Genomic DNA, 114489 nt, shown 5'->3' on the forward strand with positions numbered 1-114489 from the left:
TAGGACAGCGTATTCGGCGCCGAACTGATCGTCGCATACAGCAGCGAGCCGCCGCCTTCCCAGGTGCCGAACAGCGGCCGCTGGTAGCTGAGCGTGCTGGCCGTCTGCCAGCGCGCGGCGAGCGGCCAGGTCGTGCCGGGCTGGGTTTCTTCACCGTTGCTGGTCGTGAATGCTTCGGTCGTCACCGTTTTCACGTACGAGGCAGCGACCGACAGTGACAGGCCAGGCAATGGCGTCACGTAGCGGAATGCCGTCTCGACGCCACGACCGCGCGCGCCGCCGACGTTGTCGAAGTACGAACCCAGGCCGGTCGCATCCGCCTGCTGCAGCTGCGGATCGATCCAGTCGATCTGGAACGCCGTGACATCCGCCGTCAGCGTACGGTCCAGCCACTGCGAGCGCAGGCCCAGCTCGTAGCTCCAGATAATGTCCGACTTGTAGAAGTCCGGCGCCTGCGAGGTGATCGTGCCGACCAGCACCTGCGCACCGCCGAAGCGGAAGCCGCGCGCAACCGAACCGTAGACGCTGGCGTTGTCGTTGATCTCGTACTTGAGCGCAATCTTCGGATTGACGCCCTGCTCGCGCAGATCGCCTTCCTTGACCGCCAGCGTGCTGCCTTCGAAGTTCTGCGGCGTGATCGTCGCGGCGCCGGAGAACAGGATGCGGCTGTGCGAGCGGGTCTGGAACAGGCGCAGGCCGAGCGTCAGTTCGAAGTCTTCCCAGAAGCCGATGCTGGCCTCGCCGAACAGCGCGGCCTCGCTGACGTTGATCGGATCGGCTTCGCCGCGCGCGGCGTTGATCTTGCCGTCCTCGGTGATGAAGCCGTAGAAACCCGGAATGATGTTGTTCAGCAGTTCCAGCACCGGGTCTGGAATCGGCAACGACAGGTTGCTGGCGAGAATGTCCGAGACCTCGGTCATGTGCACCTTGCGGTAGAACACACCGGCCAGCCAGTTCCAGCCCGGATCGAAGCCGGCGTTCGACGAGAAGCGGATTTCCTGCATCAGGCTTTCCGATTCGTTGGTGTTGGTCAGCGTGACCGTCGGCGGCGGCCGGTTGAGGTTGCCGATGCGCGACGCATCGATCAGGCCGTCGAAGAACTTGTAGGTGCGGCTGGTCTGCGACAGCACGTCGAAGCTGTCGAACGAATAGCCGATACCGATCGTTTCGAGATCGTAGCGGCTGCGCGTCGGGCTCTGCTGTGGCGTGTTCGAGCGGCTGAGCCGGCCTTCGTCGTTGTCGGTGATCGGAAGGTCAGCAACCTCGGTCTCCTGCGCGATGACCATCGCGGAAATCTTCCAGGCGTCATCCGGCTGCCACAGGCCCATCAGGCGTCCGCCCTGCTGCGAAACTTCGTTGACGTCGTCGATGCCGCGCTGCAAATCGTCGACCCAGCCCGGTGAATCGCGGTCGAAGCCGACGACGCGGAACGCCAGCGTATCGCCCGCCGGCACGTTCATCGCAGCGCCATAGATCAGCCCGGCATTGCCTTCGTAGACGTTCTCCAGCTGCGTGAAGGCCTTGGCCTGCCACTGCCCGAGCATTGGCTCGACCGGCACGTAGCGCACCGCGCCGTTGAGCGCCGAGCCGCCGAACAGCGTGCCCTGCGGGCCCTTGAGCACTTCGATGCGCGCGAGATCGAAAGGGTTCGGGTCCAGCGTCACGCGCGGCAGGGTCGGATCCTCGAACGGCACGTCGCCGATGAACACGCCGGTCGTGTTGCTGGTGTTGAGATCCGCGCCGATGCCGCGGATCGTGATGCGGTTGGGCGTGATCGAATCGTTGGCGAAGGTCACGCCGGGAATCTGCTTGAGGAAATCCTCCTGGCTCTGCACGCCGAGCTTTTCCAGATCATCGCCATGCAGCGCGGACACGCTGGCCGGCAGATCGCGCGCATTGGCCTCGCGCTTGGTCGCCGTGACGACGATCTCTTCGAGCCGGGTCGGCGACGAAGGTTCGTTCAACGGCGGCGGCGTAGGCGCAGCGCGCGTCTCGACCGGAATCGTCGGCAACGGCGCCGCCTCGTCATCGCCGATGACCGGCGTGGACGCTTCCTGCGCGAACGCCGTCCCGGCCGCCAGCGAGCAGACCAGCGCCACACATCGCCACATCGCATTGCTCATCGCTCTTCTCCTGCCATCTGCGTCATCCGCTGTTTCGCGCATGCGCTTTGTAATCCGTATCTCTTACTTCAGCGGCGCCAGGATGGCGCGCAAGCCCATCGCCACCGCACGCGCGTAGACCGAAGTGTGCGACTCGCCCTCGAGCACCTGGCAGTCGGCGATGTCGATCCCGCGGTCGCGCAGGGCATCGACATAGCGCCGGGTTCGCGGAATGCCGGCGATCCGGTTGAACCGGTTGTCGAGTTCTTCGGCGCCGATCGCGCAGATCACGCGCCCGCGCACGGCGCGCTTCGGCGGCAGATTGTCCGCGCGCAGCATCCAGTCGTCGCCGATGCCGACGCCCGGGCTCAGGCACAGGAAATCGCGGAACGGCGACCGCGCCTGCGCGACTGCATAGCCGACGAACGCGCCGCCCGCGGAATGACCGACCAGGCTCAGCGCCTTCATGTCGATCGGCAGGCTGGCGCTCAGACTCGGCAACAATTCATGCGCGAGAAAATCGTGGAACGCCGGCGCGCGGCCAAGTTGCTCGCGCGCATCCTGTCCCCGCAGCGCGAAAGCAGAGCGGAAGAAGCGTCCGAGTTCGTCGTCGTAGCGATACTCCGGCGGCGTCGGCGGCGACAGCTCCTCGAAACGCCGGTAACCGAATTCCAGTTCGCCCTCGCTGCGCGGCGTACCGACGCCGATGACGATCGCCTCGGCAATGTCGCCCGCCCTCGCCAGCCCCGCGGCAATCTCGGCAACGGTGGCGAAGCCGCCATTGGCATCCAGCGCGAGGATCGCCGGATAGCGGCGCTCCCTATCGCTGCCTGCGCTGTCGGGCACGCTAACGAAGACCTCGAAGTCGCGGCCCATGCGCTGGGCCCGCACGACGTGGCGATCGCCCGCAACGGCAGCAAACGTCCTGCGCCCGGTGAACGGCCGCAGCACCGGCGCCAGCGCGCAGAGCGTCCGCGCGACCAGCGGGCGAGTGAGCGCCGTTACTTCTTCGCCATAGCGATGGTTCAGGCCCCAGAAGCGGCGCAGGCCGTGCAGCAGCGCCGGCACGAACAGGCTGCCGGCGGATGCTTCCGGCAGAACCTTCCAACAGATGTCGGTGCGCGCGGCAACCGGCGCCGGCGGCGCTTCCAGCAGCGTCCAGGCGAGCGAGCGTGCCGCTGCCTGCGCCGGCAGCAGCGCGAGCAGTTCGGCGCCGGCCTGCGGTGTCGCGACGATGCAGCGGGTGACGCCGGCGATGCCTAGTGCATGACAGCGCAACAAGGCTGCCGCCGCGGACACATCGGTCGCCACGCAGACGTCAGCCGCTCGGACTCGGTAACGCTGCAGGCACTGCGCCGCCAGTTCGCCGAGCAGTTCGGCGTCGGCAACCGACGCCGTTTCAAGATTGACGACGATGCAAGGCTCGACTTCCCGCGATCCGGCCAGCACACGGCTCATTTCCACCGCCGCGCCGAAATAGCCCGCTGCCGCGGTCAGGATCAGCAGCGGATAGCGGCGGCGGCGCGATTTCGCGTAGGCGGCAGGCAGCGCCACGGACACCGAAAGCCGCTGTCCCTGCCAGCTCAGCTCGAAGCTCTCGATGCGCTCGAGCCGCGCATGCGTGGCGTCACGCAGCGACAGCGTCGGCGCCAGCGCAGGCCGCGCCGCCGGGCGGGCAGCGATCTGCGTTGTCGATGCCGTCAGCTGGCCTCGCTCGTGTCGCGTCAAAGCCATCACTCCTCTCTCGCAGCGTCATCCTGTGCGGATGCGCAAAACTATTCATTGTGCATAGAAAGATATATTGTCTAGTTTGTGCCGACAAGGCCACCGCACCGAGAGGACCACTCTCTTCTATGTAACGTATTGTTTACATGGATTATTGGACAGGGAATCAGCGAGGCTTCCCACGGCTCCCGCCTTGACTCCGCGAGACAGTCTGTATATTTCACGACCATGATCGATCCGCTTGACCCCTCGACCAAGAAGCCTGCGGCCCGTCCGCGGGTGCGGACGCGCCTGTCGCGCGAGGAGAAGAAAGTCGAGCGCGCCAAGGCGCTGCTGGATGCCGCCTGGCTGGCATTCTGCGAACTCGGCTACGAGAAGCTGACGGTCGAGGACGTCGCCGACCGCGCCGGCTATTCGCGGCAACCGGTGTACACGCTATTCGGCGACAAGCAGAACCTGATCTTCGAACTGCAGAGCCGCGCGACGACCCAGGTGATGGATCTGCTGTTCGCCCATCTGCGCCAGGGCGCCAACCTGCGCGACAACCTCGCGCGACTGGCGCAGATCGTCGCGGAGCAGTTGAGCAGCAGCAAACCGACTTACGGCGAGCAACTGCTGGTGGTCGCCCAGACCATTGCCCTCAACCGCCCCGACATCGCGGCCAAGCTGCAATTCCAGGCACGCTGGGTCATCGATGAAATCGCCCGCGTCATCCGCCGCTGGCCGCTCGCCAACGGCGACACGCTGCGCAGCGAACCGGAAGTCATCGCCGCCCATCTCGCCGCGCACATCAACGGCCTGACGACCGTGCAGTACCAGACTGGCCAGCGCTACGCCCAGGCCAAGGATCTCGAAGAGATTTTCCTGTTCCTCGCGCTCGGTGAAAGCGGCAAGCTCGCCGCCGCCGTCTGAGTACACGATGCCGGCGGCTGCGATCGGCGGCCGCGAATTGCAACGCGGCAACGAGACGATGCGCTAGGCAGCCGCATCTTCGGCAATACCGGTCCAGCTGCGCGTGTCGATCGGCCCCGCCGCCGGTTCGATGCGCACGCGGATACCGGTCAGATGCGCCATGCCGGAGACCGGCTCGATCGCGTCCACACCGTCCGCAGCGAGCAGATTGACGTTCGCGCCGCCGAGCTTGCCGGCCACGCTCAGGCCACGCGCATGCTGGTGGCCCCAGCCATGCGGAATCGCGACGGTGCCCGGCATCAGCGTATCCAGCAGCTTCACCGGCAAGCGGATGGTGTTCGTCGGCGAGTGGACGTCGGCCGCGCTCTTCTCGGCAAGACCTTTCGCGCGGGCATCGTCCGGGTGCATGTACAGGTAGTTGGTCTGGCCCATCTCGCCATTCGTGAGTTCGGCGATGTTCTGCGTCCAGGAGTTGTGCGTGCTGTGCATGCGCTTGGAGATCAGGCGCAGCTCGCCGCGCGCATAGCTCGCGCTTTCGTCGCCGAAGATCGCGTCGAGCCGTGGCGTCTGCTCCATCAGCATCGGCGGCGCCAGATGCACCTTGCCGTCGTCGTGCACGACCCGCTTGCCCAGATAGCTGCCCGGCTTCGGGCCACCGCGCCAGGCCAGGCCCTGCGGCTGCTTCACGATGTCGCGGAAACGGCCGATCTTCGACGAGCGCAGGATCAGGTCGAGAATCAAGCGGATCGGCAGCGACGGCTGGCGGCGGCGACGGAACGGCGCATTCGCCCACAGCATCAGCTGCATGATCCATTGCAGTGGCTTCGCGGCAAACAGGCTGACGCCGCAGGCGCGCGCCAGCTGCGTGTAGATCGTCGCCTCGTCGCGTTGCTCGCCAGTCGGCTCGACGATCGCGTCGGTAGCGGCGATATACGAGCGCGACTGCATGCCGAGAAACAGCGGAAACACGAACGGCAGGTCGGCGCGCTCCAGCGGCGACGTCGCCGGCAGCACGTAGTGCGCGTGGCTCGCCGTCTCGTTGAGATAGATGTCGGTGACGACGAGCAGTTCCAGTTCGCCCAGCGCCTTTCGCAGCCGCGCCGAATTGGGCATCGTCAGCAGCGGATTGCCGCCGGTGACGAACAGCGCCTTGATCTGCTCCGTGCCCGGCTTGAGGATCTCGTCGGCCAGGATACCGCCGGGAAAACCGCCGTTGAGTTCACGGAACGCACCGACGCGCGAACGCTCGATACGCTGAAACAGCTTCTCCTTCTTCGCATACGCCGCGAAATCGAACAAACCCTCGCCGAGCAGCACGCCGCCTTCGCGATCGAGATTGCCGGAGATCGCATTGATCACATCGGCCAGCCACTGCGCGAGCGTGCCGTGCCTGCCCATGCCCAGGCCGGTTCCCGTCACGATCGCCGAAGCACCGGCACCGATGTAGTCGCCGACGATGGTCTTCAGCGCAGCCGGCTCGATGCCGGTCAGCGTCGCGGTCTTCTCCGCAGGCCATTGCTGCGCAAGCGCTTCAATCTCCGCCAGCCCCGTCATGAAGCGCTGCGTACGCTCGCGATCGACGCCGCCCTGCGCAAACAGCTCGCGCAGGAACGACAGGAAGAAGAACACATCGGTGTTCGGCCGGATGAACTGATGCGCGTCCGCCATCTTCGCGGTCTCAGTCTCGCGCGGATCGACAACGACGATGCGCCCGCCGCGCTTGCGCACATCCTTCAGGCGCTTGCCGGGATGTGCGACCTGCAGGAACGTCCACTTCGACACGATCGGATTGGTGCCGACGATCAGCATGTAGCGCACGTGATCGAGATCGACAAACGGCTGCGTGAACGGAAAGCCGTACATCTCGGTCGCCGACGCAAAACGGTTCGCACAATCCTGCGTCGACGACGAGAACATGCTGCGTGAGCCGATGCCCTTCATGAAGCCTTCGGCAAAGATCGGATGCAGCAAGCTGAAGCCAGCGGCAGTGCCTACATACATCGAGATCGCATGCGGACTGACCGCGCGCAGCCCCTCCACCTTCGCACCAATCTCCGCATAAGCCTGCGCCCAACTGATCCGCTCGAACCGATCACCGACGCGCTTCAGCGGATGCTGCAGACGATCCGGCGAGTCGTACATGCGGTGCTGGTTCAGCCCCTTCATGCAGGCGAAGCCGTCCGTGCCGATGTGGTCCTTGTGCGGCTTCAGATCCACGACCTTGCCGTGCTCCAGCTCGGCGACGAGCCCGCAGGATGCCTCGCAGATACGGCAGAACGTGTGCTTGGTTTCTTTCATTGCGCAGGTCTCCCCCAGCGTTACGGACACCCTAGCGCGGTCGGGAACCGGCGGACTCGGCAGGACGGACGAGTTCGGCTGCATGAAGCGCAGCGAAGATCACAGCGTCAACGAAAAAGCCCCTGATGATCAGGGGCTTGTATTCTCATCTGGCGGAGAGAGCGGGATTCGAACCCGCGATACGGTTTGACCCGTATACACGCTTTCCAGGCGTGCTCCTTCAACCACTCGGACACCTCTCCGGATTGTTGCCGTGCCCAGCAGGCTGATGCACGCCCCGGTTTCAGGGGCGCGCATTATAGCCGCCGTTACTCGGCTTTGGGGGCGGTGGCCGGCTTGGGCGCTTCGGCGCCGGCGGGGGCTCCGATGATGGCTTCCGGCGGCTCCTCGGTGACGCGCATGCGCGGCGGCATGTCGAGGCATTCGGTCTGGATGTTGCCGTCTGCGTCCTTCGTCTGGTTGGCGAAGCCGACCGGGGCCTTGGGCGCTGGCGGGATCTGCAGGGCGGACGGCGACTGCGGGACGCTCAGACCGTCGACTGCGGCCGGCGGCGGCAGGGTTTCGGCCTTCTGGTATTCGAGCTCGCCGGTGCAATGACGGGCCGAACCGCCGCAGGCGCTGAGCGCGGCGACGGTGACCAGGGCGGCGATGCGCAGGGGCATCATGAGATGGCCCCGGCGGCGCGCAGTGCTGCGCGCACGACTTCGTGATGGGACGCATCCAGCGAGATCAGCGGAAGACGGAGACCGTCCTGAATCATTTTCATCTGGGTGAGTGCCCACTTGACCGGAATAGGGTTGGGTTCCACGAACAAATCCTTGTGCAGCGGCTGCAGCTCGGCGTCGATGCGCTCTGCCTTGGCCTTGTCGCCGGCCAGCGCGGCGGCGCACATCTCATGCATCTTGCGCGGCGCGACGTTGGCGGTGACCGAGATGTCGCCATGGCCGCCCATCAGAATCGAGGCGCAGGCCGTGGCATCGTCACCGGAGTAGATCGCAAAGTTGCTGCCGAGTTCCAGCGCCAGCAGGTCCTTGATCCGCGACAGCTCGCCCTTGGCTTCCTTGATGCCGACGATGTTCGGGATCTTGCCGAGGCGGCCGACCGTGGCCGGCAGCATGTCGCAGCCGGTGCGGCCCGGCACGTTGTACAGGATTTGCGGGATGTTCACCGCTTCGGCAATCGCCTTGAAGTGGCGATACAAGCCTTCCTGCGGCGGCTTGTTGTAGTACGGGGTGACCAGCAACGCGGCATCGGCACCGACGGCCTGCGCGGCGCGGGTCTGCTCGATGGCTTCGGTGGTGGCGTTGGAGCCGGTGCCGGCGATGATCGGCAGGCGGCCCTTGGCGATCTGCACGGTGCGGCGGATGACTTCGATGTGCTCTTCGATGTCCAGCGTCGCCGATTCACCCGTCGTGCCGACCGAGACGATGGCGTCCGTGCCTTCGGCGATATGCCACTCGACCAGGGTCTCCAGGCCTTTCCAGTCGACCTTTCCGTCCGCGAGCATGGGCGTGACGATGGCGACGATACTGCCCTTGATCATGGCGGGGTTCCGGCTCGGCGGCGGCGGCAAAAGGGGCGAAAGTATAGCGGCTGCGCGCCGCCAATCGCGAGATTGAGGCCCCGTCTGGAGGGTTTCCCGCCGGCGGTGCGCGGTCACGGTCGCGCTGAATGGATTAAAATCGGCGCCTAATTTTTGCGACTGGCCCCATGTCCCAGACTGATTCACTGCTGACGGTATCCGCGATCGGCAAGCCCAAGGGCAATGTGCCGCTGGAACTGTTCAAGGCGATCCGCGAGCGCGGCGGCGAAGTCGAGGACTGCCGGATTGCCCAGATCGGCGACCGCCTGACCGCCAATCTGCTGGTCTCCGGCAACTGGAGCACGCTTGGCCGCCTCGAGACTGCCCTGCCCGGCATCGCCGAGAAGCTGGAGCTGCAGGTGCGCTTCGAGCGCTGCGAGGCGCGACCGGTGTTTCCGGATTTCCGCCCGTACGCCGCCGAGGTCGTCGCGCCGCAGGACTCCAATCTGCTGGTCAACATCCTTGAGTTCTTCCAGCACCAGGACGTCGTGGTCGTCGAGATTTCGACGCAGAAGTACCAGTCCACCCACACCGGCGCCGAGATGGCCAGTGTGCAGATGGTGCTGCATGTGCCGGTCAGCCAGCATCCGCAGGCGCTGCGCGAGTCCTTCATGGACCTCTGCGACGACCTCAATGCAGACGGCATGATGGACCCGATCAAGACCTGAGATCGGCTGAGCCCTAGCCTCAGCCAGCAAGAAAACTCGTCATTCCCGCGAAAGCGGGAATCCAGGGCGGACAGAGTCGCTGTGTATTCCCTGGATGCCCGCGTTCGCGGGCATGACGGAATTCGTGTGGCGACTGAGAGATTCCCATGACCCTGAGCATCGGCGACAAGATTCCGGATCTGACCCTGCCGGCGAGCAGCGGCAGCACGATCAAGCTGCGTGCGCTCAAGGGCGAGGCGCTGGTGCTGTACTTCTACCCGAAGGACAACACGCCGGGCTGCACGCAGGAAGGCCAGGACTTCCGCGATCTGTACAAGGATTTCCGCAAGGCCGGCGCACAGATTCTCGGCGTGTCGCGCGATAGCGTGCGTACGCACGACAACTTCATCGCCAAGCAGGGCTTCCCGTTTGCGCTGCTGTCGGACGCCGACGAAACCCTGTGCCTGGCGCTCGACGTGATCCGCGAGAAGAGCCTTTACGGCCGCAAGTACATGGGCATCGACCGCAGCACTTTCCTGTTCGACGACAAGGGCGTGCTGCGCGAGGAATGGCGCAGCGTGAAGGTCAGGGGACACGCCGCGGAAGTGCTGGCGGCTGTCAAGGCGTTGTAACAATCGCCACCGCTGCAAGGCCCACAACCATAGCGCGAATTTCGCGGTTGCGGCAGTCCCTTTTCGCGGCTGCGATCTTGGGCTAGATTCGGCTTGAACCTGCTCGCGCAGGCGGCTTCATCAGCCTCTTCCCGAAAGCGATTACTACCCACCTCTACAGCAGACGCCGATCAACGACCCGAATCCCCGGGTACGGCCGCTGTCCCCTGCTCGCCAACTGTCAATCTGCTGCGGCTCCAGACCGCGGCACAGGACTCCGCTCGCCCTCATGAAAAAGCGAAAGATCTTCGTCCTCGATACCAACGTCCTGCTGCACGATCCAACCAGCCTGTACCGCTTCGAAGAACATGATCTGTTCATTCCGATGGTCGTGCTCGAAGAGCTCGACAACTCCAAGAAGGGCACCAGCGAAGTCGCTCGCAACGCACGTCAGGTCAGCCGCTTCCTCGATGAGTTGATGACCGGCAAGGATCACGCGCAGATCGAGAAGGGTCTGCCGTTGCCGGGCACGCGCACCGGCCCCAACAGCGGCCGTGGTCGCAGCGACAAACCTTCAAGCGGCTGCCTGTTCTTCCAGACCAAGCTGACGGATACCCAGCTGCCGGGCCTGATTCCGGGCAACAAGCCCGACAACAGCATTCTGGTCTGCGCGCTGGAGCTGCAGACGCAGCATCCGTCGCGCAAGGTCGCGCTGGTCAGCAAGGACATCAACCTGCGGATCAAGGCGTCGATCGTCGGCGTCCACACCGAGGACTATCACAACGATCATGTCCTCGACGATCTCGATCTGCTCTACACCGGCTATCGCGAGCTGCCCGCCGATTTCTGGGCGACGCACGGCGAACGCATGGAGAGCTGGCAGGACGAGCGCGGTCGCGCCGCGTACCGCATCAAGGGCCCGCTGGTGAAGGACTGGCACGCCAACCAGTTCCTCTACATCCCCGACGATGCCGATGGCGATGGCGGCCTGGAAATGGTCGTCAGCGCGATCAAGGGCAATGTCGCCGAGCTGCGCATCATCCGCGACTACCGCCACGGCAAGAGCAGCGTCTGGGGCATTCACGCAAAGAATCGCGAGCAGAACTTTGCGCTGAACCTGCTGCTCGATCCGGATATCGATTTCGTCACCCTGCTCGGTACCGCCGGCACCGGCAAGACGCTGCTGACGCTGGCCGCCGGCCTCGCGCAGACGATGGACGAGCAGCGCTATCGCGAAATCATCATGACGCGCGTGACCGTGCCGGTCGGCGAGGACATCGGCTTCCTGCCCGGCACCGAGGAAGAAAAGATGACGCCCTGGATGGGCGCATTGATGGACAACCTCGAAGTGCTGACGCAGAACGGCTCCGGCGGCGATTGGGAGCGCGCGGCCACCAATGACCTGCTCGCCAAGCGCATCAAGATCCGTTCGCTCAACTTCATGCGCGGCCGCACCTTCCTCAATCGCCTGATCATCATCGATGAGGCGCAGAACCTGACCGCCAAGCAGATGAAGACGCTGATCACGCGCGTGGGGCCCGGCTCGAAGATGATCTGCCTGGGCAATCTCGGCCAGATCGACACGCCGTATCTGTCGGAGACCAGTTCGGGCCTGACCTACGTCGTCGACCGTTTCCAGGGCTGGCCGCACGGCGGGCATGTGACGCTGGCACGCGGTGAGCGCTCGCGACTTGCGGCGTACGCTTCGGAAATTCTCTAGAGGAAACACCGGAAAACGAAAGCACCCGAGGTCCTGGCCGCCATCGGCGCTCGCAATGCATGGGTATTCCTACATACACTGCATCCGCTGTGCGCCGAGGGCGGTCAGGCTGCCCTCGCTCGCTGCGATTCTTTCAGCGCTTTTTTTGGGTATTCGCATGGTCTTCGGCAAACTCGGTGCAGCAATGAAGGACGGTGCGCTCGGCATCGGCCTGCGCAAGTTCTTCAACGAGAAATTCGGCGAGTACGGCGACGTCCAGGATTGCGTCGTCGACACCAAGGCGGGGCGCGTCACGGCGCAGGTCATCATGCGCGGCGAGCGCGAGCCGATCACGATCACCATCAACCGCTACGAGATGGTCAACGAGGACGGCAAGACGTTCTTTACCGTCCGCCAGGTCACGACCTCGCGCGCCTGGATCACCTTGCTGCTGAACAAAGTCCTGGATGGCCGCCGCTTCGAAGTCCCTGCCAGCGTCGGCCGCATTCTCTGAGCCGTCTTGGAACTCACTCTTGAGCTTGCCGCCCTGTGCGGCTTTGCCCTGCTTGCCGGATTCATTGATGCCGTGGTTGGCGGCGGCGGGCTGATCCAGATTCCCGCGCTGTTCGTGCTGATGCCGGAAGCTCCGCCGGCGGTATTGCTGGGCACCAACAAGTTCGCCAGCGTCTGGGGCACAACCAGCGCGGCAATCCAGTATCTGCGCCGCGTGCCGGTGGAATGGCGCGCGACATTGCCGGCGACGATCACCGCGCTGATCTTCGGCTTTCTCGGCGCCCGCGTCGCCGCGCACTTCCCGCCCGATGCGTTTCGCCCGCTGATCCTGATCCTGCTGGTGTCGGTACTGGCCTATACGCTGGCAAAGAAAGACATCGGCGCTCTGCATGCGCCGCGCTGGGCCGGCCATCGGCAAACCGCGCTGGGCCTGCTGGTCGGCACCGCGATTGGTTTCTACGACGGCTTCTTCGGGCCGGGCACCGGCAGCTTCCTGATCATCGCCTTCGTCGGCCTGTTCGGCTTCAGCTTCCTCGCTGCATCGGCGTCGGCGAAGGTCGTCAACGTCGTCACCAACGTCGCGGCGTTGAGCTACTTTGTCGCGACCGATCACATCCGTTACGACATCGCGGTACCGATGGCGGTCTTCAACGTCGCAGGCAGCCTGCTCGGCACGCATCTGGCGATCCGCAAGGGCAATGGCTTCGTGCGCAAGCTGTTCATCGTCGTGGTGAGCCTGCTGATCCTGCGCTTTGCCTGGGATTTGATCATCCCGTAGCCCGGGTGCAACCCGGGTTGCACCCGGGCTACGGTATTTTCCCCTGCGTTGGCTAAGCCCGATCGGCGGCGAAGGCGAGCACCTGATCCAGCGACGACAGCCCGAGCTTGAGCATCAGCACGCGATCAAGTCCGACGGCGACGCCCGCACAGGGCGGCATGCCGTGCGCCAGCGCATCGATCAGATGGGCGTCATAGGGCGGCACGCCGCGGCCCAGGGCTTTGCGCGCTTGCTGATCCGCTTCAAAACGGCGCCGTTGTTCGGCCGCATCGGTAAGTTCGTGAAATCCATTCGCCAGCTCGATGCCGCGCCAGAACAATTCGAAGCGCTCCGCCAGTGGCGGCGTGCCCGGCCGCACGCGAGACAGCGCGGCCTGCGTCGCCGGGAAGTCATAGACAAACTGTGGCGCCTGCACGCCGAGCCGCGGACCGACGACATGCGACATCAGCAGGTCGAGCCAGAAATCGGCATCGTCCAGTTCGCTGGCGCTCAGGCCTTGAATGCCGATCATGTCGCGCGCCGTCCAGCGCTCGCGCAACTCGGCCGCGTTCAATGCATGCGGGTCAAAGCCGGCATGCTGCTCGAAGGCCTCGCGATAGCTGATCCGTGTCACTGCGCCCGATACGCCGCAGGCCCGCAGCAGCTCGGCGAGCTCGTCCATCAGCGCGTGATGATCGAAGCCCGGCCGGTACCACTCGAGCATCGTGAATTCAGGATTGTGGTAACGCCCTTGCTCGTCGCGGCGGAACACGCGGGCGATCTGGTAGATCGCACCGCTGCCGGCGGCGAGCAGGCGTTTCATCGCGAATTCCGGCGAGGTGTGCAGCCACAGCGGGTTGCCGGCAATGCTGAAGCTGTCGATGTGGCGATCCACGGTCGCCGCCTGCGACAAGATCGGCGTCTCGACTTCCAGCACTTTGCGGTCGGCAAAAAAAGAACGGACGGCGCTGTTCAGCGCCGCCCGTTCCTTGATCGTTTCCAGGCTCGCGGAAGGGCGCCAGCTGCGCGCCTCTCGCGTCATGAATTTACTTGCCGCCGCGGGCCAGGTATTCGCCGGTGCGCGTGTCGACCTTGACCTTCTCGCCCTGCTGGATGAACAGCGGAACCTTGACCACCGCGCCGGTTTCCAGCTTCGCCGGCTTGCCGCCGCTGGCCGCGGTATCGCCCTTGAGGCCCGGATCGGTCTCGACGATCGTCAGTTCGACCGTGTTCGGCGCGTAGACCACCAGCGGGACTTCGTTCCACAGCGTGATGCGGACCAGTTCCTCGCCCTTGAGCCACTGCGCGGCATCGACCATCGCGGCCTTGCCGGCGGTGAGCTGCTCGAAGGTCTTCGGGTCCATGAAGGTCCAGAACTCGCCGTCGTTGTACAGGTACTGCATGTCCTTGTCTTCGACGTCGGCCGACTCGATCGTGTCGCCGGACTTCAGGGTACGGTCGAGCACACGACCGGTCTTGAGGTTGCGGATCTTGATCGTGTTGGTCGCCTGGCCCTTGCCCGGCTTGCGGTATTCGTTGTCGATGACCGAGTACGGATCTCCATCGATGAGGAGCTTGGTACCGGCCTTCATTTCGTTGGTGCTGACAGATGCCATGAGTTTCAACCCGAAAATTTGAGCCTTTTGGCCGGGAATGGCCGCAACGGCGACAGGACGTCATAAAATGAGGCGCGCATGATACCGTCCCCTCAAACACCCCGCCAGCAGGCCGCCACTTGGCAGCACGTGCTGCGCGACGCCCTGACCCGCCCTGCCGACCTGCTGGATTTCCTCGGTCTGGATCCGGCCCTGCCGACGCTGGCCTTCGACCAGGTGCAGCATTTCCCGCTGAAGGTCCCGCGCGGCTTTGCCGCCCGCATGCGCCACGGGGACGCCCGCGATCCGCTGTTCCTGCAGGTCTGGCCGCAGCCGGCGGAGGCCGATCAGGTGCCCGGTTTCGGCATCGACGCGGTGGGCGACATGCACAAGCTGCGCGACGGCGGCCTGATCCACAAATACCAGGGCCGCGTGCTGGTCGTCGCGACCGGCGCCTGCGCGGTGCATTGCCGCTACTGCTTCCGTCGGCACTTCCCCTACAGCGAGCATCTGGCCGCGCGCAATCACTGGCAGGACGCGCTGGAGACGATCGCGGCCGACCCGACTATTCACGAGGTGATCCTGTCCGGCGGCGACCCGCTGTCGCTGTCGGATCAGAAGCTGGCGGAATTCGCCGATGCGCTCGACGCGATCCCTCACCTCAAGCGTCTGCGAATCCACACGCGTCAGCCGATCGTATTACCGGAACGCGTCGATGAGCGCCTGCTGGCCTGGCTGGGCCGCGGCCGTCTGGCGCGCATCGTCGTGCTGCATGCCAACCATCCGAACGAGCTGGATCACACGGTTGAAGCGGCGCTCAAACCCTTGCGCATGCTCGGCGTCACGCTGCTCAATCAGGCGGTCTTGCTGCAGGGCATCAATGACAACAGCGATACCTTGGCGGCATTATCGGAACGGCTGTCGGAATGTGGCATTCTTCCGTACTACCTGCATTTGCTGGATCGGGTACAGGGCTCAGCCCATTTTGAAGTCTCAGAGGAGCGGGCTCGCGGCCTGATGCGCGAGCTGACAGGACGTCTGCCGGGGTATCTGGTGCCCCGATTGGTACGCGAAGAAGCTGGAACCAACTCTAAAACTGCGATTCCATGGTAGCCACCGCACAAATGGTAAGCCCCCCCACCTCACAGACCGAAGCCGCCGCCGTTCCGGCCCGAAGCTTCGTTGTGCTGGTCGTGACGCGTTCTGAAAGCGTCGCCAAAGGGATCGAAAGCTATCTGCGCAACGCCGGACACCCGATCCGCTGCGCCTGGATCACCGATCTCGAGGATGTCGAAGGCGCGCTGCGCAGTGCGACCGCCGACCTGCTGATCGTCTCGGACGAGCAACCCGCCGTCGTGCAGACTGCAGAGGTCGTCGGCGTCGGCCGGCGCCTGATGCCGGACTTGCCGATCCTGGTGCTGGCCAAGCAGATCACCGCCGAGGAACAGGTCGCCGCACTGGCAGCCGGCGCGCGGGATCTGATCTCCAACGAAGACCTGCGCCACATGCGCCACCTGGAACTGGTCGTGCTGCGCGAGATCGCCGCGCACACCAGCTTCCGCGACCTGCGCAGCACGCGTCAGCGCCTGACGGCCTTCGAGGACCGTCACCAGCAGCTGATCACCAGCACCAACGATGCCGTGGCCTATATCCAGGAAGGCATCCTGTCGCAGGCCAACCCGGCGTTCGCGCAGCTGCTCGGCTACGCCGATCCGGAAGAACTCAACGCGCTGCCGCTGATGGATCTGGTGGCCGACGATCACCAGCCCAAGGTCAAGGCCCAGCTGAAGATGCTTCAGCGCGGCAAAAGCGACGGCAAGCCGCTCGAATGCTGCCTGATGCACAAGGAAGGCCGCCGCGTCGCGATCAGCGCCCGCATGATGCCGAGCACGGTCGACGGCGAGCAGCTGATCGAGATGCTGATCCGCTCCGAGGCCGCGGCAGCTGCCGCACCTGCCGCCACCGGCGGTGGCAGCGCGGCCGTCGGCGCCCCGGGCCGGATCGAATTCTTCGCCGCGCTTGCAGCGGCGATTTCCAGCGCCGATCCGAAGGCCGGCCAGCGCGCCGCCGTGCTGTTCACGGTCGACGATTACGCCGGCACCGAAACGCGGATGGGATTGCATGACGCCGCCCAGCTGGTCGAACAGCTGCAGGACTGGCTCAAGACCCAGCTGCAGCCGCAGGATCAGCTGTTCCGCTTCTCGACCCACGAAATCGCCGCGCTGGTTTCGCGCGCCTCGGTCGTCGAGCTGGCCGAAAACGGCGAGGCCATCGTCGCCGGCATCGGCGGCCACATCTTCAGCACGACCGGCCACGAGGCGCACCTGTCGCTGACGGTCGCCGCCTACCCGCTGTCCGGCAGCGAGGACGCGAACGCCGTCACTGCCGACCTGGTTCGCGATGCCCGCGCACTGTCGGCCAAGGGCGGCAAGAAGTTCGCCAACGTCGGCCCGACCGCCGCGTCCTCGCAGCAGGAGCGCGAAGACGCCCGCAAGGCCGCGATGGTTAAGAGTGCGCTGGAAAACGGCCGTCTCAAGCTGGCCTTCCAGTCCATTGCCAGCCTCGAAGGCGACACCCGCCAGCACTTCGACGTGCTGGTACGCGTCATCGACGACAACGGCAGCGAGATTCACGCGTCGGAGTTCATCAGCGCCGCCGAGAAGCATGGCCTGATGACCGGCATCGACCGCTGGGTCATCGACCGTGCGCTGAAGGTCCAGGCCAAGCGCGAAGGTGCGCAGCAGGCGTCCAGCCTGTTCGTGAAGATTTCCGAAGACAGCCTCAAGGACGCCGATCAGCTGATCGAGTGGACGCGGCAGCAGATCAAGGCGCGCGCGCTCAAGCCGGGCGAGATCGTCTTCGAGATGCGCGAGGTCGTGGTGCAGAACCACGTGCGCAAGGCGCGCATGCTGACCAAGGCGCTGACCGACCTGGGCGCCCAGATTGCGATCGAGCATTTCGGCGTCGGCACCAACCCGGCGCAGATGCTTGAACACATCCCGATGCAGTTCGTGAAGTTCCATCATTCCTTCACGAGCAAGTTCAACGACAAGGAAATGCATCGCAAGCTCGTGACGCTGATGGAAACCGCCAAGTCCAAGGGCATCAAGATCATCGTCACCCACGTCGAGGACGCCAACGTCATGGCGCGCCTGTGGCAGCTGGGCGTCAACTTCATCCAGGGCTACCACGTGCAGGAACCGGAAGTGGTGCTGCTGTCGGCCGACGTGAAGGGCTAGATCGACAGGCAGCAAAAAAGCCCGGCAATGCCGGGCTTTTTTGTATCTGCAGCCTCGATTACTTGATCGAGGAACTCGCGGCTTCCAGCGCCGCGATGCGCACATCCAGCGGCGGATGGGTCGCGAACATCTGCGAGAACTTGCCGCCGCGGATACCGAAGGCACGCACGGCTTCCGGCAGATCGGCTTCATCCTTCGCACCCTTCAGGCGCTGCAGCGCGGAAATCATCTTGCGCTTGCCGGCCAGATGCGCACCGCCGGCATCCGCGCGGAATTCACGCTGACGCGAGAACCAGGCGACGATCGCCGAAGCCAGAATGCCGAAGACGATCTGCAGCACCAGTACGCTGATGTAGTAGCCCGGGCCAACACCGCGCTCGGTCTTGAACACCGCACGATCGATCACATAGCCGACGACGCGCGACAGGAACATCACGAAGGTATTGAGCACGCCCTGGATCAGGGTCAGCGTCACCATGTCGCCATTGGCGACGTGGCTGATCTCGTGGCCGAGCACGGCTTCGACTTCGTCCTGGCTCATGCCGCGCAGCAGGCCGGTCGATACGGCGACCAGCGCACTGTTGCGATTCATGCCGGTCGCGAAGGCGTTCGGCTCCGGAGAATCGAAGATCGCCACCTCCGGCATGCCGATGCCGGCGGCGCGCGCCTGGCGCTCCACCGTCTGCAGCAGCCACATCTCGGCCGAATTTTTCGGCTCGGTGATGACCTGGGCGCCAGTCGCTCGCTTGGCCATCCACTTCGACATGGCGAGCGAAATGAACGAGCCGCCAAAGCCGAAGATCGCACTGAAGATCAGCAGCTGCTGCAGGTTGAGGCCGTTGGCGGTCAGGTAACGATCCGCACCGAGCAGGCTGGCAACGACGGACAGCACCAGCATCACGGCGATATTGGTCATCAGGAACAGCGCGATTCTCTTCATGGCTCGAAAGCTCTGGCTCTAAAAAGGTCGGCGGGCATCAACACCCAAACAAGGCAGCAATTTGGGCGCCAAATCGGTTTTCAAGAGGACCGGCAACGAACGTAGCCCGGGTGAAACCCGGGGGCCGGCCCCCTCCGGCACGCTCAGCCTCCCGGGTTTCACCCGGGCTACGTTCTTGCGCAAGGAGCACTTACTTGCCCGGCAGCGGATTCATGCTGTCGACGCGCTGGAAGCCCCGCGGCAGATGGCCGCCGCGGCTGGCGCGGGCACCGGCGTAATGTTCCAGATCGGACAGCTTGAGGCTCAGCGTGCGCTTGCCGCAGACCAGTTCGAGGCCGGCACCGGCTGGCACGACAGCCGCCGCAAGAATGCGATCTTCGCCCTTGAGGGTGACGAGTTTGTTGCCCTTGCCCTTGGCCAGTTCCGGCAGTTCGGCCAGTGGGAACAGCAGCAGGCGCCCTTCGGCGGTGGCCACCGCGTAACGATCCTGCGCCGGATCGAGCGTGCGGACCGCCGGCAGTGCCGCGGTCGAGCCGCCGAGATTGACGATCGCCTTGCCGGCCTTGAGCCGCGACTCGAGATCGCCGAGCTTGACGACGAAACCATAGCCCTCGTTGCCGCCGACGACGTAGCGATCGGACGGATCGCCCATCAGCAACGTAGAGATGCGACCGCCATCCTGCAGATCGAGGCGCGTCGTCACCGGTTCGCCCTGCGAACGTGCCGACGGCAGCTCGCGCGGATTGAGCGTGTAGCTGCGCCCCTTGTCGTCGAGCAGGATCAGCAGCTGATTGGTCTTGCCCTGCGCGTGGCACAGATACTCGTCGCCCGACTTGTAGCTCAGCGCCACCGGATCGAGGTCGAAGCCCTTGCCGGCGCGGATCCAGCCTGCCTTCGACAGCACGACGGTGACCGGTTCGGCCGGTGTGATGTCGGTGGCCTCCAGCGCCTGCGGCGGCGGTCGCGCATTGATCGGACAACGGCGCTCATCGCCGTACTTCTTGGCGTCTTCCTTGAGTTCGTCGCCGATCAGCTTGCGCATCTTGTCGTCGTCGCCGAGCAGCGCTTCGAGGCCACGGCGTTCGGTATCGAGCTCGTCCTGCTCGCCCTTGATCTTCATCTCCTCGATCTTCTGCAGATGACGCAGCTTGAGATCGAGGATGTAGTCGGCCTGGATTTCGCTCAGCGCGAAGCTCAGCATCAACTTGGCACGCGGGTCGTCCGCGGTGCGGATGATATGGATGACTTCGTCGATGTTCAGATACGCGATCAGCAAGCCTTCGAGCAGATGCAGGCGCTCGTTGACCTTGTTGAGCCGGTGGTTGAGGCGTCGCGTCACCGTCGCGAAGCGATACTCCAGCCACTCGCTGAGAATCTCCTTGAGATTCTTGACGCGCGGGCGGCCATCCAGGCCGATCATGTTGATGTTGACGCGGTAGCTGCGCTCGAGATCGGTGGTCGCGAACAGATGCGCCATCAACGCTTCGGCGTCGACCCGGTTCGAGCGCGGCACGATGACCAGGCGCGTCGGATTCTCATGGTCGGATTCGTCGCGCAGGTCTTCGACGAGCGGCAGCTTCTTCGCGCGCATCTGATCGGCAATCTGTTCCAGCACCTTGGCCGGCGACACTTGATGCGCGAGGTTGGTGATGATGATGTTGCCGTCGTCGTCGCGCTCCCAGCGTGCGCGCGCACGGATCTGGCCGTTGCCGGTCTGATAGACCTTGAGCAGATCGGCCGGCTCGCTGACGATCTCGCAGGCGGTCGGAAAATCCGGACCCGGCACGAACTCGCAGAGCTTCTCGATGTGCGCGTTCGGATGCTTGAGCAGATGCAGACAGGCGGCGACCAGCTCACGGATGTTGTGCGGCGGGATATCGGTCGCCATGCCGACCGCGATGCCGGTCGTGCCGTTGACGAGGATGTTCGGCAGCCGTGCCGGCAGCAGCCGCGGCTCCAGCAGCGTGCCGTCGAAGTTCGGCAGCCAGTCGACCGTGCCGTGCTCGAGTTCGCTGAGCAGCGTCGAGGCATACGGCATCAGACGCGATTCGGTGTAACGCATCGCCGCGAAGGACTTCGGATCGTCCGCGCTGCCCCAGTTGCCCTGGCCGTCGACCAGCGGATAGCGGTAGTTGAACGGCTGCGCCATCGTCACCATCGCTTCGTAGCAGGCGGAGTCGCCGTGCGGATGGAACTTGCCGATGACGTCACCGACGGTGCGCGCCGACTTCTTGTGCTTCTGGCCGGCCGACAGGCCCAGCTCGGACATCGCGTAGATGATGCGGCGCTGGACCGGCTTCAGGCCGTCCGCGATATGCGGCAGCGCGCGATCGAGCACGACGTACATTGAGTAATCAAGGTAGGCCTTCTCGGCGAACACGCGCAGCGGCTGGCGTTCGGTTTCGATGATCGGAGGTGTGGTCATGGCGGGTACGGATTTCGGAACAGGTTCAGGACAGCGTTTCTAGGATCGAGAATGGCGGCGCATCGGCAACCAGCGCCGAGCGCTCGACCATGCCCTGGGCAATCTCGCGTTCGCCCATCAGGATTTCGGTCGCACCGCATTTGTGCAGGTGCTCCGCTTCGGCGTCGGAATGCGCGCGCGCGACGATGCGCAGTCCGGGATTCTTGGCACGCGCCTGGCTGATGACCTGGCCGGCCTCGAAGCCACGCGGAATCGCGACGAACAGGCAGCGCGCGCCGCCGAGATTCGCAGCGAGCAGCACCTTCTTGTCGGCCGCGTTGCCGGACAGGATCTCGGCGCCGTCCTGCAGCGCCGCGGCCGCCGGCTTCTGGCGATCTTCGATGACCAGGAACGGCACCCCGGCTGCCCGCAGCGCGGCGCCGATGTGGCCGCCGACGCGTCCGTAGCCGGCAATGATCGCGTGATCGCTGAGCGCGGTCGCCGTCAGCTCCGGCATCGCCGGGCTCGGCAAGGCGGCCGGCAGCTCCGGGGCATTGATGCGTGATGAAGCCAGTTTGAACACGAGCGGATTGATCATGATCGATATGATCGCGCCGGCGAGGATCAGATCCTGAGCCTGCTGCGGTACCAGATTCATCGCAACGCCCATCGCCGCGAGAATGAAGGAGAACTCGCCGATCTGCGCGAGGCTGGCGGAAATCGTCCAGGCGGTCGATCCGGAGTAGCCGAACAGGCGCACGATCGCGTACGCCGCGACCGACTTGCCGACGACGATGATGCCGACCGTCGCCAGCAGTTGCAGCGGCGCCTGCAGGACGATCATCGGATCGAACAACATGCCGACCGCGACGAAGAACAACACCGCGAAGGCATCGCGCATCGGCAAGGATTCCTCGGCGGCGCGATGGCTGAGCGGCGATTCGTTGAGGATCATGCCGGCGAAGAAGGCACCGAGTGCAAACGACACGCCGAACAGATGCGCCGCGCCGAGCGCAACGCCGAGCGCGATCGCCAGCACCGACAGGCTGAACAGTTCGCGCGAGCCGGAGTTGGCGACCCAGTGCAGCATCCACGGTACGACGCGGCGGCCGACGATCAGCATGAAGGCGACGAAGGCGACGACCTTGCCGAGCGTGATGCCGATGACGCCGGCAACGCTCATGTCGCTGCCGCCGTCAGTGGCGGACAGCTGCGCGAACGCCGGAATCAGCACCAGCGCCAGCACCATCGCCAGATCCTCGACGATCAGCCAGCCGACCGCGATCTTGCCGCGCTCGGTATCCAGCAGGCGCCGATCCTCCAGCGCACGCAGCAGCACGACGGTACTCGCAACCGACAGCGCGAGGCCGAAGACGATGCCGGCGGCGAGATTCCAGTCCAGCGCCCACGCGAGGCCCATGCCGAGCAAAGTCGCGACGACGATCTGGACGATGGCGCCCGGCACCGCGATCTTCTTGACCGCGAGCAGGTCGGACAGCGAGAAGTGCAGGCCGACGCCGAACATCAGCAGGATCACGCCGATCTCAGACAGCTCGTTGGCAATCTGCATGTCGACCATGATGCCCGGCACATGCGGACCGCAGATCACGCCGGCCAGCAGGTAGCCGACCAGCGGCGGCAAGCGCAGCTTGTGCGCCAGCGCGCCGAACAGGAACGCGAGCACCAAGCTGGCAACAATCGTCGTAATCAACGGCGTGTGATGCATAAGAAGCCCGGAAGATCAAAGAGGTGGAAACGCCGGCAAGGGCTTGCCGCGCCTGCGGTTAGGACCATCGGCGCCGCGAAAAAGTGCCGCACGAAGCCAGCCGCGCCTCAAACCTCGGCGCGATTGCCTTCCCGCTCCAGCCATTCCTTGCGATGCCCGGCGCGCTTCTTCGCCAGCAGCATGTCCATCAACTCATCGGCGGGTACATCGTCGAGCGTCATCTGCACCAGGCGCCGCGTATCGCGCGCCATCGTCGTTTCGCGCAGCTGCAGCGGATTCATTTCGCCGAGACCCTTGAAGCGGGTGACGCTGATCTTGGCCTTGTTGCCTTCCGCGGCCAGGCGATCGATGACGCCATCGCGCTCGGCGGCGTCCAGCGCATAGAAGACCTGCTTGCCGGCATCGATGCGGTACAGCGGCGGCATCGCGATGTAGACGTTGCCGGCATCAATCAGCGGCCGGTAATGCTTGAGGAACAACGCGCACAGCAAGGTCGCGATGTGCAGGCCGTCGGAGTCGGCGTCGGCCAGCACGCAGATCTTGCCGTAGCGCAGGCCGCTGATGTCGGCACTGCCCGGATCGACGCCGATCGCGACACTGATGTTGTGGATTTCGTCGGAGCCGAGCGCTTCGCTGGAGTCGACTTCCCAGGTGTTGAGAATCTTGCCGCGCAGCGGCATGACCGCCTGGAATTCGCGGTCGCGCGCCTGCTTGGCCGAGCCGCCGGCCGAATCGCCTTCGACGAGGAACAGTTCAGTGTGCGAAGGATCGGACGACACGCAATCGGCCAGCTTGCCGGGCAGCGCCGGACCGCTGGTGATCTTCTTGCGGACGACCGTCTTGGCCTGCTTCAGGCGCGCGCTGGCATTGGCGATGACCAGTTGCGCGACCTGCTCGCCCTGGTCCGGATGCTGGTTGAGCCACAGGCTGAAGGCATCGTGGACGACCCCCGAGACGAAGGCTGCGGTCTCGCGCGACGACAGGCGCTCCTTGGTCTGACCGGCAAACTGCGGATCGTGCATCTTGACGCTGAGCACGTAAGCGCAGCCCTGCCAGACGTCTTCCGGCGTCAGCTTCATGCCGCGCGGCAGCAGGTTGCGGAACTCGCAGAACTCGCGGATCGCCTCGGTCAGGCCGGTGCGCAGGCCGTTGACGTGCGTACCGCCCTGCGCGGTCGGAATCAGATTGACGTAGCTCTCGGCCACCGGCTCGACGCGACCGCCTTCCTGGTTGAGCCAGACCAGCGCCCATTCGGCTTCTTCGCGCTTGCCCTTGAAGTTGCCGATGAAAGGCTCGGCCGGCAGCACTTCGGCGCCGTCGAGCGCATCGCGCAGATAGTCCGGCAGGCCGTTTTCGTACTGCCAGACGATCTGCTCGTTGTTGATCTTGTCGTCGAGCGTGACCTTGAGGTTCGGGCACAGCACGGCCTTCGCGCGCAGCACCTGCTTGAGGCGCGGCAGCGAGAATTTCGGTGAGTCGAAGTAGGAACCGTCCGGCCAGAAACGCACGGTCGTGCCGGTACGGTTCTTCGCAACGGTGCCGACGACTTCGAGCTGGCGGCTGCGCTCGCCGCCGCGGAATTCGATCAGATGTTCCTGGCCGCCGCGGAACACGCGCACTTCGAGCTTGTTCGACAGCGCATTGACGACCGACACGCCGACGCCGTGCAGACCGCCGGAGAACTGGTACATCTTGTTGGAGAACTTGGCGCCGGAATGCAGCTTGGTCAGGATCAGCTCGACGCCGGTGACCTTGTGCACCGGATGAATGTCGACCGGCATGCCGCGGCCGTCGTCGGCCACTTCCAGCGAGCCGTCGTCGTAGACAGTGACAGCCAGCGTCTTGCAGTAACCGGCCAGCGCCTCGTCGACCGCGTTGTCGATGACTTCCTGAGCCAGATGATTGGGACGCGCAGTGTCGGTGTACATGCCCGGGCGCTTGCGCACCGGGTCGAGCCCCTGCAGGACTTCAATTGCTTCCGCGCTGTACTGAGAGTTTTGAGGGGTGTTTGCCATCGTTGTCGAAAGATCAAAAGCCGCCGGACACTAACGGATGCGCGGGGGGTCGGCAACCGGGCTAAACTGCGGGCCGCCATCCTGTGGCGACGTGAATATATTTACGTTTTTGCAACATTAGTCAATAAATAATAACACCCACAGGCCCCAGCTCGAGCTCAGCATGCCGAAGAAAGCGGACAGCACAGCCCCCGACGCCAGCACCGACCCGGTCGGCCAGTTCGAAGGGTCGATGAAGGAGCTGGAGGGTATCGTCCAGAACCTCGAACGCGGCGATCTGCGGCTGGAGCAATCGCTGGCGCTGTTCGAGCGCGGCGTCGCGCTGACCCGCCAGTGCCGCGAGGCGCTCGACAGCGCCGAGCTCAAGGTCCGCAACCTGCTCGATCAGGCGCCCGAAGCCCCCGGAGCCGAGGACGACGATTCGTGAGTTCCACCGCGGCAATGGACCTGCCAACCCGCCTCGCCAATCACCGTCAACGCCTCGATGCGGCACTGAACCGCTGGCTGCCGCCGGCCGATCACTACCCCGCCCGCCTGCATGAGGCCATGCGTTACAGCAGCGACGGCGGCAAGCGCCTGCGGCCGCTGCTGGTCTACCTGGCCGGTGACGTGCTGGGTCTGGACGTCAGCCTGCTCGATGCGCCGGCCTGCGCGGTAGAGCTGATCCACGCCTACTCGCTGGTCCACGACGACCTGCCGGCGATGGACGACGACGACCTGCGCCGCGGCCGGCCGACGACCCACAAGGCCTACGACGAAGCGACCGCGATCCTGGTCGGCGACGGCCTGCAGGCGCTGGCCTTTCAGGTCCTCGCCGCCGAGCACCGTCTCGGTGCGAAACAGCGCCTGAAGATGATCGAAATCCTCGCCGACGCCGCCGGCTCGCGCGGCATGGTCGGCGGCCAGGCCGTCGATCTGGCGTCCGAGAATCAGCACCTGCCGCTGGCCGAGCTCGAAGCCCTGCACATCCACAAGACCGGTGCGCTGATCCGCGCCTGCCTGCGCCTGGCCTGCGCCGCCGCGCCCAAGCTCGAAGCGGAGCGCGCCGAAGCGCTCGACCGCTATGGCAAGACCATCGGCCTCGCCTTCCAGATCCAGGATGATGTGCTCGACGTCGAAAGCAATTCGGCGACGCTGGGCAAGACCGCCGGCAAGGACAGCGCCAGCGGCAAGTCGACCTACCCGGCCATCCTCGGCCTGAGCGCCGCGCGCGAACGCGCCGACGATCTGTTCGCGCAGGCACGCAGCGCGCTGAAGCCCTTCGGCGCCGATGCCCAGCCCTTGCTGGAGTTCGCCGACAGCATCCGTCAGCGCGATCGGTAGCGCTGCAGCGCCGCCAGCCGTTGTCACTGCGGTGCAGCATTTGACCGGGCTTTATCGGATAATTGCCTGCCGCGGCATGCACCCAAATGGGGCAAGTCGACCGGAAAGGAATCCGCGACCTGGTTTTTCGCCATCTGAACCGCAACAGACGAGCCCATGACAGAAATTCCAGGCTACGCCCTCCTCGGCCGCGTCCACACGCCGGCCGAACTGCGCACCCTGCCGGTTGAAGACCTGCCGCTGCTCGCCGTTGAAACCCGCCGCTACCTGATCGAAACCCTCGGCCGCATCGGCGGACATTTCGCCGCCAACCTCGGCACCGTCGAGCTGACGATCGCGCTGCATCGCTGCTTCGACACGCCGCATGACCGCCTGGTCTGGGACGTCGGCCATCAGGCCTATCCGCACAAGATGCTCACCGAGCGCCGCGAACAGCTCGACACGATCCGCCGTCTCGGCGGCCTCGCACCGTTCTGCCTGCGCGCCGAGAGCGAATACGACACCTTCGGCGTCGGTCATTCCTCGACGTCTATTTCCGCCGCCGCCGGCATGGCTGCCGCCGCGCGCATCAAGGGCGAGAAACGCCGCTCGGTCGCGATCATCGGCGACGGCGGCATGACCGCCGGCATGGCCTTCGAGGCGCTCAACCACGCCGGGCATCTGAAACTCGACATGCTGGTCGTCTACAACGACAACGACATGTCGATCTCGGAAAACGTCGGCGCGCTGCGCAACCGCTCGGCACGCCTGATGCGCAAGCTCGGCCTGCAGGCCTCCACGCGCGTGCCCGGCAACGAAGACCAGCTCGACAGCGACAACGAAGCGCACCTGAACAATCCGGGCGCGATGTTCGAGACCTTCGGCTTCAAGTATCACGGCCCGATCGACGGCCACGATCTGGCTGCGCTGACCGCGGAACTTGATCGCCTCAAGGACCTGCCCGGCAGCCATCTGCTGCACATCGTCACGGTCAAGGGCAAGGGCTTCGATCCCGCCGAGGCCGATCCGATCAAGTACCACGGCGTCACCCAGTTCGATCCGGTCACCGGCGCCTTCCCGAAATCCAAGGGCGGCGCGCTGCCGAGCTACACGCAGATTTTCGGCAACTGGCTCTGCGAGGCCGCCGCTGCCGACCCGGGTGTTGTCGCGATCACGCCGGCGATGCGCGAAGGCTCCGGCCTCGTCGAGTTCGCGCGCAAATTCCCGGACCGTTATTTCGACGTCGGCATTGCCGAGCAGCATGCTGTCACCCTCGCCGCCGGTCTCGCCTGCGAAGGCCTGAAGCCGGTCTGCGCGATCTACTCGACGTTCCTCCAGCGCGGCTACGACCAGCTGATTCACGACGTCGCGATCCAGAACCTGCCGGTCGTCTTCGCGATCGATCGCGGCGGTCTGGTCGGCGCCGACGGCGCGACGCATCACGGCGCATTCGATCTGTCGTATCTGCGCTGCATTCCGAACATGGTCGTCATGGCGCCGTCCGACGAGAACGAGTGCCGCCGCATGCTGACGACCGGCCTGTCATTGAACCAGCCGAGCGCGATCCGTTACCCGCGCGGCAGCGGCAATGGCGTCAGCTGCGAAGCCGATCCGAAACCGCTGACGATCGGCCGCGGCCGCATCGTCCGCGAAGCGCACGGCCGGCGCCGCCCGCGCGTCGCGATCCTTGCCTTCGGCGCCATGGTGCAGCCGGCGATCGAAGCCGCGGAAATTCTCGACGCCGTCGTTGCCGACATGCGCTTCGTCAAACCGCTGGACACCGAGTTGATTCTCGAGCTGGCCAACGAGAACGATCTGCTCGTCACCATCGAAGACAACGCGCGCATGGGCGGCGCGGGTTCCGGCGTCAACGAAGTGCTGCTGTCGCAGCATCATGCGGTGCCGGTACTGAACCTGGGCCTGCCCGACCATTTCGTCGAGCACGGCACGCGCGAGGAGCTGCTGGCCCAGTGCGGACTCGACGTCAGCAGCATTCAGCGCGCGATCCAGAAGCGCCTGCGCTCGCGCGACATGGATCGGCATAGCGCCACGCAGACGCGCTAGCAACGATTCAGGTGCTGATCGCCAGCCGCTCGCTCTGATACTGGCGGATGGCGATCAGCACAAAGATCACCGCGAACAGCAGCGTCGTCGCCACACTGCCGGCGGCCGCAATGGCCGATACCGATTCACCGCGCACCAGATCGTTGATCAACGCGCTCTGGCCGAACAGCGGCGTCCAGTACATCCACAGCGCCGGCTTCAGCGGATTGAGCACGAAGATCATGCTCGGAATCGCCGGGATCAGGATCAGGAACTGCAGATAGGTCTGCGCCTCACGGAAGGTCTTGGCCATTGCGGCGACGACAGTCTGCGCCGCCGCCGCCAGCAAGGCGATCGGCAGGACGATCAGCAGGATTTTCGCCGCAGTGGCGATCGACAGAGACAGCGCCGAACCGATCAGCTCGGCCGGAATCAGCGCAATGCTCAGCACGAACGCCAGCACGCACATCAACAAGGACACGGCCGCGTAAGCCGTCGTCGCCAGCACCTTGCCGACCACGATCTGCGCACGCGACACCGGGGTGATCAGCAGCGGCTCCAGCGACTGCCGTTCGCGCTCGCCCGAGGTCGTGTCGATCGCCAGATACATGCCGCCGACAAATGCGGACAGGATCAGGAAGTAAGGCAGCATCGCCATCAACGTGCCGGTACGGCTCTGCTCGGTCGACACGTCGCGATCGACGAGGGTCAGCGGCGCAGCGATGCCCGGCGCTATGCCGCGCGCCTGCAGGCGCAGCGACGCGACCGTCGAACTGAAACTCTGCAGCAGCCCACGCACACGATTGACGGTGGTTGCGGTGTGCTGACGGCTGGCGTCGTAATACAGCTCGACCGGCGCCGCATCGCCGTCGCGCCAATGCCGCGGATAATCCTCGGCGATGACCAGCACAAGATCTTCTTCTTGCGCACGGACACTGGCGCGCGGATCCGCGGGCGCGGCCTTGATCGAGACGCCCTGCTGCTTCAGGTACGCGACCAGATTCGGCGCGTGTTCGGCACCCGCGACCGGCAGTTCCAGCACCGCCTCGGCCTTGTCGCGCTGCTGGCTCATGACAAAGCCGATCAGTAAAGCGAACAGCAAGGGCCCGACCAACGGACCATAGAGCAGCGCCGACGCCAGCGTGCGGCGGTCGCGTGCATTTTCGCGCACTTCCTTGGAAAACACGGTGAACCAGGCGCTCATGCGCCCACCTTCCAGCCAATCTCCATGCATGGCATGCGCATGAGCGAGCACGCTCCCGCACCCATTTGCGCTACGCGCAAAGCACCGTGTCGCGCGCTCATGCCATCAAACCCTCGCCACTGCCGATCACACTGACGAAAGCATCCTCAAGCGTCTCCGCAGCCGTCTGTGCGCGCAGTTCGTCGGCCGTGCCATCGGCAACGACTCGTCCCTGCGCAATGACCACGATGCGATCGCACAGCGCCGCGACCTCCTGCATGACGTGGCTAGACAACACGACGCAATGGCCCTGCGCCTTCAGCGACAGTAGATAACGCCGCAGGCTACGGGTCGCCATGACGTCGAGGCCATTGGTCGGCTCATCGAGCAGGATGTTGCGCGGCTCGTGGACCAGCGCCCGGGCAATCGCCGTCTTCACGCGCTGGCCCTGGGAGAATCCGTCGGCACGGCGATGTTCGATGTCCCGCATGTCGAGATGCTCGATCAGGCGGTCTACGCGCTGCTTGAGCAGTACCGCATCGATGCCATGAAGGCGGCCGAAGTATTCGATGTTCTCGCGCGCCGTGAAGCGCTTGTACAGACCACGCGCATCCGGCAGCACGCCAAGCCTGCGCCGCGCCGTCAGGGGATCGGCCAAGGCATCGACGTCATCGACAAGAATCCGCCCGCTGTCCGGACGCAACAGCGTGTAGAGCATGCGCAGCGTCGTCGTCTTGCCGGCGCCGTTGGGGCCGAGCAAGCCGGTGATCTGACCGTTCTCCGCACGGAACGACACGCCATCGACCGCGCGTATCGCGCCGAAGCTGCGCCGCAGTTCGTGAACTTCAATCATGGCGCGAAGCCGTTGTAGTCGAGGAAGGCGGGCATGGCGCCCAGCTCGTTGACGCAGGCGACATCCAGCGCCTTTGCGTCGGCCGTCTCGATGAACTTGGCGAGCAGGCGCGGAATGCATCCGCTGTTCATCGTGATGTGGCCCTGCCCCGGCGCCTGGAGATGGCGTGCCGCGCTCAAGGTCGCGAGAACCTGCTCGCCATAGCGCGGCGGCGTCACCGGATCGTTCTCGCCCGACAGGATCAGCACCGGCTTGTCGGACTTCAGCGCCTGCTTGAAATCCACAGGCATGCGGCCGCGCGGCCAGATGTCGCACTGGGCAAGCAGGCCGTCGACGAGGCTGCTGCCGAGCAGCGTCTGCGCATCCCGCGGATCTGCCTGCAGCGTCGCGGCGTCTTCGGCGCACAGCACCGACAACTCCATGCCGTGCGCAAGCTGCTCTTCGAGGTGCTTAGACAGCAACTCGATCTGCGCATACAGCGGCGCCGCATTGCCGCGGCTGGCTTCGGCAATCCACAGCGGCAGCAATGCCGCCGACTCGGGTTTGTAGGAGTACAAGCGCACCACCGCGGCCAGAACCTCGCGGGTCAGCGTGCCGGTCTTGTCGGTGAAGTCCGTGGGATCGCGGAACTGCAGACTGCGCGGCGATCGATCGAGTTCGTCGCGCAGGCGCTTCAGCTGCTGGGCGACATCGCCATGCCGCTGGCGACATTCGGCGTCGGCACCGCAGGCGGCGAAGATATTCGTCAGTGCCTGGTCGAGGTTGCGGGCATGGTCGGCACCGAGCGCGAGTTCCGGCGGCACGACGCCGTCGACGACGACGCTGCGAATCGCCGACGGATGCCGGCGCAGATACTCCAGCGCGACGCGCGTACCGTAGGACCCGCCAATCAGATTGACCTGCTGGATGCCGAGCGCGAGGCGGATGTCCTCGAGATCGTCGATGTAATCGGATGTCGTGTAATAGCGCAGATCGGCAACCGGCTTGAGCTTGTCCCGGCAGTCCTGCGCGAGCTGCCGCCAGGCCTGGCGATCCGCCGACAAGGCCTGATCCGGTTCCGGCAATGCGCAGGCGAGACGATTCGAACCGCCGGTGCCGCGCTGGTCGATCAGCAGAATGTCGCGATGGCGATTGATGCGCGCGAGACCGGGCTGCACCGAGACATAAGCGTCGACCGCGGCCTGCCCCGGTCCGCCGGCGAGAAAGATCACCGGGTCCTCACGCGAACCCGCGATACGCGCCTTGATGCGCGCGACGCGCAGCGACAGTTTCCGGCCTTCCGGCTCGGCGCGATTCTCGGCCACGCTGAAGCGCGCGCACTCGGCCTCGACGCGCGGCACACCGGACGCGTCGAGCAGGTCGCAATCGCTGAACTCAAGGCCAGTCGCGGCACTCGCAGCGGCCCGGCCCGGCACGGCCGCGATCCACAGCGCCAGCAATAGCGCGATCGATCTCATCCGCTCCGCTCGGGGCGCCAGGCCAGCCGTTCGCGCAGGCGCACGACCTGACCGACGATCAGCAGGCTCGCGCCCTTGTAGCCGGCCTGTTCGACCTGCTGCGGCAGATCGCCGAGCGTCGCGACGCAGACGCGCTGCCGTTCGGTCGTGCCTTCCTCGATCATCGCCGCCGGCCAATCCGCCGGCAGGCCATGCGCGATCAGCTTCGCGCACAGGGTCGGCAGGCTGTTGAGGCCCATGTAGACGACGACGGTCTGGCCGCGCTTCGCCAGCTGGTCCCAATGCAGATCAAGCTGGCCGTCGGCCCGCGCGTGACCGGTCACGAAGATGCAGGATTGCGCGTGGTCGCGATGGGTCAGCGGAATGCCGGCGTAGGCCGCGCAACCGCTCGCGGCAGTCACGCCGGGCACGACCTGGAACGGAATGCCATGCGCCATCAGCGTATCCACTTCCTCGCCGCCGCGGCCAAAGATGAAGGGATCGCCGCCCTTGAGGCGCAGCACGCGCAGGCCTTGCTGCGCGAGGCGCACCAGCTCGGCGTTGATCTCTTCCTGCGGCACCGCATGCTGGCTGCGCGCCTTGCCGACATACAGGCGCCGCGCATCGCGGCGCACCAGTTCCATCACCTTCGGCGAAATCAGGCGGTCGTGCAGCACCACGTCGCACTGCTGCATCAGGCGCAGCGCCTTGAAGGTGAGCAGATCCGGATCGCCAGGCCCGGCGCCGACCAGATAAACCTCGCCGCCGGCGGGCTTGCCGTCGACCAGCGCCTGCAGATCGTCGGCGGCACCGTCGAGATCGCCATTGAGCGCGCGTTCGGACGCGCGGCTGTCGAGGAAGCGTTCCCAGACCGAGCGCCGCGCGGCGCCGCGCAACTGGGCATGCACGCGCTCGCGCCATTGATGCATGAAGCCGGCAAGCCGGCCATAGGATTCGGGCAGCAGCGCTTCGAAGCGCTCGCGCAGACGGCGTGCCAGAACGGGCGCCGCGCCGCCGGTGGAGATGGCGATCAGCAGCGGCGAGCGATCGACGATCGACGGCGTGACGAAGCTGGACAGCTGGGCGTCATCGACGACATTGACCGGAATCCCCGCGGCTTCGGCGGCTGCGGCCACGCTGGCGTTCAGCGCCGCATCATCGGTCGCGGCGACGACCAGCCGGCAGCCGGCCAGTTGAGCCGCTGCAAACTGCGGCGCGACATGCCTGACCTGCCCGGCCGCGCACAGCTCACCGAGCTCCTCGTGCAGCTCTGCCGCCACGATCTCGAGCCTCGCGCCGGCACGCAGCAGCAGCCTGACCTTGCGGGTCGCGACCTCGCCGCCGCCGACCAGCAGGACACGCTGGTCCTGCAGGCGCAGGAAAACGGGGTAATAAGGCCAGCGATTGGGTTCCATGAAGCCGGTTTCGAGGATTTCTGCGCTGATTGTCGCTGAAAGTGATGCGCAGGAATCGAATCATTGCCTATACTTCTTATTCTTACAATGCATAACGACTCTGGGTACTGGGTTCCGGGACGCCGACATGAAACTCCGCCAACTGCGCTACATCCACGAAGTGGCCCACCGCGGCCTCAACGTCACCGCCGCGGCCGAAGCCCTGTTCACCTCGCAGCCCGGCGTCAGCAAGCAGATTCGCCTGCTGGAAGAGGAACTGGGCGTCGACATCTTCGTGCGCAGCGGCAAGCACCTGTCGGAAATCACCCCGGCCGGCCAGCGCATTCTTGAGTACACCGCGCGCCTGCTGGCGGAAGTCGACAACGTCGAGCGCGTCGCCTCCGAGTTCCACGACAGCGACCGCGGCGATCTGGCGATTGCGACGACGCACACCCAGGCGCGCTATGCGCTGCCGGCCATCATCCAGACCTTCCGCAAGAAGTACCCCGGCGTGACGATGCACCTGCACCAGGGCTCGCCGCCGCAGATCGCCAAGATGGCCGCCGAGGGCCAGGCCGATTTCGCCATCGCGACCGAAGCCATGCATCACTTCGAAAGCCTGGTCATGCTGCCCTGCTACCGCTGGAACCGCTGCGTGCTGGTCAAGCCCGACCATCCGCTGGCGAAGGTCAAGCAGCTGACGCTGCAGGACATCGCCCAGTATCCGGTCGTCACCTACACCTTCGGGTTCACCGGCCGCTCCAAGCTCGATCAGGCGTTTGCCGCGCACGGACTGAAGCCGGATGTGGTGCTGACCGCGGTCGACGCCGACGTCATCAAGACCTATGTGCGCCTGGGCATGGGCATCGGCATCGTCGCGACGATGGCCTACGACGAGCAGGTCGACCGCGACCTGATCCGCCTGCCGGCCGATCACCTGTTCGAGGCCAGCACCACCCACATCGGCTTCCGCCGCGGTCTGTTCCTGCGCGGCTACATGTACGACTTCCTGCAGCAGTTCGCCGGACACCTCAAGCGCGACCTGATCGACGAGCTCAGCGCGATTCCGGACGCCGAGCTGCGCCGGCGCCGGACGCTGGAGCTGATTCCGCATATTCCGGGGTCGAACACCTGACCTGCCGGGCGGTCGGCCGTAGGAAAACGGCCTCATAACCGTTCGGTATGTACTTAGGGCTTCGATATGCGCGCTTGCCCTGATAATCTGCGCGCCCTTGATGCAGGACCAGCAAGCCACGGCCGGGACATACCACGGCCGCCAGCCCCGCCAAAACGCCTAAATGTACAAATACGACGCATACGACCAGCGGCTCGTCGACCAGCGGGTCGACCAGTTCCGCGACCAGACTCGCCGCTTCCTCGCCGGTGAACTGCCGGACGACGAATTCCGCGCGCTGCGCCTGCGCAACGGCCTGTACGTGCAGCGCTTCGCACCGATGCTGCGCGTGTCGATTCCCTACGGCCTGCTGTCCTCGCGGCAGCTGCACATGCTGGGCCACATCGCGCGCAAGTACGACAAGAACTACGGCCACTTCTCGACGCGCCAGAACATCCAGTACAACTGGCCGAAGCTGGAGGAAGTGCCGGACATCCTCGCCGACCTCGCCACCGTCGAGATGCACGCGATCCAGACCTCCGGCAACTGCATCCGCAACATCACCTCGGATCACCTTGCCGGCGTCGCCAGCGACGAGCTGATCGATCCGCGTCCGTACTGCGAGCTGACCCGTCAGTGGGCGACGTTCCATCCGGAATTCAACTGGCTGCCGCGCAAGTTCAAGATCGCCTTCGCGGCAACGGCGACCGACCGCGCGGCGATCAAGGTCCACGATATCGGCATCCGCATCCTGCGCAACGACGCCGGCGAGCTCGGCTACGCCATCTACGTCGGCGGCGGCCTCGGCCGCATGCCGATGATCGCGCCGCTGATCCGCGAGTTCCTGCCCGAGTCGCAGCTGTTCTCGTATCTCGAAGCGGTCCTGCGCGTCTACAACCGCCTCGGCCGTCGCGACAACATCCATCGTGCGCGCATCAAGGTGCTGGTCAAGTCGCTCGGCGCCAAGGAGTTCGCGCGCCTGGTCGAAGCCGAATGGGCGCAGATCGACAAGGCGCCGCTCGAACTGACCGCCGCGGACATCGAGCGCGTCAGAAAGCACTTCACGCCGCATCCGTATGTCAGCGATGCCGCCGCCGACACGAGCTTCGCGAATGCCCTCGCCAACGACAGCGCGTTCGCCGGCTTCGTCAAGCGCAATGTCCTCGCGCACCGCGTTGACGGCTACAAGATCGTGTTCGTGTCGCTGAAGGCGCCGGGCGTCGCGCCGGGCGACATCACGGCCGAGCAGATGGATCTGGTCGCCGACCTCGCCGCCAAGTACAGCTGCGACGAAATCCGCGCGACGCACGACCAGAATCTCGTGCTCGCCGACGTCCAGCAGAAGGATGTGTACGCGGTCTGGCAGGCGCTCAAGGGCGCCGGCCTCGCAACGCCGAACATCGGCCTGCTGACCGACATGATCTGCTGCCCGGGCCTGGATTTCTGCTCGCTCGCCAACGCCGGTTCGATCGGCGTCGCCGCCGACATCAATGATCGCTTCGATGCGCTCGACCATCTGCACGACATCGGCGAACTCAAGCTCAAGATGTCCGGCTGCATGAACGGCTGCGGCCATCACACGGTCGGCCACATCGGCATCCTCGGCGTCGACAAGAAGGGCGAGGAGTGGTACCAGGTGACGCTCGGCGGCAGCGCCTCCGACGATGCCAGCCTCGGCGACCGCACCGGTCCGTCGTTCAGTCGCGACGAAATCGCCAACGCCGTCGAACAGATCATCGGCGTCTACCTCGAACAGCGCGGCACCGACGAGGAAAGCTTCCTCGATTGCTATCGCCGCGTCGGCATGGCGCCGTTCAAGTCGCGCCTGTATTCGACGGAAGCCGAGGAAGTCGAAGCATGAGCACTCTGGAGCAAAGCCCGGTCAAGGCCGGCGATGCCGCGGCGGCATCGACGATCGTGATCGTCGGCGGCAAGGCCGTCGCCAACGACGTGCAATGGGTCGCCGACGATGCCGAGCTGCCGGCCGGCGGCCGCGTCAGCGTCTCGCTCAAGCGCTGGACCGCGGAGCGCGCGACACTCGAAGCGCTGCCCGCACTCGATATCGGCGTGCGGCTTGCCAATACCACCGATGTCACCGAAGCCTGGCCACAGCTGTCTGGCCGCTCGCGCATCGAGATCGAATTTCCCGCCTTCGGCGACGGACGCGCGTACAGCCAGGCCCGCCTGCTGCGCGAGCGCTATGCGTTTCATGGCGAGATTCGTGCGATCGGTGCCGCCGTCGTGCTCGACCAGGCGCGCGAGTTGGCGCGCTGCGGCGTCAGCGCGTTCGCGCTGCGCGACGATCAAAAGCCGGAAGGCTTTCTCGAACAGCTGAGCAAGGCCGACGGCACGCCGTGGTATCAGGCGCCGATCGGTGCCGCGCGCGCCGGCTTCCTGCGCCGAGCGGGTTAAATAGAGAAACGTAGGATGGGCTGAGCGCAGCGCAGCCCATCTGCATACAGTCGCGGGTGGCGGGCTTCGCTGCGCTCAGCCCACCCTACACTCTATTTCAGCCCGTCCTTCGTCAGCCGCGCCGCCCCACCGAGATAAGGCCGCAACGCCGCCGGCATCTCGATCGAGCCATCGTCCTGCTGGAAGTTTTCCAGAATCGCCACCAGGGTGCGCCCCACCGCCAGGCCGCTGCCGTTGAGCGTGTGCACCAGCTCGATCTTCTTGGTCTCCGCATTGCGGAAACGCGCCTGCATGCGCCGCGCCTGGAAGTCCTCGCAGTTCGAGCACGAGGAAATCTCGCGATAGCGGTTCTGGCTCGGCAGCCAGACTTCCAGATCGTAGGTCTTTGCCGCGCCGCGGCCCATGTCGCCGGTGCACAGCGCGAGCACGCGGTACGGCAGCTCGAGCTTCTGCAGGATCACCTCGGCGTGGCCGGTCAGTTCTTCCAAGGCGTCGTAGGACTTCGCTGGGTCGACGATGTGTACCAGCTCGACCTTCTCGAACTGATGCTGGCGGATCATGCCGCGCGTATCGCGCCCCGCCGAGCCGGCTTCGGCACGGAAGCACGGCGTATGCGAGACCCATTTCTTCGGCAGTTCTTCGGCGCTGAGGATTTCGTCGCGGACCATGTTCGTGACCGGCACTTCGGCGGTCGGGATCAGGCGCCAGTCCTGCTCGCCCTTCAGCGCGAACAGATCCTCGTCGAACTTCGGCAGCTGGCCGGTGCCGTGCAGGCTCGCGGCGTTGACGATGAACGGCACGTACAGCTCTTCGTAGCCGTGCTGCTGGGTGTGCGTATCGAGCATGAACTGCGCGAGTGCGCGGTGCAGGCGCGCGATCGAGCCGCGCAGCACCGTGAAGCGCGCACCAGTGATCTTCGCGGCCAGCGCGGCATCCATCTGGCCGAGCGCTTCGCCGAGATCGGTGTGATCGCGCGGCGCGGTCAGCGTGCGCGGCGTACCCCAACGGCGAATCTCGACGTTCTCATCCTCGCTCTTGCCGACCGGCACCGAGACATGCGGCAGATTCGGCGCCGCGAGCAGGAAGGCGTTGAGCTGCTCCTGCAGCACTTCAAGATCGCGCTTGCTCTGGTCGAGTTCCTGCCCGAGCCGTTCGACATCCGCCATCAGCGGCGCGGTGTCTTCGCCCTTGCCCTTGGCCATGCCGATCGCTTTGGAGCGTGCGTTGCGATCCGCCTGCAGCTTTTCGGTCTGCGTCTGCAGCGTCTTGCGGCGCGCTTCAAGCTCGTTGAAGGCGGCGACGTCGAGCACATAGCCGCGCAGGGCAAGGCGATCGGCAACGGCCTGGGGATCGGCGCGCAACAGTTTTGCGTCGAGCATCTTGAGTTCTCTGAATCGTGTTGACGGCAGGGCGCGTATTGTAGGCCGGTCAGGCGCTGAAGAAGTGCCGCCCCAAGGCCAGCCCCGCGGCGCAGGCACCCAGGCACAGCGCGACGTTCAGCAGCACGTTCCAGCCGGCCGCTGCGGCGCCGCTCTTCTCCAGCAATTGCAGGGTGTCGACCGAAAAGGCCGAGAAGGTCGTGAACGCCCCCAGAAAGCCGATCACCAGCAGGGATCTCAGCGTGCTGTCCATCGTGCCGCCGCCGATTTCGGTGAGGCGCATGAAGAGGATTCCGGCGATGAGACTGCCGAGGACATTGACGATCAACGTGCCGAGCGGAAATGCCGGTCCGAACAGCGCGGCGCTGATCCGCATGACGCCAAAGCGCGCAACCGCTCCCAGCGCGCCGCCGCCCGCCACCATCAGCCATTGCATCATCGTGTGCCCCTTACTTTTTCTCGTCGGCCGCCGCGCGGCGCGCGCGCAGCTGCGCCAGCTTGTCGCCGATCTGGATTTCCAGGCCGCGCGACGTCGGTTCGTAGAAACGCACGCCGCGCAGTGCATCCGGCAGGTAGGCCTGTCCCGCCGCGTGGCCTTCCGCTTCGTCGTGATCGTAGCGGTAGCCCTGGGCGTAGCCGAGATCCTTCATCAGTCGGGTCGGCGCGTTGCGCAGATGCATCGGTACTTCCAGCGTGCCGGTCTTTTCGACCGTGGCGCGCGCGGTGTTATAGGCGCTGTAGACCGCGTTGCTCTTCGCCGCGCAGGCCAGATAGACGACCGCCTGCGCCAGCGCCAGTTCGCCTTCCGGGCTGCCGAGGCGCTGATAGCTGTCCCAGGCTTCCAGGCACATCGACTGTGCACGCGGATCGGCGAGGCCAACGTCCTCGATCGCCATGCGCAGCACGCGGCGCGCGATGTAGTGCGGATCGCAGCCGCCGTCGAGCATGCGCGCGAACCAGTACAGCGCACCGTCCGGATCGCTGCCGCGCACCGACTTGTGCAATGCCGAGATCTGGTCGTAGAAATTCTCGCCCTGCTTGTCGAAGCGACGCAGGCCACGGCCGATGAGTTTTTCCAGCGTACTGTCGTCGGTGTGCTGCTGCGCACGCGCCAGTTCGACAGCGGTTTCGAGCAGGACCAGGCCGCGCCGGGCGTCGCCGTCGGCAGCCTCGGCAATGCGCAACAGCCAGCTTTGCGGAAGGCTGCCGGCCGGCATGCCGAGACCGCGCTCGGCGTCGGTCAGCGCGCGCTGCAGCAACTGCAGGATGTCGTCCTCGGTCAGCGAGCGCAGCACGAAAACGCGCACCCGCGACAACAAGGCCGCATTGAGTTCGAACGACGGATTCTCGGTTGTCGCGCCGATCAGCGTGATCGTGCCATCCTCGACATAAGGCAGCAGCGCATCCTGCTGGCCCTTGTTGAAGCGATGGATTTCGTCGATGAACAGCACCGTCGCCTGCGGCGTCAGGCCGCTGGCCGCGGCGCGCGCATCGCTGACCGCCTCGCGGATGTCCTTGATGCCGGCCATCACCGCAGACAGCGTGACGAACTGGGCGCGCGTATGTCCGGCGATCAAGCGCGCGATCGTGGTCTTGCCGACACCCGGCGGACCCCACAGCACCATCGACGGCACGCTGCCGGCCTCGAACAGGGTGCGCAGCGGCGCACCGGCGGCCAGCAGATGGGATTGCCCGGTCAGCTCGTCGAGCGTACGCGGGCGCATACGCTCGGCCAGCGGTGCCTGAGCGCCGGCCACCGTCAGCAGCTATTGCGGCTGGGCCGCATCAAAGTCGACGACCTCGACACCCTTCGGCGGCTTGAACTCGAAGACGCTGCCGGCGATCTTGGCGTTGCGCTTCACTTCGGTGAAGCGGATGTCGCTGATGCCGCCGAGCGGATCGTGCAGGCGCATGCGCTGCGGCACGCCGTTGGCCTGCAGCCACAGCTCGATCAGGCGGATATCCGCATCCGCGGTCTTCGGTTCCAGACGCAGCTTCTGCGCGTCGCCGTCGATGCCGCCGTCGACCACACTGAACGTCTTGTCGAGATCTCCGCCCGCCAGCAGAGCCGCCGGCGTGTCGCGCAGGATCTGCGCCGCATCGCGCACGCTGACCTGCGCCAGATCGGGTTCGTAGTTCCAGATTTTCTTGCCGTCGCTGAGCATCAGCTGCTCGTACGGCATCAGGTAGTGCCACTTGAAACGCCCTGGCCGAGCTAGATCGAAGCTGCCGCCGCGACGGCCGGTTTCGCGACCCTGTTCGTCGTACTGGATCTGCTCGAAAGCGGCCGACAGTGTCTGCACATCGGCAACGAAGCGCTGCAGACGCGCCTGCGCCTCGGCGGCAGCCGCGTTGCCGGCAAAGGCCAGCAGGCTCAGAGAAAGGAAAATGGACAACAGACGCTGGATCATGGACGTGACGATCAGACGTGTAGGTGTGCGCAGTCTTGCAGCAGCAACTGAGTCCAGCATGAACCGGGGCAAGGACAGCATGCGGCTCAATCCCGCCCGCCCGGCGCGAGGATCTCGCGGTTGCCGCCAGGTCCGCTCGGGCCGACGATGCCCGACGCTTCCATCTGCTCGACCATGCGCGCGGCGCGGTTGTAGCCGATCTTCAGGCGCCGCTGCACCCAGGACACCGAAGCCTTGCGGGTCTCCAGCACCATCGCGACCGCCTGATCGTAGAGCGGATCGTTCTCGACATCCTCGCCACCCTCGCCGCCGGCATTCGCCGCCGGTTCCTCGGCGCAGATGTTTTCGATGTAGCGCGGCGGCGCGACCTGCTTCAGATAGGCCACGACCTTGTGCACTTCGTGATCGTCGACGAACGCGCCATGCACGCGATCCAGGCGATTGGCGCCGATCGGCCGGAACAGGCCGTCGCCGTGACCGAGCAGGGTTTCGGCGCCCATCTCGTCGAGGATGGTCCGCGAGTCGATGCGCGACGCAACCTGGAAGGCCAGCCGCGAAGGAATGTTCGCCTTGATCAGGCCGGTGATGACGTCGACGCTGGGCCGCTGCGTCGCGACGATCAGATGCACGCCGGCGGCACGCGCCTTCTGCGCGAGGCGCGCGATCAACTCTTCGACCTTCTTGCCGACGACCATCATCATGTCGGCCAGCTCGTCGATGATGATGACGATATGCGGCAGCGATTCCAGCGTCTCCGGCGCCGACACCGGCGCATCGAGATCGAACAGGTCCTGCGCCTTTTTCTTGGTCGGATCGATGAGCGGCTGGCCGCTCGCCGCCGCTTCCTCGATCTTGCGATTGAGGCCAGCCAGATTGCGCACGCCAAGCACCGACATCAGCTTGTAACGGCGCTCCATCTCGGCGACACACCAGCGCAGCGCGTTGGCGGCGTCCTTCATGTCGGTGACGACCGGCGTCAGCAGATGCGGAATGCCTTCGTAGACCGACAGCTCGAGCATCTTCGGATCGATGAAGATGAAACGCACCTGATCGTGAGTCGCCTTGAACAGGATCGACAGGATCATCACGTTGATCGCGACCGATTTGCCCGAACCCGTCGTACCGGCGACCAGCAGATGCGGCATCTTGGCGAGGTCGAACGACAGCGGATTGCCGGCGATGTCCTTGCCCAGTGCCATCGTCAGCGGCGACTCGGCATTGCGATAAGCGTTGGAATCCAGAATCTCGCGCAGCATCACCATCTCGCGCTTCTGGTTCGGAATCTCCAGGCCGATGACGGATTTGCCTTCGATGACTTCGATGACGCGGACGCTCGACACCGCGAGCGAGCGAGCGAGATCGCGCGACAGGTTGGTGATCTGCGAACCCTTCACGCCAGCATCCGGCTGGATCTCGAAGCGCGTGATCACCGGCCCCGGCATCGCGTTGACGACCTGCGCCTTGATGCCGAAGGAACCGAGATGGCGCTCGACGTCGCGCGACAGCGCCTGCAGCTCGTCGGGGGTGTACTGACGCCCGCTCGGACGCGGCAGGTCGAGCATCGACACCGGCGGCAACGGATCGCCGTCGAAGCCCGGCACATCTACTTTCGTATCGCGCTTGGCGCGCGGCTTCTTCGGTGCCGCGACGACAACATCTTCGGCAGCGCCGCCCGGCAGCAGTTCCATCTGCTCTTCTTCACTGCCGAGCACCGGCTCGACCTTGCGGCGGCTGCGGCGCGGCTGCGAGCCGCGGATGGCGTCTTCGGCCGCCAGCAGCGGCGAGATCAGCGGCTGCAGGAACGGATCCTTGCGCTCGGCGGGTTCTTCTTCCGTCTCGTCGCCGTCGTCCGTAGCGCCATCCTGCGGCTTGTCGAGCGATTCGCGCGCCCGCGCAGCGAGCGCGATGACGCCGTTGCCGATCCAGTCCATGACCTGAACCCACGAGAACGTCAGTGCCAGCGGCGCGGCGGCGATCGCCAGCGTCAGCAGCACCAGGCTCGCGCCAAAACCGCTGAGCACGCCGACCAGCAATTGCGCCAGCGACAAACCGGCAATGCCGCCGCTGCCCTGCGGCGCCCAGTCCGGCGACGAGCCGACATGCAACGCGGCCAGTGCCGCCAGCGCGGTCAGCAGCACCAGCCAGGCGGCAATCCGCACGCCGCGCGGAATACCTTCCTCGTCCGGCTCCGGATTGTGGAAGATACGCAAGCCGATCAGCAGCACCGCCCAAGGCAACAGGAAGGCGACATAGCCGCAGAGCGACAGCAATACATCGGCGATCCAGGCGCCGACCGTTCCGGCGAGATTGCGCACCCCCGCCCCGGTCCCCGACGAGGACCAGCCCGGATCGTCCGGGTTGAAGCTGACCAGGGTCACAAGGAGGAATAGCGCGAGGCCGAGGCAGGCGAGCATTGCGGCTTCGCGCGGCAGGCGTTCGAGCCAGCTGGGACCCGCGGCGGCGTCGGTGGCGTGAGATTTGCTTCTAAGCATGCTGGATGTGAGTTGTGACGCTGCAGTATAGCGGACGCCTGCCGGCAGGCCCGGCTCTTGCGGGGGATAAAAACTCTCTTGAAATCGCCCTGAAAACCTTCATATTGAAGTTCAGACCAGATCGAAACGGTCCGGGAGGTCAACATGAACACACAACAAACCAGACATTTTGTACTGACGCCCGAAGGCGGCATCCGCGAATTCAGCGCCGAAGAGGCCGCTTTGATCGCGGCGGGTGCCGAGCCGGTTCCCGAATTCGCCGATCGCGATCTGCGTTATCTGCAGCTGACCGTGCAGCCGCTGAACGCCAGCGGCGAGCTCAAGGTACAGACCGCCGGCGCGCGGATTCACTTCGATAGCAGTGGTCGCTTGACCGAAGCGGGTCCGGCCGGCGAAGTCGAGGCAATTACCCGTTTCGAGCATGACGCCGTGGTCCAGTGGGTCCTGCGCGACGTTCCCGCAGTAGCACCGGTTTTTCACTGACGCGCCGAGTTAAAACCGCCGCCGCGGGCGCTAGCCTGACGTAAGCTATAGGGGCAGCAGGTTTTCTCGAGCGCCCATGGATAGTCCGATACGACTGCACTGGCTGGACCCGCGCGATCCGCAGCAGGCGTTCCCGCCTACCCATCTGGCAATGCGCGAGCCCAACGGCCTGCTCGCGATCGGCGGCGATCTGTCGATGCCGCGGCTGCTGCGGGCCTATTCGCAGGGCATTTTCCCTTGGTACAACCCGGACGAACCGATCCTCTGGTGGTGTCCGAATCCGCGCGCCATTCTCAGCCCCTCGGCCTTGCACATCTCACGCTCTCTGCAGCGGGCGGTCGCGCGCGAGGATTATGCAATCAGCATCGATCGCCGCTTCGGTGAAGTGCTCGACGCCTGCGCCGGTCCGCGGCGCCGCGAACGCGGCACCTGGCTTGGACCGGACATGCGCCATGCCTATGAGCAGCTCCACGAATGCGGCCACGCGCACAGCATTGAAATCTGGCGCGAACACAAGCTGATCGGCGGCCTCTACGGCGTCAGCATCGGCGCCGCGTTCTTCGGCGAATCGATGTTCTCGCGGGCCGACAACGCATCGAAGATCGCGATGGTCTGGCTGTGCCGGCAGCTACAGGCCTGGGAGTTCGATATGCTCGATTGCCAGGTCAGCTCGCCGCATCTGAGCAGCCTCGGTGCGGTCGACATTCCGCGCGACGAGTTTCTGCGCCGCCTCGCGGTAGCGACCCAGCCGCACCGGACGCGCAGCGACTGGACACTGGATATCGAACATCCCCGCTCGGCCGACCATCTGCCTCAATGACCGCTTCCGTCAACGAAGTCGCCCCGATACGGCTCTACCTGAGCCCGGAGCACGCCTGCGGCTATCTGCAGGGGCGCGCGGCACGCAGCGCCTTCGTCGATCCGGAATGGATGCTCAATCCGCCGCGCTACCAGCGCCTGCTGGAAATGGGCTTCCGCCGCAGCGGCGGACATGTCTACCGGCCGCATTGCCAGGGCTGCCAGCGCTGCATTCCGGCACGCCTGCCAGTCGCGCTGTTCGAGCCCAACCGCGCGCAGCGGCGCTGCCTGGCGCGCAATGCCGACCTGACCCTGAGCATCGAATCCGAACTGGGCGACGAACACTACGCGCTGTACCGCCGCTACCTGCAACAGCGCCACGCCAGTGGCGGCATGGACCCTCAGGACCGCAACGCCTTTCACAATTTTCTCGAATGCCCCTGGGCCGCAGCCCGCTACTGGTGTTTCAGGGCGCAGGGGCGTCTGGTCAGCGTCGCCGTCGTCGATCATCTGCCGCTGTCGCTGTCGGCGGTCTACACATTCTTCGATCCCGGCGAAACGGCCCGCAGCCTCGGCACCCTCGCCGTCCTCAGGCAGCTGCAGCAGGCCCATGAGCTGGGACTGTCCCATGTCTATCTCGGGTATTGGGTGCCGGAGAGCCCGAAAATGGCCTACAAGGCGCGCTTCGCTCCGCTGGAAACTTTCGACGGCGAAACCTGGGCTCTCACCTCGGAACCGGCGATCTGAAGTCGTTGTACCCACGCAATCCGACGCCGAATCGAGCACAAAACGGACCCGGCGGTTGAAACATTTGGTTCCCGCTCCAATAATGCACGCCTCTTTTCAGGCGGCGAGGCGTATGGCGAAGGAAGATCACATCGAGATGAACGGCGTGGTGGCGGAAACGCTGCCCAACACAACCTTTCGTGTAAAGCTGGAAAACGGGCACATTGTGGTTGCCCATATCTCCGGCCGGATGCGCAAGCACTACATCCGCATCCTCACTGGCGACAAGGTGACGGTTCAGCTCACGCCTTACGATCTGACCAAGGGTCGCATCACTTTCCGCGACAAGTAAGCGCGGAGAAGTCATAAGGTTCAAGTACGACAAAGCCCGCTCTTCAAGCGGGCTTTGTCGTTACGGGCGACAGCTTCAGACCGGTTCGAGCTGGCTCGCCTTTTCGCGACCTTCGAGTTCGAACGCCAGCTCCTTGTTGTCGCCGAGCGTGACATGCGCGCGGCCACCGTGGGCGAGCTTGCCGAACAGCAACTCCTCGGCCAGCGGCCGCTTGAGGTGCTCCTGGATGATGCGCGCCATCGGTCGGGCGCCCATCTTCGGATCGTAGCCTCGTTCGGCCATCCACAGTCGCGCCGACTCGTCGACTTCCAGCTGCACGCCCTTGCTGCCGAGCTGTTCTTCGAGCTGCATGATGAACTTGTCGACCACGCGCAGGATCTCGCGCTCGCCGAGCGGCGCGAACGCCACCGTGGCATCGAGGCGGTTGCGGAACTCCGGCGTGAACATGCGGCGGATGACTTCCATCGCGTCGGTCTGATGGCTCTGCTCGGCAAAGCCCATCGAACGTCGCGAGGATTCCTCGGCGCCGGCATTGGTCGTCATCACCAGGATGATGTTGCGGAAATCCGCCTTGCGGCCGTTGTTGTCGGTCAGCGTGCCGTGGTCCATGACCTGCAGCAGCAGATTGAAGACATCCGGGTGCGCCTTCTCGATCTCGTCGAGCAGCACGATCGCGTGCGGATGCTTGATCGCACCTTCGGTCAGCAAACCGCCCTGATCGAAGCCGACATACCCCGGCGGCGCGCCGATCAGGCGCGACACGGTATGACGCTCCATGTACTCCGACATGTCGAAGCGGATCAGCTCGATGCCGAGCAGCTGCGCCAGCTGGCGCGTGACTTCGGTCTTGCCGACGCCGGTCGGGCCTGCGAGCAGGAAAGAACCGATCGGCTTTTCCGGGTTGCCGAGCCCCGAGCGCGACAGCTTGATCGCCGACGTCAGCTGCTCGACCGCGGCGTCCTGGCCGAAGATCACCAGCTTGAGGTCGCGTTCCAGCGTCGCCAGACGGTCGCGGTCGTTGGACGACACGCTCTTCGGCGGAATCCGCGCGATGCGTGCAACGGTTTCTTCGATGTCGCGCACCTGGACCGTCTTGCGACGCTTGGAGTCCGGCAGCAGGCGCAGACGCGCGGCGGCCTCGTCGATGACGTCGATCGCCTTGTCCGGCAGGAAGCGGTCGGTGATGTAGCGTGAGGACAGCTCGACCGACGAGCGCAGCGCGCCGCGGGTGAACTGCACCTGGTGATGCTCCTCGAAACGACCGCGCAGGCCTTCGAGAATCTTGATCGTGTCTTCCTGGCTCGGCTCGTTGACGTCGATCTTCTGGAAGCGGCGCGCCAGCGCACGGTCCTTCTCGAAGATGCCGCGATATTCCTGATAGGTCGTCGAACCGATGCAGCGGATCTCGCCCGAGGCCAGCAGCGGCTTGAGCAGGTTCGATGCGTCCATGACGCCGCCGCTGGCCGCGCCGGCGCCGATGATCATGTGGATCTCGTCGATGAAGACGACCGAACCCGGGATGCGCTTGAGCTCCGAGATCACCGCCTTGAAGCGCTTCTCGAAGTCGCCGCGATACTTGGTGCCGGCGATCAGCGCGCCGAGGTCGAGGCTGTAGACGACGGCATTGCGCAGCAAATCCGGCACGCGGCCTTCGACGACCAGCCAGGCGAGGCCTTCGGCGATGGCGGTCTTGCCGACGCCGGCTTCACCGACCAGCAGCGGATTGTTCTTGCGGCGGCGGCACAGCGTCTGCATGACGCGCTCGATCTCGAGATCGCGGCCGATCAGCGGATCGGCAGAACCCTGCGCGGCGCGCTCGTTGAGATTGACCGCGTACTGCTCGAGCGCGGACTGACCGGCCTGCGGCTTGTCGGCGGCTTCTTCCTTGTCTTCCTGCTCGGCGGGCTTGTCGACGGCGGCGCCGTTCTTGGAGATGCCGTGCGAAATGAAATTGACGATGTCGAGGCGGCTCACACCCTGCTCGCCGAGCAGGAACACTGCATGAGTGTCCTTCTCCGAGAAGATCGCGACCAGCACGTTGAGCGTCGACACATGCTTCTTGCCGGCGGCCTGGACGTGGTAGATCGCGCGCTGCAGCACGCGCTGGAAGGACAGCGTGGGCTGTACTTCATGCTTTTCGATGTCGCTGACCGACTGCACGTGGCTGCGGATGTACTCACGCAGCTCCTGCTCAAGCTTGTCGGTGTCGGTTCCGGCCGAGGTCAATGCACCGGCGACCTGGGTGTCGGACAGCAGGGCCAGCAGCAGGTGCTCGACGGTCAGCAATTCATTGCCGTCCATGCGCGCTGCGACGAACGCCGCGTCCAATGCTTTCTGTAGGTCTTCGGACAACATGCCTGGGCTCCGATCTATCCTTCGTTGAACGCGGGGGCGCTCAAACCTTTTCCATTACCGTCAGCAGCGGATGCTGATTCTGGCGGGCATAGCCGTTCACCTGTGCGGTCTTGGTTTCGGCGATCTCCGCCGGAAACACTCCCGCAACACCGCGACCGTGTGAGTGAATCTGCAACATGATCTGCACCGCCTTTTCGCGGTTGTGGTGGAAGAACTGTTGCAAAACCTGGACCACAAAGTCCATGGGCGTATAGTCGTCGTTCAGCACCACCACCTTGTACATCGGCGGCTGTTGCAGCTTGGGCTTGGCCGGCTCAACGGCCAGACCATTTCCCGAATCTCTTTTGACGTCGTTGCTCATGCGGCCAGTTTACGTTGCCTCCCCGCCAAATGGAGGCGCTGCGGCCACGATCAAGACGCGCGCCGAAAATCGCCTGCGCAAATATTCCGCGGCGCCGGCGCCAGTGTCGGACTCAGAACGCTGCAATATCCGTCTGCGAGCGGCCGAGGATCAGGGCGTGGATATCTTCCGTGCCCTCGTAGGTGTTGACGGTTTCCAGGTTCAGCAGATGGCGCATGACCGGATAATCGTCGCTGATGCCATTGCCACCGTGCATATCGCGTGCCACCCGTGCAATTGACAGCGCCTGACGGCAGTTGTTTCGCTTGAGCAGCGAAATCGCTTCGGCGCCCGCCAAGCCGGCATCAAGCAAGCGCCCGAGTTGCAGGGCGCCGCCGAGGCCCAGCGCAACGTCGGTCTGCATATCCGCCAATTTCTTCTGAATCAGCTGGTTGGCCGCCAGCGGACGGCCGAACTGGCGCCGTTCCATGACGTAGTCGCGGGCAGCGAACCAGCAGGTCTCCGCCGCGCCCATGGCACCCCAGCTGATGCCGTAGCGCGCCTTGTTCAGACAGCTGAACGGTCCGCGGAAGCCGCTGACCTGCAGCCGGCAGGCGTCGGAAACCCGCACATCGTCCATGACGATCTGCCCGGTCACCGATGCCCTGAGCGACAATTTTCCGTCGATCTTCGGCGTCGACAGGCCTTTCAGACCGCGCTCGAGGACAAAACCGCCGAGCTTGCCGTCCATGTCGCGCGCCCAGACCACGAAGACGTCGGCCTCGGGCGCGTGACTGATCCAGGTCTTGCTGCCGTTCAGGATCCAGTCCGCGCCGTCGCGCCGGGCGCGCGTCGCCATGCCGCCGGGGTCGGAACCGTGGTCGGGTTCGGTGAGGCCGAAAGCGCCCAGCGCCTTGCCCTGCGCCAGCTGCGGCAGCCAGCGCTGGCGCACCGCATCGCTGGCATAGCTGAGGATCGGGAACATCACGAGGCTGGACTGCACCGACATCGCCGAGCGGTAGGCCGAGTCGACGCGTTCGATCTCGCGCGCGACCAGGCCATACATGACCTGGCTGCCGCCGGGGCAACCCTCGCCATCGAGGCCGATACCGAGCAGGCCGAGATCACCCAGCTCGTTGAGGATTTCGCGGTCGAAACGTTCTTCGCGAAACGCAGTCTTGATCCTCGGCAGCAGGCGTTCCTGGGCATAGTCGCGCGCGCTGTCGCGCAACAGGCGCTCTTCGGACGAGAGCTGATGTTCGAGCCCGAGCGGGTCTTTCCAGTCGAATGCGGCAGCCATGGTTTCGCGGTGAAGCTATTTGTGATCGAAGGTGAACGCGCCGTCCCAATCGGCGCCGGGCGGATGCTCGCGCAGATACATGATGCGTTCGATGAACAGCTGATAGACCGGATGCGGCCGCTGGCCTTGCATCAGGTTGAAGAACTCCAGCTCGGCGGCATCCCATTTGCGTTCGCGGTAGAGCTTGAGCGCGCCGCGCTGGCGCGCGAGGTCTTCGCGCAACCCCGGATCGAGATCCTGCTTTGGGCCCATCGGCTCGTAGATCGCCACCGGCTCCTGCTTGCCCTTGACCCTGACGCGATCGAGTTCGCGGAACGACCAGTCCGCCGGCGCCGCGTTGCGGGTTGCCTCGGAACAGATGATCGGCACGCCGTAGGTCTTGGTCAGCGCTTCCAGCCGCGAGCCCAGATTCACCGCATCGCCCATGACCGTATAAGCGACGCGGAATTCCGAGCCCATGTTGCCAACGCTCATGCGCCCGCTGTTGATGCCGATGCCGATGTTCAGCTTTGGCCAGCCCTTCGCTTCGAAGTCCGCATCCAGCGAGCGCACCGATCTCATCAGCTCCAAAGCCGCCAGCAGCGCCTGCATCGCATGTTTGGGATCCGGCAGCGGCGCACCCCAGAACGCCATGATGGCGTCGCCCATGTATTTGTCGATCGTGCCGCGGTACTTCTGGATCACGCCGGTCTGCGGCGTCAGGTACTGGTTCATCAAGGCGGCGACGGCGCGCGCATCGAGCTTTTCCGAGATGCTGGTGAAATCGCGCACGTCGCAGAACAGCACGGTCATCTCGCGGCTTTCGCCGTCCATCGACACGGTTTCCGGCCGCTCGGCCATCTCCTCGACGACCTGCGGCGGCACGTACTGGCCGAACTGGCGTGCGAGCTTGCGCTTGCCGCGGGATTCCACCAGATAGCCGTACATCAGGTGCGCCATGAACAACGCCAATGTGAAGATGACCGGTACGCCCATCGGCATGATGAAATCGGCGCCGCTCCACAGCCCCAGTGCGAGACCAACGACGGCGATCACTGCCGCAATGCCGACGCCGGCGCTGGCCGCCGGCGACAGCTTCGCGAAGGTCCAGGTCAGCAGGATCGCGATCAATACATGCAGTACGGTTTCGATCCCGCTGTAGTACGGAGCCTTCTGCAGGATGCGGCCATCGAGCATGCCGGACACCAGATTGGCGTGGACCTCGACGCCATTGAAGACCTTGTTGACCGGCGTGCTGCGCAGATCGAGCAGTCCGGCGGCCGTCGCGCCAACCAGGACGATGGCGTTATTGAGTACTTCGGGATTGGCCAGCGTCCCCTTGAGGACGTCTACGGCCGATACGAAGGTGAAGGTCCGGTTGTCGCCGCGGTAGGGCACGTAGGCGGCGACCCGCTCGTCGACCGGCACGCTCAGTTCGCCGACGTCAAGGCTTTCCAGGTGCAGCGACGTGCGCACATCCGGCGGATCGAAGCGCAGGCTGAGCGGCGGTTTGCCGAGCGCTTGCGCGACGACGGCGAGGGCCAGCGACGGATAGACCGCCCCGTCGTATTGCTGCACCAACGGCACGCGGCGGAACACGCCGTCGTCTTCGGCGGCGATAGGGTTGTCGAAGAATCCGCAGCTGGGCGTCGCCGCCTGCAGACGCGGAACGCTGCCGCCATAGCCCTGCGCCGGCACAAAGCCGACGTCATAGAGCCGGGCGGTCTGGGCATCGAGCAGCGGCGCGCAGATCGAGCCCGTCGTCGGCGCCTCGCTGCCCTGCACGATAGGTTTGAAGAAATACCCCAGCACGACCGGGCGGCCTTCGATCGCCTTGGCGAAAACGGCGTCGTAGTCCAGGCTGGCGGTGATCTGCGCCGATCTTTCCGCCACTGCCGGGACGTCGGCGAAATCCTCCGCCGCGAGGCGCTGCCACAGTTCCTGAGCGTTATCGTCGGCCTCGGCGAAGACGATGTCGAAACCAAGCACGGCGATCTTGTAGCGATCGAACAGCTGATCGACCAGATGGGCAAATTTTGTCCGCGGCCAGGGCCAGCCCTCGGCCGCGAGGCTACGCTCGTCGATATCGAGAATGACCACCCGCGGATCCGCCGTCCCGGGCAGGTTCAGCATGACGCGGGCGTCGTAGGTGAAGGCTTCGACGACATCCAGCAGGCGCGACGGCAGGAAGCGCGCGGTATGCAGGGTGAACAAGATCAGTATCCCGGCACTGATGGCCAGACGGATCAAGCTGCGTGTCGACATCCGTTTCCCCCGGGACTGGTCTGCGTTGCTGGCGCCAATCCGCACCCTTCGGATCGCCGCAGCCCGTCCATTGTGGCGCGAATTGTGGTGAGAATGTGCCTCTTGCCGCGGGACCCTACAGAGATCGTGGCCGTGCGGGTTATGATGTCCGAATGCCCGACACTATCAGCCTCCAGCGCGCTGCGCAGGTTTACGAACGCTATGGCCGTTACCTGCCACAGCTGAGCTCGTTGCTGCTCGTGATCGTGATCGCCTGGCTGCTTGCGGGCCTGGTTTGGGCTCTGATGCCGATGCCGGAATCGGCCCGCTGGCAACCCCCGCCGGCCACCCCCGCCAAGGCCCGCAACAAGCCGGCCGCCAACGTCGTCGACGGCCTGATCGCGGCCAATATGTTTGGCGAAGCGGCGCCGCTGGGCACCGACGGCAAGCCGGCCGACGCACCCGACACTCGCCTGTCGCTGAACCTGCTCGGCATCCTGGCCGGCGGCGAGAAGGAGTCCCGCGCACTGATCGCACCGGAAAACGGCGAGGAAAAGCCCTTCGCGATCGGCGACACGGTCATCTCCGGCACCAAGCTGGAGGCGATTTTCCCGGACCGCGTCATCCTCGTGCGGGGCGGCAAGTACGAAACCCTGCGCCTGAACAAGGACGCGCCAAGCACCGCGACGACCTATAACCCGGCCGCGGCTGCACCGGCCGGCGCCAGCGCCGAAGCGACCGCGATGCTTGGCAAGATCCGTGACGAGATCATGACGGACCCGACCAAGGCCTCGAACTATCTGCGCGTGCAGCCCGCCAAGGTCGGCGACCAGCTCAAGGGCTACCGGATCTACCCGGGCCGCGAGCGCGAGGCTTTCAAGGAGCTGGGCCTGCGCCCGGGCGACCTGGTGACCTCGGTCAATGGCATACAATTGGACGACACCCAAAAAGCCTTGCAACTGCTGAGTGACCTGGGCCAGGCCAACGCAGTTTCCCTGACGATCGAACGTGGCGGTCAGGTGCAGAACCTGAATCTGAGCCTCAACTGATAATGACCATGCGCAATAACGTCGCCGCCTTCGGGCTCGCGCTGCTGGTGTTTTTCGCGGCCCCTGCCCGCGCCGAAATCACCCTCAACCTCAAGGACGCCGACATCAGTACGCTGATCGCGACGGTCAGCGAGGTCACCGGCAAGAACTTCATCGTCGACGCACGCGTCAAGGGCAAGGTCACGGTCATCAGCTCGTCGCCGATGAGCTCCGATGGGCTTTACGAGACCTTCCTCGCGGTGCTGTCGGTCAACGGCTTCGCAGCGATTCCGTCGGGCGACACGATCAAGATCATTCCGGAAGCCACCGCCAAGCAGGAAGGCAGCGGCCTGTACGGCCGCACGTCCGGCCGGCCGTTCGACGAGATCGTCACCCACGTCTTCCAGCTGCAGAACGTCAGTGCCGCGCAGCTGGTGCCGATCCTGCGCGTGATGGTGCCGCAGTGGGGCCATCTGGCCGCTTACCAGCCGAGCAACACGCTGATCATCACCGACCGCGCCGCCAACGTGGAGCGCATCGGCAAGCTGATCGCGCAGATGGACCAGTCGGGCGATCGCGACATCGAATACGTGCGCCTGCAGAACGCGTCCGCCGCCGAGGTCGTCCGCGTGCTGACGGCGATGACCCAGCAGGACAAGCAGGCCGATCCGACAACCAAGCCGACGACCATCATCGCCGACGAGCGCAGCAACAGCGTACTGATCGGCGGCGACAAGACCGAGCGCCAGAAATTCCTCGACATCATTGCCCAGCTCGACATCCCGCTGGCCGATGGCGGCGCCACGCAGGTCGTCTACCTGCGTTACGCCAGCGCCGAAAACCTCGCGCCGATCCTCGAAGGCTACGCCCAGCAGGCGGCGCAGGCCGACAAGTCCGGCGGCGGTGCCCCGGCAGCGGCGGCAGCCGCACCGACCGGCGGCGGTGGCGGTGGCGCAGCCGGCGGCACGCGCGTGCTCGCCGACAAAGACACCAATGCGATCATCATCACCGCGGCGCCCAAGGCGATGCGACAGATCCGCGACGTCATCGCGCAGCTCGACATCCGCCGCTCCCAGGTGCTCGTCGAAGGCATCATCGCCGAAGTCAGCGCCAACAAGTCCAGCGACCTCGGCGTCGATTGGGCCGTGTTCAATGAAGATCGCATCGCCGCAGCCGGCATCAACAACGCCAGCACCGCAACGCTCCTCAGCCAGCTCGGCCGCACCACCGGCGGCACCTCGAATCTCGCCGCCAGCGCGATCGGCCTGATCGGCTCCGGCCTGACGGTCGCCGGCGCGGTCGATGGCGGCAGCAACGGCACGACCTTCGGCGTGCTGCTCAAGGCGCTCAAGGGCGACGGCGACACCAACATCCTGTCGACGCCGACGCTGGTGACGCTCGACAACGAGGAAGCCAAGTTCTCGGTCGGCCAGGAAGTGCCGTTCCAGACCGGCTCGTACTCGAACACCGGCGGCAACAGCAATTCGGTCAATCCGTTCCAGACCATCGAGCGCAAGGACGTCGGCCTGACGCTGTCGGTGACGCCGCAGATCAGCGGCGAGAGCGAGTCGGTCAAGCTCAAGCTCAACCTCGAAGTCTCCAGCGTCGCCAGCGGCACCGCCGGCACCGCCAACGTCGTCACCAACAAGCGCACGCTGAGCAATGTCGTCGGCGTCGAGAACGGCCAGATTCTGGTGATTGCCGGCCTCATCGACGATCAGATGAACGACACCAAGACCGGCGTCCCGCTGCTCAGCGACATCCCGCTGCTCGGCGCGCTGTTCAAGTCGCGCTCGGTCACCAAAGCCAAGCAGAACCTGATGGTGTTCATCCGTCCGTCGGTGCTGCGCAAGCGCGACGACGGCGACTACTACACCCGCATGAAGTACAACGCGATTCGCCAGGCACAGATCAATGCGGCCACCGGCGCAGGTCCGCTGCTCGGCACGCAGCGCCCGATCCTTGGCGAAATCGAGACCTGGGAAGATCCCAACGTGATGCCCGCACCGCGCATCGTCGAGACGCCGGCAACCTATGACTCGCCCGCCGTCGCACCCGGCGCCGCGGATGCACCGCCGGAAACCGGCGACCGTCTGATCACGCCGTCAGGCACGATCCCGCTGCCGACCGCGGCTCCGGCAGCACCGAGCGCGGCGGCCGCGCCACCCAGCCAGCGTCCGACGATCATTCCCGCGGAAAGCGCGGAAGAACCGAGCTTTGCGCCGCGCATTCCCAAGGGCATGGCACAGCCGTCGCCGTCCGCGCCGACCCCGACGCCGCGGCCCGACAAGAAACCCCGTCTGCCCGAGGCGATGGTTCCCTGATCGCATGCAGACCGCTTTGCGCCGCCCGCCGTTCACCTTCGCCAAGCGCCATGGCGTGATCGTCACCGACGATCAGGGCGATCACGTTGTCGTTGTGACCCGCCCGGGCGTTGCCATCGACGCCGTGCAGGAAACCCGCCGCTTCGTCGGCCGCCCGGTGCGCCTGCAACCGGTGACGCCGCAGGAATTCGATGCGCTGCTGTCGCGCACCTACGAAGGCCAGACCACCGCGACCGCGACGCTGATGGAAGGCCTCAACGACGACGAGGCCGATCTCGACGCGCTGGCATTGGCGCTGCAGGACAACCAGGATCTGCTGGAGTCCGACGACGACGCGCCGGTCATCAAATTCATCAACGGCCTGCTCGTCGAAGCGATCCGCGAGAACGCTTCCGATATTCACATCGAGGCTTTCGAGAGCCGCCTGCTCGTGCGCTTCCGCGTCGACGGCGTGCTGCGCGAAATCATGTCGCCGCCACGCGCGCTCGGCGCGCGGCTGGTGTCGCGCATCAAGGTCATGGCCAAGCTCGACATCGCCGAGAAGCGCCTGCCGCAGGACGGTCGCATCTCGCGCGCCTTCGGCGGTCGCAAGGTCGACGTTCGCGTCTCGACGATCCCCACGGGGACCAACAACGAACGCGTCGTCATGCGTATTCTCGACAAGCAGGCCGACAAGCTCGATCTCGAGCAACTTGGCATCAGCAACGACCAGATCGACACGCTCAAGCGCATCATCCATCGCCCCTACGGCATCCTGCTGGTCACCGGCCCGACCGGCTCGGGCAAGACCACGACGCTGTACTCGGCGCTGTCGGTGCTCAACGACCGTTCGCGCAACATCATGACGGTCGAAGACCCGATCGAATACAACATCGACGGCGTCGGCCAGACCCAGGTCAACCAGAAGGTCGACATGACCTTCGCGCGCGGCTTGCGCGCGATTCTGCGTCAGGATCCGGACGTCGTGATGGTCGGTGAAATCCGCGATCTCGAGACCGCGCAGATCGCCGTGCAGGCTTCGCAGACCGGCCACCTCGTGCTGTCGACGCTACACACCAACACCGCCGTCGGCGCCGTCACGCGCCTGCGCGACATGGGCGTCGAGCCGTACCAGCTGTCGTCGTCGCTGGTCGGCCTCGTGGCCCAGCGCCTCGTCCGCGAACTCTGCAAGCACTGCAAGGAACCGTACGAAGCCGGCGTCGTCGAGAAGGAACAGCTGGCTCTGGATCCGACCAAGCCGCTGACCCTGTACAAGCCGGTCGGTTGCCCGCTGTGCCGCCACATGGGCTTTGCAGGCCGCAGCGGCATCCACGAAATCATCGAGATCGATCGCAAGCTGGAAGCGATGATTCACGACAATGCCTCCGAGCAATCGCTCGAGGCCTACGCACGTACCTACAGCCCCGGCATTCTGCAATCGGGCCGCAACAAGGTCATTGCCGGTCTGACGACGCTGCGCGAAGTCCTGCGCGTGACGATCGAAGAATAGCCTGACACCTTCTCCGCGCTGACATGTCCGCCTACGAATATCGCGCGCTCGACGCCCGCGGACGCGAAACCAAGGGACTGATCGAAGGCGATACGCCGCGGCATGCGCGCCAGCTGCTGCGCGAGCGCGGACTCTCGCCGCTCGACGTGCGCGAAGTCGCCGAAGCCAAGCAGTCCGCCACTTCACTGTTCAGCCGCGGCGGCAGCATCAGCAACGCCGAGCTGTCGCTGTTCACGCGGCAGCTCGCAACCCTGGTGCGCTCCGGCCTGCCGCTGGACGAATCGCTGACCGCGGTCGCCGAGCAAAGCGAAGGCAAGCGCGTCAAGCGCATCGCCCTGGGCGTGCGTGCCAGCGTCGTCGAGGGCAACTCGCTGGCGCAGGCCCTCGAGCAGTTCCCCAACGCCTTTCCGACCTTGTTCCGCGCCACCGTCGAAGCCGGCGAACAGTCCGGCAAGCTCGATTACATTCTTGAACGTCTCGCCGACTACGTCGAACGCCGCCAGGTCATGCAGCAGAAGCTGGTGCTCGCCACGGTCTACCCGGCGATCCTGACGTTGGTTGCGATTTCGGTGGTCGTGCTGCTGCTGACGTATGTCGTGCCGCAGGTCGTCGAGGTGTTCACCAGCATCGACGCCAAGCTGCCGGCGCTGACGACCGGCCTGATTGCGCTGTCGGATTTTCTCCGCGACTTTGGCATCTATCTGCTGATCCTGATTGCCGCCGGTACGTTCCTGTTCCGGCGGATGATGCTCAACGACACGTTCAAGCGTCGCGTACATCGGAACGTCCTGCGGCTGCCGATGATCGGTCGCCTCGTGCGCGGCGCCAACGCCGGGCGCTTCACGCGCACGCTGGGCATCCTGTTCGGCAGCGGCGTGCCGATTCTCGATGCGCTGCAGATCGGCACCCAGGTCGTCAGCAATCTGCCGATGCGCGATGCCATCGAGGCCGCCGCAATCCGTGTCCGCGAAGGCGCTTCGCTATCGCGATCCCTGGCCGCGAGCAAGCTGTTTCCGCCGATCACCGTGCACTTGATCGCCAGTGGCGAATCCTCCGGCACGCTCGACGATATGCTCGATCGCGCCGCGGAGAATCAGGAGCGCGAAGTCGAAAACACCGTCGCCGCCATCATGGGCGTGTTCGAACCGGTGCTGATTCTGGTGATGGGTGGCCTGGTGCTGCTGATCGTGCTCGCCATCCTGCTGCCGATCTTCGACCTCAACACGCTGGTTAAATAGCCGGCGCTGGAACCGCCCGCGGCGTCGCGGCAGCGGCGGTCGCTCAGGTCGAAGTCAGCGGAGCAACCGAGGCTTGCGTTGCCGACATCAAACGACTGATGCGCTTGGGCACATCGTTCTCGACTTCCCGCAATGCGACACGGATCGCCGCGGCGAACGCCTGCGCATCGGCGCTGCCATGCGACTTGATGACGATGCCGGTCAAACCGACAAAGCTGGCGCCGTTGTAGTTGCGCGGATCGATACGTCCGCCGAGCGCCTTGAGCGCCGGCATCGCCAGCACCGCAGCCATCTTGGTGAAGATCGAGCGCGTGAATTCCTGCTTGAGGAAGTGATAGATCAGCTTGGCGACGCCCTCGCCGGTCTTCAGCGCGATGTTGCCGGCGAAGCCGTCGCAGACAACGACGTCGATGTCACGCAGGAACACGCCATCGCCTTCGGCGTAGCCGATGTAGTTCAGGTTCGAAGCCTGCAGCAGCTGTGCAGCCTGCTTGATGACCTCATTGCCCTTGATCTCTTCCTCGCCGATGTTGAGCAAGGCGACCTTGGGCCGCTCGATGCCGAGCGTCGACGACACCAGTGCCGAACCCATCACCGCGAACTGCAGCAGCTGCTCGGCGGAGCATTCGGCATTGGCGCCCAGGTCCAGCATATGGACGTGGCCGTTGACCGAAGGGATGGCGGAAATGATCGCCGGCCGATCGATCCCCGGCAGCGTCTTGAGCACGAACTTGGCGGTCGCCATCAGCGCGCCGGTGTTGCCGGCCGAGACGGCGGCCTGAGCTCGGCCCTGTTTGACGAGGTTGATCGCGACCCGCATCGACGAGTCTTTCTTGTTGCGCAGCACCTTGGACGGCGACTCGTCCATGCCGACGACTTCGCTGGCGTGCTGGATCTGCACGCGCGACTCGTCCTTGAAATGGCGTTCCTTGAGATCGGCGCGCAGCGCTGCCTCGTCGCCGACCAGGATCAGATGCAGTTCCGGATGCGCAGCCAACGCCAAAAGAGCAGCGCCCACGACCTCTTTATGGCCGTGATCGCCGCTCATTGCGTCTAGTGCGAGAACAACGGGAGCTTGGCTCAAGACTCACCCGCTGTGTGATTACGCGCTTGGCTCTACGCCTGGCGTCTTTCGCCGATTGCTCGGCGAGGAGGCCTTACTCGCCAGCCTCGACAACACCCTTGTCGATCACCTTCTTGCCGCGGTAGAAACCGTCGGCAGTGATGTGATGACGACGATGCGTTTCACCCGAGGTCGGGTCCGTCGACAGCGTCGGGGCCTTCGCCTTGTTGGCCCAATGGGCGTGACGGTGACCACGCTTGGCGCGCGACTTCTTGGAATCCTGAACTGCCATTGCTTGCTCCGGCGGACGAAACCGTCCTTAACTACTCTTGACTGGACTTCAACTGCTGCTTCAACGCCGCAAACGGATTTTCCCGTTCCGGCTTTTGCTGAGGTAACTGCGGAGGCTGCGCATGGGCTGCAGCTTCAACGGCATCTTCGCATGCCTTGCAACGTGGAAAAACCGGCAAGGCCAACAACAATTCTTCTTCGATCAGTTCATACAGCGGCAGCTGATCGTCCTGCACCAAATACGGATCGGCTTCCGACAGCAGCGCCTTTTCGGCCTCTTCGCTGTGCACCAGCGCCAGATCCAGTTTCAGATCCACCGGCGCCGGGAACAACCGGTCGCAGCGCTGGCATTCAAGCTGCCAATTGCCGCGCACCGTGCCTCGCAGGCGACCCTGGCCGCGATACGCGTCCGCCAGCAGATCGACCTGCAGCGGCTCGGGTAGCGCCTGGGCTCCGGCCACCTCGCGTAGCCGTGGGGCCAAGCTGATGCCGAATTCACCAACGAACCGATAACCCTGTGCAACCGCCACAGAGGCGACAACCTCGCGCGGAATACTCATGACTTGCCCCGTACAAGGGCCGCGCATCATAGTGACGAGCCCCCTTAATGTCAAAGAAATTCAATGCCTAATCGACCCTCGGTGCGGGCGCCAGACGCGCCGTCGCGGAACCCGCCCAGCAGCCCGCCAGACCTGATTCTCGCATCCGGCTCGAAGTACCGCGCCGAGCTGCTGGCCAGGCTGCAGCTGCCATTTCGGGCGATCCCCGCCGATCTGGACGAAACACCGCTCGCCGGCGAGTCGCCTCGGGCGATGACCGCGCGGCTGGCATTGGCCAAGGCTCGCGCCGTACAAGCCACCGCCCCGCAGGCCTGGATACTCGGCTCGGATCAGACGGCCGTGGTGGCCGGCCGGATCACCGGCAAACCCGGCAGCCGCGAACAACAGATTGAACAATTACACGGCGCATCCGGGCGAACGGTGGAGTTTCTGACGGCGCTCACGCTGCTGACCCCGGCTGGCAGTCATCAGGGACTGGATATAACCACAGTGCACTTCCGCGACCTCAGCCGCACCGAGATCGAACGATATGCGGACGCCGAGCCCGCCTGGGACTGCGCCGGCGGCTTCAAATGCGAAGGCCTGGGAATCGGATTGTTCGAAGCCATCGAGAACACCGACCCGACCGGGCTGATCGGCCTGCCGCTGATCCTGACCCACCGTCTGCTGCGCGAAGCCGGCTACCCCTTCTAGGCAGCGGCCCGCGCGGCAATCCAGGCCGGCAGCGCAGCAACGTCATCGATGACCGAATGGCCGCCGGCCACCAGCATGCGGCCCGGCTCGTGAACGCCGCAGGCCACACCGACCGCGGTCATGTCGATCGCCGCCGCCATCGCCATGTCGTACGAGGTATCGCCGATCATCAGCGCCTGGTCGGCGCGCAGACCCTCGGCTTCCAGCAGCTGCACCAGCATCAGCGGATCCGGCTTGGAGGCGGTTTCGTCGGCGCAGCGCGAGTTGATCACGTACTGCGCGAGCTCCGGATGATGACGCAGCGAACGGTCGAGTCCGCGACGCGCCTTGCCGGTCGCGATCGCAATGCGATAGCCCTGAGCGTGCAACTGCTGCACGGCGGCCAATGCGCCGGCAAACAACGGCGCCTCTGCGCCGCCACTGCCGACCCATTGCTTGCGGTAGTCGTCGAGCAGCGCGCGCAGCTTCTCGACGGCCATCTCCGGATACAGGATCTGCAGGCATTCGTTGAGCCCGAGACCGATCAGCTCGCGGATCGACTCATCGTTGCGCGGCGGCAATTGCAGCCCGCCGATCGCCTGCTGCATCGCCGCGACGATCAGTTGCGCGGAATCGGCCAGGGTGCCGTCCCAGTCGAAGATCAGCAGCTGATACGGCCGCTCGATACCCATGCCTTCAGCGCCCACGAGGCAGGTGCTCCAGCACCTCGCGCAGTTCGTCGGTCATCGGCGCGCTGAGCAGCAACTTGCGGAAATCGCCCTGCGCCGGCAGCGCGAGAAAGTGCGAATGCAGGAACATGCGCTTCAGCCCCAGCTCCTTGAACTCACGGTTTTCCTCGCGCTCGCCGTACTTGTCGTCGCCGGCGACCGGATGGCCGAGCGCCGCCGCGTGAACGCGAATCTGATGCGTACGGCCGGAGAAGATCTGCACCTCGCACAGCACCGAATTGCGATAGCGCTGGCGCGGAGAGAAGCGCGACTTCGAAGCCTTGCCGTCCTCCTCATCGTCGGCCGCGACGCGCATGCGCGCCTCGCCGCTGGCGATCCGGCTCTTCACCAGCGCCTCGTCGACATCGCGGTCCTCGCCGCGCCAGGCGCCGGTCAGCAACGCGAAATAACGCTTGTCGGCCTCGCCGTGCTTGAAGGCACGTTGGGCGCGCAGCAAGGCCGGGCGGGTCTTGGCCAGCAGCAAAACGCCGCTGGTATCGCGGTCGAGACGGTGGCAAAGCTCCAGAAACTCGTAGCGCTGCCAGGCGCGGGCCGCCTCAATGACGCCGTACTTGATGCCGCTGCCGCCGTGCGCGGCCAGCCCGGCCGGCTTGCAGATGGCTAAATAATGCTCATCTTCGTGAACGATGGCATCCCGTAGCCGCTTGAGCACGGCATCCGGCGGTCTCACGGTTTCGCTCTTTTCCGGCTCGGTCACCGGGGGGATCCGGACTTCCTCGCCAAGTACCAGTTTTCGTTCGGGTTTTGCCCGCCCGCCGTTGACCCGGACCTGCCCCGACCTAAGAAGCCGGTAAATGTGGGATTTGGGGATGCCGGAAAGCTGTTTAATCAAAAAGTTATCGATGCGCTGTCCGTCTTCTCCGGCGCCTACGACGACCTTGCGGACTTGTGAACGATTCTGTGTCAAAATATGACACTCCGTAGATTCAAGGGCGGGCCAGTGCCGGATCAGTAACATCGACCGGAAGCTGGAGATACAGCCCGTTCCCAAATCTGCGGTGACGGAGATATTGCGGCTGCGGGGCATTTGCATTCTACCAGCCCGCCCACCGCTAAAAAGATCCGGTTGCATGCGCCCTGCGCCTGCAACCCGCACAAATACCCAGTACTCAAATACTGCATACAACCAGCGCTTGCGCGCCTATCCGGGCTCGACCACATGACACGCACAACAGTTGCCGTCCTGATGACCTGCCCCGCCGCGCGCCGCAGTGCCGACCAGGAACACTTCAATGAAACGCATTTTGATCAACGCCACGCAGCGCGAAGAGCTGCGCGTGGCCATCGTCGATGGGCAGAAGCTCAGTGACCTTGACATAGAAACCGCAGCACGCGAACAGAAAAAAGGTAACGTCTACAAAGGTCGCATCACCCGCGTCGAGCCGTCGCTCGAAGCCTGCTTCATCGAGTACGGTGGCGAACGCCACGGCTTTCTGCCCGCCAAGGAAATTGCGCGGTCGTACTTCAAGTCCGGCTCCGGCAACAATCTGCGCGAGCAGCTGCACGAAGGCCAGGAAGTCATCGTCCAGGTCGAGAAGGAAGAGCGCGGCAGCAAAGGCGCCGCACTGACCACGTTTGTTTCGCTCGCGGGCCGTTACCTGGTCCTGATGCCGAACAATCCGCGCGCCGGCGGCGTCTCGCGCCGCGCCGAAGGCGACGAACGCGAAGAAGCCAAGGAAGCGCTCGACAAGCTCGAGATTCCGGATGGCATGGGCGTCATCATCCGCTCCAACGGCGTCGGCCGTACGGTCGAAGAGCTGCAGTGGGACGCCAACTACCTGAAGGACATCTGGACCGCGATCGAAGGCGCGGCGGCAAACGGCAAGGCGCCGATGCTGATCTACCAGGAAAACAACATCATCCTGCGCGCGCTGCGCGACTACCTGCGCCCGGACATCGGCGAGGTGATGATCGATCACGAAGAAACCTTCGAGCAGGCACGCCTGCACCTTGAACATGTGATGCCGCAGCAGTTGCAGCGTCTGAAGCTGTACAAGGACGAAGTGCCGCTGTTCTCGCGCTTCCAGATCGAATCGCAGATCGAACTCGCCCACGAGCGCACGATCCGCCTGCCCTCCGGCGGCTCGATCGTCATCGACCACACCGAAGCGCTGACCTCGGTCGACATCAACTCGGCCAAGGCCACCGGCGGCGGCAGCATCGAAGACACCGCGTTCAACACCAATCTCGAAGCGGCCGATGAAGTGGCCCGCCAGTTGCGTCTGCGCGACCTCGGCGGCCTGATCGTCATCGACTTTATCGACATGAACTCCAACCGCAACCAGCGCGAAGTCGAAAAGCGCCTGGAACAGGCGGTGGAGATGGATCGCGCCCGCATCCAGCTCGGCCGCATCTCGCGTTTCGGCCTGATGGAAATGTCGCGTCAGCGTCTGCGCCCGACGCTCGCCGAACACACCCAGATCACCTGTCCGCGCTGCTCCGGCCGCGGCCAGATCCGCTCGGTCGAAAGCCTCGCGCTGTCGATCCTGCGTCTGATCGAAGAAGAGGCGATGAAGGACCGCACCGGTCGCGTCATCGCACAGGTGCCGGTCGACGTCGGCACTTTCCTGCTCAATGAAAAGCGCTTGGCCGTGCGCGAGATCGAAGCGCGTTGCCGCGTCAGCGTGTCGGTCGTGCCGAACCCGACGATGCATACGCCGCATTACGAAATCCGCCGCGTCCGTGCCGATCACCTGCACCAGGACAACAACGACGCGATCAGCTACGCGCTCGCGCAGGATTTCGACGCCGCTGCACACGAGGAAAGCAGCAAGCCCGCCGCGCCGGCGCGCGCGCCGGTGGAAGCGGCCGTCAAGCAGATCCTGCCGTCGACGCCGCCGCCGGTCGTCATTCGTGAAACCGTCGTCATGCAGCCGGTCGCCGCCGCGAGCGGCCCGAGCTTCTGGCAGAAGCTGTTGAGCTTCTTCGGCTTTGGCGGCAGCGCGAGCACCGAGGCCAGCAATCCCACAGACAAGCAGGAGCGCGGCCGCAACGATCGCGGCGGCAACAGCAGCCGTCATCGCGACCCGCGCGGCGATCAGCGTCGCGGCGGCAAGAACCAGCGTGGCAACGACAAGCGCGGTGACCGCGGCGAGCGTTCCGATCGCGGCGGTGCCCAACAGCAGCAGGGCAAACAGCAGAACAAGCAGCGCGATGAGCGCGGCGCGAATCCGCAGAAGCAGAACCCGCAGAATCAGCAGCAGGGCAAGCAGCGCGACGACCGTCCTCGCGAGGAGCGCGCAGCGCAGAACGCCGGCAACGGCGGCAACAACAATCAGCGTCAGCAGCAGCAACCGAAGCAGCCGCGCCCGGAACGGCCGCAGGGCCTGGCGCCTGCGCAGCCGAAGCCGGAAGCCGCTGAAGGCGCAACGACCGAAGAGCTGAATCTCGCCGTGGGCGCAGCGGAAGTGGCCGTCGACGCCGCGGGTGTCGCGACCACCGGCGAACGTCCGGAAGGTGCGCGTGAGGGCGGCGGTCGCAGCCGTCGTCGTCGTGGCAGCCGCGGTCGCGGCCGTCGCGAACGCGAAGCCGGTGCCGCCGCTGGTGGCGCCCTCGCCGCGGGCGAAAGCGCAGGCGATCAGGACGACGCGCAGGACGATGAGCCGATCGTCATCGACATGATGGAAACGCAGCTGCCGCTGATTGCGGTGGACGCCAGCCCGCAACCGGCCGGCGCCCTCTCGAGCGAAGTGGCCGCAGCAGCGCCGGCTGCCGAGCCGGTGGCTGTTGCCGTCGACGCTTCGGTTGGCGAAGCCGTTGCCGAGCCCGCAGTCGAAGCTGCCGAGGTGCTTGTCGCGCAGGCGCCGGCCGTTGCCGAACCTGTCGCTGCCGCGCCGGCGGCCGTCGAGGCCGAAGCCGTCGCCGCGACGCCGGTCGAAGCGCCTGCCGCACCGGCGCCTGAAGCGATCGTCGTCGAACCAACGGCGCCGAAGGCCGCGGGCAATGACGAGCAGCCCCAGTTCCGCGCATCGGCGCCCGCATCGGACTATCTGAAGCTGTTCGAGCAGGCGACGCAGAACTCGTCGCCTTCGACCGAATCGGCAAAGAACGACTGAAGCGCTAGCCGCAGCGATAGTCATCGCTGCGGCTGAAAAGAAAACGGCGCATCGATCGATGCGCCGTTTTCTTTTCAGCCGCAGAAACGATCTAGCGTCCGAGAAAAGCGATGACGGCCTGCAGATCGTCTTCCGTGTCGATGCCGCGCGGCGGCGCCTGGTCGGTGATGCCCATCTTGATCCGCAGTCCTTCGCTCAGTGCGCGCAATTGCTCAAGCGTCTCGCTGTCCTCCAGCGCCGACGACGGCAGTGCGCTGAACCGCGCCAGCGCAGCCACGCGATAGGCGTAGAGGCCGATGTGCCGGAATGCCAGCCCGGCGGGCAGCTGCGGCGCCACTGCAGTCGAGCCGTCGCGCTTCCACGGAATCGGCGCACGCGAGAAATACATCGCATAGTTGCGGTTGTCCATGACCAGCTTGACGACGTTGGGATTGCGCCACTCGTCGATATCAGTAATCGCGTGGCACAGGGACGCCAGATCGGCCAGCGCGTCGTCGGCGAGCAGCTGCGCGGCCTGGCGTACCAGTGCCGGCGGCATCAGCGGTTCATCGCCCTGCAGGTTGACGACGATCGTCGCGGCATCCCAGCCGCGGCTGGCCGCAACTTCCATGACGCGATCCGTGCCGGACTGGTGCTGCTCCGACGTCATCTGCACATCGGCACTAAAGCTCGCGCAGATCGCGCGGACTTCATCGCTGTCGGTCGCAATCACCACCTCGGTGGCACCGGTGCTCTGGGCTGCCTGCCACACATGCTGGATGACCGGCTTGCCGCCGATGTCGCGCAGCACCTTGCGCGGCAGGCGCGTGGACCCGAGCCGCGCGGGGACGACGACCTTGAAGCTCAGCGTCACACCATCGCTCACTTGGCGACTTCCTCTTCGCCGAGCGCGCGCGCCTCTTCTTCCAGCATCACCGGGATGCCATCGCGCACCGGATACGCCAGGCGCGAAGCCTTGCACCAGAGTTCGTTGCGGTCGGAGCGCCATTCCAGCGGCGCCTTGCTGACCGGGCAGACCAGAATATCGAGCAGACGTTTATCCATGTTCAGGGTTTCCTCAAAGACTTGAGCAATTCTTGCACGCGCGCCGCGTCGGTGGCTGACAGCGCCGCCGTGACCGGCACAAACCAGGCATCGGCGAGATCGAGGCCTCTGCATTTGACCGCGTCCTTCTCGGTCATCAACACCGGCAGATGATCGCCAAACTGCAGATCGCCGGCTTGGTACGGATGGTGATCGGCAAAAGCGTGCTCGACGACATCGATCCCGAAGGCGCGCAGCGTCGCAAAGAAACGCGGTGGGTGCCCGATGCCGGCGACCGCATGCACTCGCCGTCCACGGAATTCGTCCAGCAACCGCGATCTGCCATCGCCCAGACTCACTGCGGTCCGGGCATCCAGTTGCATCCGCACCGGCCGCAGATCGGCATCATCCCAGCCTGCGCCGTTGACGACGATCAGATCGACTTCATTCAATCTTGCGATGGGTTCGCGCAGAGGTCCGGCCGGCAGCAGCGCGCTGTTGCCGAGCCCACGCGCACCATCGACGACGCAGATCTCCAGATCGCGCGTCAACGCGTAATGCTGCAGACCATCGTCGGCGACGATGATGTCGACGTCGCCCGGCGCCAGCAGGCACAGCGCAGCGGCGTGGCGATCGGGCGCGACCACGACCGGACAGCCGCAACGCCGCGCGATCAGCAGCGGTTCGTCGCCGCTGTGCGCCGCATCGCTGGTGACGTCGACCCGATGCGGATACCGCGGCGCGCGGCCGCCATAACCGCGACTGATGACACCAGGGCGCCAACCTTGCGCACGCAACTGCTCGACCAGCCAGATCACGAAGGGCGTCTTGCCGGTGCCGCCGACCGAAATGTTGCCGACGACGACCACCGGCACCGGCAACGCTTGCGGACTTGCGCTACGTCGCCGCGCCGCAACGATGCTGCCGTACAGCGCCGCCAACGGCCGCAGCAGCAAAGGGGGCGCCGAGGCCCGATACCAGCGCGCCTCCAGCCAGTTCTTCATCAGCGGGCCGTCAGGCCTCGAACTGCATGCGATGCAGCGCGGCGTACAGACCGGCACGCGTCAGCAACTCGTCATGCGTACCTGACTCGACGATCGCACCGTCCTGCATGACGACGATCAGATCGGCGTGCTGGATTGTCGACAGGCGGTGCGCGATCACCAGCGTCGTGCGTCCTGCGACCAGATTCGCCAGCGCCTCCTGGATCAGGCGTTCGGACTCGGTGTCCAGCGCCGATGTCGCCTCATCGAGGATCAGGATCGGGGCGTCCTTGAGCAAGGCGCGCGCAATCGCGATGCGCTGGCGCTGGCCGCCGGACAGCGTCGCGCCGTTCTGTCCCACCTGCGTATGCAGACCCTGCGGCAGTTTCTCGATGAACTCCCAGGCATGCGCACGTCGCGCAGCATCGATGATCCGCGCCTCGTCCGGCACCGGATCAAGGCCGTAGGCGATGTTCTCGGCCACCGTGGCGCTGAACAGTCGGACCTGCTGATCGACCAGCGCGATCTGTCGACGCAGGTCGCTGAGCGCGTACTCGCGCAGATCGTGGCCGTCGAGATGGATCGCCCCTTCATCCACATCGTAGAAGCGCGGCAGCAGCGACAGCAGCGTGCTCTTGCCGCTGCCCGACTTGCCGACGAAAGCAATCGTCTGGCCGGCCTTGATATTGAGGCTGACGCCTTTCACGGCGTCTCCAAGCTCGGCGCGGTAACGGAAACGCACCTGATCGAAGCTGAGCTCGCCTTGCGCACGCTGCAGCGGGCACGTGCCATCGACCGGCTCCGAGCGTTCGTCCATCGTCGAGAAGATTTCGGCCGCTGCGGCAATGCCGCGCTGCAGCCGCTCATTGACCGAACCCATATTCTTCATCGGCTGCATCAGCGACATCATCGCCAGCATGAAGGCGGCAAAGGTGCCGGCGGTCATCGTCTCCAGCATGTGCGGCTGGGTCGCGAAATAGACGATCGCCGCAACCGCCCAGGCCGCGATGAACTGGATCAGCGCGGCGCTGCTGGCCTTGGTGGCGACGATCTTCATCGACAGCTGACGATTGATCTCGTTGATGCGGCCGAACTGCTCCGCTTCGATCGCCTGCCCGTTGTAGATCTTGACGACGCGCTGGCCGCTCACCGCCTCGTCGACCGCCTCGGTGACATTGCTGACGCTCTGCTGGATGCGCTCGCTGATGCGGCGGAAGCGCCGGCTGACGTAACCGATGATCACCGCGATGAACGGCGCGACGACAAACACGAAGATCGTCAGACGCCAGTTCAGCCAGGCCATCAAGGCGATGTAGAAGCCGATCGTCAGCGTGTCCTTGAGCACGCCGGTCAGCACCGTGCTCGCCGCATCGGCGAGCTGCTCGACGTGATAGGTCAGCCGCGCAATCAACTGGCTGGAGCTGATCTGGTCGTAGAAGCGCACCGGCAGCTGCAGCAGCTTGTTGAACAGCTCGCCGCGCACATCCTTGACGACGCGACGCGCCACCCAGGACATGCCATAGGTCGCCAGAAACGAGCTCAGGCCGCGCAGCAGGAACAGGCCGACGATCGCGAACGGCAGGTTGCGGATGTAGGTCGGGTTCTGTTCGACGAAGGCCTTGTCGAGCAGCGGCTTCACCAGCGCGGCAAAGCTGGCATCCACCGCCGCGAAGCCCGCCGTCGCCAGCGACGCGATCAGAATGACGCGCCAATGCGGGGTTGAATAGCCGATCAGCCGACGGTAGGTCGGCCAGGGTTTGCGTATCGCGTCAGCGCTTGAATTCATGGTTGGATGCTGGAAAGACCCACGTATGCTATCAATTCGGCACCAGGCTGAAGGCCCGCCCCCCGTTCGCTACACGTCCGACCCCATGACCAAGACCCTGTTCGAGAAAATCATCGATCGAGAGATTCCGGCCACTTTCGTCTACGAAGACGAGCTTTGCGTCGCCTTTCGGGATATCAATGCCGTCGCGCCGACGCATATCCTGCTGATTCCGCGCAAGCCGCTGGTTCGTCTGGATAGCGCCAGCAGCGAAGACCAGGCCCTGCTCGGTCATCTGATGCTGGTGGCCCCGAAGATCGCGGCCGCCGAGGGCTTCGGCGAGGCCTTCCGCCTGGTCGTCAACAATGGCGCGGCCGCCGGGCAATCGGTGTTCCATCTGCATTTGCACATCATCGCCGGCCGGCCTATGAAGTGGCCGCCAGGTTGATCCGGCGTTGACCCCGGGCTAGCGCTTCTTCGGCTTGGCGGCCGGCATCGCCGGTACCAGGCGCTGGGCATCGACGCGCGCATCGAACCAGCTGACGCGCCAATCGAGATGCGGGCCGGTCGCACGCCCGGTGGCGCCGGCATCGGCAATCAAATCACCCTGCTTGACGCTCTGGCCGAGCTTCACGTGCAGCTTGGACAGATGCAGGAAGGTTGAAGCCAAGCCGTGACCATGGTCGATCGTCAGCGTGCCGCCGGTGTAGTACATGTCTTTCTCGGCAAGACTGACAACCCCGCTGGCCGGTGCATAGACCGGCGTGCCAGTCGGCACCGCGACGTCCACGCCATAGTGCGGCTGCTTGGCCTCGCCGTTGAGGATGCGCTGGCTGCCGAACACGCCGGAGATGCGACCGACGCAGGGCCAGATGAATTGCTCGGCGAAGCCGTCCAGGTCGCTGTCGCGCTTGCGCGCCGCGGCGGCCAGGGCCTGATCCCTTTCGATGCGCGCGGTGACATTGGCCGGCGGCGTCACCATCTTCGGCGGCAGGCCTTCGATCCGCTGAATGTCGTATTCGCGCTTGGCGACCTTGGTCTTCAGCGACAGCGGCAGCGGTTCGTCCGGCAGCTGCACCTGCAGTTCGGCTTGCTCCGCTTCGTCGCGATGCAAGCCGAAGACGAAGCGGCCGTCCGCATTCAGTCGCAGCGGCCGTCCGTTGAACCAGACCTTCGAGCCCAGCGGCGCCTGGCCATGCAGCAGCTCGCCCTGTTGCCAGCGGCCGTCGAGACTGACGCCGGGAATGCCGCTGTCGCCGGCATGAGCGACGACAGCGGCCAACAGACCCAGTGCAGCGAGCGCGGCGCGCAGCATCAGTGCAGCGCGTTCAGGCGTGCAACGGCTTCCGCGAGCGGCAAGGTTTCCTGGCGCTCTTCGCCGCGGAAACGCAGCGTCACCGTGCCCTCTTCGGCTTCCTTGCGGCCGACGACGAGGATCACCGGAATCTTCTGCAGCGCGTGCTCGCGGATCTTGTAGTTGATCTTCACGTTGCGCAGATCGGCCTCGGCGCGCACGTTGGCCGCCTTCAGCGCTTCGCAGACTTCGGCGGCATAACCATCCGCGTCCGACACGATCGGCGCGACCACGGCCTGCACCGGCGACAACCAGTACGGCAATGCGCCGGCATGATGCTCAAGCAGAATGCCGATGAAACGCTCCATCGAACCGACGATCGCACGGTGCAGCATGATCGGCCGCTGCCGCTGCGAAGCTTCGTCGATATACGCAGCGTCGAGACGCTCCGGCATCATCGGATCGAACTGGATCGTGCCGACCTGCCAGGAACGGCCGATCGAGTCACGCAGGTGATATTCCACCTTCGGGCCATAGAACGCGCCCTCGCCCGGCAGCTCGGTCCACTCGACGCCGGCCGAGCGCAGCGCAGCGCGCAAGGTGCTTTCGGCGCGATCCCATTCCTCGTCGGTGCCCAGGCGTTTCTCCGGGCGCAGCGCGAGCTTGACGGCCAGATCAGTAAAGCCGAAGTCGGCATAGACCTGCATTGCCTGCTTGTGGAAGGCGCTGACCTCGCCCTCGACCTGTTCCGGGGTGCAGAAAATGTGACCATCGTCCTGCGTGAAGGCGCGCACGCGCATGATGCCGTGCAGCGCGCCGGACGGCTCGTTGCGATGGCAGCCGCCAAATTCCGCGTAACGGATCGGCAACTCCCGATAGGAATGCAGGCCGGCGTTGTAGATCTGCACATGGCCCGGGCAGTTCATCGGCTTGACCGCGTACGTGCGCTTCTCCGATTCGGTGAAGAACATGTTGTCGTGGTAGTTGTCCCAATGCCCGGAGCGCTTCCACAGGCTCACGTCGAGAATCTGCGGGCCGCGCACTTCCTGATAACCGCTCTTCTTGTAGACGCCGCGCACGTACTGCTCGACCGCCTGCCAGATCGCCCAGCCCTTCGGGTGCCAGAACACCATGCCCGGCGCTTCTTCCTGCTGATGGAACAGGTCGAGTTGCTTGGCGAGCTTGCGGTGATCGCGCTTCTCGGCTTCCTCGACCTGGGTCAGGTAGGCCTTGAGCTCGTCATCGGTCGCGAAGCAGACGCCGTAGATACGCTGCAGCTGCGCGTTCGCCGCATCGCCGCGCCAATAGACACCGCCGACGCGGATCAGCTTGAACGCACTGCCGAGCTTGCCGGTCGACGGCAGATGCGGACCAAGGCACATGTCGAGCCAGCTGTCGCCCTGCTTGTAGATCGTCAGCTGTTCGTCGGCGCTGATGCCTTCGCGAATCCACTCGGCCTTGAATTTTTCACCGGCCGCTTCGAAGTGCTTGATCGCGGCGTCGTGCGACCACACTTCGCGGGTGATCGGCAGATCGCGCTTGACGATCTCCCGCATCTTCGCCTCGATCTTTTCCAGATCGCCTTCGGTGAAGGATTCGCTGCGCGCGAAGTCGTAATAGAAACCGACGTCGGTCGCCGGGCCGAAGGTGATCTGCGTACCGGGAAACAGCTCCTGCACCGCCTGCGCGAGCACATGGGCCGCGTCGTGACGGATCGTCTCCAGCGCTTCGGGTTTGTCGCGGGTGATGATGCTGATCGTCGCGTCGCTGTCGATCGGACGGGTCAGGTCCCACAGCTCGCCGTTGACGCTGACCAGCGCCGCCTTCTTGGCGAGACCGGGCGAGATGCCCTGGGCAATCTGCAAACCGGTGACGGCTTGATCGAACGACTTCTTGTTGCCGTCCGGAAAGGTAATTTCAATAGACATGATTCTGTTCCGCTTGATGCTGCTTATGACTTGGATCGAATGAAGCTGACGGCGGCCTTCAGCCGCGCGAGCGTTCGATCGCGCCCCAGCAGGAACAGCGTCTGATCGACCGGCGGCGAAATCGCCATGCCGACGACGGCGACGCGGATCGGCTGGGCAACCTTGCCAAGGCCAAGGCCGCGTGCCTCGGCGAAACCGTTGACGGCGCCATGCAGGCCTTCGGTCGTCCAGTCCGTTAGACCGGCGAGCTGCGCGGCCAGGTCTTCGAGCAGTGCGGCTGCATCGGCAGTGAAATGCTTGGCGGCATCTTTTTCGTTGTAACCGTTCAGATCGGCGTACAGGAAAGCCGACTTCTCTGCCATCTCGACCAGCGTGCGGCAGCGTTCGCGCTGCGCGACGATCACCGCGCCCAGGTCCGGCCCCGCGGCCGGATCGAGATTGATGTGGCGCAGATGCCAATCAAACTCGGGCACGACGACGGCGAGATCCGCGGTCTTCAGGTACTGGTGATTGACCCAGTACGCTTTCTCCATGTCGAAGCGGGCCGGCGAGGCGGAGACATGGTCGAAGTCGAACTTGGCGATCATCTCTTCGCGCGTGAACAGCTCCTGATCGCCATGCGACCAGCCAAGGCGGACCAGGTAATTCAGCATCGCTTCCGGCAGGAAGCCCAGCGCGCGGTATTCCATGACGCCGAGCGCGCCATGGCGCTTGCTCAGCTTGGCGCCGTCAGCACCGAGAATCATCGAGACATGCGCGTACGCCGGCGGCGTCACGCCGAGCGCCTTGAGGATGTTGATCTGGCGCGGCGTGTTGTTGACGTGGTCGTCGCCGCGGATGACGTGGCTGATGCCCATGTCCATGTCGTCGACGACGACGCAGAAGTTGTAGGTCGGCACGCCATCGGCACGCGCGATGATCAGATCGTCGAGTTCCTTGTTGTCGAACACGATCTGGCCCTTGATCAGATCGTCGATGACGACCTGGCCGTCGGCCGGATTGCGGAAACGCACGACCGGCTGGATGCCGCCCGGCACCGGCGGCAGCGTCTTGCCCGCTTCGGGGCGCCAGCGGCCGTCGTAGCGCGGCTTTTCCTTGCGCGCCATCTGCTCGGCGCGCAGCGCATCGAGCTCTTCCCGCGAGCAGTAGCAGTGATAGGCCGTGCCGGCCACGAGCATCTGCTGGATGACCTCGGCGTAACGGTCGAAACGCTGGGTCTGGTAGATCTCGGCGAAATCGGACTTCAAGCCCAGCCAGGCCATGCCTTCGAAGATCGCGTCGACCGCCGCCTGGGTCGAACGCTCGCGATCGGTGTCCTCAATGCGCAGCAGGAACTTGCCGCCGAGACGCTTGGCGTACAGGTAGGAAAACAGCGCAGTACGTGCGCCGCCGATGTGCAGATAGCCGGTAGGGCTGGGCGCGAAACGGGTGACGGCAGTCATGATTCTGGAACTAAAAGGCTCAAATCGGCAGTTTTCGAGGCGCCAGGGCAGCGCTCGGCAATCGGGCATTTTAGACTATGCACCCGCCGGTCAGTGCGTAGCTGACGATCCCTGGCCGAAGAATTCCGCTTCCGACACCCGATGACCACCCTTTTTGTAGATCAGCTCACCGTCATCGACTGTGCCTTTCTGGACGTCGCACGCGGTCTGGTGGGCGAAAGCTGGATCGTCGACATCGAGCTGGACGGAGCGCTCGACGCGCAGTCGATGGTGCTGGATTTCGGCGAGGTCAAACGCCAGCTCAAGCGCGCCATCGACAGCAGCGCCGATCATGCCTTGCTCGTGCCGAAGCTGGCGCCCGAACTGCAGATCCTGGACGACAGCGACAGCCTGCACCTGGTCTTTGCCGCGGACATCGGCGCCATTGAGCATCGTTCGCCGAAGGTCGCCGTCTGCCTGATCGAGGCCACCGAGATCGATGCCGGCACCGTCGCGGCCTGGCTGCAGCCGCGCCTGCGGGCCCTGTTGCCGCCCAGCGTCACCGCCCTGCGCCTGCGCCTGCGCCATGAGCGCATCGACGGCGCGTTCTATCACTATGTCCACGGGTTGAAGAAGCACCAGGGGGCCTGCCAGCGCATCGCCCACGGCCATCGATCGAAGATCGAGATCGAGGTCGGCGGTCAACGGGCAAGCGATCTTGAAATGCAGGTGGCCCGGCGCTGGCTGGACGTTTACCTGGGTTCGCGCGAAGACATCGTCGCGCGCGGCAACGGCCGTATCCGCTTCGCCTACACCGCGCCGGAAGGCGACTACCAGTTGGCGCTGCCGGAAACCCATGTCGACCTGCTCGACACCGACAGCACCGTGGAATGCATTGCCGAGCATCTGGCCCGCCAGCTGAACAGCGGACGCCCGGGCAAAATGCGGGTTCGCGCTTACGAAGGGGTCATGAAGGGCGCCATCGCCGAGCGTGGTGACGCCCCTGAAACTCCCTAGCGTGAAAGCGGTCACAATGAGACCCCGAAGTTCATCGCCTATTCATCGATTTAGGCGGAGACTGCAGTCATGAAAATAGCCACCGTTCTGTTCAGGTCCGGTCTCCTCGCCGCCGCTGCGATCAGCAGCGCCTGCGTTGGCTACCCGGTTTACAGCGAGCCTGTCGACGCCGTGTATTACCCGGTCGAACAGCCCGTGTACTACCCGCAGACTTCGTATTACCCGTACCCCGTATACCGGTCGAACGACCCGTCCTACGTGCTTTGGTACAACAACAACAATTACTACGAGCGCGACCGCCACCATGGGCATTACGACCATGATCGCGATCACGACCGCGACCACGGCCACAACGGCCGCGATCGCAATACCGGCTACGACAACGTCCGTCGCGAACTCTGCCGCGATGGCCGTTGCGACGACCGCAACAACGGAAGCGGCCGTGGCGACCGCGGAGATCGTGGCGACCGCAACGACAACCGCAAGCCGCCTCCGGTGGCTTTCCAGCCGCGTCCGCGGGACAACGTCGTCGCACCGCGCAATCCGCGCGATTCCGGCCGTGTCGTCAACCCGCGTCCGCAGCAGCGGCCCGAGCGGACCAGCGGCACCGTCAATTCAAAGCCGGCCCGGATCATCGATGTCCAGAACCAGGTCAAGGTCACCGCGCCGCCACCGCGTCAGGAGCGCCAGGAACGGCAGGCACCCCGCCAGGACAACGACGCTCCGCGCAGGGACAACGGCCGCGACCGCCAGCGCCGCTCGCAGCAGTAGAGCAGCCTTCTGAATCGGGCCACTGTCGCCATCGGCGCCAGCGGCTTTTTTGATGTCCGCAGCCTGGGCGCCCCTTGCGGACGGCCCGGGCAACCCCATCTGGGACATCGTGTAAAATCGCCGCCCCTCACCTACCGAGCCGCAGCAGCCATGGCCGCCGACGCCCTGCCCCAGATCCGATTCTTCCCGCGCACTTCGATCGAACAGGTCGAGGAAGGGCATGAGCTGGCGCCGAAGTTCGACGAGCACGGCCTGATGCCCTGCGTCACGACCGCCGCGAAGACCGGCGAAGTGCTGATGCTCGGTTACATGAACGCCGAAGCGCTGACCCGTACGATCGCCACCGGCGAAGCGCACTATTGGTCGCGCTCGCGCAAGGTGCTGTGGCACAAGGGCGCCACCAGCGGTCTGGTGCAGAAGATCGTCGACCTGCGCATCGATGACGACCAGGATGCAATCTGGCTCAGCGTCGACGTCGTCGGCGATGCCAGCTGCCACGTCGGCTTCCGCTCCTGCTTCTACCGCTCGGTGCCGACCGGCAGCGGCTCCGAAGTCCGTGAGCTGATCTACCGCGAAACCGAAAAGGCTTTCGACCCGAAGGAAATCTACGGCGACGCGCCGAATCCGACGATTCTGTAAGCCCAGATCGCAGCGCAGTTCCGGCCGCTGGTGCGCATGCACCCGCGGCCTTTTTCATGTCCCGCGCTCAGGGGTCCGGCGGTGCCTGCCACCAGCGCCGACGCAGGCGGCGCCACTCGTCAACCTTCAGCCGGCCATCGCCATCAAGCCTGATCTCCAGGGCGCCGCCGACACCGGTCGTGTACTGCTCGCCGCCCAAGGCCGCATAGCGCGCGACCACCGAAGGATGCGGATGCCCATAACGGCTGCGCCAGGCGGCGCTATGAATGACGATCTGCGGATCGACCGCGGCGGTGAATTCCGCAGTGGAAGAACTGCGGCTGCCGTGATGAGGAGCGAACAGCACATCCGCAGCCAGCTCATCGCCGTGGTCGCGCAGCAAGCGCTGCTCCGCCGCACGCTCGATATCGCCCGGCAGCAAGACGCTGAACGGCCCGCTGATCTTCAGCACGCAGGAGCGGTTGTTCGCGGAGCCGTCGGCGTCGGCGGGATGCAGCATCCGGAAGTCGACTCCGTCCCACCGCCAGTGCTGCCCTGCCGTGCAAGGTTCGCCATCCGCGGTGCCCAGCGAGCGCGCCACCGGCAGCAACTCGCGCACTGCGTCCACACCACCCGCGTGATCGTTGTCGTCATGCGACACGACCAGCGCATCCAGCCGCGTGATGCCGCGCGCAAGCAGATAGGGAACGACGATCGACCGACCGGCGTCGAAGCCCTCGTCGAAAGCCGGGCCCGCATCGACCAGCAGCGTGTGACGCGAGGTTCTGATGACGACCGCCGTACCCTGGCCAACGTCCAATCCGGCGACTTCGAGCACCGTAGCGGTCTGCTGCCGCGGCAGCGCCAGGGCCGCGAGGCAGGGCAAGGCCAGCAGCCGCAGCGCCAGCGGCACCCCGCGCGGCAGGAACAGCAGCAGTGCGCCCAATGCCCCGAGCAGCAGCGTCGGCCACGGCGGATTCGCCGAGATCCAGGCCAGCGGCGCCAAAGCGAGCAGACCTTGCAGGCCGTCGACCAGCATTTCAAACGCCCACGCCAGTTGCCGCACGATCCACCCCGCGCCTGGCAGTGCCGCAGTCAGCGCCAGCACCGCCAGCAGCACCAGCGGCGTCAACAGCGTGAAGACGGGAACCGCCAGCAGATTCACCAGCATCGCCAGCCAGGCGAAGCCGCCGAAGAAATACAGCGTCATCGGAATCAATGCGAGGCTGAGCATCCATTGCACTTGCAGCGCCAGCTTCCAGCCGGCGGGCCGTCGCAGACGGCCTGAGCTGACATACAGAATCGCCAGCACCGCGCCGAACGACAGCCACAGACCGGGACTCAATACGGCGAAAGGATCGAGCAGAACGATCAGCGCCCAGGCGCAGCCCAAGACGCGTGTCGGCTGCTGCAGGCGATGCAGCAAGGCCGCGAGAATCAGCATCAGCAGCATGATCAACGCGCGCAGGACCGGCGGCTCGAAGCCGGCAAGCATCGCGTAGAACACCGCGACCAAGCCGCTGCCAATCAGGGCCATCCGCTGCGCCGGCACGATCAGGCACAGGCGCGGCCACAGCGACCACGACCAGCGCAGCAGCAGGAAGCTGAATGCCACGACAATGCCGAGGTTGAACCCGGATATCGCAATCAGGTGCGTCGTGCCGGTTTCGCGGAACAACTGCCAGTCGGCATCCTTGAGTCCCGTTGTATCGCCGACCGCCAGCGCGGCCAGCATCGCCGCTCCGCGATTCAGGCCGACGGCCGCGTTGATGTCATCGACGACGCGCTGACGCAGCTCGAGAATCCAGCGCGACGGGCTGAACGAGCGAGCGATACAGGGCTGCGCCTCGACGACGCTGGCGCTTGCGACGATGCGCTCGCGCAACAGCCAGGCCTCGTAGTCGAACGCACCGGGATTCGCCGAGCCGCGCGGCGTCCGCAGACGCAGTTGCAGATTCCAGCACTGGCCGCCGGCGGGAACGATGTCGCTGCGATACCAGCTGACGCGAATACGTTGTGGTTCGTTCGCCTGGGTCGATGAGAACTCGAAACGCCAGTTCGGTGCGCGATCTGCAATCTGCTGGCGTTCCGGCAACGACACGATCGTGCCTTCCAGCCAGCGCACCTCGCCGTGCCGATCGGCTGGCCAACGCTGGTCGAGATAGCGCTGACCCTGCCAGCTGCACAGCAGAACGCCCAGCACGAAGACGGCGACGACACTGCGTCCGCGCCAGGGCAGCGCGGCGAGCGCAGCCAGCAAGCTCAGCTGACCCAAGGTCGGCAGGGTTTCGAGGCTGAAGACCAGCAGAATGCCGGCGGTCAGCGCGAGCACCAGCCAGCGCAGATCCACACGCGACGCGGCCCTGCCCTTCTGTGCGCTCCCTTGCAGAGGTCGACCCTCCCGGGTCGACGCCTGCAGCGCGCCGCCCGCTATTGTTGTGCGTCGATCTTCAGCGCACCGGCATCCAGGGTCAACACGCGGTCCATGCGCGCGGCCAGCGTCATGTCGTGGGTGACGACGACGAGGCTCGTGCCGAGCTCGCGATTGAGTTCGACCATCAGATCGAAGACGCGCTCGGCGGTCTTGCGATCGAGGTTGCCGGTCGGCTCGTCGGCGAGCATGCAGGCCGGCTGCGTCACCAGCGCGCGCGCGACCGCAGCACGTTGACGTTCGCCGCCGGACAGCTCGCCCGGCTTGTGCTGCGTACGCTGGCCGAGCCCGACGCGCTCCAGCACCGCCAGCGCGCGTTCACGCGCCGTTGCGACCGGCACGCGGCGGATCAGCAGCGGCATCGCGACGTTTTCCAGCGCGGTGAATTCCGGCAGCAGGTGATGGAACTGGTACACGAAGCCCAGCGCCTGATTGCGCAGCTGGCCGCGCGCGGCATCGGACAGCTTGGACATCTGCTGGCCGGCAACCCAGACCTCGCCCGCGCTTGGATCGTCGAGGCCGCCGAGGCAGTGCAGCAGCGTCGACTTGCCGGTGCCACTGGCGCCGACGATCGCGACGCGCTCGCCGCGCTCGATGTCGAGATCGATGCCATGCAGGACGTCAAGGCGCAGACGGCCATCGTCGAAGGTCTTGCTCAGTCCGCGCGCGCACAGCACGGCGTTGGATGGGGCGTGGCTCAGGTTACTCATAGCGCAGGGCCTCCGCCGGCTGCACGCGCGACGCGCGCCAGGCTGGATACAGCGTAGACACCAGGCCCAGGCCCAGCGACAGCAGGGCGATGCGCATCACGTCGGACATCTCGAGCTGAGATGGCAGATCGCTGATGTAGTACACGTCCGGCGACAGGAATTGCTGACCAGTGAGTCGTTCCAGCAACGGCACCAGGCTTTCGACATTCAGCGCCAGCGCGACGCCGCCGGCGACGCCGAGCACGGTACCGACGAAGCCGATGATCGAACCCTGCACCATGAAGATCGCCATGATCGAGCGCGGCGATGCGCCCAGCGTACGCAGGATCGCGATATCCGACTGCTTGTCCTGCACCACCATGACCAGCGTCGAAACGATGTTGAACGCCGCGACGCCGACGATCAGCGACAGGATGATGAACATCACCATCTTCTCGGTGCGCACCGCGCGGAAGAAATTCGCGTGGCTGCGGGTCCAGTCGCTGACGTAGTACATGCCGGGCAGTTCGCCCGCCAGCTCGCGGGAGACCCGCGGCGCCTCGAACAGATCATGCAGCTTCAGGCGCACGCCGGTGACGGTCTCGCCCATGCGCAGCAGCGCCTGTGCGTCGTTGAGGTTGATCAGCACCAGGCCGCGATCGAACTCGTACATGCCGACCCGGAACACGCCGCTGACCGTGAAGCGGCGGAAGCGCGGCAGCACGCCCGCCACGGTGATGCTCGCCTGCGGGATCATCAGGTCGATCTTGTCGCCGACGGTGGCGCCCAGCGCCGTCGCCAGTTCGTAGCCGAGCACGATGTTGTAGGAACCCGCGGTCAGCGACTCCAGCGTGCCGGCTGCCATGTGCTGGTGGATGTCGGAGACCTTGGTCTCTTCCTCCGGCAGCACGCCGCGCAGCATCGTGCCGGACAGTTCGCCGCCGACCTTGATCATCCCCTCGCCTTCGATATACGGCGCCAGACCGACGATGTCGGGATTCTTCGCGGCCAGCTGGGCGACGCCGGGCCAGTCCGCGAGGCCTTCGCGGAACGCCGAGATCGTCGCGTGCGAGGCCATGCCGAGGATGCGCGTGCGCAGCTCGCGCTCGAAGCCGTTCATCACCGACATGACCGTGATCAGCGCGGTCACGCCGATCGCGATACCGAGCATCGAGGCCAGTGAAATGAACGAAATGAAATGGTTGCGTCGCTTGGCCCGGGTATAGCGCAGGCCGGCGAAGAGTTCGTATGGGTTATGCATGCGGGGGGAATTAGAACATAGTGCCGGCGCAATACCGGAGCGGTCTTGCTCAAGGCGCTGCCTGTGACCGCGACCATCAGGCGGGGTTCAGCCGGCCCTGCATACCCTGCCTTCCGGCATTTTGTAGATGCCAGCCCGGTGCTATAGTCCGGTCTAGCAATTCAACCCAAGTCCTCTCATGCAAAAGACTTTTCTCTTGCTGGCGACACTGGCCCTAGGCGCGGCAACTTCGCTGCAGGCCGAGACCCTGACCGTGCCCGAGACGGCCACCGCGAGCAGCGCCGGCCTGCCGGTCCGTGGCAGCGGCCAGGGCGCGGTGCTCAAGGCCTTTGGTGAGCCGGCGATGCGCCATGCACCGGTCGGTGGCGGCTCGCCGCAGCAACCGCCGATCACGCGCTGGGACTACAGCGGATTCTCGGTGTTCTTCGAGAACAATCATGTCGTCGATGTCGTCGTCAAAGACGCGCCCGCACCGCTGCGCAACGTGGACGAGCTGAAGACCACTCCGTAGAATCGCGCCGCCGCAAAATACTTCACAAAAGGGGCGCACGATGCGCCCCTTTTTCATTTCAGGCCGAAGCCATGACCGTCATCCTCCCCGCCGAATGGGCGCCGCAACTTGCCGTGCAGCTGACCTGGCCACGGCCGGGCGGCGATTTTTCCGCACATCTGCCGGCGGTCGAGCAATGCTTTGTCGATATCGCCGTCGCGATTGCGCAGCGGCAGCCCCTAATCGTTGCCTGCGGCGAAGACCTCGAAGCCCTGCGCCGGCGCCTGCTTGCCGCTGGCGCTCCGGCGGCAAACCTGACGCTGGTCAACGTACCGGCGAACGACGTCTGGGCACGCGATCACGGCCCGATCACGGTGTTTCGCGACGGCGCGCCAGTGCATCTCGACTTCATCTTCAACGGCTGGGGCAACAAGTTTGACGCCAGCCTCGACACGCAGATCACCGGCCAGCTCAAGGCTCAGGGCATCTTGACTGCGGCGGTCGAACCGCTGGATTTCGTACTCGAAGGCGGCGGCATCGAGTCCGACGGCCTCGGCACGCTGCTGACGACCGAGCGCTGCCTGCTTGCGCCGACGCGCAATCCGCAATTCGACAAGGCGCAGATCGAGGCGAAGCTCAAGGCCTGGTTCGGCGTCTCGCGCGTGCTGTGGCTCAAGCACGGCGATCTGATCGGCGACGATACGGACGGCCACATCGACACGATCGCGCGTTTCTGCGATGCGGAGACGATCGCCTATCAGGCCTGCGACGACGCCAGCGATCCGCACTACGCCGATCTCAAGGCGATGGAAGGCGAGCTGCAGGCGCTGCGCTCACACAGCGGCGCGCCATACAAGCTGGTGCCGCTGCCGCTGCCCGCCGCCATCTTTGACGGTGATCCGCTTTCTGGGGGCAAGCGCCTGCCAGCCGGCTATCCGAACTTCCTGATCATGAACGGTGCCGTGCTGGTACCGGTCTACGGCGACGCGAAGAACGACGCGATTGCGCTCGAACGCCTGCGCCCGGTCTTCCCGGGCCGCGAAGTGATCGGCATTGATTGCCGCGCCTTGATTCAACAGTATGGAAGCCTGCATTGCGTAACCATGCAGATTCCGAGGAGCGTTTCATGAGCAAGACCCTGCGTGTCGGTCTGGTGCAGCAACCCTGCACTGCGGATCGTGCAACCAACCTGGAGATGAGCGAACAGGGCATCGTCGCCGCGGCTGCGGGCGGTGCGAAGCTGGTGCTACTGCAGGAACTGCACACCTCACTGTATTTCTGCCAGCACGAATCGACCGACCTGTTCGACCTCGCCGAACCGATTCCCGGCCCTTCGACCGAGTGGCTCTCGAAACTCGCGAAGAAGCTCAAGATCGTCATCGTCGGCTCGCTGTTCGAGCGCCGCGCGGCCGGGCTCTACCACAACACCGCGGTGGTGCTGGAGAAGGACGGCTCGCTCGCCGGCGTTTACCGCAAGATGCACATCCCGGACGATCCGGGCTACTACGAAAAGTTCTACTTCACACCGGGCGACCTCGGCTTCCGCCCGATCGAGACCAGCGTCGGCAAGCTCGGCGTGCTGGTTTGCTGGGACCAGTGGTATCCGGAAGGCGCGCGCCTGATGGCGCTAGCCGGCGCCGATCTGCTGCTGTATCCCACAGCCATCGGCTGGAATCCGGCCGACAACAAGGACGAGCAGCAGCGCCAGCGCGATGCATGGATCACGATCCAGCGCTCGCATGCGATCGCCAACGGCCTGCCGGTGCTGGTCGCCAACCGCGTCGGCTTCGAAGCCGACCCGACCGGGCAGACCGCCGGCTCGAAGTTCTGGGGCAACAGCTTCGTCGCCGGCCCGCAGGGTGAGTTCATTGCGCAGACGGGCGAGAACCCGGACGTACTGGTCGCCGACGTCGATCTGGCGCGCAGCGAGAACGTACGCCGCTGGTGGCCGTTTCTGCGCGACCGCCGGATCGATGCCTACGGCGATCTGGTCAAGCGTTACCGCGATTGACCTTCCGAAAAGGGTGGGCGCAAGGCCCGGCAAATGCCGGATAATGCGCGCCCGTTCCGGCAGCGACGCCGGCGATCCGCACTCTCATCCGCGCCACCCGGCGCCAAAGGCCGTCCATGAGCACGCATAACGAAGAGCTGGAACTGTTCCGCGACACCGTCGTCCGCTTCCTCAAGGACAACGTCGAGCCGCATTACGAAAAGTGGGAAAAGGACGGCATCTACCCGAAGTCGATGTACCTCGCGATGGGCGAAGCCGGCCTGCTCTGCGTCGATCAGCCGGAGGAGTACGGCGGCATCGGCGCGCCGTTCGAGTTCTCCGTCGTCGTCGTCGAAGAAGCCGCGCGCATGGGTTTCCTGGCGCTGGCGTCGAACCTGACGGTGCATTCGGACATCGTCGCACCGTACATCCTGCACCTGGGCACCGAGGAGCAGAAGAAGAAGTACCTGCCGCGCATGGCCTCCGGCGAATGCATCGGCGCGGTTGCGATGACCGAGCCGGGCACCGGCTCGGACCTGCAGGGCATCAAGACCAACGCGCTGCCGGACGGCGACGGTTACCTCCTCAACGGCTCGAAGACCTTCATCACCAACGGCCAGCACGCCGGCGTCGTCGTCGTCGCCGCGAAGACCGACCCGAAGGCCGGCGGCAAGGGCACGACGCTGTTCACGCTCGACACCTCGCTGCCGGGCTTCAAGCGCGGCCGCAACCTGGAAAAGATCGGCCTGCACTCGGCGGACACCTCCGAGCTGTTCTTCGACAACGTGCGCCTGACCCAGGCCGATGTGCTCGGCCGCATCGGCGGCGGCTTCGGCCATCTGGTCGACGAGCTGCCGCGCGAGCGCCTGGTGCTTGGCGTCTCCGCCGTCGGCCATGCACAGGGCGCACTGGAAAAGACCATCGAGTACGTGACGCAGCGCAAGGCCTTCGGCCAGACTATCGCGTCGTTTCAGAACACCCGTTTCGAACTGGCCAAGATCAAGACCGAGATCGAGGTGCATCGCGCCTTCGCCGAGAAGTGCACGGCGCTGTATGCCGAAGGCAAGCTCGACGTGCCGACCGCGGCGATGATGAAGCTGGCGACGACCGAGATGGAAGGCCGTGTCACCGATGCCTGCCTGCAGCTGTTCGGCGGCTACGGCTTCATGCAGGAATACGCGATCTCGCGTTACTGGACCGATGCGCGCATCCAGCGCATCTATGGCGGCACCAGCGAGATCATGAAGGAAGTGATCGCCCGTTCGATCGTCGGTCGCTAAAGCCGGAGCCCGGCTCCCGACGATGTCGGGGGCCGGGGCGGCCTTACCTCTGGGAGGCGGGCTCGGATACTGGGCGCAAGGCCCGGATCCTGTGGATAAAAAGAAGGCCACCAGGGGGCTGGTGGCCTAAGTGCGAGATCCCTGATGGGATCTGGAGGAGATCGTTTGCCAGTGCTTGGCATGTTCGCTGCGTTTGTTTTCGCGCTGAACCGCACTGACGATGAGGCATTCTTGCCGGTCTGCTGCAACGCAACAACCGAGATTTTCCACTGATTAAGTAAGTTTTTCTAAACCATAGAAATCCCATCGTGCGCCTCCCCCCGCTCAATGCCCTGCGCGCCTTTGAAGCCGCCGCACGCCTGCTGAGTGTCCAGAAGGCGGCGCAGGAACTGTTCGTCACGCCGGCGGCCGTCAGCCAGCAGATCAAGATTCTCGAGGAACGCCTGGGCGTCGACCTGTTCCGCCGCCTGCCGCGCCGCATCGAACTGACCGAGGCCGGTGCCAGCCTGCTGCCGCGCCTCAGCTCGGCGTTCAGCGAGATGGAAGCCGCGGTTGGGCAGATCCAGATCAACAAGGAAGCCGCCGATGGCCGCCTGATCATTGGCTCGCCGCAGGCCTTCGGCTCCAACTGGCTGTTGCCGCGCCTGCACGACTTCCAGCAGCAGTGCCCGGATATCCAGATGCAGCTGTCGACGCGGCCGACGATGGCCGACGCCGTCTTGCGCGCCTCGGCGAATCCGAAGGATGTGCTGGAGAACTGCGGCGTCGCGATCCGCTTCGGCAATGGCGACTATCCCGGTTACGCCGTTCACAAGCTGTTCTCGCTGCACTCGACGCCGATGTGCAGTCCGGCCCTGATCGACGGCCGTCATCCGCTGCGCGAGCCGGCCGACCTGCGCCATCACAGCCTGCTGCACATCCGTAACGACGTTGCGCAGATGGACATGGGCTGGCCGGGCTGGCGCGACTGGATCAACACCGCCGGCCTGACCGACGTGAACTTCAGCCGCGGGCCCTCGTTCAACCACGTCGGCCTGGCGATCGAAGCCGCGGCGGACCGGATGGGCATCGTGCTGGCCGTGCCGCTGCTGGCGTCGGGCCTGCTCAGTCTGGGCCGCCTGACGGTGCCGTTCCCGATGAGCCTGACCTTGAGCGCCTCGTACTACCTGGTGCACGCGCATCACGCGTCGAGCGAGGTGCTCGCGTTCCGCGATTGGCTGCTGGCCGAAGCGGCGCAGGAAAAATGGGCACAGCCGCTGGGTGGGCTCGAGCCGCTGCGCTGGACGCCGTAGGGTGGGCTGAGCCTAGCGAAGTCCACCGCGAATGGCGGCAATGGCGGGCTTCGCAACGCTCAGCCCACCCTACGTAGAGAAGCGCTCAGGGTTGCTTCGGCTCGTCTGTGGCCTTGTCGTCCTTATCGGCCTTGTCCGCCGGCTTCGCATCCAGCGCCGAGTGACGACCGAGGCCGCGCAGCTCCGGCGGCAGCGCCCATTCGTTGATGTCGTAGCCGGCCTGCATCATCTGCTTGGCGAGCTTCTCGATCGCGACGTGGTGGCCACGGGTCGGAAACATGCTGCCCTGGCGCGCGATCATGACGGTGATCTGCTCGAAGTAGCGGCTGCGGTCGGTCATCACGTTGCCGGTGCTCGGCTTGCGCTGCGCCCATTTGCCCGCCTGCGCGACTTCCAGAGACGTGGCGACCATCGCGCCGCCGCCGTCGACGATCAGCTGTGCAATGTCGCCCTGGCGGATCGTGCGCATGCGCTGCTGTACCGCTTCCAGCAAAGTGAGGGTGCGCGCCGGCATTTACTCGAACTCCATACCCCCCGCCCCGCGCCGCGCAGAGAACCCGGCCCCGACGAGATCGTCGTTGATCTGCCGCGCATGAGCTTCGTCCTGCGCCTCGACCAACACCTCCAGTGTCGCACCCTTCGCATGGCCGCGTGCGAGGCGTTCGTGATGCACCTGCACGATATTGCCACCGGACTCGCCGATGCGGCCCGCCACCGCGGCCAGGAAGCCGGGTTGATCCTCGATATCGATCGACAGGCGGATCAGGCGCTGGTCATGCACCAGCTGGCGCAGCAGCACCGACGCGAGCAGGCGCGTATCGATATTGCCGCCGCACAGCACGAGGCCGACCTTGCGCCCGGCAAAGCGCGCCGGATCGGCGAGCAGCGCGGCCAGGCCGCAGGCGCCCGCACCTTCGACGATGATCTTCTCGATGCTCGCGAGCAGGCCCACCGCGCGTTCGATCGTCGGCTCCTCGACGCGCATCATCTCGTCGACCACCTCGCGAATGATCGACATCGTCAGCTTGCCGATGTTCTTCACCGCGATACCTTCGGCAATCGTCTGCCCGCCCTTGACCAGGCCGGGATCGCCCTGCAGCGCCGCATAGGCCGACGGATAGCCCGCCGACTCCACGCCGACCATCAGCATCGCGGGCTTGAGCGCCTTGGCGGCAATCGCCATGCCGGAAATCAGACCGCCGCCGCCAACCGGCACGACCAGCGTGTCGAGCTGCGGCGCCTGCTCCAGCATCTCCAGCGCGATCGTGCCCTGGCCGGCAATCACCTTGGCATCGTCGTAGGGATGCACCAGCGTCATGCCCTGCTTGGCGATCAGCTCGCGCTCGAGAAACTCCTGCGACTCGGCGAGGTTCTGGCCGTGCAGGATCACTTCGCCACCGAGTTCGCGCGTGTTGCGCACCTTGGTGAACGGCGTGTTCTTCGGCATCACGATGACGCTGCGGATGCCCAGGCGATTGGCGTGGTAAGCCACGCCCTGCGCGTGGTTGCCGGCCGACATCGCCGCGACACCGGCGGCGCATTCCGCGGGCGTCAGGCTCTTGAGCTTGTTGAGGGCGCCGCGCTCCTTGAACGAAGCGGTGAACTGGAAGTTCTCGAACTTCAGCCAGACCTCCGCGCCGATGATCTTCGACAACACGCGCGAACGCGTACAAGGCGTATGCACGACCTCGCCCGCAATCACCTTTGCGGCACTGCGCACATCGTCCAGCGTCACCGGCAAACTCGACATCTACTTCTTCTCCTTGCGCGTGCGTACTGCAGTCACTTTGCCTTGAGTAAACGTCACATGCAGGCGCGACCCGTCGTCGAGGACATAACTCCAGGTTTCGGTCGGCCCCGACTTGCCGGCCGCCTTCGAGACCACGGCCGGTTCGCCGCGCATACGACGTACGTCGGATTCAGACATGCCTTCGACGATCTCGTCGGCGATGCGCCCCTCGCGAACCTGTTCGGCCTCGGCCTTGCCGGCTTCGTGAGTCTCCAGCCATTCGGCACTGGCCTTGTCGCGCTCGGCACGCGATTTGGCGGCGCGCTCTTCGGCCATCTTCAGCAAGTCCGCCGAGGGGCCGGCCGGCACCACGATCGCCGCCGGCAGTTCGGCCGGCTTCGCCCCGGCCGCGCAGGGCTTGTCGGCGTAGATCACCGTGCCGTCGCGATCGCAACGATAGACCGCAGCCGTGCTTGCACTGCTGAACAGGAGCGCGCACAGCAACAGGGCGCTTCCCGCACCGCGCAGTCCATGCCCAACTCGAAGTCTTTCCGTAGACATGCCTGGATTATGGCCGTTGGGCCCTGCGACCGCATCGGGGGAAACACCAAGCCGCCCATCACCCACGTTCCGGTAGAATTGCGCGCCGCGCGGCAAACCTGCCACGCCAGCCTCAAACGGATTCGCAACACCATGTCCCAGTACGTCTACACCATGAATCGGGTCGGCAAGATCGTGCCGCCCAAGAAGGAAATCCTTCGCGACATTTCCCTGTCCTTTTTCCCCGGTGCCAAGATCGGCGTGCTGGGCCTCAACGGCGCCGGTAAATCGACGCTGCTGAAGATCATGGCCGGCATCGACAAGGACATCGTCGGCGAAGCCAGACCGCAGCCTGGCATCAAGATCGGCTACCTGCCGCAGGAACCGAAACTCGATCCCGAGAAGAACGTCCGCGACAACGTCATGGAAGCGCTGGCGCATGTCACCGACGTGCAGGCCGAGCTGGACAAGGTCTATGCCGCCTATGCCGAGCCGGACGCCGATTTCGACAAGCTCTCCGCCCGCCAGCAGGAGCTGGAAGCGATGCTGCATGCCGGCCACGGCGACAGCCTCGAAGTCACGCTCGACAAGGCCGCCGAAGCGCTCAACCTGCCGCCCTGGGAAGCCGACGTCACCAAGCTGTCCGGCGGTGAACGCCGTCGCGTCGCGCTGTGCCGCCTGCTGCTGTCGAAGCCGGACATGATCCTGCTCGACGAGCCGACCAACCATCTCGATGCCGAATCGGTCGCCTGGCTGGAGAAGTTCCTCAAGGACTTCCCGGGTACGATCATCGCGGTCACCCACGATCGCTACTTCCTCGACAACGTCGCCGGCTGGATTCTCGAACTCGACCGCGGCCACGGCATTCCCTGGCAGGGCAACTATTCGAGCTGGCTGGAGCAGAAGGACAACCGCCTGCAGACCGAGCAGAAGCAGGAAGACGCCCGCTCCAAGGCGATGAAGGAAGAGCTGGAGTGGGTGCGCAAGAACCCCAAGGGCCGCCAGGCCAAGAGCAAGGCGCGCATCAAGGCGTTTGAAGAACTGGCTTCGCAGGAATACCAGAAGCGTTCCGAAACCAAGGAGCTGTACATCCCGCCCGGCCAGCGTCTCGGCGACTTGGTCATCGACGTCAAGGATCTCGGCAAGAAGTTCGGCGACCGCACGCTGTACGAAGGCGTCAGCTTCAAGGTGCCGCGCGGTGCGATCGTCGGCATCATCGGCGCCAACGGCATGGGTAAGACCACGCTGTTCCGCATCCTCACCGGCCAGGACACGGACTACCAGGGCGAGGTGAAGATCGGCGAGACGGTCAAGTTCGCCTACGTCGACCAGAGTCGCGATGCGCTGAATGGCGAGCTCACAGTGTTCCAGGAAATCTCCGGCGGCGGCGACATGCTCAAGGTCGGCAACTTCGAGATGCCGTCGCGCGCCTACATCGGCCGCTTCAACTTCAAGGGCGAGTCGCAGCAGAAGCGCGTCAAGGAACTGTCCGGCGGTGAACGCAACCGCCTGCATCTGGCGAAGATGCTGCTGCAGGGCGGCAACGTGCTGCTGCTCGACGAACCGACCAACGACCTCGACGTCGAAACCCTGCGCGCGCTCGAAGAAGCGGTACTCGACTTCCCAGGCTGCGCGATGGTGATCTCGCATGACCGCTGGTTCCTCGACCGCGTCGCAACCCATATCCTCGCCTTCGAGGATTCCGGCGAAGTGATCTGGCACGAAGGCAACTACGGCGATTACGAAGCGGATTTCCGCCGTCGTACCGGCTCCGAACCGGGTGTGAACCGCCGCTCGCGGCATAAAAAGCTGGCGTGACGCGTCGCACAACTGTCAAAAAAGAGGGCCGCTAGACTGCGGCCCTCTTTTTTTGGGACGCTGTCCCATACCGTCACCGGGGGGTGCACCGTGAAACTTCGTCATTCGCTGTTCGTTCTTCTTGTTGCCGTCGCCGCGCCGTCTTACGCAGCCGAGCCGCTTTCGCTGACTGCCTTATTCAAGTCGGTGCCGCCGCCGCCCGCGAGCACGCAGATCGCCGGCAGCTGGCAGAAGGACATGAAGCTGGTCGCACCCGCCGTCACCGGCGTCGAGGCCAAGAGCGCTGCTGAAAAGCAGCGCATGGAAGCGGCCGCCAAGCAGGCCAGCGCCACGACGATGGCGCCCGACATGGCACGCGCCGCGAACGATCCGGCCTATGCGCAGGAGCTGCAGAAGAAGATCGAGAAGATGACGCCGCAGGAAAAGATGGCGTTCGCGATGCAGATGCAGGCGGCCACCTCGCAGGACGGTCTCGCCGCCGTGCAGGATCCGCAGCCGGTGCGCGACGCGATCGACGCCTTCAATGCCTACACCGCGCAGAACCTGCAGAGCCCGCTGCAGCTCACGCTCGGTCAGCGCACCGAATCGATCATCGCCAAGTACGACGCGCAGCAGAAGAACACCGCAAAGAAGCTGAAGTACTGCGACGTTGGCTGCACCGACATCGCCGGCACCGATGCCAACAACCGCGCGGTCTGGGCCGAGAAGCGCACGATCGCCGATGCCGAGCTCAAGGCATGGGCCGCGCTGTTCAGCGAATGGCAGGCAGAACGCGCGCCGGTCATCGCCAAGGTCGAGCGCGAGCTGACCGCAACCGGCAACGGCGCCTTGTCGAAGAGCGGCACCAACAAGGGCGTGCTGAATCTGTATCGCGGTGCGATGCTGGCGGAAACCGAACTGCTGCTGTCGATCACCCGCGATGCTGCAGAGCGCGCTGCCGCGGTCGATCGCGGGGCCAAGGCCAACGCCGCCGCGGGCGTCGCCTACTGATTGCGCGACGCTGCTGACGTCGTCACCGGGCCGCCCTACACTGGCGGCCCTTTTGTTTGGCCGAGATTCTGCAATGCCCGCTGCCGCTATGACCGAAGACGCGCTCGCCTGGCGCTGGCACAACCGCGGACTGCAGGCCGTCGCCTTCGTGCAGTCGGTACAGTCAGAAGCCCTGCTGAACATCGAGCGCCAGAAGATCGCACTGGCGCAGAACACGCGGCAGTTCGTCGAAAGGCGCCCGGCGAATCACGCGCTGCTGACCGGCGCGCGCGGCACCGGAAAGTCCTCGCTGGTCAAAGCGATGCTGACGCAGTTCGCAGCGCAGGGCCTGCGCCTGATCGAAGTGCCGCCGCATGATCTGATCGACCTGCCCGATATCGTCGCGCCGCTGCGCTCACGCCCGGAGCGCTTCGTGCTTTACGTGGACGACTTCAGCGTCGCCAACAACGATCCGGCACTGACGGCGCTCAAGACCGCGCTCGACGGCGGCGTCGAGGATCCGCCGGAGAACGTGCTGATCTATGCGACGAGCAACCGCCGGCACCTGATGCCGGAGTTCAAGCGCGACAATGCCGAGTACCACTGGGTCGACGACGAGTTGCATCCCGGCGAGTCGACCGAGGAAAAGATCGCGCTGTCTGAACGCTTCGGCCTGTGGCTGTCGTTCCTGCCGTTCAATCAGAACGAATATCTGGCGGCCGTGCGCCTGCACCTGCAGCGCCTGGACCACAAGGCCTGGGACGAGGAAACCGAGAAGCTCGCACTGCGCTGGGCACTGAACCGTGCGTCGCGCTCCGGCCGCGTTGCCCAGCAGTTCGCGCGCGACTGGGCCGGGCGCGAACAGACCGGTGCTACTCGGCCGTCGTGAACGACCAGCTGTAGGCGCTGCGCGGCACCTGGTTGAGGTGATCGCGCAGCTGCTTGGTCACGACCGCTGTGTAGCGCTCGTCCGGCTTCAGGTTCGCTGCCGGCGTGAACGCCAGCACATGACCGTACTCCGGGTCGTAGATGCCCGAGCGCACCTCGCCCTCGACGCGGTTGCCGTCCTCGTCGAACAGGCACAGCGTGCCGGCCATCTCGACCGAAGCCTTGGTCGGCGATTGGCCGGTGAACGCACGGATCAGCAATCCGGCGGACTGACGTCCGGTCGGGATGTTCACTGCGCCGTGCTGCGGATGCGCACCGACGACGGCGATCGGCAATGGATCGCCCAGCAGCTTGGCCCACAGATGCTGGTACATGCGCGCGACCATGTAACCCGAATCAACAACGCCGCCAGGCGCCGTGTAGTAATGCGTTGAAGCCCAGGGCATCTGCAGGCGGACGCGCAGATGATCGACGAGCGAAGCCGCCGTCTCCGCCTGCACGGCGACGCGCGAGAACGCCGTGGCGCGGATCACCTGCTCGGCCGTCACCCCCTGCGCCGGACGATTGCGCGCGTACACCGCGACCAGATCGTCGACCGGCGGAAACTGCAGCGTCGGCGCATCGAGCCAGAGCTTGTGATCGACGATCGCGACCATGTCCATCGCGTACTCGATCGCATTCATCGGCGTGGCGCCGAACAGTTCATACAGCGGGTCGTAGACCGCATTGCTGACCAGGCTGCGCAGCGGCGACAGGAACACGGCCGGATTCGGATCCTCGCCGCGTTCGCGGACGACCGGCTCGAACAGGCTGTCCCAGGTTTCGTCGGTCAGTCCATGCGCGGCGTCGCCGAAAGCGAAGGCGATCAGGCTGCCGCAACGATCGGTGATCTGGTTGAGATCGATGAGCCCCGAAGTCGGCAGCCAGGGCGGCAATGGCAAGGCCGCTTCGACTTCCGCGCTGCAGCCGGTCGCGCGCAGATGCGCGATAAAGGCATCGACGAAATCTTCCCAGTGCGCGCGCTCGGCAACATCGCGGTCCTCCGGAAACAGCAGCCCGCTGCCGTAGCCGCCGTCGGGATGGATCGCGCCGGCCAGCAGCGACGCGCGATGCGCATCGAGGATGTCGCGCAGCGGTCCCGGCGCCAGGGTCTGGCGGCCGAAGTCGGCCATGAAGGCGTGCGTGCTCATGCCGGCGGCTTGCGCGGGGCCGGCGCTGACCAGTGCCAGGCCGGCGGCGCACAACAGTCTGCTGATCGTCTGCTTCACTGCAATTCCTCGGCTTCAGGGCAGCAGCCCTTTTCCAATGCGCGGACCCGCTCGAATTCCGCACGCGCCGCGTTGTAGGCGCCCGGACTCGGCGTCGGTGTCGGAGTTGCCGTCGCCGTCGCGGTAGGCGCGGCAGTCGGCGTCGGGCCGGCGGTCGCGGTCGGCCCGAGGCTGGGCACCGGCGTGACCTCGGCCGTCGCCGTCGGCGTGGCGCTCGGCTCCGCGCTCGGGCTCGCGGTGGCGCTGGGCAAGGCCGTCGGCTCGATCGTCGGCGTCGCGGTGCTGGTTGGCTGCGGCGTAGCGATCACCGACGCATCGTCGCCGTTGCCACAGGCGCTCAGCAGCAGCGCGCTGCACAGCACGCAGATTCGCAATCTCGTCATGCGCGGAATATAGCCAGCCTGCAAGAACCGGCGATGACAGCCGGTTCGCGGCCGAAGGCTACTTATGGGTCTTGAGCAGCGCGGTGACCTTGTCGACGTAACCCTTCATCGCCGCGTCCGGCTTGGTGCCCTTGAGCTTGGCCCAGGCGTCGTACTTGGCGCGGCCGACCATGTCGAGCATGCCGGGACGCGAGCCGCTGACATCGCCACCCGCCTGCTTGAACAGGGAGTACAACGCTAGGAAGTCATCGTTGCTGGGGCGCTTCGTCAGGGTCTTGACGTCGATCTGCGCCTGCGCGAACTGGGCCTTGATATCCGCCATGGTCATCTCCTCGATGCTGCGTTGTGATTTGCGTCGAGCATAACAAACGTTGCCTAGAGTCCGCCGGCATACACTCGCCCGCTGTCGCCATCGAGCGGCAGTGCGTAACCGATCTCCAGCTCCAGCCCGACGAACTGCGGCACCCGCAGCCGCAGGCCGATACCGATGCTGCTGTAGACCTTGTCGAAGTCGGCATCCTCGGGGCGGGCAAACACGTTGCCAAACTCGGCGATGACGACCGCGCGCAGCCAGGGCCGCCACAGCGGCCGCGCGAACTCGACGGCCGCGTAGTAGTACGCATTGCCTTCGAGGAAATTGACCTCGTAGCCGCGCAGATTGCTCGCGCCGCCGAGCCCATACGCCTCGACCTCGTCCGGGCCGCTGAAGTAGGCGCCCGCATAACTTCGAAAATGCAGGGTCTGGTGCTCGGTCGAGCCGACCGCGTACTGGCGGACGAAACCGACATCGGTCGCGACGAAGCTGTAGTCGCTGCCAATATCCTCATCGGCGACGCTGACCGCCAGCGAGGTGATTTCGCCGACATCGCTGTAGATGCGATTGTGGAAGTCGCGGTAGTTGACGAAGGCCGACGGCACGATCGCGCTGCCATAGGCGGGCAGCGCATTGAGGCCGCTGGTGCGCTGCTGGCGAAAACCCAGGCCGCCGCCAACGGTCAGGCCCTGGCTCGCCGCGCCTTCGGAGAACGTCCGCGACACGCTGAAGCTTGCATTGCGGAACGACTCCTCGAAATCGACCGCTTCGCGGCGCACCGGTCGCTCGGTATAGCTGGAACTCACCGTGAGGTTGTAGCGCGAGTCGAACACGAACGGCGCGTAGTAGCGCGCTGCGTACTGCGTCTCGGTGCCGATGCCTTCGCGCTCGGCGTTCTCGCGCTCGCCGTAGAAGCGCAGCGTATGGTTGCGCCCGCCGACGTTGTTCCAGATCAGCTGCGCGCCGTAGGTGTAGCGGCCGTCGCTCTTGGCGTCGAAGCGCGGGGTCGGCAGCAGGAAATAGCGCTCCTTGAGCTTGAACACGACGCGCACGCCGCCGTCGACCGGCTGCTGCTCGACACTCACCGCGCTGAACAGGCCCAGATCGAGCAGCCCCTGGCGGCTGCGCTCGATGCGCTCGGGATCCGCCGGATCGCCGACCGCGATGACCAGTTCGCGCTGCAGCACCTTTTCCCGCGTGACGTCATTGCCGCTGTAGACGATCTCGACAATCCGCGGGTACGCAATGCCGGTGCCCGCATCCTGCGCCGTCAGCGGGCCGGCGAAGACGCCGAGCAGCAGCGCCGCTCCGGCCAGGCAAGGCCTCAACCGATCCGCTCCAGCTCGACGAACGCATAGCCGTGAGCATGACGCTCGTCGGCGGAGAAGGATTCGCGCGAAGTCTCGCGCCACTGGCTACGGTCGATCTCGGGAAAATAAGTATCCCCCTCGACGACGGCATCGACCTCGGTCAGGTAGATGCGCTGCGCCAGCGGCAGGGTCTGCCGGTACAGCTGCGCGCCACCGATGACCATCAGCTCGCCGCCGCGATGTGCGGCCAGCGCGGCATCGAGGTCGGCAAACACGCGCGCGCCCGGCGCATCGAAGCCGGCCTCGCGCGTCAGCACCCAGTTCTCGCGGTCCGGCAGCGGGCGGCCGAGCGACACCCAGGTCTTGCGGCCCATCAGCACGGTCTTGCCGAGCGTGTGCCGCTTGAAATGCTTGAGATCGTTGGGCAGCCGCCACGGCAGATCGCCGTCGCGGCCGATCAGGCGCTGGCGATCCATCGCGACGATGAGGGACAGCTGTGTGCGGTCGTTCACTGCGCGCGATGGATCAGACCGCGACCGGTGCCTTGATATGCGGGTGCGGATCGTAGCTGCCGAGCGTGAAGTCCTCGTAGCGGAATGCGAACAGGTCCTTCACGTCCGGATTGAGCGTCATCGTCGGCAATGCGCGCGTGTCGCGCGACAGTTGCAGGCGTGCCTGCTCCAGATGGTTCGTGTACAGATGGCAGTCACCGCCGGTCCAGATGAACTCGCCCGGCTTGAGGCCCGTGACCTGCGCGACCATCAGTGTCAGCAGCGCATACGAGGCAATGTTGAACGGCACGCCGAGGAAGATGTCGGCGCTGCGCTGGTACAGCTGGCACGACAGATGTCCCTGCGCGACGTAGAACTGGAAGAACGCGTGGCAGGGCATCAGTGCCATCTGGTCCAGCTCGGCGACGTTCCAGGCCGAAACGATCAGGCGCCGCGAGTCGGGGCTGCCCTTGATCTGATCGAGCACCAGCTGCATCTGGTCGATATGCCGGCCATCCGGCGTCGGCCACGAACGCCACTGCTTGCCGTAGACCGGGCCAAGCTCGCCGTTCTCGTCGGCCCACTCGTCCCAGATGCTGACGCCGTTTTCCTTGAGGTAGCGCGTATTGGTCTCGCCCTTCAGGAACCACAGCAGCTCGTGGACGATCGACTTGGTATGAACCTTCTTCGTCGTCAGCAACGGGAAACCGTCGAGCAGGTTGAAGCGCATCTGGTGGCCGAACACCGACAGCGTGCCGGTGCCGGTGCGGTCGGATTTCTCGGCGCCGTGCTCAAGCACGCGGGTCATGAGATCGAGATACTGCTGCATGTCAGACCTCCATCGTTCTGGATGCGCTCAGCGCTTCCGGTAAGCGAGGATCATCAGGATCAGGCCGCCGATCCAGACCGGCGCGCTAAGCACCATGCCCATCGTCAGCCATTCGGTGCCCAGCAGATAGCCGATATGCGCATCCGGCAGGCGTACCGTTTCGACCAGCGTGCGGAACAGGCCATAGCCGAGCAGGAACAGACCGGACACCGCCATGCGTGGCCGCGGCTTCTGACCGAACCACCAGAGGATCGCGAACAGCACAAGGCCTTCGAGAAAGGCTTCGTAGAGCATCGACGGATGCCGCGGCAGCGGCCCGGCATTCTGGAACACCATGCCCCAGGGCAGCGTCGTCGGTGAGCCCCACAGCTCGCCATTGATGAAATTGCCGATGCGGCCGGTGAACAGGCCGATCGGAATCATCGGCACCGCGAAATCGCCGATGTCGAAGGCCTTGAGCTTGTGAACCCGCGCGAACCAGATGAACGCGATGATCACGCCGATCAGGCCGCCATGGAAGGACATGCCGCCTTCCCAGATGCGCAGGATCGACAGCGGCTCGGCGAGGAAGCGATCGAGGTTGTAGAACAGCGTGTACCCGACGCGGCCGCCGACGATGACGCCGACAACGCCGTAGAACAGCAGATCGGAAACGCGCTGTTCGGGCCACTGGAACTGCGGCAGGCGCGCGCGCTTGACGCCGAACCACCAGAAGCCCAGGAAACCGAGCAGGTACATCAGGCCGTACCAGTGCACGGCCAACGGGCCCAGGCGCAGGGCTACCGGGTCAATATCGGGATGGATCAGCATGGCCGGATTGTAGCGGGCCGCCGCCGCCGGCGTGAGCGATAAAAACCGCTAGCCGGCCACCACGCGACAGACAAAGGCCTTGAGGTAGCGCGTTTCCGGAATCGCCGGATGGACCGGATGATCCGCACCCTGCCCGCCCTCCTCGAGAATCTGCAGGCGTCGCCCGGTCGTGCGCGACTCGCGCAGCAGGATGCGTTGCAGGTCGTCGGCTTCCAGGTGATGCGAGCACGAGCAGGCGATCAGGATGCCGTCGGTGCTGAGCAGCTGCATCGCGGCGCGGTTGAGTGCGGCGTAGTGCTCGATGCCCTTGTCGAAATCGCGGCGCTTCTTGATCAATGCCGGCGGGTCGACGATGACGACATCGAACGTGCGGCCGGCTTCGCGCAAAGCCTTCAAGGCATCCAGCGCATCGCCGCGGATCGTCTCGATATCGAGTTGGTTGAGCTTGGCGCTGGCGAGCGCCGCATCCAGTGCCGGCTGCGAGGAATCGATGCAGCTGACGCTCGTCGCGCCGTACCGTGCCGCGCGCTGGGCCCAGGCGCCGACGTAGCTGAACACGTCGAGCACCGAGCGGCCCTTGACGTAGCGCGCCAGGCGCGCGCGGTTGTCGCGCTGGTCGAAGAAGAAACCGGTCTTCTGACCACCCTGCAGATCGACCGCGTAACGCAGGCCGTCTTCGAGTACCTCGACCTGCGCCGGCACTTCGCCGACGACTTCTACATACGCCGCCAGGCCTTCGAGTTCGCGCGCCGAGCTGTCGTTGCGCAGCACGATGCCGCGCGGCCGGATCACGGCCTGCAGTGCCGCGATGATCTGCGCCTTGAGCAATTCCATGCCGGCCGTCGTGATCTGGACGACGCAGTAGTCGCCATAACGGTCGACGACCAGGCCCGGCAGGCCGTCCGACTCGCCGAACACCAGGCGATAGTGCGGTTCTGCGTAGAGGCGCTCGCGCAGGTCGAGTGCCGATTGCAGGCGGCGCTCGAACCAGGCCTGGTCGATGACCGCGCGGCCGTCGCTGCTGAGCAGACGCACGGTCAGCAGCGTGCGCGGATTGACGTAGCCGGTGCCCAGCGGCTTGTCGCGGCTGTCGGTGACACGGCAAAGACTGCCCGCTTCAATCGTGCGGAATTTATCGTCCGTGTGGATTTCGTTCGAGTAGACCCACAGGTGGCCGGCGCGCAGACGGCGCTCTTCGCGCGGTTTCAGCTTGAGGATCAGCATCGGGCACTCCTGGGGACAGCAAACGGGCGCGCACTATACGCGTGCGCCCGGTTTTGGTGGGCATCCGGACCGAATACCCCCTTACAGGCCGTGTTAAGGCGTGCTTGAGCGCGCCTACTTGAAGTTGTAGCGGAACTCCTTGTTGAAGCGTTCGCGGAACTCGTCCATCGTGAACTTGTGGTTCTGCGTGCCCGGGCGTTCGATGTTGTAGGCGCCGAGCAGGGAGCCGATGCGGCCGCTGGTTTCCCAGTCCATGCCGTTCATGCGGCCGTACAGCAGACCGCCGCGGAAGGCGTCGCCGCAGCCGGTCGGGTCGGTCAGCGCGGAGGCCTTCGCGCACGGAATCTCCAGCACCTTGCCGCCGGTGTGGATCGCCGAACCCTTGCCGCCGTGGGTGACGATCAGCGCTTCGACGCGGCTGGCGATGTCCTTCAGCGACCAGCCGGTGCGATCGGTCAGCACCTCGAACTCGTAGTCGTTGACCGCGACATAGCTGGCCTGCTCGATGAACTTGCGCAGGTCGTCGCCGCCGAACATCGGCAAGCCCTGGCCGGGATCGAACAGGAACGGGATTCCGGCCGCCGCGAACTGCTCGGCGTGCTGGATCATGCCGTCGCGGCCGTCCGGCGACACCGTGCCGATCGTGATGCCCTTGGCCGGCACCGTCTGCACGTGCGCGTGATTCATCGCGCCCGGATGGAAGGCGGTGATCTGGTTGTCGTCGAGATCGGTCGTGATGTAGGCCTGCGCCGTGTAGGTCTGCGGAATGGCCTTGATGTACTGGCGCGAAATGCCGTTCTTGTCGAGCCACTCGTTGTAGCGCTCGAAGTCCTCGCCGACCGTGCCCATCGCCAGCGGCTCGCCGCCGAGCAGCTTCATGTTGTAGGCGATGTTGCCGGCGGTGCCGCCGAACTCGCGGCGCAGCTGCGGCACGAGGAAAGCGACGTTCAGGATATGCACCTTGTCCGGCAGGATTTCGTTCTTGAAATGACCGGGAAACACCATGATGGTGTCGAAAGCGAAGGAACCACAGATCAGTGCGGACATGAGTGTTCTTTGTTTGAGTGCTTAGCCGAAAAGGATGAGTCCCCAGACCACGGGAACCTGAAGCAGCGAAAGATGGACCGCAGCGGAGCCGAGATCCTTGGCACGACCGGACAATACGTGACGTTCGGTGCCGATGCGATCGACGACCACCTCGACCGCGGTATTCAGCAGCTCGACGATCAGCACGAAGACGATACTGAAGATCAGCAGCACCCGCTCGATCGCGTTGTCGCCGAGCCAGACCGCCAGCGGCAGCAGCACCAGCGCGATCAGGAACTCGATGCGGAACGCTTCCTCCTCGCGCAGCGCCCAGCCGAGACCCCAGTACGAGACCTTGGTCGCGCGGATGATGCGCGGGATACCCTTGATGCCGTCGGCCATCGTTACGCCGCCGGCTGCCAGCGCAGGTCGAGCTGACGCGCAGCGCGGACGTCGTCGAGACGGCGCACCGGCATCGTGTGCGGCGCGCCCTTGACGAAGGCGATGTCCTTCTTCGCCTCGTCCCAGATCGAGATCATCGCGTCGATGAAGGCGTCGAGCGTTTCGCGATCCTCGGTCTCGGTCGGTTCGATCAGCAGGCACTCCGGCACGGTCAGCGGGAAGTAAATCGTCGGCGCATGGAAGCCGTAATCGAGCAGGCGCTTGGCGATGTCGGTCGCCGTCAGCTCGATCTCGCTCTTCTGGCGCTTGAGCGTGATGATGAACTCGTGACTGGCGCGGCGCTTGGGAAAGGCCAGGTCAAAGCCGTGCTCGGCGAGACGTGCCGCGAGGTAGTTCGCATTGAGCGTCGCGAACTCGCCGACGCGGTGCATGCCTTCGCGGCCGAGCATGCGCGCATAGATGTATGCGCGCAGCAGCACGCCGGCATTGCCCATCCAGGCCGACAGGCGGCCGATCGACTGCGGGATGTCGCGCTCGTCGAGCCAGCGATACGTGCCGTCCGCCGCCTTGCCGGCGACCGGAATCGGCATGAACGGCCGGAGGCGTTCCGACAGACCCACCGCACCGGCACCCGGACCGCCGCCGCCGTGCGGCGTCGAGAAGGTCTTGTGCAGGTTCATGTGGATGACGTCGAAGCCCATGTCGCCCGGCCGCACCTTACCGAGGATCGCGTTGAGGTTCGCACCGTCGTAGTACAGCAGGCCGCCGGCGTCGTGGACGATGCCGGCGATCTCCTTGATGCGGCGCTCGAACACGCCGAAGGTCGACGGATTGGTCAGCATGATGCCGGCGGTCTGCGGGCCGACCGCGGCCTTCAGCGCCTCGACGTCGACGTCGCCATCGGCATTGGTCGGGATTTCGCGCACCGCGTAGCCGAGCATCGCCGCCGTCGCCGGATTCGTGCCGTGCGCGGCGTCCGGCACCAGGATCTCGGTGCGCGCCGCGTCGTTGCGCGCCTTGTGGTAGGCCTTGATCATCGCGACGCCGGCGAACTCGCCCTGCGCGCCGGCCATCGGCGTCAGCGAGACCGCCGCCATGCCGGTGACGTCCTGGAGGATTTCCTGCAGGTCGTACATACAGGCAAGGAAACCCTGCGAGTGCGAGTCCGGTGCGAGCGGATGGCGCGCGAGGAACTCCGGCAGCATCGCCAGACGGTTACAGGCGCGCGGGTTGTACTTCATCGTGCAGGAACCGAGCGGATAGAAGTGCGTGTCGATCGAGAAGTTCAGCTGCGACAGGCGCGTGAAATGGCGCACCGCCTGCATCTCGGACACTTCCGGCAGCAGCGGCTTGTCCTTGCGGCGCAGGTGCTCCGGAATGCCGGACACATCGACGCCGGTACCCGGGTTCTGCGCGTAGGCGACACGGCCCGGGCGCGAGATTTCGAAGATCAATTTTTCAGTCATGACGGGTTCGCAAAAAAGTGTGTTGGCTCAGCGCGAATCGGGGCGCTTAAGCAGCAGAGTGAGGATCAGGCCGACGGCGGCGAGGATCGCGACGACCGTGAGCACCAGCAGCGACTGCTGGAACAGCACCTCGCGCGTGATCGCACCGGTCACGAAGGCAATGCCCAGACCCGCGACAATCAGCGTCGCGAGGATGGCCGCGGCCTTGAGTACCGTCGTCATCGCCGATCAGCCCAGAACCTTGAGCGCGGCGTCGTAGTTCGGCTCGCTGCCGATCTCGCCGACCAGTTCGGAGTGGATCACCTTGTCGTTCTCGTCGAGCACGACGACGGCGCGTGCCGTCAGTCCGGCGAGCGGGCCGTTCTCGATCAGCACGCCATAGTCCGGCGAGAAGTTGCGGCCGCGCATCAGCGACAGCATGACGACGTTCTTCAGGCCTTCCGCGCCGCAGAAGCGCGCCTGCGCGAACGGCAGGTCGGCCGAGATGCACAGCACGACGGTGTTGTTGAGCGACGATGCACGCTGGTTGAACTGGCGCACCGAAGTCGCGCAGGTCGGCGTGTCGATCGACGGGAAGATGTTCAGCACTTTGCGCTTGCCGGCGAAGTCATGCAGCGCGACGTCCTTGAGATCGCCGCCGACCAGGCGGAAGCCCGGCACATCGTCGCCGATCTTCGGCAGCTCGCCGCTGGTCTGGATGGGATTGCCACGCAGGGTGATATTGGCCATGAGGGTTCTCGATCAGGACGCCGACAGGATGTCCGCCAGCGCCGTCTTGTAGGCGGCGATGTCGGATGCAGTTTTGGTTTCGGTGACACACACCAGCACGGCGTTGCCGAGTTCCGGATAGTGCCGGGACAGATCAAAGCCGCCGAAGATGTTGCGCTGGGCCAGTGCCTCGAGCACCGGCGCGACCTTGCGCGGCAGGCGGATCACGATCTCGTGGAAGCGCGCGCCGCCGAAGACGACTTCGACGCCCTTGATCGACGCCAGCTGCGCCTGCAGTTCGCGCGTATTCGCCATGCAGGCCGACGCGACCTGCGCCAGACCTTCGGGCCCGAGCAGCGACATGTGGATCGTCGCCGCCGTCACCAGCAGACCCTGGTTGGTGCAGATGTTCGACTTCGCCTTCGCGCGACGGATGTGCTGCTCGCGCGCCTGCAAGGTCAGCGCGAAGCCCGGCTTGCCGTCGAGGTCTAGCGTGCGGCCGACGATGCGGCCCGGCATCTCGCGGACCAGCGCCATTTTGGTCGTCAGGAAACCGAAGTACGGACCGCCGGACGACAGCGGCGCGCCGAGCGGCTGGCCGTCGCCGCAGACGATGTCGGCACCCGTCGTGCCCCACTGGCCGGGCGGCTTGAGCAGCGCCAGCGACACCGGATTGACGACCGCGACGACCAGCGCGCCCTGCGCATGCGCCCAGTCGGTGATCGCATCGACGTCCTCCAGCTGGCCGAAGAAGTTCGGCTGCTGGATAACGACCGCGGTCGGCGCGCTGCCTTCGTGCTGCTTCAGCGCGTCGAGCAGCGTCGTGCCCTGCTGAGTGTCGTAGTCGATCGCGTCGAGCACGATGCCCTGCGACGGCGTCGTGTTGTGGGTGACGTCGACATAAAACGGATGCACCGCGCGCGGCATCAGCACGCGACCACCGCTGTTCTTCTTGTTCGCGCGCAGCGCCATCAGCAGCGCCTCGCCGAGCGCCGAAGCGCCGTCGTACATCGAGCAGTTGCTGACCTCCATGCCGGTCAGGCCGCAGATCATCGTCTGGTATTCGTACAGCAGCTGCAGCGTGCCCTGGCTTGCCTCGGCCTGGTATGGCGTATAGGCCGAGTAGAACTCGCCGCGCGTCGTGATCTCCCACACCGCGGCCGGAATGTGATGCTCGTAGGCACCGGCGCCGATGAAGTTCAGCGCGAGCCGGTCCTGCTCGGCGCGCGCATGCATCAGCTGCGAGACCTGCATCTCCGGCAGGCCGGCCGGCACCTTGCTCAACGGGCCGCAGCGCAGCGCCGCGGGGATTTCGTCGAACAGGGCATCGATGCTCGGCGCGCCGATGGCGGCCAGCATGTCTTTGACATCGGCCTGGGTATGGGGAACGAATGGCATAAATCGGGACTCGCGCTGGAGAAGTGCTGGACGGCGCTTACAGGGTCTTCAGGAACGCTTCGTAGCCGGCGGCATCGAGCAGCTTGTCGATCGCAGCGGCGTCGGCCGGCTTCATCTTCCACATCCAGCCTGCGCCGTACGGATCGCTGTTGAGGATTTCCGGGCTGCCGGACAGCGCCTCGTTGATCGCGATCACTTCACCGGCGATCGGCGCATAGACGTCGGAAGCGGCCTTGACCGACTCGACGACGGCGCAGGAATCGCCCACGGCCAGCTTGCGGCCGACCGCCGGCACGTCGACGAACACCAGATCGCCGAGCGCGGCCTGCGCATGGTCGGTGATGCCGACCGTGACGCTGCCGTCCGCTTCGCGGCGCAGCCATTCGTGGGACTTCTCGTACTTCAGTTCGGCAGGAACCTTGCTCATTGCTGTTGCTCCACTCAATTAAGGGTTTGGCGAAAGGGGGTCAGATCAGAATCTTGTTGTTGCGCACGAACGGCGGCTTGACGATGCGCGCGGCGACCCACTGGCCGCGGATCTCGACTTCGCAGGCGCCATCGGCAGTGCTGTCGACGCGCGCGAGCGCGATCGACTGTTTCATCGTCGGCGAGAAACCGCCGCTGGTGGTCTCACCCGTCGCGCCGTTGGCGAAACGCACCGGCATGTGCGCGCGCACGATGCCGCGGCCTTCGAGCAGGATGCCGACCAGCTTGCGCGGCGACTTGCCGCGCAGCGCTTCGATCGCCGGGCGACCGACAAACTGACGGTCCAACGGCTCCCAGGCGACGGTCCAGGTCAGCCCGGACTCCAGTGGCTGGGTGGTTTCGTCCATGTCCTGGCCATACAGGTTCATACCGGCTTCCAGGCGCAGCGTATCGCGCGCACCGAGACCGCAAGGCTTGACGCCGGCAGCGAGCAGCGCGCGCCACAGCGGCACCAGTTCGGCGTGCGGCAGGATCAGTTCGTAGCCGTCCTCGCCGGTGTAACCGGTACGGGCCACCAGCCAGTCGCCGGCATGCGCCGCCTGGAACACCGACAGCGCCGCGGCCGGCGCACGCAGCGCGGCCGGCAGCAGCGGCTCGACCTTGGCCCGCGCATTCGGCCCCTGTACCGCGAGGATGCCGAGGTCGCTGCGGTGCTTGACGCTGACATCGAAGGCCGCCGCGCGCGCCTTGATCCAGGCTAGATCCTTGTCGGTCGTGCCGGCGTTGACGACCAGGCGGAACCAGGTTTCTTCGAGGAAATAGACGATCAGGTCGTCGATGACGCCGCCGTCCTCACGCAGCATGCAGCTGTACAGCGCCTTGCCGGGCACGGTCAGCTTGGCGACGTCGTTGGCGAGCAGCTGGCGCAGGAATTCGCGGACGCGGGCGCCGTGCAGATCGACGGCGGACATGTGGGCGACGTCGAACATGCCGGCGTCCTGGCGGACGGCGTGATGCTCGTCGAGCTGGGAGGCGTACTGGATGGGCATGTCCCAGCCGGCGAAATCGACCAGGCGGGCGCCGGCCACGACATGTTCGGGGTGCAGCGCAGTCTGCTTCAATGCCACGGGCAAAAACTCCTGCTGTAGACGGGTGCGGGCGGAAAGACGGACCGGAAAACCGGCCTTGGAACGGCAGACGCCAGGGGCATCGCCGTTTCCTCACCCGCCCCTCTGTCCTGTGACCTGAAAGTTCGGAGGCGGCGATCGTGGTCGCACACCCCTGCCTCTTCGGTGGCCCACCTGCGGTCGGGCGCTCTCCAGAGTCTCTGCTGCCGCATCACGCTCCTTTGGCCTGAGCGATTCCGGGCGGTTTGCGCCTTCGGCGCCGCACCCTTTTGGATCAGGGCACGGTCTCTCGCGTGATGAGGTTGGCACTTTAAACGTCCGCGGCGGCGATGGCGAGTCCCGGCCGGAGAATGCGACATAGGTCACCCAGAAAGTGACTAAAAAGGCCGCTTGCAGCTCCGGCGCTAAGCTATAGTGAGCGTTGACAAAGTTACTGAGCCTGCACCATGTCGCCACACACTTCGGTACTGCCGCTCCCGAGCGATTCTCGCAAGCTGGCCGGCGGTCTGGTCATGCTGCTTGCCGGCGTTGCCCTGCCGGCCGCAACGGCCATGGCGCAGGTCACCTCGCCGAAACAGATCGTCGATCCGCTCAAGCCCGACGAGCCGCTGCCCAGCGCCTCGGCGCCGGCCGACACGATCGTGCCGCCGAAGCTGCCGCGCGTCACCGGCGCCGCCGCGGGCGAAACCAAGATCACCGTGCAGCGCATCGAGTTCAACGGCAACACGCTGTTCACGACGGCGGAACTGCAGGCCGCTGTCGCCAGCTACCTCAACCGTGCGATTTCGCTCGTCGATATCTATAACGCCGCCGACGCCGTCGCTGACCTGTACATCCAGAAGGGTTACTCGCTGGCCACGGTCAACGTGCCGCCGCAGCGCGTGACCGACGGCTCGATCCTGTTCCAGGTCTCCGAAGGCCGCGTCGCCAACGTCTCGGTCAGTGGCAACGGTCGCTACTCGGCGGACCATGTCGTCAGTTACCTCGACCGTTTCCAGTCCGGAAAGATCTACCAGTCCGAGGATCTGCAGGCCGGCCTGCGCACGCTCAACAGCCTGCCCGGCCTCAGCGCCCGGGCCAGCATCAAGCCGGGCGAAATGCCGGAAACCAGCGACGTCACGATCCAGCTGACCGAAGATCTGTTCCAGGGCAGCCTGTTCGTCGACAACTACGGTCGCGAAAGCGTCGGCGAATACCGCGCGACCGCGGTCGCCACGTTCAACAACCCGTTCTATATCGAGGATCAGCTGTCGCTGGTCGGCCTGGTCTCGGAGAACAGCCTCGCACGCTTCGGTTCGGTGACCTATTCGCGCCCGCTCAACTTCAGCGGCACGCGCCTGCGCGTGAACTACGCGCATGCCGAGTTCGAGGTGGACGATCTGCCGGTCGACGGCCGCAGCCGCAGCGGCGAAGTCACGCTCGAACAGGCGCTGATGCGTGACGCCAAGCAGACTCTTTCGGGTACTTTTGGCGTCAGCCGCTCGCTTTCGAACGCCGATTTCTCCGGCCTGGTCTTCAATCAGACCTCCATCACACTCTTCCGTCTGGGCCTTGCCTACACTCGGACCTACGACAATTCGTCGGTGACGCAGGTTTCGACGTCGCTGAGCTCCAACTTCCAGTCCAACTCACCGGGCGAATCGGAATTCGGTACAGACAGCGGAGACCAGCGTCTGAAGTGGGATCTGGACGTGCAACATCTGCTGCAACTGAGCCGCGCCTTCCAGCTGTACATGCGAGTGAACGGCGCCTGGTCACCCGATACGCTGGTGGATACGGAAAAGTATTCGCTCGGCGGTCCCGGCAACGTGCGCGCCTTCCCTGGCGCCGAACTGCGCGGCGACTCCGGCTACTTCGGCAGCGTCGCGCTGCGCCACACCATGCCGCTCGGTCCGGCTTCGCTGCGCAGCCGAATCTTCGCCGACTCCGGCCGCGTGTTCGCCGACGAAGGCGTGGACCCTGGCTCACTGTCTGACGTCGGTCTGGGCGTCGATGTCGTCGTCCAGCCCATCACCTTCTCGCTCGACTGGGCTTACCCGCTCGGCAACCGGGAAGTCAGCGACGACCGGGATTCCGGTCGCGCGTTCGGTTCGCTCTCTGCCAGCTTCTGAGGACACTTCCATGTCCAAAAAACAGTTCACGCCCCAGCTCACTCCGATCGCCCGCGCACTGCGCACCGCGGCCACCGTCCTGACCGGCACCACGCTGCTGTGGCCGGTCGCGATCCCCGCCAACCCCACCGGCGGCCAGGTCGTCGGCGGCCAGGCGCAGATCACGAATCCGGTGCCCGGCAACACGGTGATCAACCAGCAGTCCAACGCTGCGATCATCAACTGGCAGAACTTCTCGATCGGCGAAGGCGAGTACGTCGTGTTCAACCAGCCGTCCGTTTCGGCGGCGACGCTGAACCGCGTGATCGGCAACCTGCCCTCCGAAATTCTCGGCAACCTGACCGCCAACGGTCGCGTCTTCGTCATCAACCCGCAGGGCGTGATGTTCGGCGCCAACAGCCGCGTCGACGTCGGTGCGCTGGTGACGAGCACCGGCAATATCAGCAACGAGGACTTCCTCGCCGGCAAGCTCAAGTTCTCCGGTGACAGCAGCGCCAGCATCGTCAACCGCGGCCAGATCAGCGCGGCCAACGGCGGCTTCGTCGTGCTCAGCGCCGACAAGGTCACCAACAGCGGCACGATCTCGGCACCGAACGGTGATGTGCTGCTCGCCGCCGGCCGCCAGCTGTCGCTGCAGCTCGATCCGGAAGGTCTGGTCTCGTACTCGGTGGACGCCGCGGCCGCTTCGGCCGCGGCCGGCGTCGAGAACTTCGGCGACATCATCGCCAACGGCGGCGCGGTGGTCATGGCCGCCAACGTCGCGCGTGAACTGATCGGCACCGCGATCAACAACAGCGGCCGCGTCTCGGCACGCGGCATCGAACAACGCGGTGGCGAAATCTATCTCGTCGCCAACGGCGGCAACATCGAGCAGCGCGGCACGCTGGATGCGTCCAGCGTGCAGGGCAACGGCGGCGCAATCGACATCCGCTCCGACCGCAACATCCTGCTCGCCAACGGTTCGGCGACCGACGCCAGCGGCCGCAATGGCGGCGAGGCCATCGCCGTCGCCGGCCAGACTCTCGACTACCAGCGCGGCGCCTCGATGAGCGTCGCCGATCGCGGCGGCCAGGGCGGCTTCGCCGAACTGTCCGGCAACACCGTCAACATCGGCGATATCGTCACCCTCGGTCGCGGCGGCGAACTGCTGATCGATCCGCTCGACTTCATCGTCGCCAACACCGGCGGCAACATCGACTATGCCACGCTGCAATCGCAGCTCAACAACACCGGCTTCGGCTCGACCGTGACACTCAACGGCGAGAACTCAGTCACCTTCGAGGACTATGCCGGCGGCACGTTCACCGCCCAGGGCGTTTCCCCGAGCTACGGTGGCAGTCTCAAGGTCGTGGCCGGATGCACGACCTGCGTCGGCGGCACGACCACCGTCGCACCAGGCATCGTGTTCCTGGGCAGCGACGATGTCTTCGATCTGCGCGGCAGCATCACACTGGAGGCGACCGTCGCCAATGGCACGATCGACGCGCCGGTCGGCCTGATCAGTCAGGCGGGCGACATCACGGTCAGCGCGCCCGGCAACATCACCCTCGGCAATCTGAGCATCGCTGGCGGCACCGGCAGCATCAGTGTCGACGCCACCGCAGGCGGCGGCATCGACACCGGCACGCTCAAGGCCCCCAACGACATCACGCTCAACGCGACCGGCACCATCACGACCGGCACCATCACCCAGGTCGACGACCTGCGCATCACCAGCACGACCGGCGCGTATTCCGGCGATTTCGCGCTGATCGCCTCGGCCAACTCCGTCGAGATCATCACGGACGGCACGGTCGGCATCACCGGCAACGGCCTGACGGTCAACGGCGGCCTGAAGATCACCGCGGGTGGCGACATCGACCTGATGTCGGGCGCTGCCGCCGGTTCCGGCAATGCCAGCGGCAGCCTCATCGCACTCGAGGCAGCCGGTGACATCGACACCAAGGACCTGAGCTCGACGTCATCGGTCAATGTGCAGTCCAGCGGCGGCAGCATCAGCGTCGGCGACGTCAGCGCGGTGACCCCGAACGCCTTCGGCGGCAACGCTTCGGTGCTGCTCAGCGCCGCAGGCAGCATCGACGCGGGCAGCCTCACGGCGGCTCAGGATCCGGCGACGATTAACTACGGCGGTACCGCGTCAGTCAGCGTCAGCACCACCGGCAGCGCCAGTATCCCGCGCAACATCCAGACCGGCGACATCACGGTCCGCGGCGTCACCCAGGCCAACGTCAACGTCTCAGCGCGCGACAGCGCGCTGGTCGGTGACATCATTGCCGCGTCAACTTCGAACGGCAGCGCGGCGACTGTGGTCTCTGTGGAAGCCAATGCCGCAGCCGATGCCGTTGAAAGCACCGAGCTGATGGTCGGCACGATCAACGCCTCGGCCGATGGCGGCTCCGGCTCCACGCTGACGAGCCTCGTCACGCTGTCCAACGTCGCCATCAGCGCCGAAGCGGGTGGCGGCGACGTCGGCGTCGGCGCCATCAGCGGCTCGATCAGCGCCGGCGGCAACAGCGACTCCGGACGCGGCGTGTCGATCGGCGCACGCGGCGATATCTACGGCGTCAACGAAGGCGGCAGCATCGTCGGCGTCAACATCGATCTCGGTACCGACGCACAGGCCGCTGCCGCGACGATCATCTCGCAGTCTGGCGACATCACTCTCGGCGACCTGCTGATCGGTTCGGGCAGCGGCGCCACATCGCAGCTGGGCGTCGTTGCCGGCGCCGACGCCGAAGGCGGCCTGGACCTGACCGATGGCGCGATCACCGTCGAGAGCGGCGCCACCTTGCGCAGCGGCTCGATCGTCGTCGCCGCGCACACCATCAACCTCAACGGCGCCAACGTCGTCGCGGGCAGCGGCAACAGCATCAACGGCATCGGCTCCGATCCGTGGTTCCTCGGCCTCGATGCGGACGGCAACGAATCTCCGGACGTCACGCCGCTTCCAGCGATTCTGCTGCCGGATCCCAGCACTGCGCCGAGTGCGGTTTTCATCTCCGACACGAATGTGGCGCTCGGCAATCTGAGCATCGAAAGCGGCTATCTGTTCGTGTCCGCGCCGGGCGCCTCGGCGCAATCGGTAAGCATGCCGACCATCAACGGTCCGCTGCCGCTGCTGGCCTTCAATTTCCGGCCCTACTACAACTACGACAATCCCAACGGCCCGGATAATCTGCCGCTGATCTTCAACAACGTCACCGGCGCCCTGCGGACCGGCGTGGAAACCTATCTGCTCGGCGGCACCGGCTACCAGGGTGACATCACCTTCGGCACGCCGTTCCAGCCGGGCCCGCCGGATCAGGGACCGCCGCCGCCGGAGGAACTCGATGCCAGGGGTGGCAGCGTCAAGGCGCTCAGCGGTGCCAACTACATCCTCTACACCGAGGGCGACATCAAAGGCCTGGGCACCACCGACAACACGACCGGCCAGGTCATCGTCCTGAAGGGCAACGTCATCGCGTCGACGCCGACACCGACGCCGGTTGTGACGCCGACGCCCGAGCCGGAACCCACGCCGACACCGGAGCCGACCCCCACCCCGACGCCGGTCGTCACACCGACGCCGACACCGGTCGTGACGCCAACGCCAACCCCCGTCGTCACACCGACGCCGACCCCGGTCGTGACGCCGACACCGACGCCAGTCGTCACACCGACACCGACCCCGGTCGTGACGCCAACGCCAACCCCCGTCGTCACGCCGACGCCGACGCCACCGATCGCCAACGCCGGCGAAATCTTCATCGCGCTCGCCGAAGCATCGAAGATCGACGACCCGTTCCTCGAACCGTCGCCGGACGCCAAGCCAGGCGAAGGCGAGATCCAGCGCAGGGACACGTCGTACCAGATCGGCGAATTCTCCTGCGACGCGACCGGAGTGCAGTGACATGACCCGTTCAATCCAAGCGGTCGTCACGCTCGCCGCGTTGCTCGCGGCGCTGCTGTCGGGCACCAGCCACGCAGCGGAGCGTCAGTTCGCGGCTACCGTCATGCTGCTCGCCGGCCAGGCCAATGCCTCCGATGCACAGACGATGGCGATGCGCGTCCTCGCCAAGGGCGACAAGCTGTACCCGGGCGAGATCATCTCCTCGGGTGCCAACACCTACGTCAATCTGCGCTTCCAGGACGGCGGGTTCATCCTGCTGCGCCCGAACACGCGGTTCGTGATCGAGGAGTTCGCCGCCGAGCCGGCAACGATCGCAGCAGCCGAGAGCGCACCGAAGGCTGCGGCAGCGAAACCCGAAGCAACGCCGCTGCCGCTGCGGCCGATTCCCGGCTCGCAGACCAACACATCGCCGGTATCGACGGCGCAGCGCGCCGTCTTTCGCCTGCTCAAGGGCGGCTTCCGCGCAGTGTCGGGCCTGATCGGCAAGGCGGATCCGGCCGAGTACCGTGTCAACACGCCGGTCGCGACGATCGGTATCCGCGGCACCGATTACTGGGTCGTTTACTGCGATGCAGCCTGCGCCAGCGACAACGCGCTACAGGAAGGCCTGCCGGAGGGATCGTCCGGGCTCAACGGCGTCATCATGGGCGTGATCGCCGGCGGCATCTTCACGACCAACAGCGCCGGCATCACGGTCGGCGTCAACACGGCGCAGTTCCTGATCACTTTGCCCGATGGCCAGCAGATCTACCTGCCGGTAGCGCCTGAGTTCCTGCGCCTCGATCCGATCCCGGACCCGACAACGATCTGCGATACGGACGACTGAAGCGCTGCAGTTTCGGCCGCAGGCCTGTCCTCGTCGGCCTGCGGCCTTTTTGTTGTCCGCAGCGAAGCTGGCAGGATGCGCCGATGGGCCGCATAGGAACCGAGAGATGGCGCGGATCGCACTCAGCTGGGAATTAGGCGTCGGCTCAGGCTATGTGTCGACGATGGCGGCCGTCGCGCGCATCGCGCGCGACCAAGGCCATGAGTGCGTATTCATCGTCCGCGATCTGGCACTCGCCGGGGCACATCTGCCGCCCGAACTCGGCGAGCTGGTTCAAGCGCCTGTGGCCGAAACCGTCGAGCCGCTGCAGATCAAGGTTCAGGCCAGCTACGCCAGCCTGCTGCACAACTGCGGCTATGCCAGCGTCGGCAACCTCGCCGCACGCCTGCGTGCCTGGCAAGCGCTGTACAAGCGATTCGCCATCGACCGGGTCATGGCGCGGCACAGTCCGACCGCGCTGATCGCTGCCCGCCTCGCGAACCTGCCGCTGCTGCGCTATGGCAACGGCTTCTCGGAACCGCCGGATTCATCGCCGTGGCCGTCATTCAGACCCGATCTCCAGATACCGGACGCGGCGCTGCTCGCCAACGAGGCGCACCTGCTGGATGTCATCAATCGCGCCATTGCCGAATTCGGCGCGGCGCCGCTCGACACGCCGGCGGCCATGCTGCGCGGCATCCCTGCCGTGCTGCTGACCTACCCGGAACTCGACCACTACCCACGGTCCACCGCGGCGAACTACGTCGGCATGCCGGACATCAGCTACGGCGAAACGCCGTTGTGGCCGGACGGCGACACCCCGCGGCTGTTTGCGTCACTGGTCTCGATGCAGCAGTTCGAATTGTGGCTGCCGTTGCTGAAGCGGCTACGGGCGCGATGCCTCGTCAGAATTCACAGCGCGGCAGCGAAAGTCGCGCAGCGCGCCGACAACGTCTGGTTATGCACTCAGGCCGCCGTCAATTTCGATCAGGCCGTGGCTGCCAGCGATGCAGTGATCTGCTACGGCACGCTCAATCTGGTGACGCTGGCGCTCGCCGGCCGCAAGCCCGTCGGAGTGATGGCGTACAACCCGGACCAGCTGATGATGGCGCTCTCGGCACAGCGCACCGGTGCCGGCATCCTGCTGCCGACAACCCCGACCGAGGAGGCCTTGCCGCTGCTGCAGCGCCTGATCGACGATCCGGCGCTGCGCAGCGCCGCCGGACGGTTCGCCGATCGCAATGCCGGCTGGCCGCGCGAAACGATCCCCCAACGCTTGCTGGATGCCGCGCTGGCGGCACCGCCATCGGGATTCTGAAGCCTTACAGTCCGCAGGCTGCGCGCACCAGCGTCTGCCGCAGCGGCGCCGCCGCATTGACGACGCCGACGCCGCGCTGGCGCAGCCAGCGCAGGCCCGGCTGCTGGTTTCGGTACAGGCGATACAGACCGTCGGTCACGGCGATCATTTCCGTCGCCGCCGCGCGGCGTGCGCGCTGATATTTCTCCAGCACCCGCAGCGCCCCCAGATCGCGGCCCGCGCGATGGGCCTGCGCCAGCGTCTCCAGCAGGACGGCGACATCGCCGAAGCCGAGATTCATGCCCTGCCCGGCGAGCGGATGAATCACATGCGCCGCATCGCCGATCAGCGCGAAGCGCGGCTGCACGTAGCGCTCCGCGTGCTGCAACGCGAGCGCAAAGCTCAGCCGCGGCGTTGACGCTTCGATACGCCCCAGCACCTGCTGACTGACGGCGGACAGCGCCGCGCAGAACGAAGCGTCATCGAGCTGCAGCAGGGCTTCGGCCTCGGTCGTCGACCAGACGATCGAGCTGCGTCCATCCGCCAGCGGCAGGAAAGCCAGCGGCCCGCTCTCGACGAAACGCTGGTAGGCGACGCCGCGATGCGGTCGCTCGGTCTGCACGTGGCAGACGACGGCGGTCTGATCGTAGGCATGGCGCAGCACGTCGATCCCGCGGGCGACGCGCAGCGGCGACTGCGCGCTGTCGGCGGCGATCACCAGCGCCGCGCGCAAGCTGCCGCCGCCGTCGAATTCCAGCGTCGCGCTGCTGTCGCCGCTGACGCAGCTGCGCACATTGACGCCTTCGCGCAGCACGCCGGCCGGCAATGCGTTCCACAAGTGCTGCTGCATGACGCGGTTCTCGACGATGTAGCCGAGCAGATCGGTGCGTGCATCGGCCGCATCGAAGTGCAGGCCCTGATCGATATCGTCTTCCCAGACCTGCATCGCGCGGTATGCCGACACGCGTTCGGCGGCAATGCCGCGCCACAGGCCCAGATCGTCAAGCAGGCGCACGCTCGCGGGCGACACCGCATAGACGCGCGGATCGTAGTCTTCATACGAGGCAGGCGGTGCCTTGCGCTCGAGCAGGCGCACGCGCAAGCCGAGCTTGTGCAGCCCGAGCGCCGCGGCTGCACCGACCAGGCCCGCACCGACGACGGCGACGTCGCAATCCAGTGCCGCGTTGCTGGTTGTGCTCATGAGTTTCTGCGCGCTGCGGCCGGCGACTGCGCACCGTAGCCCAGGTTCTGCCACAGCACCGCATCACGCAGCGGCGGCGCCAGATCGATCGCCAGCAGACCCAGGTGACGCAGCCCGCGCAGACCCGGAACCCGATTCGAGAACAGCTGGACGATGCCGTCGGTGAAGCGCGACACCGAACGGCGGTCCTGCTCGCGGCGATCGCAGTAGCTGCGCAGCAGGTCGTCGTCGCCGGCCTCGATGCCGTCGGCGGCAGCCTGCGCCAGCACTTCCGCGAGCGTCGCGGCGTCGCGCAGGCCCAGATTGAAACCCTGCGCCGCGACCGGATGCAGCGACTGCGCCGCATTGCCGACGAACACCGTGCGCGGCGCCATCAGCTGCTCGCTGACGACCTGATACAAGGGATGGGCGACGCGACGGCCGATGGCGGTGAAGGCTCCCAGGCGTTCGCCGAAAGCCTGCTGCGCCGCCTCGAGAAATTCGGCATCCGACCACTGCAGGCGCTGCGCCACTTGATCCGCCGGCACGGTCCAGATCAGCGAGCAGACATCCTCCGCCGCTTCCCATGGCTTGGGCAGCACCGCGATCGGGCCTTCCGCCGTGAAACGCTCGTAGGCGCAGCCGCGATGACTGCGCCTGCTGCGCACGGCGGTGACGATCGCCGACTGCTGGTAATCGCGCTCGCTGGCATCGATGCCCGCGGCGGTGCGCAGCGGCGAGTGCATACCGTCGGCGGCAACGACCAGACGCGCGCGCAGCACGCGACCGTCGTCGAGAAACAGTTCGGCATCGTCGGCGCCGGTGTCGACGCGGGCGACCTTGGCCGGCGCAATGATCTGCGCGCCGCGTGTCTGCGCCAGCTTCTGCCACAGCGCTTCGCCCAGACGCCGCATCGGCACATTGAAGCCCAGCGCATCGACGCCGGCATCCGCCGCGGCGAACCGCGCGACGCCGAAGCGGCCCTGCTCGGAGATATGC

The 114489-nt window shown here is 65.4% G+C and carries 100 protein-coding genes, 1 tRNA gene and 1 riboswitch (2 of these 102 running past the window's edge); of the genes, 40 read left to right on the top strand and 61 right to left on the bottom strand.

What is annotated here, in order from left to right; translation table 11 throughout:
* Window positions 1-2123 carry the 5' portion of a TonB-dependent receptor gene (locus AC3WUF_RS14630; protein WP_492426822.1) on the bottom strand. Its footprint begins 211 nt before the window's first position, so 2123 of the gene's 2334 nt are visible here — the first part of the coding sequence; its start codon is at window positions 2121-2123; its stop codon lies beyond the left edge, outside the window.
* A gap of 63 nt (window positions 2124-2186) precedes the next feature.
* Window positions 2187-3836: an alpha/beta hydrolase gene (locus AC3WUF_RS14635; RefSeq protein WP_492426824.1), complete on the bottom strand. Its 1650-nt coding sequence runs from the start codon at window positions 3834-3836 to the stop codon at window positions 2187-2189.
* Between the two features lie 219 nt (window positions 3837-4055).
* Here AC3WUF_RS14635 and AC3WUF_RS14640 point away from each other — a divergent pair, with 219 nt between their 5' ends.
* The gene (locus tag AC3WUF_RS14640) at window positions 4056-4739 is read left to right on the top strand and encodes a TetR/AcrR family transcriptional regulator (RefSeq protein WP_492426826.1); all 684 of its coding nucleotides are present in this window, start codon (window positions 4056-4058) and stop codon (window positions 4737-4739) included.
* 63 nt (window positions 4740-4802) lie between these two features.
* On the opposite strand, the gene AC3WUF_RS14645 is transcribed toward AC3WUF_RS14640, so the two are convergent.
* The 4 genes from AC3WUF_RS14645 to dapA form a co-directional block, all read right to left on the bottom strand.
* Window positions 4803-7037 (bottom strand): molybdopterin-containing oxidoreductase family protein, encoded by a 2235-nt coding sequence (locus AC3WUF_RS14645; RefSeq protein WP_492426828.1) that lies wholly within the window; start codon window positions 7035-7037, stop codon window positions 4803-4805.
* 150 nt (window positions 7038-7187) lie between these two features.
* Window positions 7188-7279 (bottom strand) — tRNA-Ser (locus tag AC3WUF_RS14650).
* Between the two features lie 66 nt (window positions 7280-7345).
* Window positions 7346-7702 carry a hypothetical protein gene (locus AC3WUF_RS14655; protein ID WP_492426830.1) on the bottom strand — a complete coding sequence of 119 codons (357 nt, stop codon included), beginning with the start codon at window positions 7700-7702 and terminating at the stop codon, window positions 7346-7348.
* Window positions 7699-8580 carry a 4-hydroxy-tetrahydrodipicolinate synthase gene (dapA, locus tag AC3WUF_RS14660; protein ID WP_492426832.1) on the bottom strand — a complete coding sequence of 294 codons (882 nt, stop codon included), beginning with the start codon at window positions 8578-8580 and terminating at the stop codon, window positions 7699-7701. Before dapA ends, AC3WUF_RS14655 begins: the two co-directional genes overlap by 4 nt.
* 167 nt (window positions 8581-8747) lie before the next feature.
* Here dapA and AC3WUF_RS14665 point away from each other — a divergent pair, with 167 nt between their 5' ends.
* The 5 genes from AC3WUF_RS14665 (at window position 8748) to AC3WUF_RS14685 (ending at window position 12867) form a co-directional block, all read left to right on the top strand.
* Window positions 8748-9287: a glycine cleavage system transcriptional repressor gene (locus tag AC3WUF_RS14665; RefSeq protein WP_492426834.1), complete on the top strand. Its 540-nt coding sequence runs from the start codon at window positions 8748-8750 to the stop codon at window positions 9285-9287.
* Window positions 9288-9433: 146 nt separating this feature from the next.
* Window positions 9434-9898: a peroxiredoxin gene (locus tag AC3WUF_RS14670; protein ID WP_492426836.1), complete on the top strand. Its 465-nt coding sequence runs from the start codon at window positions 9434-9436 to the stop codon at window positions 9896-9898.
* Window positions 9899-10166: 268 nt separating this feature from the next.
* Window positions 10167-11597, top strand: coding sequence for a PhoH family protein (locus tag AC3WUF_RS14675; protein ID WP_492426838.1), 1431 nt, complete (start codon window positions 10167-10169; stop codon window positions 11595-11597).
* 157 nt (window positions 11598-11754) lie between these two features.
* Entirely contained in the window at window positions 11755-12090 is a 336-nt protein-coding gene (locus AC3WUF_RS14680; protein ID WP_492426840.1) for a hypothetical protein, read from the top strand.
* Between the two features lie 6 nt (window positions 12091-12096).
* Window positions 12097-12867 carry a sulfite exporter TauE/SafE family protein gene (locus AC3WUF_RS14685; RefSeq protein WP_492426842.1) on the top strand — a complete coding sequence of 257 codons (771 nt, stop codon included), beginning with the start codon at window positions 12097-12099 and terminating at the stop codon, window positions 12865-12867.
* Window positions 12868-12919: 52 nt separating this feature from the next.
* Here AC3WUF_RS14685 and epmA read toward each other — a convergent pair whose 3' ends face one another.
* Window positions 12920-13888: an EF-P lysine aminoacylase EpmA gene (gene epmA, locus AC3WUF_RS14690; RefSeq protein WP_492426844.1), complete on the bottom strand. Its 969-nt coding sequence runs from the start codon at window positions 13886-13888 to the stop codon at window positions 12920-12922.
* 4 nt (window positions 13889-13892) lie between these two features.
* The gene (efp, locus tag AC3WUF_RS14695; protein WP_492426846.1) at window positions 13893-14462 is read right to left on the bottom strand and encodes an elongation factor P; all 570 of its coding nucleotides are present in this window, start codon (window positions 14460-14462) and stop codon (window positions 13893-13895) included.
* A gap of 78 nt (window positions 14463-14540) precedes the next feature.
* On the opposite strand from efp, the gene epmB reads away from it, so the two are divergent.
* Entirely contained in the window at window positions 14541-15554 is a 1014-nt protein-coding gene (gene epmB, locus AC3WUF_RS14700) for an EF-P beta-lysylation protein EpmB (protein WP_492426848.1), read from the top strand.
* Between the two features lie 80 nt (window positions 15555-15634).
* Entirely contained in the window at window positions 15635-17680 is a 2046-nt protein-coding gene (locus AC3WUF_RS14705) for an EAL domain-containing protein (protein WP_492426850.1), read from the top strand.
* 58 nt (window positions 17681-17738) lie between these two features.
* Here AC3WUF_RS14705 and htpX read toward each other — a convergent pair whose 3' ends face one another.
* The 4 genes from htpX to parE all read right to left on the bottom strand — a co-directional run bounded on the left by htpX (window position 17739) and on the right by parE (window position 24765).
* Complete coding sequence (gene htpX / locus AC3WUF_RS14710; RefSeq protein WP_492426852.1) at window positions 17739-18620, bottom strand: protease HtpX; 882 nt, start codon at window positions 18618-18620, stop codon at window positions 17739-17741.
* A 190-nt stretch (window positions 18621-18810) separates the two neighbouring features.
* A complete protein-coding gene (gene parC, locus AC3WUF_RS14715; RefSeq protein ID WP_492426854.1) occupies window positions 18811-21045 on the bottom strand; it encodes a DNA topoisomerase IV subunit A in 2235 nt (744 codons plus the stop codon).
* Between the two features lie 25 nt (window positions 21046-21070).
* Window positions 21071-22750, bottom strand: a complete 1680-nt coding sequence (ybaL, locus tag AC3WUF_RS14720; protein WP_492426856.1) for a YbaL family putative K(+) efflux transporter — start codon at window positions 22748-22750, stop codon at window positions 21071-21073.
* Between the two features lie 107 nt (window positions 22751-22857).
* Window positions 22858-24765, bottom strand: a complete 1908-nt coding sequence (parE, locus tag AC3WUF_RS14725; RefSeq protein WP_492426858.1) for a DNA topoisomerase IV subunit B — start codon at window positions 24763-24765, stop codon at window positions 22858-22860.
* A gap of 163 nt (window positions 24766-24928) precedes the next feature.
* Between parE and AC3WUF_RS14730 the strand changes: the two genes are divergently transcribed.
* From AC3WUF_RS14730 to dxs, 3 genes are all read left to right on the top strand, one after another.
* The gene (locus AC3WUF_RS14730) at window positions 24929-25192 is read left to right on the top strand and encodes an exodeoxyribonuclease VII small subunit (protein WP_492426860.1); all 264 of its coding nucleotides are present in this window, start codon (window positions 24929-24931) and stop codon (window positions 25190-25192) included.
* Window positions 25193-25206: 14 nt separating this feature from the next.
* Window positions 25207-26088 carry a farnesyl diphosphate synthase gene (locus tag AC3WUF_RS14735; RefSeq protein ID WP_492427202.1) on the top strand — a complete coding sequence of 294 codons (882 nt, stop codon included), beginning with the start codon at window positions 25207-25209 and terminating at the stop codon, window positions 26086-26088.
* A gap of 156 nt (window positions 26089-26244) precedes the next feature.
* A complete protein-coding gene (gene dxs / locus AC3WUF_RS14740; protein WP_492426862.1) occupies window positions 26245-28131 on the top strand; it encodes a 1-deoxy-D-xylulose-5-phosphate synthase in 1887 nt (628 codons plus the stop codon).
* Between the two features lie 7 nt (window positions 28132-28138).
* On the opposite strand, the gene AC3WUF_RS14745 is transcribed toward dxs, so the two are convergent.
* The 4 genes from AC3WUF_RS14745 to cysG form a co-directional block, all read right to left on the bottom strand.
* Window positions 28139-29314, bottom strand: a complete 1176-nt coding sequence (locus AC3WUF_RS14745; protein ID WP_492426864.1) for an ABC transporter permease — start codon at window positions 29312-29314, stop codon at window positions 28139-28141.
* A 97-nt stretch (window positions 29315-29411) separates the two neighbouring features.
* The gene (locus AC3WUF_RS14750) at window positions 29412-30146 is read right to left on the bottom strand and encodes an ABC transporter ATP-binding protein (RefSeq protein WP_492426866.1); all 735 of its coding nucleotides are present in this window, start codon (window positions 30144-30146) and stop codon (window positions 29412-29414) included.
* On the bottom strand, window positions 30143-31603 hold the full coding sequence (locus AC3WUF_RS14755) for an alpha/beta fold hydrolase (RefSeq protein WP_492426868.1): 1461 nt from the start codon (window positions 31601-31603) through the stop codon (window positions 30143-30145). The genes AC3WUF_RS14750 and AC3WUF_RS14755 overlap by 4 nt, the downstream gene beginning before the upstream one ends.
* Entirely contained in the window at window positions 31600-32997 is a 1398-nt protein-coding gene (gene cysG / locus AC3WUF_RS14760) for a siroheme synthase CysG (RefSeq protein WP_492426870.1), read from the bottom strand. The genes AC3WUF_RS14755 and cysG overlap by 4 nt, the downstream gene beginning before the upstream one ends.
* Window positions 32998-33124: 127 nt before the next feature.
* On the opposite strand from cysG, the gene cysB reads away from it, so the two are divergent.
* The 3 genes from cysB (at window position 33125) to AC3WUF_RS14775 (ending at window position 36502) form a co-directional block, all read left to right on the top strand.
* On the top strand, window positions 33125-34111 hold the full coding sequence (cysB, locus tag AC3WUF_RS14765; RefSeq protein WP_492426872.1) for an HTH-type transcriptional regulator CysB: 987 nt from the start codon (window positions 33125-33127) through the stop codon (window positions 34109-34111).
* Window positions 34112-34274: 163 nt separating this feature from the next.
* Window positions 34275-35951, top strand: coding sequence for a nitrite/sulfite reductase (locus AC3WUF_RS14770; protein WP_492426874.1), 1677 nt, complete (start codon window positions 34275-34277; stop codon window positions 35949-35951).
* Window positions 35948-36502 carry a DUF934 domain-containing protein gene (locus AC3WUF_RS14775; RefSeq protein WP_492426876.1) on the top strand — a complete coding sequence of 185 codons (555 nt, stop codon included), beginning with the start codon at window positions 35948-35950 and terminating at the stop codon, window positions 36500-36502. Before AC3WUF_RS14770 ends, AC3WUF_RS14775 begins: the two co-directional genes overlap by 4 nt.
* Window positions 36503-36594: 92 nt before the next feature.
* On the opposite strand, the gene serS is transcribed toward AC3WUF_RS14775, so the two are convergent.
* From serS to AC3WUF_RS14800, 5 genes are read right to left on the bottom strand one after another with little or no spacing between them, the layout of a single operon-like run.
* Window positions 36595-37881 carry a serine--tRNA ligase gene (serS, locus tag AC3WUF_RS14780; RefSeq protein ID WP_492426878.1) on the bottom strand — a complete coding sequence of 429 codons (1287 nt, stop codon included), beginning with the start codon at window positions 37879-37881 and terminating at the stop codon, window positions 36595-36597.
* A gap of 49 nt (window positions 37882-37930) precedes the next feature.
* On the bottom strand, window positions 37931-38320 hold the full coding sequence (gene crcB, locus AC3WUF_RS14785; protein WP_492426880.1) for a fluoride efflux transporter CrcB: 390 nt from the start codon (window positions 38318-38320) through the stop codon (window positions 37931-37933).
* A 10-nt stretch (window positions 38321-38330) separates the two neighbouring features.
* On the bottom strand, window positions 38331-39605 hold the full coding sequence (locus AC3WUF_RS14790) for a replication-associated recombination protein A (protein WP_492426882.1): 1275 nt from the start codon (window positions 39603-39605) through the stop codon (window positions 38331-38333).
* A 42-nt stretch (window positions 39606-39647) separates the two neighbouring features.
* Complete coding sequence (lolA, locus tag AC3WUF_RS14795; RefSeq protein WP_492426884.1) at window positions 39648-40373, bottom strand: outer membrane lipoprotein periplasmic chaperone LolA; 726 nt, start codon at window positions 40371-40373, stop codon at window positions 39648-39650.
* A gap of 5 nt (window positions 40374-40378) precedes the next feature.
* Window positions 40379-42784, bottom strand: a complete 2406-nt coding sequence (locus AC3WUF_RS14800) for a DNA translocase FtsK (RefSeq protein WP_492426886.1) — start codon at window positions 42782-42784, stop codon at window positions 40379-40381.
* A gap of 144 nt (window positions 42785-42928) precedes the next feature.
* Here AC3WUF_RS14800 and AC3WUF_RS14805 point away from each other — a divergent pair, with 144 nt between their 5' ends.
* The 4 genes from AC3WUF_RS14805 (at window position 42929) to infA (ending at window position 45143) form a co-directional block, all read left to right on the top strand.
* Window positions 42929-43267, top strand: coding sequence for a hypothetical protein (locus AC3WUF_RS14805; protein WP_492426888.1), 339 nt, complete (start codon window positions 42929-42931; stop codon window positions 43265-43267).
* 76 nt (window positions 43268-43343) lie between these two features.
* Window positions 43344-44087, top strand: a complete 744-nt coding sequence (gene aat / locus AC3WUF_RS14810) for a leucyl/phenylalanyl-tRNA--protein transferase (protein ID WP_492426890.1) — start codon at window positions 43344-43346, stop codon at window positions 44085-44087.
* Window positions 44084-44812, top strand: a complete 729-nt coding sequence (locus AC3WUF_RS14815; RefSeq protein ID WP_492426892.1) for an arginyltransferase — start codon at window positions 44084-44086, stop codon at window positions 44810-44812. Before aat ends, AC3WUF_RS14815 begins: the two co-directional genes overlap by 4 nt.
* Window positions 44813-44924: 112 nt before the next feature.
* Complete coding sequence (gene infA / locus AC3WUF_RS14820; protein WP_492426894.1) at window positions 44925-45143, top strand: translation initiation factor IF-1; 219 nt, start codon at window positions 44925-44927, stop codon at window positions 45141-45143.
* Between the two features lie 75 nt (window positions 45144-45218).
* On the opposite strand, the gene clpA is transcribed toward infA, so the two are convergent.
* The 4 genes from clpA to AC3WUF_RS14840 all read right to left on the bottom strand — a co-directional run bounded on the left by clpA (window position 45219) and on the right by AC3WUF_RS14840 (window position 51382).
* A complete protein-coding gene (clpA, locus tag AC3WUF_RS14825; RefSeq protein ID WP_492426896.1) occupies window positions 45219-47498 on the bottom strand; it encodes an ATP-dependent Clp protease ATP-binding subunit ClpA in 2280 nt (759 codons plus the stop codon).
* 40 nt (window positions 47499-47538) lie between these two features.
* Complete coding sequence (gene clpS / locus AC3WUF_RS14830; protein ID WP_492426898.1) at window positions 47539-47859, bottom strand: ATP-dependent Clp protease adapter ClpS; 321 nt, start codon at window positions 47857-47859, stop codon at window positions 47539-47541.
* Window positions 47860-47971: 112 nt separating this feature from the next.
* Window positions 47972-49138, bottom strand: a complete 1167-nt coding sequence (locus AC3WUF_RS14835; protein ID WP_492426900.1) for an acyl-CoA dehydrogenase family protein — start codon at window positions 49136-49138, stop codon at window positions 47972-47974.
* Between the two features lie 15 nt (window positions 49139-49153).
* Complete coding sequence (locus tag AC3WUF_RS14840) at window positions 49154-51382, bottom strand: CHASE2 domain-containing protein (RefSeq protein WP_492426902.1); 2229 nt, start codon at window positions 51380-51382, stop codon at window positions 49154-49156.
* 152 nt (window positions 51383-51534) lie between these two features.
* Here AC3WUF_RS14840 and gspC point away from each other — a divergent pair, with 152 nt between their 5' ends.
* Genes gspC through gspF form a run of 4 tightly spaced genes read left to right on the top strand, consistent with a single transcriptional unit; the run spans window position 51535 to window position 57440 of the window.
* Entirely contained in the window at window positions 51535-52410 is an 876-nt protein-coding gene (gene gspC, locus AC3WUF_RS14845; protein WP_492426904.1) for a type II secretion system protein GspC, read from the top strand.
* A gap of 8 nt (window positions 52411-52418) precedes the next feature.
* Window positions 52419-54713 (top strand): type II secretion system secretin GspD, encoded by a 2295-nt coding sequence (gspD, locus tag AC3WUF_RS14850; protein ID WP_492426906.1) that lies wholly within the window; start codon window positions 52419-52421, stop codon window positions 54711-54713.
* Window positions 54714-54717: 4 nt separating this feature from the next.
* Entirely contained in the window at window positions 54718-56202 is a 1485-nt protein-coding gene (gene gspE, locus AC3WUF_RS14855) for a type II secretion system ATPase GspE (protein ID WP_492426908.1), read from the top strand.
* Between the two features lie 23 nt (window positions 56203-56225).
* Entirely contained in the window at window positions 56226-57440 is a 1215-nt protein-coding gene (gene gspF, locus AC3WUF_RS14860) for a type II secretion system inner membrane protein GspF (protein WP_492426910.1), read from the top strand.
* Between the two features lie 43 nt (window positions 57441-57483).
* Here the strand turns inward: gspF and plsX are convergent, their stop codons facing one another.
* From plsX to AC3WUF_RS14875, 3 genes are all read right to left on the bottom strand, one after another.
* A complete protein-coding gene (gene plsX / locus AC3WUF_RS14865) occupies window positions 57484-58524 on the bottom strand; it encodes a phosphate acyltransferase PlsX (RefSeq protein WP_492426912.1) in 1041 nt (346 codons plus the stop codon).
* A gap of 73 nt (window positions 58525-58597) precedes the next feature.
* On the bottom strand, window positions 58598-58795 hold the full coding sequence (rpmF, locus tag AC3WUF_RS14870; RefSeq protein ID WP_492426914.1) for a 50S ribosomal protein L32: 198 nt from the start codon (window positions 58793-58795) through the stop codon (window positions 58598-58600).
* A 31-nt stretch (window positions 58796-58826) separates the two neighbouring features.
* Window positions 58827-59354 carry a YceD family protein gene (locus AC3WUF_RS14875; RefSeq protein WP_492426916.1) on the bottom strand — a complete coding sequence of 176 codons (528 nt, stop codon included), beginning with the start codon at window positions 59352-59354 and terminating at the stop codon, window positions 58827-58829.
* Between the two features lie 63 nt (window positions 59355-59417).
* Between AC3WUF_RS14875 and AC3WUF_RS14880 the strand changes: the two genes are divergently transcribed.
* On the top strand, window positions 59418-60047 hold the full coding sequence (locus AC3WUF_RS14880; protein WP_492426918.1) for a Maf family protein: 630 nt from the start codon (window positions 59418-59420) through the stop codon (window positions 60045-60047).
* Here AC3WUF_RS14880 and AC3WUF_RS14885 read toward each other — a convergent pair.
* The gene (locus tag AC3WUF_RS14885) at window positions 60044-60733 is read right to left on the bottom strand and encodes an HAD-IA family hydrolase (protein ID WP_492426920.1); all 690 of its coding nucleotides are present in this window, start codon (window positions 60731-60733) and stop codon (window positions 60044-60046) included. The two genes, AC3WUF_RS14880 and AC3WUF_RS14885, sit on opposite strands and share 4 nt — an antisense overlap.
* The gene (locus AC3WUF_RS14890) at window positions 60723-61802 is read right to left on the bottom strand and encodes an RluA family pseudouridine synthase (protein WP_492426922.1); all 1080 of its coding nucleotides are present in this window, start codon (window positions 61800-61802) and stop codon (window positions 60723-60725) included. The genes AC3WUF_RS14885 and AC3WUF_RS14890 overlap by 11 nt, the downstream gene beginning before the upstream one ends.
* A gap of 205 nt (window positions 61803-62007) precedes the next feature.
* Between AC3WUF_RS14890 and AC3WUF_RS14895 the strand changes: the two genes are divergently transcribed.
* Window positions 62008-64830: an Rne/Rng family ribonuclease gene (locus tag AC3WUF_RS14895; RefSeq protein ID WP_492426924.1), complete on the top strand. Its 2823-nt coding sequence runs from the start codon at window positions 62008-62010 to the stop codon at window positions 64828-64830.
* Window positions 64831-64921: 91 nt separating this feature from the next.
* On the opposite strand, the gene kdsB is transcribed toward AC3WUF_RS14895, so the two are convergent.
* From kdsB to msbA, 4 genes are read right to left on the bottom strand one after another with little or no spacing between them, the layout of a single operon-like run.
* Window positions 64922-65695: a 3-deoxy-manno-octulosonate cytidylyltransferase gene (gene kdsB, locus AC3WUF_RS14900; protein WP_492426926.1), complete on the bottom strand. Its 774-nt coding sequence runs from the start codon at window positions 65693-65695 to the stop codon at window positions 64922-64924.
* A complete protein-coding gene (locus AC3WUF_RS14905; RefSeq protein ID WP_492426928.1) occupies window positions 65692-65874 on the bottom strand; it encodes a Trm112 family protein in 183 nt (60 codons plus the stop codon). The genes kdsB and AC3WUF_RS14905 overlap by 4 nt, the downstream gene beginning before the upstream one ends.
* 2 nt (window positions 65875-65876) lie before the next feature.
* Window positions 65877-66857, bottom strand: coding sequence for a tetraacyldisaccharide 4'-kinase (gene lpxK, locus AC3WUF_RS14910; RefSeq protein ID WP_492426929.1), 981 nt, complete (start codon window positions 66855-66857; stop codon window positions 65877-65879).
* A gap of 10 nt (window positions 66858-66867) precedes the next feature.
* Window positions 66868-68622: a lipid A export permease/ATP-binding protein MsbA gene (msbA, locus tag AC3WUF_RS14915; RefSeq protein ID WP_492426931.1), complete on the bottom strand. Its 1755-nt coding sequence runs from the start codon at window positions 68620-68622 to the stop codon at window positions 66868-66870.
* Between the two features lie 85 nt (window positions 68623-68707).
* Here msbA and AC3WUF_RS14920 point away from each other — a divergent pair, with 85 nt between their 5' ends.
* The gene (locus AC3WUF_RS14920) at window positions 68708-69049 is read left to right on the top strand and encodes a histidine triad nucleotide-binding protein (RefSeq protein WP_492426933.1); all 342 of its coding nucleotides are present in this window, start codon (window positions 68708-68710) and stop codon (window positions 69047-69049) included.
* 18 nt (window positions 69050-69067) lie between these two features.
* On the opposite strand, the gene AC3WUF_RS14925 is transcribed toward AC3WUF_RS14920, so the two are convergent.
* The 3 genes from AC3WUF_RS14925 to gltX are packed head-to-tail and all read right to left on the bottom strand — an operon-like array spanning window position 69068 to window position 73265.
* The gene (locus tag AC3WUF_RS14925; RefSeq protein ID WP_492426935.1) at window positions 69068-69916 is read right to left on the bottom strand and encodes a M23 family metallopeptidase; all 849 of its coding nucleotides are present in this window, start codon (window positions 69914-69916) and stop codon (window positions 69068-69070) included.
* Window positions 69916-71823, bottom strand: coding sequence for a threonine--tRNA ligase (thrS, locus tag AC3WUF_RS14930; RefSeq protein WP_492426937.1), 1908 nt, complete (start codon window positions 71821-71823; stop codon window positions 69916-69918). Before thrS ends, AC3WUF_RS14925 begins: the two co-directional genes overlap by 1 nt.
* Before the next feature lie 23 nt (window positions 71824-71846).
* A complete protein-coding gene (gene gltX, locus AC3WUF_RS14935; RefSeq protein WP_492426939.1) occupies window positions 71847-73265 on the bottom strand; it encodes a glutamate--tRNA ligase in 1419 nt (472 codons plus the stop codon).
* Window positions 73266-73406: 141 nt separating this feature from the next.
* Here gltX and AC3WUF_RS14940 point away from each other — a divergent pair, with 141 nt between their 5' ends.
* From AC3WUF_RS14940 to hisI, 3 genes are all read left to right on the top strand, one after another.
* Window positions 73407-74261, top strand: coding sequence for a 6-carboxytetrahydropterin synthase (locus AC3WUF_RS14940; protein ID WP_492426941.1), 855 nt, complete (start codon window positions 73407-73409; stop codon window positions 74259-74261).
* Between the two features lie 69 nt (window positions 74262-74330).
* A complete protein-coding gene (locus tag AC3WUF_RS14945; RefSeq protein ID WP_492426943.1) occupies window positions 74331-75032 on the top strand; it encodes a hypothetical protein in 702 nt (233 codons plus the stop codon).
* A 150-nt stretch (window positions 75033-75182) separates the two neighbouring features.
* A complete protein-coding gene (hisI, locus tag AC3WUF_RS14950) occupies window positions 75183-75671 on the top strand; it encodes a phosphoribosyl-AMP cyclohydrolase (RefSeq protein ID WP_492426945.1) in 489 nt (162 codons plus the stop codon).
* 67 nt (window positions 75672-75738) lie between these two features.
* Here hisI and AC3WUF_RS14955 read toward each other — a convergent pair whose 3' ends face one another.
* From AC3WUF_RS14955 to AC3WUF_RS14965, 3 genes are all read right to left on the bottom strand, one after another.
* Entirely contained in the window at window positions 75739-78000 is a 2262-nt protein-coding gene (locus AC3WUF_RS14955; RefSeq protein ID WP_492426947.1) for a DNA internalization-related competence protein ComEC/Rec2, read from the bottom strand.
* Window positions 78001-78080: 80 nt separating this feature from the next.
* On the bottom strand, window positions 78081-78791 hold the full coding sequence (gene lolD, locus AC3WUF_RS14960; RefSeq protein ID WP_492426949.1) for a lipoprotein-releasing ABC transporter ATP-binding protein LolD: 711 nt from the start codon (window positions 78789-78791) through the stop codon (window positions 78081-78083).
* The gene (locus AC3WUF_RS14965; protein ID WP_492426951.1) at window positions 78784-80031 is read right to left on the bottom strand and encodes a lipoprotein-releasing ABC transporter permease subunit; all 1248 of its coding nucleotides are present in this window, start codon (window positions 80029-80031) and stop codon (window positions 78784-78786) included. The genes lolD and AC3WUF_RS14965 overlap by 8 nt, the downstream gene beginning before the upstream one ends.
* 178 nt (window positions 80032-80209) lie before the next feature.
* On the opposite strand from AC3WUF_RS14965, the gene AC3WUF_RS14970 reads away from it, so the two are divergent.
* From AC3WUF_RS14970 to AC3WUF_RS14990, 5 genes are all read left to right on the top strand, one after another.
* Window positions 80210-80542, top strand: coding sequence for a phosphodiesterase (locus AC3WUF_RS14970; RefSeq protein ID WP_492426953.1), 333 nt, complete (start codon window positions 80210-80212; stop codon window positions 80540-80542).
* 71 nt (window positions 80543-80613) lie between these two features.
* Entirely contained in the window at window positions 80614-81651 is a 1038-nt protein-coding gene (locus AC3WUF_RS14975; RefSeq protein ID WP_492426955.1) for an agmatine deiminase family protein, read from the top strand.
* Entirely contained in the window at window positions 81648-82532 is an 885-nt protein-coding gene (locus tag AC3WUF_RS14980) for a carbon-nitrogen hydrolase (RefSeq protein ID WP_492426957.1), read from the top strand. The genes AC3WUF_RS14975 and AC3WUF_RS14980 overlap by 4 nt, the downstream gene beginning before the upstream one ends.
* A gap of 116 nt (window positions 82533-82648) precedes the next feature.
* Window positions 82649-83791 carry an acyl-CoA dehydrogenase family protein gene (locus AC3WUF_RS14985; protein ID WP_492426959.1) on the top strand — a complete coding sequence of 381 codons (1143 nt, stop codon included), beginning with the start codon at window positions 82649-82651 and terminating at the stop codon, window positions 83789-83791.
* A 308-nt stretch (window positions 83792-84099) separates the two neighbouring features.
* Window positions 84100-85083, top strand: coding sequence for a LysR substrate-binding domain-containing protein (locus AC3WUF_RS14990; protein ID WP_492426961.1), 984 nt, complete (start codon window positions 84100-84102; stop codon window positions 85081-85083).
* 85 nt (window positions 85084-85168) lie between these two features.
* Here AC3WUF_RS14990 and AC3WUF_RS14995 read toward each other — a convergent pair whose 3' ends face one another.
* From AC3WUF_RS14995 to AC3WUF_RS15005, 3 genes are read right to left on the bottom strand one after another with little or no spacing between them, the layout of a single operon-like run.
* On the bottom strand, window positions 85169-85597 hold the full coding sequence (locus AC3WUF_RS14995) for a hypothetical protein (protein WP_492426963.1): 429 nt from the start codon (window positions 85595-85597) through the stop codon (window positions 85169-85171).
* Window positions 85598-86833, bottom strand: a complete 1236-nt coding sequence (locus AC3WUF_RS15000) for a threonine ammonia-lyase (protein ID WP_492426965.1) — start codon at window positions 86831-86833, stop codon at window positions 85598-85600.
* On the bottom strand, window positions 86834-87316 hold the full coding sequence (locus tag AC3WUF_RS15005) for a DUF4124 domain-containing protein (RefSeq protein ID WP_492426967.1): 483 nt from the start codon (window positions 87314-87316) through the stop codon (window positions 86834-86836).
* 189 nt (window positions 87317-87505) lie between these two features.
* Between AC3WUF_RS15005 and ettA the strand changes: the two genes are divergently transcribed.
* From ettA to AC3WUF_RS15020, 3 genes are all read left to right on the top strand, one after another.
* On the top strand, window positions 87506-89170 hold the full coding sequence (ettA, locus tag AC3WUF_RS15010; protein WP_492426969.1) for an energy-dependent translational throttle protein EttA: 1665 nt from the start codon (window positions 87506-87508) through the stop codon (window positions 89168-89170).
* A 90-nt stretch (window positions 89171-89260) separates the two neighbouring features.
* Complete coding sequence (locus AC3WUF_RS15015; RefSeq protein ID WP_492426971.1) at window positions 89261-90160, top strand: hypothetical protein; 900 nt, start codon at window positions 89261-89263, stop codon at window positions 90158-90160.
* A 73-nt stretch (window positions 90161-90233) separates the two neighbouring features.
* Window positions 90234-91028, top strand: coding sequence for an ATP-binding protein (locus tag AC3WUF_RS15020; protein ID WP_492426973.1), 795 nt, complete (start codon window positions 90234-90236; stop codon window positions 91026-91028).
* On the opposite strand, the gene AC3WUF_RS15025 is transcribed toward AC3WUF_RS15020, so the two are convergent.
* From AC3WUF_RS15025 to gcvT, 16 genes are all read right to left on the bottom strand, one after another.
* Window positions 91012-92295 (bottom strand): Ig-like domain-containing domain, encoded by a 1284-nt coding sequence (locus AC3WUF_RS15025; protein WP_492426975.1) that lies wholly within the window; start codon window positions 92293-92295, stop codon window positions 91012-91014. The genes AC3WUF_RS15020 and AC3WUF_RS15025 overlap by 17 nt on opposite strands.
* A complete protein-coding gene (locus AC3WUF_RS15030) occupies window positions 92292-92678 on the bottom strand; it encodes a hypothetical protein (protein WP_492426977.1) in 387 nt (128 codons plus the stop codon). Before AC3WUF_RS15030 ends, AC3WUF_RS15025 begins: the two co-directional genes overlap by 4 nt.
* 58 nt (window positions 92679-92736) lie before the next feature.
* The gene (locus AC3WUF_RS15035; RefSeq protein ID WP_492426979.1) at window positions 92737-93000 is read right to left on the bottom strand and encodes an acyl-CoA-binding protein; all 264 of its coding nucleotides are present in this window, start codon (window positions 92998-93000) and stop codon (window positions 92737-92739) included.
* Window positions 93001-93053: 53 nt separating this feature from the next.
* A complete protein-coding gene (locus tag AC3WUF_RS15040) occupies window positions 93054-94319 on the bottom strand; it encodes a POTRA domain-containing protein (RefSeq protein WP_492426981.1) in 1266 nt (421 codons plus the stop codon).
* Window positions 94316-94813, bottom strand: coding sequence for a dihydrofolate reductase (locus tag AC3WUF_RS15045; protein ID WP_492426983.1), 498 nt, complete (start codon window positions 94811-94813; stop codon window positions 94316-94318). The genes AC3WUF_RS15040 and AC3WUF_RS15045 overlap by 4 nt, the downstream gene beginning before the upstream one ends.
* Window positions 94814-94826: 13 nt before the next feature.
* Window positions 94827-95621 (bottom strand): thymidylate synthase, encoded by a 795-nt coding sequence (locus tag AC3WUF_RS15050; protein ID WP_492426985.1) that lies wholly within the window; start codon window positions 95619-95621, stop codon window positions 94827-94829.
* 27 nt (window positions 95622-95648) lie between these two features.
* Window positions 95649-96431, bottom strand: a complete 783-nt coding sequence (gene lgt / locus AC3WUF_RS15055) for a prolipoprotein diacylglyceryl transferase (RefSeq protein WP_492426987.1) — start codon at window positions 96429-96431, stop codon at window positions 95649-95651.
* A 48-nt stretch (window positions 96432-96479) separates the two neighbouring features.
* Entirely contained in the window at window positions 96480-97655 is a 1176-nt protein-coding gene (locus tag AC3WUF_RS15060) for a class I SAM-dependent rRNA methyltransferase (RefSeq protein WP_492426989.1), read from the bottom strand.
* Between the two features lie 114 nt (window positions 97656-97769).
* On the bottom strand, window positions 97770-98702 hold the full coding sequence (locus AC3WUF_RS15065) for a carbohydrate kinase family protein (protein WP_492426991.1): 933 nt from the start codon (window positions 98700-98702) through the stop codon (window positions 97770-97772).
* Window positions 98703-98723: 21 nt separating this feature from the next.
* Window positions 98724-99083 carry a diacylglycerol kinase gene (locus AC3WUF_RS15070; protein ID WP_492426993.1) on the bottom strand — a complete coding sequence of 120 codons (360 nt, stop codon included), beginning with the start codon at window positions 99081-99083 and terminating at the stop codon, window positions 98724-98726.
* Window positions 99084-99085: 2 nt separating this feature from the next.
* On the bottom strand, window positions 99086-100549 hold the full coding sequence (gene gcvPB, locus AC3WUF_RS15075) for an aminomethyl-transferring glycine dehydrogenase subunit GcvPB (RefSeq protein WP_492426995.1): 1464 nt from the start codon (window positions 100547-100549) through the stop codon (window positions 99086-99088).
* Between the two features lie 27 nt (window positions 100550-100576).
* A complete protein-coding gene (locus AC3WUF_RS15080; protein WP_492426997.1) occupies window positions 100577-100771 on the bottom strand; it encodes a hypothetical protein in 195 nt (64 codons plus the stop codon).
* A gap of 6 nt (window positions 100772-100777) precedes the next feature.
* Window positions 100778-101278: a thiol peroxidase gene (gene tpx, locus AC3WUF_RS15085; RefSeq protein ID WP_492426999.1), complete on the bottom strand. Its 501-nt coding sequence runs from the start codon at window positions 101276-101278 to the stop codon at window positions 100778-100780.
* A 12-nt stretch (window positions 101279-101290) separates the two neighbouring features.
* Window positions 101291-102655: an aminomethyl-transferring glycine dehydrogenase subunit GcvPA gene (gene gcvPA, locus AC3WUF_RS15090; RefSeq protein WP_492427001.1), complete on the bottom strand. Its 1365-nt coding sequence runs from the start codon at window positions 102653-102655 to the stop codon at window positions 101291-101293.
* 37 nt (window positions 102656-102692) lie between these two features.
* Window positions 102693-103082 carry a glycine cleavage system protein GcvH gene (gene gcvH / locus AC3WUF_RS15095; RefSeq protein WP_492427003.1) on the bottom strand — a complete coding sequence of 130 codons (390 nt, stop codon included), beginning with the start codon at window positions 103080-103082 and terminating at the stop codon, window positions 102693-102695.
* Window positions 103083-103122: 40 nt separating this feature from the next.
* Window positions 103123-104202 (bottom strand): glycine cleavage system aminomethyltransferase GcvT, encoded by a 1080-nt coding sequence (gene gcvT / locus AC3WUF_RS15100; RefSeq protein WP_492427204.1) that lies wholly within the window; start codon window positions 104200-104202, stop codon window positions 103123-103125.
* A gap of 210 nt (window positions 104203-104412) precedes the next feature.
* Window positions 104413-104512: riboswitch (glycine riboswitch) on the bottom strand.
* A gap of 142 nt (window positions 104513-104654) precedes the next feature.
* Here gcvT and AC3WUF_RS15105 point away from each other — a divergent pair.
* The 4 genes from AC3WUF_RS15105 (at window position 104655) to AC3WUF_RS15120 (ending at window position 112331) form a co-directional block, all read left to right on the top strand.
* Window positions 104655-106319, top strand: coding sequence for a ShlB/FhaC/HecB family hemolysin secretion/activation protein (locus AC3WUF_RS15105; protein ID WP_492427005.1), 1665 nt, complete (start codon window positions 104655-104657; stop codon window positions 106317-106319).
* 10 nt (window positions 106320-106329) lie between these two features.
* The gene (locus AC3WUF_RS15110) at window positions 106330-110208 is read left to right on the top strand and encodes a beta strand repeat-containing protein (RefSeq protein WP_492427007.1); all 3879 of its coding nucleotides are present in this window, start codon (window positions 106330-106332) and stop codon (window positions 110206-110208) included.
* 1 nt (window position 110209) lies between these two features.
* Entirely contained in the window at window positions 110210-111034 is an 825-nt protein-coding gene (locus tag AC3WUF_RS15115) for a FecR family protein (protein ID WP_492427009.1), read from the top strand.
* A 106-nt stretch (window positions 111035-111140) separates the two neighbouring features.
* Window positions 111141-112331 (top strand): glycosyltransferase, encoded by a 1191-nt coding sequence (locus tag AC3WUF_RS15120; protein ID WP_492427011.1) that lies wholly within the window; start codon window positions 111141-111143, stop codon window positions 112329-112331.
* Window positions 112332-112335: 4 nt separating this feature from the next.
* On the opposite strand, the gene AC3WUF_RS15125 is transcribed toward AC3WUF_RS15120, so the two are convergent.
* Together AC3WUF_RS15125 and ubiH are read right to left on the bottom strand one after the other, a co-directional pair.
* Entirely contained in the window at window positions 112336-113511 is a 1176-nt protein-coding gene (locus tag AC3WUF_RS15125) for a UbiH/UbiF/VisC/COQ6 family ubiquinone biosynthesis hydroxylase (protein ID WP_492427013.1), read from the bottom strand.
* A protein-coding gene (gene ubiH / locus AC3WUF_RS15130; RefSeq protein ID WP_492427014.1) for a 2-octaprenyl-6-methoxyphenyl hydroxylase crosses the window boundary here: on the bottom strand, window positions 113508-114489 show its 3' portion. The gene runs 251 nt beyond the window's last position; only the last 982 of its 1233 coding nucleotides appear in the window; its start codon lies off the right edge, out of view; it ends in the stop codon at window positions 113508-113510. Before ubiH ends, AC3WUF_RS15125 begins: the two co-directional genes overlap by 4 nt.

This window comes from Fontimonas sp. FW305-C-3 (assembly GCF_058783185.1).

Excerpts from the sequence above, each read along its gene's own strand:
- AC3WUF_RS14670 (WP_492426836.1), top strand. The coding sequence starts at position 9,434 with ATGACCCTGAGCATCGGCGACAAGATTCCGGATCTGACCCTGCCGGCG.
- AC3WUF_RS14970 (WP_492426953.1), top strand. The coding sequence starts at position 80,210 with ATGCAAAAGACTTTTCTCTTGCTGGCGACACTGGCCCTAGGCGCGGCA.
- clpS (WP_492426898.1), bottom strand. The coding sequence starts at position 47,859 with ATGAGCAACGACGTCAAAAGAGATTCGGGAAATGGTCTGGCCGTTGAG.
- AC3WUF_RS14895 (WP_492426924.1), top strand. The coding sequence starts at position 62,008 with ATGAAACGCATTTTGATCAACGCCACGCAGCGCGAAGAGCTGCGCGTG.
- AC3WUF_RS14645 (WP_492426828.1), bottom strand. The coding sequence starts at position 7,037 with ATGAAAGAAACCAAGCACACGTTCTGCCGTATCTGCGAGGCATCCTGC.
- gspE (WP_492426908.1), top strand. The coding sequence starts at position 54,718 with ATGCAGACCGCTTTGCGCCGCCCGCCGTTCACCTTCGCCAAGCGCCAT.
- AC3WUF_RS15060 (WP_492426989.1), bottom strand. The coding sequence starts at position 97,655 with ATGCTGATCCTCAAGCTGAAACCGCGCGAAGAGCGCCGTCTGCGCGCC.
- epmB (WP_492426848.1), top strand. The coding sequence starts at position 14,541 with ATGATACCGTCCCCTCAAACACCCCGCCAGCAGGCCGCCACTTGGCAG.
- gltX (WP_492426939.1), bottom strand. The coding sequence starts at position 73,265 with ATGACTGCCGTCACCCGTTTCGCGCCCAGCCCTACCGGCTATCTGCAC.
- AC3WUF_RS15050 (WP_492426985.1), bottom strand. The coding sequence starts at position 95,621 with ATGCAGCAGTATCTCGATCTCATGACCCGCGTGCTTGAGCACGGCGCC.
- rpmF (WP_492426914.1), bottom strand. The coding sequence starts at position 58,795 with ATGGCAGTTCAGGATTCCAAGAAGTCGCGCGCCAAGCGTGGTCACCGT.
- parE (WP_492426858.1), bottom strand. The coding sequence starts at position 24,765 with ATGGCAAACACCCCTCAAAACTCTCAGTACAGCGCGGAAGCAATTGAA.
- AC3WUF_RS15125 (WP_492427013.1), bottom strand. The coding sequence starts at position 113,511 with ATGAGCACAACCAGCAACGCGGCACTGGATTGCGACGTCGCCGTCGTC.
- AC3WUF_RS15065 (WP_492426991.1), bottom strand. The coding sequence starts at position 98,702 with ATGTCCGCACTGATCTGTGGTTCCTTCGCTTTCGACACCATCATGGTG.
- gspF (WP_492426910.1), top strand. The coding sequence starts at position 56,226 with ATGTCCGCCTACGAATATCGCGCGCTCGACGCCCGCGGACGCGAAACC.
- lpxK (WP_492426929.1), bottom strand. The coding sequence starts at position 66,857 with ATGAAGAACTGGCTGGAGGCGCGCTGGTATCGGGCCTCGGCGCCCCCT.
- AC3WUF_RS14745 (WP_492426864.1), bottom strand. The coding sequence starts at position 29,314 with ATGAGCGCCTGGTTCACCGTGTTTTCCAAGGAAGTGCGCGAAAATGCA.
- AC3WUF_RS14770 (WP_492426874.1), top strand. The coding sequence starts at position 34,275 with ATGTACAAATACGACGCATACGACCAGCGGCTCGTCGACCAGCGGGTC.
- AC3WUF_RS14805 (WP_492426888.1), top strand. The coding sequence starts at position 42,929 with ATGAACACACAACAAACCAGACATTTTGTACTGACGCCCGAAGGCGGC.
- AC3WUF_RS14750 (WP_492426866.1), bottom strand. The coding sequence starts at position 30,146 with ATGATTGAAGTTCACGAACTGCGGCGCAGCTTCGGCGCGATACGCGCG.
- AC3WUF_RS14995 (WP_492426963.1), bottom strand. The coding sequence starts at position 85,597 with ATGCCGGCGCGCACCCTCACTTTGCTGGAAGCGGTACAGCAGCGCATG.
- AC3WUF_RS14665 (WP_492426834.1), top strand. The coding sequence starts at position 8,748 with ATGTCCCAGACTGATTCACTGCTGACGGTATCCGCGATCGGCAAGCCC.
- parC (WP_492426854.1), bottom strand. The coding sequence starts at position 21,045 with ATGACCACACCTCCGATCATCGAAACCGAACGCCAGCCGCTGCGCGTG.
- hisI (WP_492426945.1), top strand. The coding sequence starts at position 75,183 with ATGGCCGCCGACGCCCTGCCCCAGATCCGATTCTTCCCGCGCACTTCG.
- AC3WUF_RS14890 (WP_492426922.1), bottom strand. The coding sequence starts at position 61,802 with ATGCCCCGCAGCCGCAATATCTCCGTCACCGCAGATTTGGGAACGGGC.
- AC3WUF_RS14775 (WP_492426876.1), top strand. The coding sequence starts at position 35,948 with ATGAGCACTCTGGAGCAAAGCCCGGTCAAGGCCGGCGATGCCGCGGCG.
- AC3WUF_RS15020 (WP_492426973.1), top strand. The coding sequence starts at position 90,234 with ATGCCCGCTGCCGCTATGACCGAAGACGCGCTCGCCTGGCGCTGGCAC.
- AC3WUF_RS14800 (WP_492426886.1), bottom strand. The coding sequence starts at position 42,784 with ATGCTTAGAAGCAAATCTCACGCCACCGACGCCGCCGCGGGTCCCAGC.
- AC3WUF_RS15120 (WP_492427011.1), top strand. The coding sequence starts at position 111,141 with ATGGCGCGGATCGCACTCAGCTGGGAATTAGGCGTCGGCTCAGGCTAT.
- AC3WUF_RS15105 (WP_492427005.1), top strand. The coding sequence starts at position 104,655 with ATGTCGCCACACACTTCGGTACTGCCGCTCCCGAGCGATTCTCGCAAG.
- ybaL (WP_492426856.1), bottom strand. The coding sequence starts at position 22,750 with ATGCATCACACGCCGTTGATTACGACGATTGTTGCCAGCTTGGTGCTC.
- AC3WUF_RS14735 (WP_492427202.1), top strand. The coding sequence starts at position 25,207 with ATGGACCTGCCAACCCGCCTCGCCAATCACCGTCAACGCCTCGATGCG.
- AC3WUF_RS15000 (WP_492426965.1), bottom strand. The coding sequence starts at position 86,833 with ATGTCGAGTTTGCCGGTGACGCTGGACGATGTGCGCAGTGCCGCAAAG.
- dxs (WP_492426862.1), top strand. The coding sequence starts at position 26,245 with ATGACAGAAATTCCAGGCTACGCCCTCCTCGGCCGCGTCCACACGCCG.
- AC3WUF_RS14635 (WP_492426824.1), bottom strand. The coding sequence starts at position 3,836 with ATGGCTTTGACGCGACACGAGCGAGGCCAGCTGACGGCATCGACAACG.
- AC3WUF_RS14925 (WP_492426935.1), bottom strand. The coding sequence starts at position 69,916 with ATGCTGCGCGCCGCGCTCGCTGCACTGGGTCTGTTGGCCGCTGTCGTC.
- lolD (WP_492426949.1), bottom strand. The coding sequence starts at position 78,791 with ATGAGTAACCTGAGCCACGCCCCATCCAACGCCGTGCTGTGCGCGCGC.
- AC3WUF_RS14680 (WP_492426840.1), top strand. The coding sequence starts at position 11,755 with ATGGTCTTCGGCAAACTCGGTGCAGCAATGAAGGACGGTGCGCTCGGC.
- gspD (WP_492426906.1), top strand. The coding sequence starts at position 52,419 with ATGCGCAATAACGTCGCCGCCTTCGGGCTCGCGCTGCTGGTGTTTTTC.
- AC3WUF_RS15080 (WP_492426997.1), bottom strand. The coding sequence starts at position 100,771 with ATGACGACGGTACTCAAGGCCGCGGCCATCCTCGCGACGCTGATTGTC.
- ettA (WP_492426969.1), top strand. The coding sequence starts at position 87,506 with ATGTCCCAGTACGTCTACACCATGAATCGGGTCGGCAAGATCGTGCCG.
- msbA (WP_492426931.1), bottom strand. The coding sequence starts at position 68,622 with ATGAATTCAAGCGCTGACGCGATACGCAAACCCTGGCCGACCTACCGT.
- AC3WUF_RS14880 (WP_492426918.1), top strand. The coding sequence starts at position 59,418 with ATGCCTAATCGACCCTCGGTGCGGGCGCCAGACGCGCCGTCGCGGAAC.
- htpX (WP_492426852.1), bottom strand. The coding sequence starts at position 18,620 with ATGAAGAGAATCGCGCTGTTCCTGATGACCAATATCGCCGTGATGCTG.
- AC3WUF_RS14920 (WP_492426933.1), top strand. The coding sequence starts at position 68,708 with ATGACCAAGACCCTGTTCGAGAAAATCATCGATCGAGAGATTCCGGCC.
- AC3WUF_RS14985 (WP_492426959.1), top strand. The coding sequence starts at position 82,649 with ATGAGCACGCATAACGAAGAGCTGGAACTGTTCCGCGACACCGTCGTC.
- AC3WUF_RS14815 (WP_492426892.1), top strand. The coding sequence starts at position 44,084 with ATGACCGCTTCCGTCAACGAAGTCGCCCCGATACGGCTCTACCTGAGC.
- AC3WUF_RS14965 (WP_492426951.1), bottom strand. The coding sequence starts at position 80,031 with ATGCATAACCCATACGAACTCTTCGCCGGCCTGCGCTATACCCGGGCC.
- thrS (WP_492426937.1), bottom strand. The coding sequence starts at position 71,823 with ATGTCTATTGAAATTACCTTTCCGGACGGCAACAAGAAGTCGTTCGAT.
- cysB (WP_492426872.1), top strand. The coding sequence starts at position 33,125 with ATGAAACTCCGCCAACTGCGCTACATCCACGAAGTGGCCCACCGCGGC.
- AC3WUF_RS15070 (WP_492426993.1), bottom strand. The coding sequence starts at position 99,083 with ATGGCCGACGGCATCAAGGGTATCCCGCGCATCATCCGCGCGACCAAG.
- AC3WUF_RS15110 (WP_492427007.1), top strand. The coding sequence starts at position 106,330 with ATGTCCAAAAAACAGTTCACGCCCCAGCTCACTCCGATCGCCCGCGCA.
- AC3WUF_RS14940 (WP_492426941.1), top strand. The coding sequence starts at position 73,407 with ATGACCACCCTTTTTGTAGATCAGCTCACCGTCATCGACTGTGCCTTT.
- AC3WUF_RS14755 (WP_492426868.1), bottom strand. The coding sequence starts at position 31,603 with ATGAGATCGATCGCGCTATTGCTGGCGCTGTGGATCGCGGCCGTGCCG.
- infA (WP_492426894.1), top strand. The coding sequence starts at position 44,925 with ATGGCGAAGGAAGATCACATCGAGATGAACGGCGTGGTGGCGGAAACG.
- AC3WUF_RS14980 (WP_492426957.1), top strand. The coding sequence starts at position 81,648 with ATGAGCAAGACCCTGCGTGTCGGTCTGGTGCAGCAACCCTGCACTGCG.
- gcvH (WP_492427003.1), bottom strand. The coding sequence starts at position 103,082 with ATGAGCAAGGTTCCTGCCGAACTGAAGTACGAGAAGTCCCACGAATGG.
- AC3WUF_RS14730 (WP_492426860.1), top strand. The coding sequence starts at position 24,929 with ATGCCGAAGAAAGCGGACAGCACAGCCCCCGACGCCAGCACCGACCCG.
- lolA (WP_492426884.1), bottom strand. The coding sequence starts at position 40,373 with ATGCTGTCCTTGCCCCGGTTCATGCTGGACTCAGTTGCTGCTGCAAGA.
- crcB (WP_492426880.1), bottom strand. The coding sequence starts at position 38,320 with ATGATGCAATGGCTGATGGTGGCGGGCGGCGGCGCGCTGGGAGCGGTT.
- AC3WUF_RS14875 (WP_492426916.1), bottom strand. The coding sequence starts at position 59,354 with ATGAGTATTCCGCGCGAGGTTGTCGCCTCTGTGGCGGTTGCACAGGGT.
- AC3WUF_RS14945 (WP_492426943.1), top strand. The coding sequence starts at position 74,331 with ATGAAAATAGCCACCGTTCTGTTCAGGTCCGGTCTCCTCGCCGCCGCT.
- cysG (WP_492426870.1), bottom strand. The coding sequence starts at position 32,997 with ATGGAACCCAATCGCTGGCCTTATTACCCCGTTTTCCTGCGCCTGCAG.
- gcvPA (WP_492427001.1), bottom strand. The coding sequence starts at position 102,655 with ATGCCATTCGTTCCCCATACCCAGGCCGATGTCAAAGACATGCTGGCC.
- aat (WP_492426890.1), top strand. The coding sequence starts at position 43,344 with ATGGATAGTCCGATACGACTGCACTGGCTGGACCCGCGCGATCCGCAG.
- AC3WUF_RS14640 (WP_492426826.1), top strand. The coding sequence starts at position 4,056 with ATGATCGATCCGCTTGACCCCTCGACCAAGAAGCCTGCGGCCCGTCCG.
- AC3WUF_RS14790 (WP_492426882.1), bottom strand. The coding sequence starts at position 39,605 with ATGCGCCCGCGTACGCTCGACGAGCTGACCGGGCAATCCCATCTGCTG.
- AC3WUF_RS15035 (WP_492426979.1), bottom strand. The coding sequence starts at position 93,000 with ATGGCGGATATCAAGGCCCAGTTCGCGCAGGCGCAGATCGACGTCAAG.
- gcvPB (WP_492426995.1), bottom strand. The coding sequence starts at position 100,549 with ATGACTGAAAAATTGATCTTCGAAATCTCGCGCCCGGGCCGTGTCGCC.
- AC3WUF_RS14655 (WP_492426830.1), bottom strand. The coding sequence starts at position 7,702 with ATGATGCCCCTGCGCATCGCCGCCCTGGTCACCGTCGCCGCGCTCAGC.
- AC3WUF_RS14975 (WP_492426955.1), top strand. The coding sequence starts at position 80,614 with ATGACCGTCATCCTCCCCGCCGAATGGGCGCCGCAACTTGCCGTGCAG.
- tpx (WP_492426999.1), bottom strand. The coding sequence starts at position 101,278 with ATGGCCAATATCACCCTGCGTGGCAATCCCATCCAGACCAGCGGCGAG.
- AC3WUF_RS14675 (WP_492426838.1), top strand. The coding sequence starts at position 10,167 with ATGAAAAAGCGAAAGATCTTCGTCCTCGATACCAACGTCCTGCTGCAC.
- AC3WUF_RS15115 (WP_492427009.1), top strand. The coding sequence starts at position 110,210 with ATGACCCGTTCAATCCAAGCGGTCGTCACGCTCGCCGCGTTGCTCGCG.
- AC3WUF_RS14835 (WP_492426900.1), bottom strand. The coding sequence starts at position 49,138 with ATGGCTGCCGCATTCGACTGGAAAGACCCGCTCGGGCTCGAACATCAG.
- AC3WUF_RS14840 (WP_492426902.1), bottom strand. The coding sequence starts at position 51,382 with ATGTCGACACGCAGCTTGATCCGTCTGGCCATCAGTGCCGGGATACTG.
- epmA (WP_492426844.1), bottom strand. The coding sequence starts at position 13,888 with ATGACGCGAGAGGCGCGCAGCTGGCGCCCTTCCGCGAGCCTGGAAACG.
- AC3WUF_RS15030 (WP_492426977.1), bottom strand. The coding sequence starts at position 92,678 with ATGACGAGATTGCGAATCTGCGTGCTGTGCAGCGCGCTGCTGCTGAGC.
- serS (WP_492426878.1), bottom strand. The coding sequence starts at position 37,881 with ATGCTCGACGCAAAACTGTTGCGCGCCGATCCCCAGGCCGTTGCCGAT.
- lgt (WP_492426987.1), bottom strand. The coding sequence starts at position 96,431 with ATGCTGATCCATCCCGATATTGACCCGGTAGCCCTGCGCCTGGGCCCG.
- efp (WP_492426846.1), bottom strand. The coding sequence starts at position 14,462 with ATGGCATCTGTCAGCACCAACGAAATGAAGGCCGGTACCAAGCTCCTC.
- gspC (WP_492426904.1), top strand. The coding sequence starts at position 51,535 with ATGCCCGACACTATCAGCCTCCAGCGCGCTGCGCAGGTTTACGAACGC.
- AC3WUF_RS14905 (WP_492426928.1), bottom strand. The coding sequence starts at position 65,874 with ATGGATAAACGTCTGCTCGATATTCTGGTCTGCCCGGTCAGCAAGGCG.
- clpA (WP_492426896.1), bottom strand. The coding sequence starts at position 47,498 with ATGTTGTCCGAAGACCTACAGAAAGCATTGGACGCGGCGTTCGTCGCA.
- dapA (WP_492426832.1), bottom strand. The coding sequence starts at position 8,580 with ATGATCAAGGGCAGTATCGTCGCCATCGTCACGCCCATGCTCGCGGAC.